The organism is Streptomyces sp. NPDC024698, from assembly GCF_055559015.1.
The window spans coordinates 227,640-340,068 of sequence record NZ_JBVHLK010000001.1; the positions used below are offsets into that span (position 1 = coordinate 227,640).

The 112,429-nt window shown below is 72.5% G+C and carries 102 protein-coding genes, 1 tRNA gene, 1 other RNA gene and 3 pseudogenes (2 of these 107 only partly in view); 55 read left to right on the forward strand and 52 right to left on the reverse strand.

The window, feature by feature from the left end; genetic code table 11:
- The 3 genes from ACZ4AA_RS00980 to ACZ4AA_RS00990 form a co-directional block, all read right to left on the reverse strand.
- A protein-coding gene (locus ACZ4AA_RS00980; protein ID WP_467593236.1) for a PhzF family phenazine biosynthesis protein crosses the window boundary here: on the reverse strand, positions 1-234 show its beginning. The gene continues 411 nt to the left of window position 1, outside the view; only the first 234 of its 645 coding nucleotides appear in the window; the start codon lies at positions 232-234; the stop codon falls past the left edge of the window.
- 127 nt (positions 235-361) lie between these two features.
- Positions 362-1,873 carry an HtaA domain-containing protein gene (locus ACZ4AA_RS00985; protein ID WP_467593239.1) on the reverse strand — a complete coding sequence of 504 codons (1,512 nt, stop codon included), beginning with the start codon at positions 1,871-1,873 and terminating at the stop codon, positions 362-364.
- Between the two features lie 136 nt (positions 1,874-2,009).
- Positions 2,010-3,413: an HtaA domain-containing protein gene (locus ACZ4AA_RS00990; RefSeq protein ID WP_467593241.1), complete on the reverse strand. Its 1,404-nt coding sequence runs from the start codon at positions 3,411-3,413 to the stop codon at positions 2,010-2,012.
- 118 nt (positions 3,414-3,531) lie between these two features.
- Here ACZ4AA_RS00990 and ACZ4AA_RS00995 point away from each other — a divergent pair, with 118 nt between their 5' ends.
- From ACZ4AA_RS00995 to ACZ4AA_RS01025, 7 genes are all read left to right on the forward strand, one after another.
- Complete coding sequence (locus ACZ4AA_RS00995) at positions 3,532-4,548, forward strand: heme/hemin ABC transporter substrate-binding protein (protein WP_467593242.1); 1,017 nt, start codon at positions 3,532-3,534, stop codon at positions 4,546-4,548.
- Complete coding sequence (locus ACZ4AA_RS01000) at positions 4,545-5,648, forward strand: FecCD family ABC transporter permease (protein WP_467593244.1); 1,104 nt, start codon at positions 4,545-4,547, stop codon at positions 5,646-5,648. Before ACZ4AA_RS00995 ends, ACZ4AA_RS01000 begins: the two co-directional genes overlap by 4 nt.
- Positions 5,645-6,586 carry a heme ABC transporter ATP-binding protein gene (locus tag ACZ4AA_RS01005; protein WP_467593247.1) on the forward strand — a complete coding sequence of 314 codons (942 nt, stop codon included), beginning with the start codon at positions 5,645-5,647 and terminating at the stop codon, positions 6,584-6,586. The genes ACZ4AA_RS01000 and ACZ4AA_RS01005 overlap by 4 nt, the downstream gene beginning before the upstream one ends.
- Before the next feature lie 178 nt (positions 6,587-6,764).
- The gene (gene efeO / locus ACZ4AA_RS01010; RefSeq protein WP_467593250.1) at positions 6,765-7,901 is read left to right on the forward strand and encodes an iron uptake system protein EfeO; all 1,137 of its coding nucleotides are present in this window, start codon (positions 6,765-6,767) and stop codon (positions 7,899-7,901) included.
- A 13-nt stretch (positions 7,902-7,914) separates the two neighbouring features.
- On the forward strand, positions 7,915-9,207 hold the full coding sequence (efeB, locus tag ACZ4AA_RS01015) for an iron uptake transporter deferrochelatase/peroxidase subunit (protein WP_467593253.1): 1,293 nt from the start codon (positions 7,915-7,917) through the stop codon (positions 9,205-9,207).
- Positions 9,208-9,209: 2 nt separating this feature from the next.
- Positions 9,210-10,085: an iron uptake transporter permease EfeU gene (gene efeU, locus ACZ4AA_RS01020; protein ID WP_467593256.1), complete on the forward strand. Its 876-nt coding sequence runs from the start codon at positions 9,210-9,212 to the stop codon at positions 10,083-10,085.
- Complete coding sequence (locus ACZ4AA_RS01025; protein ID WP_467593259.1) at positions 10,042-11,049, forward strand: SCO2278 family lipoprotein; 1,008 nt, start codon at positions 10,042-10,044, stop codon at positions 11,047-11,049. The genes efeU and ACZ4AA_RS01025 overlap by 44 nt, the downstream gene beginning before the upstream one ends.
- 31 nt (positions 11,050-11,080) lie before the next feature.
- Here ACZ4AA_RS01025 and ACZ4AA_RS01030 read toward each other — a convergent pair whose 3' ends face one another.
- The gene (locus ACZ4AA_RS01030) at positions 11,081-11,815 is read right to left on the reverse strand and encodes a bifunctional DNA primase/polymerase (RefSeq protein WP_467593262.1); all 735 of its coding nucleotides are present in this window, start codon (positions 11,813-11,815) and stop codon (positions 11,081-11,083) included.
- A gap of 324 nt (positions 11,816-12,139) precedes the next feature.
- On the opposite strand from ACZ4AA_RS01030, the gene ddaH reads away from it, so the two are divergent.
- Positions 12,140-12,961: a dimethylargininase gene (gene ddaH / locus ACZ4AA_RS01035; protein ID WP_467593265.1), complete on the forward strand. Its 822-nt coding sequence runs from the start codon at positions 12,140-12,142 to the stop codon at positions 12,959-12,961.
- Position 12,962: 1 nt separating this feature from the next.
- On the opposite strand, the gene ACZ4AA_RS01040 is transcribed toward ddaH, so the two are convergent.
- From ACZ4AA_RS01040 to ACZ4AA_RS01050, 3 genes are all read right to left on the reverse strand, one after another.
- Complete coding sequence (locus ACZ4AA_RS01040) at positions 12,963-13,958, reverse strand: small ribosomal subunit Rsm22 family protein (RefSeq protein ID WP_467593268.1); 996 nt, start codon at positions 13,956-13,958, stop codon at positions 12,963-12,965.
- Between the two features lie 86 nt (positions 13,959-14,044).
- The gene (locus ACZ4AA_RS01045; protein WP_467593271.1) at positions 14,045-15,226 is read right to left on the reverse strand and encodes a serine hydrolase domain-containing protein; all 1,182 of its coding nucleotides are present in this window, start codon (positions 15,224-15,226) and stop codon (positions 14,045-14,047) included.
- A complete protein-coding gene (locus ACZ4AA_RS01050) occupies positions 15,172-16,572 on the reverse strand; it encodes a multidrug effflux MFS transporter (RefSeq protein WP_467593274.1) in 1,401 nt (466 codons plus the stop codon). Before ACZ4AA_RS01050 ends, ACZ4AA_RS01045 begins: the two co-directional genes overlap by 55 nt.
- Positions 16,573-16,653: 81 nt before the next feature.
- Here ACZ4AA_RS01050 and ACZ4AA_RS01055 point away from each other — a divergent pair, with 81 nt between their 5' ends.
- Positions 16,654-17,664 carry a Gfo/Idh/MocA family protein gene (locus tag ACZ4AA_RS01055; RefSeq protein WP_467593276.1) on the forward strand — a complete coding sequence of 337 codons (1,011 nt, stop codon included), beginning with the start codon at positions 16,654-16,656 and terminating at the stop codon, positions 17,662-17,664.
- 359 nt (positions 17,665-18,023) lie between these two features.
- Here the strand turns inward: ACZ4AA_RS01055 and ACZ4AA_RS01060 are convergent, their stop codons facing one another.
- Positions 18,024-19,217, reverse strand: a complete 1,194-nt coding sequence (locus ACZ4AA_RS01060; protein WP_467593279.1) for a D-alanyl-D-alanine carboxypeptidase family protein — start codon at positions 19,215-19,217, stop codon at positions 18,024-18,026.
- Positions 19,218-19,579: 362 nt separating this feature from the next.
- Here ACZ4AA_RS01060 and ACZ4AA_RS01065 point away from each other — a divergent pair, with 362 nt between their 5' ends.
- A complete protein-coding gene (locus ACZ4AA_RS01065) occupies positions 19,580-21,031 on the forward strand; it encodes an ABC transporter permease (protein ID WP_467593282.1) in 1,452 nt (483 codons plus the stop codon).
- Positions 21,032-21,121: 90 nt separating this feature from the next.
- Positions 21,122-21,808 (forward strand): annotated as a pseudogene (locus ACZ4AA_RS01070) (ABC transporter ATP-binding protein); the annotation flags it as partial.
- A gap of 170 nt (positions 21,809-21,978) precedes the next feature.
- Here the strand turns inward: ACZ4AA_RS01070 and ACZ4AA_RS01075 are convergent.
- On the reverse strand, positions 21,979-22,305 hold the full coding sequence (locus ACZ4AA_RS01075) for a nuclear transport factor 2 family protein (protein ID WP_467593285.1): 327 nt from the start codon (positions 22,303-22,305) through the stop codon (positions 21,979-21,981).
- A gap of 131 nt (positions 22,306-22,436) precedes the next feature.
- On the opposite strand from ACZ4AA_RS01075, the gene ACZ4AA_RS01080 reads away from it, so the two are divergent.
- Both ACZ4AA_RS01080 and ACZ4AA_RS01085 read left to right on the forward strand, forming a co-directional pair.
- Positions 22,437-22,982 carry a DoxX family protein gene (locus ACZ4AA_RS01080; protein ID WP_467593287.1) on the forward strand — a complete coding sequence of 182 codons (546 nt, stop codon included), beginning with the start codon at positions 22,437-22,439 and terminating at the stop codon, positions 22,980-22,982.
- Between the two features lie 149 nt (positions 22,983-23,131).
- The gene (locus ACZ4AA_RS01085; RefSeq protein WP_467595064.1) at positions 23,132-23,557 is read left to right on the forward strand and encodes a MazG-like family protein; all 426 of its coding nucleotides are present in this window, start codon (positions 23,132-23,134) and stop codon (positions 23,555-23,557) included.
- Between the two features lie 63 nt (positions 23,558-23,620).
- On the opposite strand, the gene rnpB is transcribed toward ACZ4AA_RS01085, so the two are convergent.
- From rnpB to ACZ4AA_RS01105, 4 genes and pseudogenes are all read right to left on the reverse strand, one after another.
- Positions 23,621-24,034, reverse strand: an RNA gene (rnpB, locus tag ACZ4AA_RS01090) — RNase P RNA component class A.
- 70 nt (positions 24,035-24,104) lie between these two features.
- A pseudogene (locus ACZ4AA_RS01095) lies at positions 24,105-24,932 on the reverse strand (DMT family transporter); the annotation flags it as partial.
- Between the two features lie 14 nt (positions 24,933-24,946).
- A complete protein-coding gene (locus ACZ4AA_RS01100) occupies positions 24,947-25,825 on the reverse strand; it encodes an AraC family transcriptional regulator (protein ID WP_467595067.1) in 879 nt (292 codons plus the stop codon).
- Positions 25,826-26,118: 293 nt separating this feature from the next.
- Entirely contained in the window at positions 26,119-27,552 is a 1,434-nt protein-coding gene (locus tag ACZ4AA_RS01105) for an RNB domain-containing ribonuclease (protein WP_467593288.1), read from the reverse strand.
- Positions 27,553-27,690: 138 nt separating this feature from the next.
- On the opposite strand from ACZ4AA_RS01105, the gene yaaA reads away from it, so the two are divergent.
- Together yaaA and eda are read left to right on the forward strand one after the other, a co-directional pair.
- Positions 27,691-28,491, forward strand: coding sequence for a peroxide stress protein YaaA (yaaA, locus tag ACZ4AA_RS01110; RefSeq protein ID WP_467593290.1), 801 nt, complete (start codon positions 27,691-27,693; stop codon positions 28,489-28,491).
- Positions 28,492-28,599: 108 nt separating this feature from the next.
- Positions 28,600-29,244, forward strand: a complete 645-nt coding sequence (eda, locus tag ACZ4AA_RS01115) for a bifunctional 4-hydroxy-2-oxoglutarate aldolase/2-dehydro-3-deoxy-phosphogluconate aldolase (protein WP_467593293.1) — start codon at positions 28,600-28,602, stop codon at positions 29,242-29,244.
- 71 nt (positions 29,245-29,315) lie between these two features.
- On the opposite strand, the gene ACZ4AA_RS01120 is transcribed toward eda, so the two are convergent.
- Positions 29,316-30,332: a zinc-dependent alcohol dehydrogenase family protein gene (locus ACZ4AA_RS01120; protein WP_467593295.1), complete on the reverse strand. Its 1,017-nt coding sequence runs from the start codon at positions 30,330-30,332 to the stop codon at positions 29,316-29,318.
- Between the two features lie 222 nt (positions 30,333-30,554).
- Here ACZ4AA_RS01120 and ACZ4AA_RS01125 point away from each other — a divergent pair, with 222 nt between their 5' ends.
- Positions 30,555-31,355: a helix-turn-helix domain-containing protein gene (locus ACZ4AA_RS01125; protein WP_467593298.1), complete on the forward strand. Its 801-nt coding sequence runs from the start codon at positions 30,555-30,557 to the stop codon at positions 31,353-31,355.
- Between the two features lie 35 nt (positions 31,356-31,390).
- Here the strand turns inward: ACZ4AA_RS01125 and ACZ4AA_RS01130 are convergent, their stop codons facing one another.
- Genes ACZ4AA_RS01130 through ACZ4AA_RS01140 form a run of 3 tightly spaced genes read right to left on the reverse strand, consistent with a single transcriptional unit; the run spans position 31,391 to position 34,395 of the window.
- Positions 31,391-32,791, reverse strand: coding sequence for a bifunctional RNase H/acid phosphatase (locus ACZ4AA_RS01130; protein ID WP_467593301.1), 1,401 nt, complete (start codon positions 32,789-32,791; stop codon positions 31,391-31,393).
- Positions 32,792-32,803: 12 nt separating this feature from the next.
- Entirely contained in the window at positions 32,804-33,547 is a 744-nt protein-coding gene (locus ACZ4AA_RS01135) for a zinc ribbon domain-containing protein (protein WP_389839726.1), read from the reverse strand.
- Positions 33,544-34,395, reverse strand: coding sequence for a Nif3-like dinuclear metal center hexameric protein (locus ACZ4AA_RS01140; RefSeq protein ID WP_467593303.1), 852 nt, complete (start codon positions 34,393-34,395; stop codon positions 33,544-33,546). The genes ACZ4AA_RS01135 and ACZ4AA_RS01140 overlap by 4 nt, the downstream gene beginning before the upstream one ends.
- 287 nt (positions 34,396-34,682) lie before the next feature.
- On the opposite strand from ACZ4AA_RS01140, the gene ACZ4AA_RS01145 reads away from it, so the two are divergent.
- Together ACZ4AA_RS01145 and ACZ4AA_RS01150 are read left to right on the forward strand one after the other, a co-directional pair.
- Positions 34,683-36,947: a hypothetical protein gene (locus ACZ4AA_RS01145; RefSeq protein WP_467593307.1), complete on the forward strand. Its 2,265-nt coding sequence runs from the start codon at positions 34,683-34,685 to the stop codon at positions 36,945-36,947.
- Between the two features lie 48 nt (positions 36,948-36,995).
- Positions 36,996-37,166 carry a hypothetical protein gene (locus ACZ4AA_RS01150; protein WP_467593310.1) on the forward strand — a complete coding sequence of 57 codons (171 nt, stop codon included), beginning with the start codon at positions 36,996-36,998 and terminating at the stop codon, positions 37,164-37,166.
- Between the two features lie 111 nt (positions 37,167-37,277).
- On the opposite strand, the gene ACZ4AA_RS01155 is transcribed toward ACZ4AA_RS01150, so the two are convergent.
- Genes ACZ4AA_RS01155 through ACZ4AA_RS01165 form a run of 3 tightly spaced genes read right to left on the reverse strand, consistent with a single transcriptional unit; the run spans position 37,278 to position 40,244 of the window.
- Entirely contained in the window at positions 37,278-38,228 is a 951-nt protein-coding gene (locus tag ACZ4AA_RS01155) for a 3-oxoacyl-ACP reductase (protein WP_467593313.1), read from the reverse strand.
- A gap of 48 nt (positions 38,229-38,276) precedes the next feature.
- Positions 38,277-39,353 carry a Zn-dependent alcohol dehydrogenase gene (locus ACZ4AA_RS01160; protein WP_467593316.1) on the reverse strand — a complete coding sequence of 359 codons (1,077 nt, stop codon included), beginning with the start codon at positions 39,351-39,353 and terminating at the stop codon, positions 38,277-38,279.
- Between the two features lie 33 nt (positions 39,354-39,386).
- The gene (locus tag ACZ4AA_RS01165; RefSeq protein WP_467593318.1) at positions 39,387-40,244 is read right to left on the reverse strand and encodes a MaoC/PaaZ C-terminal domain-containing protein; all 858 of its coding nucleotides are present in this window, start codon (positions 40,242-40,244) and stop codon (positions 39,387-39,389) included.
- Positions 40,245-40,630: 386 nt separating this feature from the next.
- Here ACZ4AA_RS01165 and ACZ4AA_RS01170 point away from each other — a divergent pair, with 386 nt between their 5' ends.
- From ACZ4AA_RS01170 to ACZ4AA_RS01185, 4 genes are all read left to right on the forward strand, one after another.
- A complete protein-coding gene (locus tag ACZ4AA_RS01170) occupies positions 40,631-41,509 on the forward strand; it encodes an ABC transporter ATP-binding protein (protein ID WP_467595073.1) in 879 nt (292 codons plus the stop codon).
- Complete coding sequence (locus tag ACZ4AA_RS01175) at positions 41,509-42,228, forward strand: ABC transporter permease (RefSeq protein ID WP_467593321.1); 720 nt, start codon at positions 41,509-41,511, stop codon at positions 42,226-42,228. The genes ACZ4AA_RS01170 and ACZ4AA_RS01175 overlap by 1 nt, the downstream gene beginning before the upstream one ends.
- A 14-nt stretch (positions 42,229-42,242) precedes the next feature.
- The gene (locus ACZ4AA_RS01180; protein WP_467593324.1) at positions 42,243-43,493 is read left to right on the forward strand and encodes a sensor histidine kinase; all 1,251 of its coding nucleotides are present in this window, start codon (positions 42,243-42,245) and stop codon (positions 43,491-43,493) included.
- Between the two features lie 148 nt (positions 43,494-43,641).
- A complete protein-coding gene (locus ACZ4AA_RS01185) occupies positions 43,642-44,274 on the forward strand; it encodes a response regulator (RefSeq protein WP_467595075.1) in 633 nt (210 codons plus the stop codon).
- Between the two features lie 82 nt (positions 44,275-44,356).
- On the opposite strand, the gene ACZ4AA_RS01190 is transcribed toward ACZ4AA_RS01185, so the two are convergent.
- From ACZ4AA_RS01190 to ACZ4AA_RS01205, 4 genes are all read right to left on the reverse strand, one after another.
- Complete coding sequence (locus ACZ4AA_RS01190) at positions 44,357-45,199, reverse strand: hypothetical protein (protein WP_467593327.1); 843 nt, start codon at positions 45,197-45,199, stop codon at positions 44,357-44,359.
- A gap of 96 nt (positions 45,200-45,295) precedes the next feature.
- Entirely contained in the window at positions 45,296-46,723 is a 1,428-nt protein-coding gene (locus ACZ4AA_RS01195; protein WP_467593329.1) for an MFS transporter, read from the reverse strand.
- Between the two features lie 64 nt (positions 46,724-46,787).
- Positions 46,788-47,978 (reverse strand): lipid-transfer protein, encoded by a 1,191-nt coding sequence (locus ACZ4AA_RS01200; RefSeq protein WP_467593332.1) that lies wholly within the window; start codon positions 47,976-47,978, stop codon positions 46,788-46,790.
- Positions 47,979-47,985: 7 nt separating this feature from the next.
- Entirely contained in the window at positions 47,986-50,190 is a 2,205-nt protein-coding gene (locus ACZ4AA_RS01205) for an acyl-CoA dehydrogenase (protein ID WP_467593335.1), read from the reverse strand.
- A 352-nt stretch (positions 50,191-50,542) separates the two neighbouring features.
- On the opposite strand from ACZ4AA_RS01205, the gene ACZ4AA_RS01210 reads away from it, so the two are divergent.
- The 5 genes from ACZ4AA_RS01210 (at position 50,543) to ACZ4AA_RS01230 (ending at position 56,217) form a co-directional block, all read left to right on the forward strand.
- On the forward strand, positions 50,543-52,288 hold the full coding sequence (locus ACZ4AA_RS01210) for an MFS transporter (protein WP_467593338.1): 1,746 nt from the start codon (positions 50,543-50,545) through the stop codon (positions 52,286-52,288).
- Positions 52,289-52,456: 168 nt separating this feature from the next.
- Positions 52,457-53,119, forward strand: a complete 663-nt coding sequence (locus ACZ4AA_RS01215; RefSeq protein ID WP_467593340.1) for a class I SAM-dependent methyltransferase — start codon at positions 52,457-52,459, stop codon at positions 53,117-53,119.
- Positions 53,120-53,129: 10 nt separating this feature from the next.
- The gene (locus ACZ4AA_RS01220; protein WP_467593343.1) at positions 53,130-54,110 is read left to right on the forward strand and encodes an N-acetylmuramoyl-L-alanine amidase; all 981 of its coding nucleotides are present in this window, start codon (positions 53,130-53,132) and stop codon (positions 54,108-54,110) included.
- A gap of 206 nt (positions 54,111-54,316) precedes the next feature.
- Positions 54,317-55,093, forward strand: a complete 777-nt coding sequence (locus ACZ4AA_RS01225; RefSeq protein WP_467593345.1) for a hypothetical protein — start codon at positions 54,317-54,319, stop codon at positions 55,091-55,093.
- A 113-nt stretch (positions 55,094-55,206) separates the two neighbouring features.
- Positions 55,207-56,217, forward strand: coding sequence for an LLM class F420-dependent oxidoreductase (locus tag ACZ4AA_RS01230; RefSeq protein ID WP_467593347.1), 1,011 nt, complete (start codon positions 55,207-55,209; stop codon positions 56,215-56,217).
- 31 nt (positions 56,218-56,248) lie between these two features.
- Here ACZ4AA_RS01230 and ACZ4AA_RS01235 read toward each other — a convergent pair whose 3' ends face one another.
- Positions 56,249-56,812 (reverse strand): hypothetical protein, encoded by a 564-nt coding sequence (locus ACZ4AA_RS01235; protein WP_467593350.1) that lies wholly within the window; start codon positions 56,810-56,812, stop codon positions 56,249-56,251.
- A gap of 209 nt (positions 56,813-57,021) precedes the next feature.
- Between ACZ4AA_RS01235 and ACZ4AA_RS01240 the strand changes: the two genes are divergently transcribed.
- Positions 57,022-57,315, forward strand: a complete 294-nt coding sequence (locus ACZ4AA_RS01240) for a hypothetical protein (protein ID WP_467593352.1) — start codon at positions 57,022-57,024, stop codon at positions 57,313-57,315.
- Positions 57,316-57,391: 76 nt separating this feature from the next.
- Here ACZ4AA_RS01240 and ACZ4AA_RS01245 read toward each other — a convergent pair whose 3' ends face one another.
- Genes ACZ4AA_RS01245 through ACZ4AA_RS01255 form a run of 3 tightly spaced genes read right to left on the reverse strand, consistent with a single transcriptional unit; the run spans position 57,392 to position 60,704 of the window.
- On the reverse strand, positions 57,392-58,474 hold the full coding sequence (locus ACZ4AA_RS01245) for a prenyltransferase/squalene oxidase repeat-containing protein (RefSeq protein WP_467593354.1): 1,083 nt from the start codon (positions 58,472-58,474) through the stop codon (positions 57,392-57,394).
- Positions 58,471-59,244, reverse strand: a complete 774-nt coding sequence (locus ACZ4AA_RS01250) for a class I SAM-dependent methyltransferase (protein WP_467593357.1) — start codon at positions 59,242-59,244, stop codon at positions 58,471-58,473. Before ACZ4AA_RS01250 ends, ACZ4AA_RS01245 begins: the two co-directional genes overlap by 4 nt.
- Positions 59,238-60,704, reverse strand: a complete 1,467-nt coding sequence (locus tag ACZ4AA_RS01255) for a glycosyltransferase family 4 protein (RefSeq protein WP_467593359.1) — start codon at positions 60,702-60,704, stop codon at positions 59,238-59,240. The genes ACZ4AA_RS01250 and ACZ4AA_RS01255 overlap by 7 nt, the downstream gene beginning before the upstream one ends.
- A 240-nt stretch (positions 60,705-60,944) precedes the next feature.
- Here ACZ4AA_RS01255 and ACZ4AA_RS01260 point away from each other — a divergent pair, with 240 nt between their 5' ends.
- A complete protein-coding gene (locus tag ACZ4AA_RS01260) occupies positions 60,945-61,646 on the forward strand; it encodes a TetR family transcriptional regulator (RefSeq protein WP_467593362.1) in 702 nt (233 codons plus the stop codon).
- 329 nt (positions 61,647-61,975) lie between these two features.
- On the opposite strand, the gene ACZ4AA_RS01265 is transcribed toward ACZ4AA_RS01260, so the two are convergent.
- Positions 61,976-62,209 carry a ferredoxin gene (locus tag ACZ4AA_RS01265; protein ID WP_467593364.1) on the reverse strand — a complete coding sequence of 78 codons (234 nt, stop codon included), beginning with the start codon at positions 62,207-62,209 and terminating at the stop codon, positions 61,976-61,978.
- A 2-nt stretch (positions 62,210-62,211) separates the two neighbouring features.
- Entirely contained in the window at positions 62,212-63,669 is a 1,458-nt protein-coding gene (locus ACZ4AA_RS01270) for an aldehyde dehydrogenase (RefSeq protein ID WP_467593367.1), read from the reverse strand.
- A 194-nt stretch (positions 63,670-63,863) separates the two neighbouring features.
- Here ACZ4AA_RS01270 and ACZ4AA_RS01275 point away from each other — a divergent pair, with 194 nt between their 5' ends.
- The gene (locus tag ACZ4AA_RS01275; protein WP_467593369.1) at positions 63,864-64,943 is read left to right on the forward strand and encodes an MBL fold metallo-hydrolase; all 1,080 of its coding nucleotides are present in this window, start codon (positions 63,864-63,866) and stop codon (positions 64,941-64,943) included.
- Positions 64,944-64,996: 53 nt separating this feature from the next.
- Here the strand turns inward: ACZ4AA_RS01275 and ACZ4AA_RS01280 are convergent, their stop codons facing one another.
- On the reverse strand, positions 64,997-65,659 hold the full coding sequence (locus ACZ4AA_RS01280; protein WP_467593372.1) for a phosphotransferase: 663 nt from the start codon (positions 65,657-65,659) through the stop codon (positions 64,997-64,999).
- A gap of 310 nt (positions 65,660-65,969) precedes the next feature.
- On the opposite strand from ACZ4AA_RS01280, the gene ACZ4AA_RS01285 reads away from it, so the two are divergent.
- The 7 genes from ACZ4AA_RS01285 (at position 65,970) to ACZ4AA_RS01315 (ending at position 73,677) form a co-directional block, all read left to right on the forward strand.
- Positions 65,970-67,211, forward strand: a complete 1,242-nt coding sequence (locus ACZ4AA_RS01285; protein WP_467593374.1) for a prenyltransferase/squalene oxidase repeat-containing protein — start codon at positions 65,970-65,972, stop codon at positions 67,209-67,211.
- Positions 67,208-67,864, forward strand: a complete 657-nt coding sequence (locus ACZ4AA_RS01290) for an SCO2322 family protein (RefSeq protein WP_467593377.1) — start codon at positions 67,208-67,210, stop codon at positions 67,862-67,864. The genes ACZ4AA_RS01285 and ACZ4AA_RS01290 overlap by 4 nt, the downstream gene beginning before the upstream one ends.
- 391 nt (positions 67,865-68,255) lie before the next feature.
- A complete protein-coding gene (locus ACZ4AA_RS01295; protein WP_467595078.1) occupies positions 68,256-69,329 on the forward strand; it encodes a CbiQ family ECF transporter T component in 1,074 nt (357 codons plus the stop codon).
- Complete coding sequence (locus ACZ4AA_RS01300; RefSeq protein WP_467593380.1) at positions 69,326-71,038, forward strand: ABC transporter ATP-binding protein; 1,713 nt, start codon at positions 69,326-69,328, stop codon at positions 71,036-71,038. The genes ACZ4AA_RS01295 and ACZ4AA_RS01300 overlap by 4 nt, the downstream gene beginning before the upstream one ends.
- Positions 71,035-71,883, forward strand: coding sequence for an ECF transporter S component (locus ACZ4AA_RS01305; protein ID WP_467593382.1), 849 nt, complete (start codon positions 71,035-71,037; stop codon positions 71,881-71,883). The genes ACZ4AA_RS01300 and ACZ4AA_RS01305 overlap by 4 nt, the downstream gene beginning before the upstream one ends.
- Positions 71,884-72,262: 379 nt before the next feature.
- Positions 72,263-72,682, forward strand: coding sequence for an aggregation-promoting factor C-terminal-like domain-containing protein (locus ACZ4AA_RS01310; RefSeq protein WP_467593385.1), 420 nt, complete (start codon positions 72,263-72,265; stop codon positions 72,680-72,682).
- A 329-nt stretch (positions 72,683-73,011) separates the two neighbouring features.
- Positions 73,012-73,677 (forward strand): YoaK family protein, encoded by a 666-nt coding sequence (locus tag ACZ4AA_RS01315; protein ID WP_467593388.1) that lies wholly within the window; start codon positions 73,012-73,014, stop codon positions 73,675-73,677.
- Positions 73,678-73,718: 41 nt separating this feature from the next.
- Here the strand turns inward: ACZ4AA_RS01315 and ACZ4AA_RS01320 are convergent, their stop codons facing one another.
- Positions 73,719-74,888, reverse strand: coding sequence for a steroid 3-ketoacyl-CoA thiolase (locus ACZ4AA_RS01320; protein ID WP_467593392.1), 1,170 nt, complete (start codon positions 74,886-74,888; stop codon positions 73,719-73,721).
- A 306-nt stretch (positions 74,889-75,194) separates the two neighbouring features.
- Here ACZ4AA_RS01320 and ACZ4AA_RS01325 point away from each other — a divergent pair, with 306 nt between their 5' ends.
- A complete protein-coding gene (locus ACZ4AA_RS01325; RefSeq protein ID WP_467593394.1) occupies positions 75,195-76,439 on the forward strand; it encodes a cytochrome P450 in 1,245 nt (414 codons plus the stop codon).
- 322 nt (positions 76,440-76,761) lie between these two features.
- Here the strand turns inward: ACZ4AA_RS01325 and ACZ4AA_RS01330 are convergent, their stop codons facing one another.
- Positions 76,762-78,804 (reverse strand): bifunctional glycosyltransferase 87/phosphatase PAP2 family protein, encoded by a 2,043-nt coding sequence (locus tag ACZ4AA_RS01330; RefSeq protein ID WP_467593397.1) that lies wholly within the window; start codon positions 78,802-78,804, stop codon positions 76,762-76,764.
- A 402-nt stretch (positions 78,805-79,206) separates the two neighbouring features.
- Between ACZ4AA_RS01330 and proP the strand changes: the two genes are divergently transcribed.
- Together proP and ACZ4AA_RS01340 are read left to right on the forward strand one after the other, a co-directional pair.
- A complete protein-coding gene (gene proP, locus ACZ4AA_RS01335; RefSeq protein WP_467593400.1) occupies positions 79,207-80,586 on the forward strand; it encodes a glycine betaine/L-proline transporter ProP in 1,380 nt (459 codons plus the stop codon).
- Positions 80,587-80,827: 241 nt separating this feature from the next.
- Positions 80,828-81,499 carry an O-methyltransferase gene (locus ACZ4AA_RS01340; RefSeq protein ID WP_467593402.1) on the forward strand — a complete coding sequence of 224 codons (672 nt, stop codon included), beginning with the start codon at positions 80,828-80,830 and terminating at the stop codon, positions 81,497-81,499.
- Between the two features lie 44 nt (positions 81,500-81,543).
- On the opposite strand, the gene ACZ4AA_RS01345 is transcribed toward ACZ4AA_RS01340, so the two are convergent.
- A complete protein-coding gene (locus ACZ4AA_RS01345; RefSeq protein WP_467593405.1) occupies positions 81,544-81,939 on the reverse strand; it encodes a hypothetical protein in 396 nt (131 codons plus the stop codon).
- Between the two features lie 120 nt (positions 81,940-82,059).
- Here ACZ4AA_RS01345 and ACZ4AA_RS01350 point away from each other — a divergent pair, with 120 nt between their 5' ends.
- The gene (locus ACZ4AA_RS01350) at positions 82,060-82,482 is read left to right on the forward strand and encodes a DnaJ family domain-containing protein (protein ID WP_467593407.1); all 423 of its coding nucleotides are present in this window, start codon (positions 82,060-82,062) and stop codon (positions 82,480-82,482) included.
- A 244-nt stretch (positions 82,483-82,726) separates the two neighbouring features.
- Here ACZ4AA_RS01350 and ACZ4AA_RS01355 read toward each other — a convergent pair whose 3' ends face one another.
- Positions 82,727-83,662, reverse strand: coding sequence for a hypothetical protein (locus ACZ4AA_RS01355; protein WP_467593410.1), 936 nt, complete (start codon positions 83,660-83,662; stop codon positions 82,727-82,729).
- Positions 83,663-83,676: 14 nt separating this feature from the next.
- Complete coding sequence (locus ACZ4AA_RS01360; protein WP_467593413.1) at positions 83,677-84,489, reverse strand: hypothetical protein; 813 nt, start codon at positions 84,487-84,489, stop codon at positions 83,677-83,679.
- Between the two features lie 169 nt (positions 84,490-84,658).
- Between ACZ4AA_RS01360 and ACZ4AA_RS01365 the strand changes: the two genes are divergently transcribed.
- Positions 84,659-85,189 (forward strand): GNAT family N-acetyltransferase, encoded by a 531-nt coding sequence (locus ACZ4AA_RS01365; protein ID WP_467593416.1) that lies wholly within the window; start codon positions 84,659-84,661, stop codon positions 85,187-85,189.
- 77 nt (positions 85,190-85,266) lie between these two features.
- On the opposite strand, the gene ACZ4AA_RS01370 is transcribed toward ACZ4AA_RS01365, so the two are convergent.
- Positions 85,267-87,441 (reverse strand): MDR family MFS transporter, encoded by a 2,175-nt coding sequence (locus ACZ4AA_RS01370; protein WP_467593419.1) that lies wholly within the window; start codon positions 87,439-87,441, stop codon positions 85,267-85,269.
- A 167-nt stretch (positions 87,442-87,608) separates the two neighbouring features.
- Between ACZ4AA_RS01370 and ACZ4AA_RS01375 the strand changes: the two genes are divergently transcribed.
- Positions 87,609-88,940, forward strand: coding sequence for a peptidoglycan-binding domain-containing protein (locus ACZ4AA_RS01375; RefSeq protein ID WP_467593422.1), 1,332 nt, complete (start codon positions 87,609-87,611; stop codon positions 88,938-88,940).
- A gap of 378 nt (positions 88,941-89,318) precedes the next feature.
- Here the strand turns inward: ACZ4AA_RS01375 and ACZ4AA_RS01380 are convergent, their stop codons facing one another.
- A complete protein-coding gene (locus tag ACZ4AA_RS01380; RefSeq protein ID WP_467593425.1) occupies positions 89,319-89,987 on the reverse strand; it encodes an HAD-IA family hydrolase in 669 nt (222 codons plus the stop codon).
- A gap of 183 nt (positions 89,988-90,170) precedes the next feature.
- Entirely contained in the window at positions 90,171-90,752 is a 582-nt protein-coding gene (locus tag ACZ4AA_RS01385) for a TMEM165/GDT1 family protein (RefSeq protein WP_467593428.1), read from the reverse strand.
- Between the two features lie 481 nt (positions 90,753-91,233).
- Between ACZ4AA_RS01385 and ACZ4AA_RS01390 the strand changes: the two genes are divergently transcribed.
- From ACZ4AA_RS01390 to ACZ4AA_RS01400, 3 genes are all read left to right on the forward strand, one after another.
- The gene (locus ACZ4AA_RS01390; protein WP_467593431.1) at positions 91,234-91,878 is read left to right on the forward strand and encodes an HNH endonuclease family protein; all 645 of its coding nucleotides are present in this window, start codon (positions 91,234-91,236) and stop codon (positions 91,876-91,878) included.
- 145 nt (positions 91,879-92,023) lie between these two features.
- Positions 92,024-93,715, forward strand: a complete 1,692-nt coding sequence (locus tag ACZ4AA_RS01395; protein WP_467593434.1) for an alkaline phosphatase D family protein — start codon at positions 92,024-92,026, stop codon at positions 93,713-93,715.
- Positions 93,716-93,916: 201 nt separating this feature from the next.
- Positions 93,917-94,555 carry a DedA family protein gene (locus tag ACZ4AA_RS01400; RefSeq protein WP_467593437.1) on the forward strand — a complete coding sequence of 213 codons (639 nt, stop codon included), beginning with the start codon at positions 93,917-93,919 and terminating at the stop codon, positions 94,553-94,555.
- Between the two features lie 189 nt (positions 94,556-94,744).
- Here the strand turns inward: ACZ4AA_RS01400 and ACZ4AA_RS01405 are convergent, their stop codons facing one another.
- Entirely contained in the window at positions 94,745-94,975 is a 231-nt protein-coding gene (locus ACZ4AA_RS01405; RefSeq protein WP_467593442.1) for a DUF2277 domain-containing protein, read from the reverse strand.
- 102 nt (positions 94,976-95,077) lie between these two features.
- Here ACZ4AA_RS01405 and ACZ4AA_RS01410 point away from each other — a divergent pair, with 102 nt between their 5' ends.
- Both ACZ4AA_RS01410 and ACZ4AA_RS01415 read left to right on the forward strand, forming a co-directional pair.
- A complete protein-coding gene (locus ACZ4AA_RS01410) occupies positions 95,078-95,851 on the forward strand; it encodes an MBL fold metallo-hydrolase (RefSeq protein ID WP_467593444.1) in 774 nt (257 codons plus the stop codon).
- A gap of 241 nt (positions 95,852-96,092) precedes the next feature.
- A complete protein-coding gene (locus ACZ4AA_RS01415; protein WP_467593446.1) occupies positions 96,093-97,007 on the forward strand; it encodes a ketopantoate reductase family protein in 915 nt (304 codons plus the stop codon).
- A gap of 83 nt (positions 97,008-97,090) precedes the next feature.
- Here the strand turns inward: ACZ4AA_RS01415 and ACZ4AA_RS01420 are convergent, their stop codons facing one another.
- From ACZ4AA_RS01420 to ACZ4AA_RS01435, 4 genes are read right to left on the reverse strand one after another with little or no spacing between them, the layout of a single operon-like run.
- Positions 97,091-98,047, reverse strand: a complete 957-nt coding sequence (locus tag ACZ4AA_RS01420) for a LysR family transcriptional regulator (RefSeq protein ID WP_467593449.1) — start codon at positions 98,045-98,047, stop codon at positions 97,091-97,093.
- Positions 98,048-98,084: 37 nt separating this feature from the next.
- Entirely contained in the window at positions 98,085-98,669 is a 585-nt protein-coding gene (locus tag ACZ4AA_RS01425; protein WP_467593451.1) for a hydrolase, read from the reverse strand.
- A gap of 2 nt (positions 98,670-98,671) precedes the next feature.
- Positions 98,672-100,129: an MFS transporter gene (locus ACZ4AA_RS01430; RefSeq protein ID WP_467593453.1), complete on the reverse strand. Its 1,458-nt coding sequence runs from the start codon at positions 100,127-100,129 to the stop codon at positions 98,672-98,674.
- Positions 100,126-100,662: a MarR family winged helix-turn-helix transcriptional regulator gene (locus tag ACZ4AA_RS01435; RefSeq protein ID WP_467593456.1), complete on the reverse strand. Its 537-nt coding sequence runs from the start codon at positions 100,660-100,662 to the stop codon at positions 100,126-100,128. The genes ACZ4AA_RS01430 and ACZ4AA_RS01435 overlap by 4 nt, the downstream gene beginning before the upstream one ends.
- A 259-nt stretch (positions 100,663-100,921) precedes the next feature.
- Here ACZ4AA_RS01435 and ACZ4AA_RS01440 point away from each other — a divergent pair, with 259 nt between their 5' ends.
- Entirely contained in the window at positions 100,922-101,242 is a 321-nt protein-coding gene (locus ACZ4AA_RS01440) for a hypothetical protein (protein ID WP_467593458.1), read from the forward strand.
- 142 nt (positions 101,243-101,384) lie between these two features.
- On the opposite strand, the gene ACZ4AA_RS01445 is transcribed toward ACZ4AA_RS01440, so the two are convergent.
- Complete coding sequence (locus tag ACZ4AA_RS01445; RefSeq protein ID WP_467593463.1) at positions 101,385-102,176, reverse strand: SDR family NAD(P)-dependent oxidoreductase; 792 nt, start codon at positions 102,174-102,176, stop codon at positions 101,385-101,387.
- Here ACZ4AA_RS01445 and ACZ4AA_RS01450 point away from each other — a divergent pair.
- A complete protein-coding gene (locus ACZ4AA_RS01450; protein ID WP_467593465.1) occupies positions 102,169-102,528 on the forward strand; it encodes a winged helix-turn-helix transcriptional regulator in 360 nt (119 codons plus the stop codon). The genes ACZ4AA_RS01445 and ACZ4AA_RS01450 overlap by 8 nt on opposite strands.
- A 95-nt stretch (positions 102,529-102,623) precedes the next feature.
- Here ACZ4AA_RS01450 and ACZ4AA_RS01455 read toward each other — a convergent pair whose 3' ends face one another.
- Positions 102,624-102,812 carry a hypothetical protein gene (locus ACZ4AA_RS01455; RefSeq protein ID WP_467593468.1) on the reverse strand — a complete coding sequence of 63 codons (189 nt, stop codon included), beginning with the start codon at positions 102,810-102,812 and terminating at the stop codon, positions 102,624-102,626.
- 970 nt (positions 102,813-103,782) lie between these two features.
- Between ACZ4AA_RS01455 and ACZ4AA_RS01460 the strand changes: the two genes are divergently transcribed.
- Positions 103,783-104,610, forward strand: a complete 828-nt coding sequence (locus ACZ4AA_RS01460; protein WP_467593471.1) for an MBL fold metallo-hydrolase — start codon at positions 103,783-103,785, stop codon at positions 104,608-104,610.
- A gap of 317 nt (positions 104,611-104,927) precedes the next feature.
- Here the strand turns inward: ACZ4AA_RS01460 and ACZ4AA_RS01465 are convergent, their stop codons facing one another.
- Positions 104,928-105,476, reverse strand: coding sequence for a GIY-YIG nuclease family protein (locus tag ACZ4AA_RS01465; RefSeq protein ID WP_467593473.1), 549 nt, complete (start codon positions 105,474-105,476; stop codon positions 104,928-104,930).
- A 199-nt stretch (positions 105,477-105,675) separates the two neighbouring features.
- A complete protein-coding gene (locus tag ACZ4AA_RS01470; RefSeq protein WP_467593476.1) occupies positions 105,676-106,086 on the reverse strand; it encodes a hypothetical protein in 411 nt (136 codons plus the stop codon).
- Positions 106,087-106,875: 789 nt separating this feature from the next.
- Here ACZ4AA_RS01470 and ACZ4AA_RS01475 point away from each other — a divergent pair.
- Positions 106,876-107,154, forward strand: coding sequence for a hypothetical protein (locus ACZ4AA_RS01475; protein WP_467593479.1), 279 nt, complete (start codon positions 106,876-106,878; stop codon positions 107,152-107,154).
- 94 nt (positions 107,155-107,248) lie between these two features.
- Here the strand turns inward: ACZ4AA_RS01475 and ACZ4AA_RS01480 are convergent, their stop codons facing one another.
- Complete coding sequence (locus tag ACZ4AA_RS01480; protein WP_467593481.1) at positions 107,249-107,566, reverse strand: hypothetical protein; 318 nt, start codon at positions 107,564-107,566, stop codon at positions 107,249-107,251.
- Positions 107,563-107,706, reverse strand: a complete 144-nt coding sequence (locus tag ACZ4AA_RS01485) for a hypothetical protein (RefSeq protein ID WP_467593484.1) — start codon at positions 107,704-107,706, stop codon at positions 107,563-107,565. The genes ACZ4AA_RS01480 and ACZ4AA_RS01485 overlap by 4 nt, the downstream gene beginning before the upstream one ends.
- A gap of 115 nt (positions 107,707-107,821) precedes the next feature.
- Here ACZ4AA_RS01485 and ACZ4AA_RS01490 point away from each other — a divergent pair.
- A pseudogene (locus ACZ4AA_RS01490) lies at positions 107,822-108,148 on the forward strand (tyrosine-type recombinase/integrase); the annotation flags it as partial.
- 70 nt (positions 108,149-108,218) lie between these two features.
- On the opposite strand, the gene ACZ4AA_RS01495 reads toward ACZ4AA_RS01490, so the two are convergent.
- Positions 108,219-108,293, reverse strand: a tRNA-Val gene (locus ACZ4AA_RS01495).
- Positions 108,294-108,551: 258 nt separating this feature from the next.
- Between ACZ4AA_RS01495 and ACZ4AA_RS01500 the strand changes: the two genes are divergently transcribed.
- Positions 108,552-109,376, forward strand: a complete 825-nt coding sequence (locus ACZ4AA_RS01500) for a DUF4097 family beta strand repeat-containing protein (protein WP_467593486.1) — start codon at positions 108,552-108,554, stop codon at positions 109,374-109,376.
- A gap of 468 nt (positions 109,377-109,844) precedes the next feature.
- Entirely contained in the window at positions 109,845-111,146 is a 1,302-nt protein-coding gene (locus ACZ4AA_RS01505; protein ID WP_467593489.1) for a hypothetical protein, read from the forward strand.
- A 216-nt stretch (positions 111,147-111,362) separates the two neighbouring features.
- Here the strand turns inward: ACZ4AA_RS01505 and ACZ4AA_RS01510 are convergent, their stop codons facing one another.
- Positions 111,363-112,429 carry the 3' portion of an amidase domain-containing protein gene (locus tag ACZ4AA_RS01510; RefSeq protein WP_467593491.1) on the reverse strand. It continues 40 nt past the right edge of the window, so the window shows 1,067 of its 1,107 coding nt (coding positions 41-1,107); the start codon falls outside the window, past its right edge — the gene reads right to left on this strand; its stop codon occupies positions 111,363-111,365.

Sequence of the window (112,429 nt, forward strand, 5' to 3'; positions counted from 1 at the left end):
CACCCCGACGCACGGATGTCCCGCGAACGGCAGCCGCAGCGACGGCGTGTAGATGTCGATGACCCCGCGCTCCGGGTCGTCGACGAACACGGTCTCGCTGAAGCCGAGTTTCGCGGCGAACTCCTGCCGGTCCACGGGGTCCGGCATCACCGAGCCCTCGCGCACCACGCCGAGCTCATTGCCATACCCGCCGCCTGGTCCGCAGAAGACCCGCAGCACGTCGTAGTCAGTCACTCCGGCATTCAAACATTCATCCGTCCCCTCGGTGACCCGCACGACCGGACCGCCCTCCTCCGAATGCTCCCTGATCATCGGAAACGGTGTCGAAGGCGGGCGGTCCCGTGCGGTCCAGGCCGGCGGATCAGACGGTGCGGCGCCTGCGCATCGCGACCACCACGCCGGCGCCCGCCGCGACGGTCACCGCGGCCGCGGCTCCCAGCGCACCGGCCGGCACCCCCGCTCCGGTGGAGGCCAGCGCGCCGCTCACCCCGCCCGTCGTGGACCCGGTCGTCCCGGCGCCCCCCGTGGTGCCCGACGACGTACCGGAGCCGTCCGAGCCGGAACCGGAGTCGGAGCCGGAGTCCGATCCGCCGTTCCCGCCCGGAAGTTGGGCGTCATCGCTCAGCGCCACCGAGAGGCCGACCGGGTCCAGTTCGGTGCCCTCGGCGTAGAAGCCACCGAACGCCTCCGCACCGGCCCTGGTCAGCTTGGCGGTCACCCCGTCGAGAGCGATCACCTCGTCCCGCGCCGTCAGGTCGGCGGTCTTCGCGGTCAGGTCCGCGAGAACGACGTCGCCGGAGGTCTTGCCCAGGCTCTCGACGTCGGCGGTGAGCTCGCCGGAGCCGCCGTCGAGCTCCACCCCGAGGTCGCTGAGGGTGAGGTCGAGCCCGTAACTGCCGTTCTGCTCATGGCCCTTGAAGTTCACCGCACCCTTGAAGGAGGCCGAGAGGGTGTCGGCGTCGGTGTCATAGGTGCCGGTCGCGTCCGCGAAGGTGAAGGCGCCGTTCGCGGCGGCCTGCGTGGCACCGCCGGACGCGGTGATCTTCCCCTGGGCCGGGCCGCTCACGACGTATGCACGGAAGGACTGCTTGACGCCCCAGCCGAGGGTCCCGTCCGCTATCCCGCCCCGGGCGGGGGCGCCGGTCTCCGTGGCCGGGGCGCTCGGGCTCGCGCTCCGCGAGGCCGGGTCCGAGGGCGAGGGGGACGAGCCGGACGACGAGGGCGAGCCGGAGGCGGACGTGGACGAGGTCGGCTCCGGGGAAGCGGAATCCGTCGGGGTCGCGGTCGGGGCCGCCGTGGGCGACGGCGTCTGTGTCGCTCCCGGCTTCTGGGTCACGGTGAGCGGATCGCCCGCCGCGCCCTCGTAGCTCGCGCTGCCGAGGACGCCCGCCGCCTCCTTCGTCAGGCGGGTCTCCATGTCCGCCATCGTGCGGGTCACGGTGACGTCAGCGAGCGGGACGTCGTCCCGGGTCGTGCCGCCGCTCGTGACGTCGGCGGTGATCCGCGCCGCCGCGCTGTCGAACCGCACGTCGGACAGGGTGAGTTCGAATCCGTGCAGCTGGGAGGCGATCTTCAGGGTGCCCGCGAAGCCGAGCCGTACGGCGTGGGTGCCCGAGTCGTACGTGCCGCTGCCGTCGGGGAAGGTGAACGCGCCGTTGCCGGCCGCCTGGGTCGCCCCGGCGGCCGGGGTGAAGGAACCGGCCGCCATCCCGGTCACGTACGAGCGGTAGGACTGCTTGACGCCCCAGGTCAACTCGTAGTCCTTGAGCGGGGCTTCGGCGGCGGACGCGCTGGTCACGGCGAGGGCGCCCGCCCCCACGGCGACCGCGACGGCGGCGGCGAGGGCGAGGGGGCGGCGGCGGTGGGCGGCCATGGTCGTGGGTCTCCTCGGGGGTTCGGGGTACGTCGGGCTGAGGGGTTCGGGGTCGATCGGGCTGAGGGGGGGTCCGGGGTCGAAAGGGTCGATCGGGTCGAAGGGTTCGTTCGAAGTCGTTCGAGGTCGCCCGGGGTCAGCCGGTGTGCGCGCGGCGCCTGCGGAGGAACCCGAAGACGGCCGCGGCCGTGAGCAGGACCCCGACGCCGAGGCCGATCGGCAGGGCCGGTCCGCCGGGGAGGCCGTCGCTCGCGGTGTTCTCGGCGCGGGGCGCGGCGGCGGCCTTCGCGCCGGGCGTCTTCGAGGCGCCCCGCGTGGGCGAGGGGGGCGGGGACGCGCCGAGGTCGGGCAGCGCGGGGAGCCGCGCGTTATCCGTGAGGGCGATGGAGAGGGTCACGGGGTCCATCTGCGCGCCGGCGCGATACATCCCGCCGAACGCCTCGGCGCCGCGTGCGGTCAACTCGCTGGGAACCTCGGTGAGTTGCAGGAGTCCGCGCTGGGGCTTCAGGTTCTTCGCCGCGAAGGTCACGAGCGGGACCTTCTTGCCGGCGAGGTCAGCGCTCGTGACATCGGCGGAGAGCGTGCCCTCGCCGTGCTCGACGCTGACCCGCACTCCACTCAGCCGGAGATCGAGTCCCTGGTGTCCCGTGAAGCGCAGGGATCCGTCGAAGGAGGCCTTCAGGACGCCCTTGGCGCCGTCGTACGTGCCCTCGCCCGCGGGGAAGCGGAAGAGCGCGCCGCCGTCCTGGGCTCCGGCGGTCAGCGTCCATGTGCCGCTCGCGACGGGCCCGGTGACGTACTCACGGAACGTGCGGCGCACACCCCAGTCGACGGCTCCGTCCTCGATCGCGCCCGAAGTCGCCTTTCTCGCGGGCGTCTTGGACGGCCGGGCGGTGGGTGTCCTCGACGGTTCGGCCGGGGCCGGCACATCCGCCTCCAGGCTCACCGGGTCGAGCGCCGTACCCGCCGTGTAGTAGCCGGCGAAGGACCGGGCGCCTTGTGAAGTGAGCGTGGCCGGGAGGTTGTCGAGCCGAACCGCCGCGCCGCCGCCCTTCATGTCGATGCCGCCGAGGGAGAGGGCGGCGAAGGGCACCCCGGTGGACGTCGTGACCGTCCCGGTGCCCTTCGCCTTGCTGGTGATGTCGACGTAGAGGGTGCCGCGGCCCCCGGATACGCGGACGGTGGGGCGGCTGATCGTGAGGTCGAGCTGATAGCCGCCGCCGCTCTCGCGGTGCCCGAGGAAGCGGACTCCGCCGGAGTAGGCGGCGGTGAAGGCTCCGGTGGTGCCGTCGTAGGAGCCGGTGGCGGAGTGGAAGCGGAACCGGCTGGCCCCCACCGTGGCCGCGCCCCCGGCGAGGGAGTAACTCCCCTTCGCGATGGGCCCGGTGACATAGCTCTGGAAGGACGACTTGATGTCCCAGTCGAGCCGGCCGCCCCGCACGGTACGGCTCGCGGCGTGAGCGGCCGTGGCGGTGAGCAGAGCCCCGAGCACGGTCAGGCAGACCACGGCGGCCCCCGCGGTCCTAGAACGCGCGGTCATGGGTGTCCTCCGGATTCCGGGGTCCGGAGAACCCCTGGCAACTTAGGTAAGGCTAACCTAAACTATCGACCGGACGTGCCGGAAGAGGACCGAGAGGAACAACGGGACAGTGCAACGCTTGCGCACACGACTGGCGGGGGCGCTGATCTCCGCGCTCGCCCTCACCCTCGCCCTGACCGGCTGCGGGGGCCCCAAGGGACCCGCGTCGGCGGCGGCGACCGCGACGGCCGCAACGAGCGGCGGCACCGACCGCCTCGAACCCCTGACGTCCCCCGGAACGCCCCGACTCCCCGTCACGGTGCGGTCGTTCGGCGGGAAGAGGACGACCGTGGCGAAGGCCGACCGGATCGTTCCGCTGTCCGGTGGTCTCAGCGAGATCGTCTTCACGCTCGGACTCGGCGACCGGGTCGTCGCCCGCGACATCACCGCCACCTTCGACGAGGCGAGACGGCTGCCGGTCGTCACCCGCAACCACGACGTCTCCGCCGAGAGCGTGCTCTCCCTGCACCCCGACCTCGTCCTCGCCGAGTCGACGACCGGGCCGGACGAGGCCGTACGGCAGATCCGCGACGCCGGTGTCCCCGTCCTCGTCGTCGCCCCCGCGCACGGCCTCGCCGACGTGGGCACACGCATCCGGGCGGTGGCCGACGCGCTCGGTGTACCGGCGGCCGGACAACGGCTGGCCGAGCGGTCGCAGGACCGGATCGCCGCCGTGCGCAAGGCGATTCCGGCCCACGCGGACCACCCGCGCGTCGCCTTCCTCTACCTCCGCGGCTCCGCCTCCGTCTACCTCATCGGCGGCCGCGGCTCGGGCGCGACCTCGCTGCTGGAGGCGGCGGGGGCGGTCGACGCGGGCGCCGCGTCGGGACTGGACAAGGACTTCACCGCCATCACCACCGAGGCACTCGTACGGGCCGCGCCCGACGCGATCCTCGTGATGTCCAAGGGGCTCGCGTCCGTCGGCGGAACCGACGGGCTCGTCAAGATCCCCGGGGTGGCGCAGACTCCGGCCGGCGCGAACCGCCGGGTGGTGTCCGTCGAGGACGGGGTGCTCCTCAACTACGGGCCGCGCACGGACCAGGTACTGAAATCGCTGGTACGGCAGTTGTACGGATCCACCGGATCCACCCGATGACCGCGCTCGACCGCCCGGCCACCGGGGCGCCCGCCGGACCGGCCGTCACCCCGCGGGCAGGCCGACGGGCGGCGCGCCGCGCCCCCTGGCTCCTGACCGCGGGACTCGTCGCCGCGCTGCTCGTCCTGGTGCCCGTGGCCGCCGGGCTCGGCGCGTACCCGATCCCCACCGGGGACGTGCTCGCCTCCGTCGCACACCGCGCCGGACTCGGGGGCGGCGCGCTGGAGCGGGTGCCGGAGTCGGTCCTGTGGGACGTGCGCTTCCCGCGGATCGTGCTCGCTCTGCTCATCGGCGCCTCGCTGGGCTGCGCGGGCGCCCTCATGCAGGGCGTGTTCGGCAATCCGCTGGCCGAGCCCGGGGTCATCGGCGTCTCGTCGGGGGCGGCGGTCGGCGCGGTCGCCGCCATCGCCCTCGGCCTCGACTTCCTCGGTACGTTCACGGTCCCGGCCGTCGCCTTCGTCACCGGTCTGGCCGCGGTCCTGCTCGTCTACGCGATGTCACGCTCGGGCGGCCGCACCGAGGTCGTCACGCTGATCCTCACCGGGATCGCGCTGAACGCCTTCACCGGCGCCCTGATCGGACTGTTCCTGTTCTTCGCGGACTCCGCCGCCGTCAGCCAGATCACCTTCTGGCAGCTCGGATCGCTGGCGCAGGCGACCTGGCCGAAGGTGCTCGCGGTCCTGCCCTGCGCCGCGGCCGGTCTGACCCTGGCGCCGCTGTACGCCCGCCGGCTCGACCTCCTGGCGCTCGGCGAACGGCCGGCCCGGCACCTGGGCGTCGACGTCGAACGGCTGCGGCTCGTCCTGGTGCTGGTCATCGCGCTGCTCACGGCGGCGGCCGTCAGTGTCTCCGGGATCATCGGCTTCATCGGTCTGGTCGTACCGCATCTGCTGCGCATGGCCGCCGGGCCCGGACACCGCTTCCTGATCCCGGGCAGCGCGCTCGGCGGGGCCGCCGTGCTGCTCGCGGCCGACCTCGCCGCCCGGACCCTCGCGCAACCCGCCGAGCTTCCCCTCGGCGTCCTCACCGCCCTGCTGGGCAGCCCGTTCTTCCTGTGGCTACTGCGCAGGACCCGCCGCAGGCAAGGAGGCTGGGCATGAGATCCACCGGAGGACCGCAACGTCCGAGCACCGACGGGGAGTCGGGGCCGGGGCGAGACGGCGGAGCGGCGCGGCTCGCGCGGGCCGTCAGGGGGCTGCGGCTCACGCGGGCGACGCGGGCGGCGGCTCCGTCCGCGCCCGCCCCCGGCGACGTACTCGCCGAGACCGAGGACCTCCATGTCCGGCTCGGCGGCCGGGAGGTGCTGCGCGGCGTCGACGTCACCGCCCGCGCGGGCGAGGTGCTCGCGCTGGTCGGGCCCAACGGGGCGGGAAAGTCCACCCTCCTGGCCGCGCTGGCGGCCGATCTGCCCGCCGCGGCAGGGGTCGTACGACTGCACGGGCGGCCCGTGCGGGACTGGTCGGCGGGCGAACTCGCCCTGCGCCGGGCCGTGCTCCCCCAGGCGGCGGCGCTCTCCTTCCCGTTCACCGTGGAGGAGGTCGTCCGCATGGGGCGGGCACCCTGGGCCCACGCCCCGCGGGACGACGACGCGGCGGTCGGCGCGGCCATGGCGGCCACCGAGGTGACCGCCTTCGCCGCCCGCCCGTTCGCCGCGCTGAGCGGCGGGGAGCGGGCACGGGTGGCTCTCGCCCGCGTGCTCGCGCAGCGCGCGCCCCTGCTGCTGCTCGACGAGCCGACGGCCGCACTCGACCTGAGGCACCAGGAGTTGGTGCTGCGGGTGTGCCGGGACAGGGCGCGCGCCGGTGACGCGGTGGTCGTGGTGCTGCACGATCTGGGGCTGGCGGCGGCCTACGCGCACCGGGTCGCGATCCTGTGCGCCGGTCGCGTCGCGGCACACGGCCGGCCGGCGGAGGTTCTCACCGGCGAACTGCTGAGCGAGGTCTACCGGCAGCCGGTCGAGGTGTTCCCGCACCCCAGGACCGGAGCCGCGCTCATCACCCCGAAACGCGACGAAACCCGCTCCTTGACCTCTCCTTGACCATTCCATGGGGTCCGGTTTGAGTCAGCGTGATCAAGCCGTTCCTGTTCGGCATCTGTGAGAGGTGAATCACCGCACGGGTGGGTATCAGTGAGGCAAGCCTCAGATAAGTTAGGCCAGCCTCACCATGCCGAACGGGCCCAGCCGTGCGGCTTGTCCGACTTCTCTTGGAGCCTGCATGCGAGCCGTCCGACTGTCCGTTGTCACCGCTGCCGCCACCGCGGCCGCTCTGGCCGCCGTCACCGGCTGCACCCAGAAGAGCGACGCGAAGAACGGCGACGCGATCCAGGTGACGGCCGCCGACTCCAAGTGCGAGACGTCCTCCAAGACCGTGCCGGCCGGCCACGTCACCCTGAAGATCGAGAACAAGGGGTCCCAGGCCACCGAGGTCGAGATCGTCTTCCCCGACGACCGGATCGTCTCCGAGAAGGAGAACATCGGCCCCGGCACCAAGTACACGCTGACCGCCGAGGTCAAGGCCGGCTCGTACGAGATCGCCTGCCGCCCGGGCATGAAGGGCCACGGCGTCCGCCAGAAGCTCACCGTGACCGGCGGCAAGGTCGCCAAGCGCGACCCGCGCCTGGACAAGGCCGTCGCCTCCTACCGCGAGTGGGCGCAGTCCGAGGCCGACGCCACGATCCCCAAGGTGAAGACCTTCGCCGACGCCGTCAAGGCCGGTGACCTGGAGGCCGCCAAGAAGGCCTACGCCCCCTCCCGCGTGGGCTGGGAGAGCACCGAGCCGATCGCCGAGTCGTTCGGCGACATCGACCCCAAGACCGACACCCGCGCCGACGGCCTGGAGAAGGGCCAGAAGTGGACCGGCTGGCACGCGCTGGAGAAGGCGCTGTGGGCGGACAAGAAGATCGGTGACGAGCAGAAGACCCTCGCCGACCAGCTCGTCACCGACCTGACCGACTGGCAGAAGCGCGTCGGCAAGGCCGAGATCACCCCGACCTCCATGGCCAACGGCGCCAAGGAGCTGCTCGACGAGGTCGCCACCGGCAAGGTCACCGGCGAGGAGGACCGCTACTCGCACACGGACCTCAGCGACTTCAAGGGCAACGTCGACGGCGCGCAGAAGGCGTACGAGCTGCTCAAGCCGGTCGCCTCGGAGAACGACGCGGCGCTGACCGCTGAGCTCGACAAGCAGTTCGCCGCGCTGGACAAGCTGCTCGACAAGTACCGCACGGACAAGACCTCGGACGGTTTCGTCTCGTACGACACGGTCGGCAAGGCCGACCGCAAGGAGCTCTCGGACGCCGTCAACGCGCTCGCCGAGCCCCTGTCCAAGCTCGCCGCCGCCGTCGTGAAGTAGTAGGAGCCACGCCATGACGGAAACGACCGACACCGCGAACACCGCCGAGCCCGCCCGCTCCGGCTCCGCGCCGACCCGGCGCAACCTGATCGGCTGGGGCGGTGCCGGGCTCGCGCTCGGCGCCGCCGCGGCCGGCGGCGCCGTCGCGATGACCCGCGTCGGCAACGACGTGGATCCGGCCGGCGCCGACACCGGTGCGGCCGTCCCGTTCCACGGTGCCCATCAGGCCGGCATCGCCACAGCGGTGCAGGACCGGCTGCACTTCGCCGCGTTCGACGTGAAGACGGACGACCGCGCCGAGTTCGTCCAGCTCCTCAAGGACTGGACGCAGGCGGCCGCCCGGATGACCGCCGGACACACGGTCGGTGAGGGCGCGTACGGCGGTCTGGCCGAGGCTCCGCCGGACGACACCGGTGAGGCCCTCGGGCTCAAGCCGTCGCGGCTGACGCTGACCATCGGCTTCGGTCCGTCGCTGTTCGACAGGTTCGGTCTCGCCGACCGGCGTCCGGAGGCGCTCGTCGACCTGCCGGAGTTCCCTGGCGACAACCTGGACAAGGCCCGCAGCAACGGCGACCTGTGCATCCAGGCCTGCGCCGACGACCCGCAGGTGGCGGTGCACGCCATCCGCAACCTGGCCCGTATCGGCTTCGGCAAGGTCGCCATCCGCTGGTCGCAGCTCGGCTTCGGCAAGACGTCCTCGACGACCCCGGACGCGCAGACCCCGCGCAACCTCATGGGCTTCAAGGACGGCACCCGCAACATCGCGGGCACCGAGACCGCGCGGCTCGCGAAGTTCGTATGGGCCGACGGCAAGGACAACGAGGGCAACTCCGCCTGGATGACCGGCGGTTCCTACCTCGTGGCCCGGCGCATCCGGATGAACATCGAGACCTGGGACCGTACGTCGCTCCAGGAGCAGGAGGACGTCTTCGGCCGCGACAAGGGCGAGGGTGCCCCCGTCGGCAGGGCCAAGGAGCACGACAAGCCGTTCCTGAAGGCGATGAAGCCCGACGCCCATGTCCGGCTCGCGCACCCCGACTCCAACGACGGGATCACGATCCTGCGCCGCGGCTACTCCTTCACGGACGGCACGGACGGTCTCGGCCGCCTCGAAGCGGGCCTGTTCTTCCTCGCCTACCAGCGGGACGTGCGCAAGGGGTTCATCCCCCTCCAGCGCAGCCTGTCGCGCTCCGACGCGCTCAACGAGTACATCCAGCACGTGAGTTCGGCTGTCTTCGCCGTTCCGCCCGGCGTCCGGGACAAGGACGACTGGTGGGGCCGGACGCTGTTCTCCAAGGAGGCGTAGCCGTGTTCAGCAACTATCTGATCGGACTCCGCGAGGGCCTGGAGGCCAGCCTCGTCGTCTGCATCCTCATCGCCTACCTGGTGAAGACGGAACGCAGGGACGCCCTCAAGCCGATCTGGGCGGGCATCACGGTCGCGATCGTCGTGGCGCTCGGGTTCGGCTGCGCCCTCGAATTCGGCTCCCAGGAGATGACGTTCCAGGCTCAGGAGGGGCTCGGCGGTTCGCTGTCGATCCTCGCCGTGGGCCTGGTGACCTGGATGGTCTTCTGGATGCGGCGCACCGCCCGGCACCTGAAGTCCGAACTGCACGGCAGGCTCGACGCGGCGCTCGCCATGGGAACGGGCGCGCTGGTGGCGACCGCGTTCCTGGCGGTCGGCCGGGAGGGCCTGGAGACGGCCCTGTTCGTCTGGGCGTCTGTGCACGCGGCCAGCGACGGCACCCCCCGCCCGCTGATCGGCGTGGCGCTCGGCCTGGCCACCGCGGTCCTGCTGGGCTGGCTGTTCTACCGCGGCGCGCTGAAGATCAACCTCGCCAAGTTCTTCACCTGGACCGGCGGCATGCTCGTCGTCGTCGCCGCGGGCGTGCTCGCGTACGGCGTCCACGACCTCCAGGAGGCCGACTTCATCCCGGGCCTGACGCACCTGGCCTTCGACATCAGCGACACGATCGACCCGACGAGCTGGTACGGCACCCTGCTGAAGGGCGTCTTCAACTTCCAGCCCGACCCGACCGTCCTTCAGGTCACGGTGTGGGCCCTGTACTTGGTCCCGACGCTCACGATCTTCTTCGCCCCGGTAGGGTTCGCCTCCGGGAAGAAGAAGGTGAAGGCAGCTGATGCGCAGGGATCGCACGGATCGCAGCCCTCGAAGGCCTCGTAGCCTCGGCCGTCTCGCCCTGGCGACGACGGTGACCACGTTGTGGGCGGCGAGCGGCTGCGTGGTGGTGCACGGCGAGCGTGAGGTCGTGCCGGCCACGACCCGCGCCGACGCCGCCCGCGCGCTGGCCGACTTCACCGCCGCGTACAACAAGGCGGACGCGACGTACGACCGTTCGAAGGACGCGGACCGGGTCAGCGGTCCGCTCGCCGCCATCGACGGCGCCAGGCTGAAGGCCGGCCGTCTCGGGCACCCGGGCGGGAATCCCGCGCACTCGGCGCTGACCTTCGACGACGCCCGGTTCTCCATCCCCGCGAAGGCGGGCTGGCCGCGCTGGTTCGTGGCGGACGCGACCGCCAACAAGGGTGTGCAGGGCAGTCGTTGGCTACTCGTCTTCACCCGCGACAGCATCCGCGAGCCGTGGCAGGCCTCGTATCTGACGGTCCTCGGCCCCGGTGACGTACCGAAGTTCGCGACCGACGGCGGCGGCTGGGCGCAGCCCGTCGCGGCCGACGACCCGGCGCTCGCGATCGAGCCCCGGCAGCTCGGCCGGTCGTACGCGGACTATCTCCGCTCCGGTGGCGACACCTTCGCCGCGGGTGTCCACACCTCGCAGTGGCGGGCCCAACGGGAGAAGTACGCGAGCCGGCCCGGCCTCGCCCGGCAGTACATCGACGAGCCGCTGACCTCGGGCGGCTACGCGCCGGTGGGACTGCGCACGGCGGACGGCGGGGCGCTGGTGTTCTTCGCCACGCACCGCTTCGAGAAGGAGACCGCCGCCGCGGGCACCGAGATCCCCTCCCCCGGCGCGGACGTGCAGGCGCTGACGACCGGCGAGATCGGCCGGTCGTTGACCCTGGAGTTCGTCTCCAACCAGGCCGCGCTCGACCCGCCGAAGGGCTCGGGCCCGGGGCAGGTGTCGGTCCTCGGCCGGGTCGAGGGGCTGACGGGCGCCAAGGGCGAGTAGCCCGGAGCGCCTCGGCGCCCCGGGGCGGGGCTCAGCCCCGGTGGGGCCAGGCGGCGAGCTGGTCCGCGCCGTTCTCCCCGGCGTAGCGGGCGCACGCGTCGGTCAACGTCTCCAGGAGCGTCAGCGGTTCCGGCAGCGCGTGCTCGGGGCCGCGCACCCAGTCGACGCCCAGACCGCCGGGCAGCTGGGCCGGGGGCACCAGGACGTACGAGCCGCGGCAGTGCCAGCGGAAGCCGGGGTGTTCGTCCATCGTCTCGGGGTGGCAGTCCAGCTCACAGGGCCACCACTCGTCCTCGTCCTCGGGCGTGCCGCGGGTGAGGGTGAAGAAGAGCATGCGTCCGTCGCCGGTCTCCGCGACGGGTCCGACCTCGATGCCGGCGGCGAGCAGGCGCTCCAGCGCCTCGCGCCCGGCCTCCAGCGGCACGTCCAGGACGTCGTTCACCATGCCGGTCGCGGTGATGAAGTTCGCCTTCGGCTGGTGCCTGGCCCAGCGCTCGATCTGGGCGCGGTCGGTGGTCGACTGTGTCTGCCAGGCGAAGGAGACGGGGTGGCGCGCGGGCGTGGGACAGCCCACACGGTCACAGGAACAGCGATAGCCGACGGGGTGGGCGGCCTGCGCGAGCGGCAGCCCCGCGGCGGCGGCGGCGAGCAGCAGGTCCTCACGGCCGGCGGCGGATGTCTGCGCCGGGGCTTTGGGCCGGCGTCCGCGCAGCCACGCCGAGATCCTGCCCCGCGTGCCGGAGCGGTCTGCGAACTCTGCGCTCATCTATCCCCTCGCCTCGCCGTAGTGCGATTCGTCCTCGCCCCATCGTCCCACCATCCTGCGCTCCGGGTGGCCGGAGCCGACAACCGGGGTAGGTGGGACGATGCGCCCACCAGGCCCTGATCAGGTGTTATTGCATGATTTGAGGCGATTTCACGGGCGTCGGACGAGTGCGGGATCACCCCGCGGGACAGGACCGGCACGCACGTCCGGGTGGTCGAACGCGGCAGTCGTACGGAAACACGACCGCGTGCCGGAGCCGGGACGGGCCGGGGTGCACCGCACCATGAGCATCAACTGCCCCTGCGGTTGCGTAAGGAGCCTTCCTTGCACCCTGTCCGCCGCGCCACGCCCCGGCGCTACCTCATGTGCCCCCCGGTGCACTTCGACGTCACGTACGCGATCAATCCGTGGATGAACCCGGCCAAGCCGGTCGACGTGCCGCTCGCCCTCGCCCAGTGGGAGGACCTGCGGGACCGCTACCGCTCCCTCGGGCACACGGTCGAGGAGCTGGCACCGCGTCCGGGTCTGCCGGACATGGTCTTCGCGGCGAACGGCGCGACGGTCGTGGACGGCCGGGTGCTGGGCGCCCGGTTCGCCTACCCGCAGCGCGAGGCGGAGGCGGCGGCGCATCTGGAGTGGTTCCGCTCCCGCGGGTACGGGCCGGTCCGCGAACCGGAGCACGTCAACGAGGGCGAGGGCGACTTCGTCGTCACGGGGTCGTGGCTGCTCGCGGGCCGGGGCTTCAGGGCGAGCCCGCTCTCGCACGGGGAGGCGCAGGAGTTCTTCGGCCGCCCGGTGATCGGCCTCGACCTGGTCGACCCGCGCTACTACCACCTGGACACCGCCCTCGCCGTCCTCGACGAGGGCGGGGACGACGTCATGTACTACCCGCCCGCGTTCTCCCTCGGCAGCCGCGAGGTCCTGCGCCGGCTGTTCCCGGGCGCGCTGACCGCGACGGAGGAGGACGCCGCCGCGCTCGGCCTCAACGCGGTCTCGGACGGTCTGCACGTGCTGCTGCCGCAGGAGGCCACGGGTCTGTTCGACCCGCTCCGGGAACGCGGCTTCGTGCCCGTCGGGGTGGACCTCGGCGAACTCCTCAAGGGCGGCGGCAGCGTGAAGTGCTGCACCCAGGAGCTGCGGCCCTGAGTCAGGAGGCGTCCTCCGGCGGCGGCCAGGCGTCGCCCCACCCGGCGTCGCGGGCGGCCTTGTACAGCGGTCCGTGGCGCTTGGTCACCGTCTCCCGGCGCAGCGCCTCGTCCGGCCCGCACAGGTCGAGCAGCACCTGGCCCTTGCGGATCTGCGGCTTGCGCACGACGCGCGAGGACGCCGGTTCGGGCGGGAAGCGGGTCGCGGCGACATAGCTGAACTTCTCGTCCTCGTAGGGCAGGGAACCGCCCTTGACCTGACGGTGCAGGGAGGAGCGGGCGACCCTGGCCGAGAAGTGGCACCAGTCCTGGCCGGGGACGACGGGGCACGCCGCGCTGTGCGGGCAGGGCGCGGCGACCTGGAAGCCGGCGCCGATCAGGCGTTCGCGCGCGGCCAGCACCCGGGCGTAGCCGTCGGGGGTGCCGGGCTCGATGATCACGACGGCCGGGGCGGCGGCCGCGGCGGCGTCCACGACCGAGGCGCGGTCCTGCTCGGTGAGCTCGCCGAGGACGTACGAGACCGTGACGAGATCAGTGCTCTCGATGGTGAGCGCCGCTCCGATACGAGAGCGCTGCCACGCGGCGTCCCGCAGTTCCGGGTTGGCGGCGGCGATCTCCCGGCCGAGCGCGAGGGCCGGCTCGGCCCAGTCGAGCACGGTCACCGGGCGGACACCGCCCCAGGTCGCGTTCACCGCCCAGGTGGCCGCGCCGGTGCCGCCGCCGACGTCCACATGACTGCCCGGCACCCAGCCGGGCACCGCGTCCGCGAACGCCTCGAGCGCCGCGCACACCGCCTCGAAGGTCGCGGGCATCCGGTACGCGGCGTACGCGGCCACGTCCGAGCGGTCCCGCAGGACCGGGGTGTGGGTCGGGGTGGTCCCCCGGTAGTTCGCGATCAGCCGCTCGACCGCCTGCGCGGCGGCCTTGGGCGGCAGTCCTTCGAGCAGTCCGGCGAGGGCTCCGCGCAGGGTGTCGGCGGGGGGTACGGGGGCGTTCACGGCCCGATTCTCTCAGGTGCCGCGCACGCCCCGTACCGGCCTGCGGTCCACCGCGGGCGGTGCCCCCGTACCGGGCGGGCGGGCGCTCAGGTGCCGCGCACCGCCCGCCGCAGCCGGGTGGCCGCCGCCGCCCGGGGCGCGTTGTCGGCCGGGCGGCGCCGGGGGTGGACTGTGTTGGCCAGCAGGACCAGGAACGTGTCCGTCGCCGGGTCCAGGACCAGGGAGGTGCCGGTGAACCCGGTGTGGCCGGCCGCGCCGTGGCCCGCGAGGGTGCCCATGAACCAGGGCTGGTCGAGGGCGAATCCGAGACCGGGCGGGGTGAGGAGGAGCTCGACGAAGTCGGGGCCGAGGATGCGGGCGGGGCCGTAGGAACCGCCCGCGAGCAGGGTGCGGCAGAACACGGCCAGGTCGCGTGCGGTGGAGAACAGTCCGGCGTGACCGGCCACCCCGCCGAGCGCCCAGGCGTTCTCGTCGTGCACGACGCCCCGCAGCATGCCCCGGTCCGCCTTGGCCCGGGGCCGCCGCTGGTCCTCGGTGGCCGCCGCGCCCGGGCACGGTCCGAAGGCGGTGGCGTTCATCCCGAGGGGACGGGTGATGCCGTCGCGGACGAGGACGTCGAGCCCCCGGCCGGTGACGCGCTCCAGCACGAACTGGAGCAGGAGCAGATTGACGTCGGAGTAGCGGTACTCGCCGGGCTGCGACGAGGGGGCCTCCGCCCGCAGCAGCGCCAGCCGGGCCGCGTCGTCCGGGCAGTCGTACAGCGGGAGTTCGGGGCGCAGCCCGGAGGTGTGGGTCAGCAGCTGCCGCACGGTGATGCCGTGCTCGCGGGCCGCGCGGAACTCCGGCAGATACGCGCCGACGCGCGCCTCGATGCCCAGCGTGCCGCGCTCCAGCTGCTGCACGGCGGCGACCGCGGTGAACAGCTTGGTGAGGGAGGCCAGGTCGAAGGGCGTGTGCACGGTCATCGGCACCCGCGCCGTCGGCGGCAGCTCGATCCCGGTGTCCTTGTCGAAGTCGTGGGCCGAGTAGCGCACGGCCCATCCCGCCGCCTCCTCGACGGCGATGACCGGGCCCCGCCCCGCGACCACCACGACGCCCGCGGCCCACGGGTCGGCCCCGCGGGTGAGGGCGCGGACCTCGTGGACCAGCCGCCGCAGTTCACCGGAGTCGAGTCCGGCCCGTTCCGGCGTACCGGTCCGCAGTCGTGGTGCGCTCAGTTCCCCGCCCCTATTCCGTTCGCAGTGGGTCCCGTCCGCCGGGGACGGCACAGTCCCACGAAGCAGCCGACGGCGACCAGAGCGGCCACCAGCTGGACAACGGCCATGGGGACGGCGGTGTGCTCCCCCGCGATGCCGACGAGTGGTGAGGCCACCGCGCCGATGAGGAAGGAGGTGGTGCCGAGCAGCGCGGAGGCGGAACCGGCCGTGTTCCGTACCCGCATGAGGGCGAGCGCCTGGGTGTTGGGCAGGGCCAGGCCCATGGCGGACATCAGCACGAACAGCGCGGCGGCGACCGGGGCGAGCCCGACCGGGCCGAGGGCGCCGGTGGACATCAGGAGCAGCGCGGTCGCGGCGAGGACGACCAGGGCGAGGCCGGTGGCGAGGACCTTCTCCAGGGCGACCCGGCCGACGAGCAGCTTGCCGTTGACCTGGCCCGCGATCACGAGGCCGACGGAGTTCGCGCCGAAGAGCAGGCTGAAGGTCTGCGGCGAGGCCCCGTACAGGTCCTGGATCACGAACGGGGAGGCCGAGATGTAGGCGAAGAGGGCCGCGAAGGTGAAGCCGCCCGCGAGCATGTACCCGGCGAAGACGCGGTCGGCGAGCAGCCCGCGCATGGCGCGCACGGCCTCACGGGCGCCGCCGCCGTGCCGGTCCGCCGGTTCGAGGGTCTCGGGCAGTCGCGCCCAGACGAGGGCCGAGAGCGCGATGCCGACGGCGGTGAGGACCACGAACACGCCCCGCCAGTCGGTGAAGCGCAGGATCTGTCCGCCGATGAGCGGCGCGACGACCGGGGCGACGCCGGAGATCAGCATGAGGGTGGAGAAGAAGCGGGCCATGGCCACGCCGTCGTACAGGTCGCGCACGACGGCGCGGGCGATCACTATCCCGGCCGCGCCCGCGAGCCCCTGGACGAGGCGCAGGGCGACCAGGAGCCCGACACCGGGCGCGAGGGCGCACAGGGCGGTGGCGACGACGTAGACGGCGAGACCGGCGAGCAGCGGCCTGCGGCGGCCGAACCGGTCGCTCATGGGCCCGACGACGAGCTGCCCCAGCGCCATTCCGGCCAGGCACGCGGTGAGCGTGAGCTGGACGGTGGAGGCGGGGGCGTGCAGGGAGCGGGTGACCTCCGGCAGCGAGGGGAGGTACATGTCCATCGCGAGCGGGGGTGTGGCGGTGAGCCCGCCGAGGACGAGGGTGACGAGGAGTCCGGTGCGGCCCGGCGCGCCGGGTCCGGTGCGCGGCGGCGGTGCGGCGGCCTCGGCGCCGCCGGCCGGCGGCCCCCCGTCGGCGACCGCGGGTGCGGCGACCCCGGGCGCGGTGCCCGCGGTACGTGCCTGCGGTATGTGCCCTCGCGGGTCTTCCTGGTCCCGCGTGGTGCGGCCACGCTCGGGCATGTGCCCCCCTCTCCGGATGATGCGGCCCCCTATGCTCTCAGTTCGGACGGCGGGTTCGGAGTCACGGATCAAGGGGCGGGCATGACGGGCGAGCGTGAACGCGTGCGGTGGGGGATTCTGGCGACCGGCGGGATCGCCGCGGCGTTCACGGCGGACCTGGTGGACATGCCGGACGCCGAGGTGGTGGCCGTCGCCTCGCGCTCGGCCTCCTCGGCGAAGGCGTTCGCGGAGCGGTTCGGGATTCCGCGGGCCTACGGGGACTGGGCCTCGCTCGCCGCGGACGAGGACATCGACGTCGTGTACGTCGCCACTCCGCACTCGGCGCACCGGGTGGCCGCCGGGATGTGCCTGGAGGCGGGACGCCATGTGCTGTGCGAGAAGGCGTTCACGCTGAACGCGCGGGAGGCCGGGGAACTGGTCGCGCTCGCCCGTGAGCACGACCGGTTCCTGATGGAGGCCATGTGGATGTACTGCAATCCGCTGGTCGGACGGCTGAAGGCGCTGGTCGACGACGGGGTGATCGGTGACGTGCGCACGGTGCAGGCCGACTTCGGTCTGGCCGGGCCGTTCCCGCCCTCGCACCGGCTGCGGGACCCCGCGCAGGGCGGTGGCGCGCTGCTCGACCTCGGCGTCTATCCGGTGTCGTTCGCGCAGTTGCTGCTCGGGGAGCCCTCGGACATCGTCGCGAGAGCGGTGCTCTCCGACGAGGGCGTCGATCTCCAGACGGGTGCGGTGCTCTCCTTCGAGAGCGGTGCTCTGGCTTCGGTGCACTGCTCCATCAACGGTGGCACCCCCGTGGCCGCCTCCGTCACCGGCTCCGCGGGCCGCATCGACGTCCCGGGCGGCTTCTTCTTCCCGGACCACTTCGTCCTGCACCGCGACGGCCGCGAGCCGGAGACCTTCCGCGCCGACCCCGCCTCCGGTCCCCGCACCAGCCTCAAGCACGAGGCCGCCGAGGTGATGCGCGCGCTGCGCGCCGGCGAGACCGAGTCCCCGCTCGTCCCGCTGGACGGCACGCTCGCCGTGATGCGCACGCTCGACACGATCCGGGACCGCATCGGTGTGCGCTATCCCGGTGAGGCGGCGCAGTAGCCGAAGTACCGCTCCCCCCTACGGCATATGACGGAGCGACAGCCGGACACGCCCCGTCTCGCGCCAGGTGAGGCCGTCTCCCACGTATCGGGGAGACCAGCGGTTCACCAAGGAACGGTCAACGCCGCAACCCTCACATACGGAAGCCGAATCTCCGGACCATATAAGCCGTTGATGCGCTTATGCTCGTCATCTCCCCCCTCAGAGCTTCACAGTTGAAGCACACGACTTCGGTACGGCCATGGTCCACACCGATGGGGGAGGTGACAGCCGCCCCGTGGCCCGGGTGGGGGCGCAGCTCGCGCGGGACGCGAGATGTGCACCGGACCGCGGAGCGGCTGTCCCGTCGTCGGCGCCCGTCACCGGCGCCTGCGGTGCCCCTCCGACTCGGCCGTCTCGGCCGGCTCGCCCGCCGGCCGGCGCCTGCGGTTGCGCAGCGCGAGCGCGCCGCCCGCGAGGAGCGCCGCAGCCGCCCCGGCCCCGCCGACCAGTCCCCACGGCGCGCCGTCCGCGTGCCCGCCCGTCGCCCGGCCCGGAGCGCCCGCCGCGGCCGTCGCCGCCTTGCGGGAGGGCGCCGCGCTCGCGCCGCCCTCGCTGAGCGGCTCGACCAGCGTGCCGACCGGCTCGGCGTGCGCGCCCTTGCCGAAACCCCAGTCGAACAGCTGGGCCGTCTCCTCGTAGACGCCGCTGCCGCCGCTCTTGGGGTGCATCACCGTGACGAGCAGGGTCCGGCCGCCACGGGTCGCCGCACCGGTGAAGGTGTTGCCGGCGTGACTGGTGTAGCCGTTCTTCACCCCGATCAGCCCGTCGTAGGGCCGTACGCCCCACGCGCCCGTCAGCAGACGGTCGGTGTTCTGGATCTGGAAGGTCTTCTTGCCGCCGGCCGGGAAGTCCGCGGTCTTCGTCGAGCAGTAGCCGCGGAAGGCGGCGTCCGCGAGACCGTGCCGGGCGAAGAGCGTCAGGTCGTACGCGGACGACAGCTGGCCCTTGTGGTCGAAGCCGTCGGGGCTGACGACATGGGTGTCCAGGGCCTGGAGGTCCTTCGCGAGCGCCTGCATCTCGGCGACGGTGGCCGGGACGCCTCCGTTCATATGGCTGAGAACATGCACCGCGTCGTTGCCGGAGCGCAGGAAGACGCCCTGCCACAACTGCTCGACGGTGTAGGTGATGCCGGGCTTCACCCCGACGAGGCTGGAGCCCGCGGGGACGTCGGCGAGGTCCGCGTCGACGACCTTGTACGTCTGCGCGCGCTCGAACTTCTTCAGCACGGCGTCCGCGAACAGCATCTTCAGCGTGGAGGCGGGCGGCAGACGCAGATGCGCGTTGTACGAGGCGAGCACCTCACCGGTGGTGTGGTCCGCGACCAGCCAGGAGCGGGCGGTGAGGTGCTTGGGCAGCCCCGGCGCGCCGCTCGTCTGGACCCCGGGGCGGGCCAGTCTCGCACCACCGACCGCCGTCGTGGCGTACGCGGTGGTGGCCGTCGCGGCGGCGAGGGGGACGGCGGCGGCGAGGCCCAGAGCGGCACGGCGGGAGAGGCCGGAAGAATCACGCATCCCGGGACCGTACAAAGTCCGTCCGCCAAGCACGACAGCGGGGTCACAAAGAGAAGGAATGACGCTTCCAAAGCGGGGGCAAAACAGGGCGTGACGGCGCCGGCTCACCCGTCGGCGGCGGGCCGGCGAGCCGCCGCGAATATCCGCGGCGCGGGACCGCCCGCCCGTGGTGCGGGTCACTCAACAGGGCTTTCCTGGCAATGGGCCCTCGAAAGACTGAGAAGGGGCTGTCTGACCCAATATTGATTCCGGGGTCCGGATTCTCAGCCCGCGCACATCCCTTGCTCAGCCCGGCGCAAAGGTTCCTCCCTAGCTTGTGACTGCGCCCAACAGGGGGGCGCCGAGAACCTTTGAGGAATGGGATGTTTGGCATCTATCTCAAGCGTGAGCTGAGCCGGCGCAAAAAGGCGGCACTGGTGATCGCCATGGGTCTGGCGCTCGGTATCGCGCTGGTCATCACCGTCAGCTCGGTGTCGGCCGGCATGCAGCAGGCCCAGGACAAGGTCCTGAAGTCGCTGTACGGACTCGGCACGGACATGACCGTCACCAAGGCCCAGGCCGCACCGACGGGCAGCTCCTCCGGCCGCCCGAAGTTCGACTTCGACGCCAAGTCGAGCGGCAGCAAGAAGCAGAGCTCGGACCGGGTGATGACACAGGGCGGGCAGACGCTGAAGTCCTCCCTGGTCACCGAGGTCTCCGCGCAGAAGGGCGTGGAGAGCGCGGTGGGTTCGCTGAGCCTGAACGTCGTCAAGGTCGACGGCTCGTTCACCCAGGGCAAGGCGAAGTCCTCGACGTCGAACGCGCAGGGCGGCCCCGGTGGTCAGGGCGGCAGCAGCGGAACGCCCCAGGTGCAGGGCGGCGGCGCCTCCTTCGACGTGAACTCCTACTCCGTCGCGGGCGTCGACGTGGGCCACCAGGGGCTCGGCCCGCTGGCCACCTCGAAGATCACCACGGGAAGGACCTTCACGTCGGCGCAGACCTCCGCGAAGGTCGCGGTGCTCAGCAAGTCGTACGCCAAGGAGAACAAGTACAAGGTCGGCTCGACCCTCAAGATCTCCGGCACCGCGTACAAGGTCATCGGCATCGCGACGCCCGACAGCAGCGAGTCGACCACCGACGTCTACCTGCCGCTGAAGCAGGCCCAGACCCTCGGTGACGCCAAGAACAAGGTCACCACGATCTACGTCAAGGCGACCGACTCCCAGCAGATCTCCGCGGTCAAGACGGCCATCCAGAAGAACATCTCCGGGACGACGGTCACCACTTCGGCGGACCTCGCGAACACCGTCTCCGGCTCGCTGTCCACCGCCTCGAACCTCGCCACGAACGTCGGCAAGTGGCTGTCCGTCGCGGTCCTGGTCGCCGCGTTCCTGGTCGCGGCGCTGCTCACCTCCTCCGCCGTATCCCGACGGGTCCGCGAGTTCGGCACCCTGAAGGCGCTCGGCTGGCCGTCCCGGAAGGTCACCCGGCAGGTCGTCGGCGAGTCCGTCGTCAACGGTCTGCTCGGCGGCGCCCTCGGCATCGCCCTCGGACTCGCCGCGGCCTACACCGTCACCGCGATCAGCCCGAAGCTGACGGCGGAGCTCGGCTCCACCGCGGGCTCCGGCGGACCCGGCGGCATGGGCGGCCCCGGCGGCCCGGCCGCCTCAGCGGCCAAGAACACCGTCGACATCGCCCTGTCCGCCCCGGTCTCGGTCACCACCATCGCGCTCGCCGTGGGACTGGCCGTCACCGGCGGTCTGATCGCCGGCGCGATGGGCGGCTGGCGCGCCTCCCGGATGCGCCCGGCGGACGCGCTCCGCAGCGTCTCCTAACCCGCCCCCGGGCACTTCCCCGCGTCGGGGCGCCGCGTCCACTCCCCCGGGACACGGCGCCCCCACCCCCTTCATCCTCGGAGAACCCTCATGTACAAGCTCACCGGCGTCAGCAAGCGCTACACGCGGGGCAAGGAGACGGTCGAGGCCCTGCGAGGCGTCGACCTCACCATCGAGGACGGCGACCAGCTCGTCATCCAGGGCCCCACGGGCGGCGGCAAGTCGACGCTGCTCCAGATGATCGGCGGGCTCGACCGGCCGACCTCCGGCTCCGTCGAGCTGGACGGCGTCAACCTCGCCGCCATCAGCGAGGCCAGGCTGACCCGGCTGCGGGCCGAGAAGATCGGCATCATCTTCCAGTCGTTCAACCTCATCCCGACACTGACCGCACAGGAGAACGTCGAGACCGCCCTCGTACCCCTCGGGGTCAAGCCCGCCGAACGGCGCGAGCGGGCCGCCGAGGCGCTGCGCTCGGTCGGTCTCGGCGAACGGCTCACGCACGTCCCGACCGAGCTGTCCGGTGGTCAGCAGCAGCGCGTCGCCATCGCCCGGGCCCTGGTCAAGAAGCCGAAGGTGCTGCTCGCGGACGAGCCGACCGGCAACCTCGACGAAGGCACCCGCGACGACATCATGGGCCTGCTCGAAGGGCTCTGGCACGAGTACGGGCTGACGTTCGTGATGGTCACCCACGACTCGTCCATCGCCCGCCGCGCCCCGCGCCTCGCGACCATCAAGGCCGGGCAGATCACCCTGACCGAGCAGGCCGGCGTCCGCCGGGCCGCCCCCGCGCAGGACAGCCCCCTCCCGTTGCCCGAGCAGGGCCGGTACGGCCAACAGCCTTACGTGGCCGAGCAGTTCGCGCAGGAGCAGTACGGCTCGGCCCAGCGCCACTGAGCCCCGCGCCGTCCGGGCCGCTCACCGCACCTCGGTGAGCGGCCCTTCGGCGTTCACGCCTGGCCGGTCTCGAAGCGGCTGATCCGGCCGTCGTCGCCGACCGTGAAGGTCCACCTGGTCTTCATCTCGCCCCAGGTGTCGTTGCGGTACCGCACGAGGAGGCAACGCCCGCCGGCGGACTCGCTGTCGACGTCCATGTGGCCGCGCGAGGAGAAGATCTCCCGGTCGGTCCAGTCGGCGACGTCACGGTCGGATCCGTCGTCCGACATGGTGGCGGCCGGAGCGAGCAGCCCCTCGAAGGCGGTCCGGTCATGGGCGTTCACCGCGGTGACGAAGGCCCGGACCGCCGGGTCGCTGAGTCGCGTTACCTGAATGGTCATGGGAGCCACCCTCACACCGGCTTACCGCACCCGCCACCCGATCGGCGGCGCGGGCCCGCCGGTCCGGTTCGATCGGTGCGACGGTGGAACCTGGGAGGGGACCGTTGCCGCTGCCTGGACTGGGAGTCACCGTGACCTGTATCGACCGGCGTGATCTGGGACTGCTGCTGCTCCGTCTGAGCACGGGCGGTGTGCTGGCCGCGCACGGAGCGCAGAAGCTGTTCGGCTGGTTCGGGGGCGGCGGCATCGAGGGCACCGCACGGGGCATGGAGGCCATGGGGTACCTGCCCGGGAAGGAGAGCGCCCTGGCGGCGGGTCTCGCGGAGGCCGGTGGCGGCACCCTGCTGGCGCTGGGTCTCGCCACCCCCGCGGCCGGTGCCGCGGCGGCCGGGGCGATGGCGGGCGCGACGGCGGTGCACGCGGAGAACGGGTTCTTCGCGCAGGGGGGCGGCTACGAGTACTCGGCCGCGCTCGGCCTGGCGGCGGTGGGCCTCGCGGTGTCGGGCCCCGGGCGGCTGTCCCTGGACCATCTGACGTGCAACGTGCTGAACCGGGGCTGGATGGTGCCGATCACGCTGGGGGCGACGGCGGTCGCGACCGCCGTCGTCGTGGGTGCCCGCGGCAAGCGGCTGCGCGAGGCACGGGAGGGCAAGCAGGAAGCCCTGTTCGAGGAGTAGGGGTCGGCTCCCCACCTCAGGGGGAGGCTCGCCCCATGGCTGATCACCCCGCGGACGCCGCGGACGACGACACGACCGGACAGACGGGCACAGGCACTGGTGCCCGCACAGGCACTGGTGCCGGCACCGGCGCCGGCAGGTCCGGGCCCATGGACGACGGCGCGTCCGGGCGCCCCGGCGGTGGCGCCTCCGGGCGGGGCGCCGACGGCACGGACCCCTGGCCCACGATCGACCGGCTGCACGCCTGGCTGGACGCCGGGCGGGCGCTCGGCGGCCGGGAGGGGGTGCTGCTGCGGGTCCTGAAGCTGTCGGAGGAGGTCGGCGAGGTCGCCCAGGCGGTGATCGGCGCTACGGGCCAGAATCCGCGCAAGGGCGTCAGCCACACCTGGGACGACGTCCGTGCGGAGTTGTGCGACGTGGTGATCACCGCGATGGTGGCGCTGCGCACGCTCGCGCCGGACGCGCGCGAGCTCTTCACCGCCCATCTGGCGTCGGTGGCCGGCCGTTCGCTCGGCGGCCCGCCGGCTCCGGCGGATTCCGGTGGCTGTCCGAGCGCTGGACCGTCAACTCCCTGACGGGCACCCGTACATGCCTCAGGGCTCGGCCCCGGTCCGTGGACCGGGGCCGAGCCCTGAGGGCAGACGAGTCGGGCTGTACGCCGGGTTCTGTCGCCCGGTCGCCTCGCGGCGGCCGGGGAGACGGCCATCCATCTAGGGCCGGCGTTGCCGCCGGCCTCGTGCGGTCTACCCGCGGACTCGGGCGAGCAGCCCTCGAACGTCCGCGCAGAGCCGCCTTCCCTCGCGAGAGAGCGGCTCCTCTTGACCTTGCTCCGGGTGGGGTTTACCTAGCCGCCTGAGTCACCTCAGGCGCTGGTGGTCTCTTACACCACCGTTTCACCCTTACCGTGAACCGGAGTTCGCGGCGGTCTACTTTCTGTGGCACTGTCCCGCGGGTCACCCCGGGTGGCCGTTAGCCACCACCCTGCCCTGTGGAGCCCGGACGTTCCTCGGGAAGGTCCACAAGAACCTCCACGCGGCCGTCCGCCCGGCTCGTCTGCCGTGCCGACCATGGTACCGGGCGGGCGGGTCGCCGGGGACCGGCGGTGGCCGTGGCCAGGACGGAGCCGGCGAGGATGAGGGCGAAGGCGGCGAGGATCCCGGGCGTCAGACGTTCGTCCAGGAGGAGGGCGCCCGCCGCGACCGCGACGGCCGGGTTGACGTACGTGATCACCGTCGCCCGGGTCGGGCCCGCCTCCTTGATCAGTTCGAGGAAGGCCACGAAGGCGACCGCCGTGCAGATGACGCCGAGGCCCGCGAGGGCGGCCAGGACCTGGCCGGACGGTATCGCCTGCGGCCGGGTGAGCGCCGCCGCGGGGGCGTAGACCAGGGCCGCGAGCGCCAGGCAGGGGGCCGTCAGATGCAGCGAGGGCACGTCCTTGAGCCGGCGGGCCACGATGAGCGGCGCGGTGGCGTAGCCGACGACCGTCAGCAGCACCTCGACGAGCGAGCGAGCGTCACCGCCGGTCAGGTGCGGTGCCGTCAGGACCGCGACCCCGGCAAGGCCCAGGGCGAGGCCCGCGAGGCGCCGGGCGCCGAGCCGTTCCGTGTCACCGAGGAAGCGGGCCGCGGCCACGCCGACGATCGGCACACCGGCGATCAGCAGGCCCGCGGTGGAGCTCGACAGATGCCGCTCGGCGTCCGTCAGGGTCCACCAGGGGACCATGATCTCGATGACCGCGAAGGCCAGCATCGGGCGCCAGTGGGCCCGTACGGTTTCCACCAGGCCGCTCCGGCGGATCGCGAAGGGGAGCAGCAGCGCCGCGCCGACGGCACAGCGGGTGAACACCACCACCGACGGGGACACCTCGTCCACCGCCACTTTGATCATCAGATAGGGGATGCCCCAGATCACTCCCATCAGGGAGAACAGAAACCAGCCGCGTGCAGTCATGCGGGCAGTCTCGGTCACCGGCCCGCGGCACGTCTTGAACGCTGTTGCGCCCCGGGCGAGGTGCCCAGCACGCTCGCGCGGTACGCCGCCGGGGTCACACCGAGCACGCGGCGGAACCAGCGGGTCAGATGCGCCTGGTCGGCGAAGCCCACGAGCGCGGCGGCCTCGGCGGGGCGCAGCCCGGACTCCAGGAGCCGGCGGGCCCGGTTCACCCGGTACTGGGCCAGCCAGGCGTAGGGCGGTATGCCCGTCGTCGTACGGAAGGCGCGCAGGAGCTGGTAGCGGGACAGGCCCAGGTCCTGGGCGAGCGAGGCGAGGGAGGGCGGGTCCTGGAGCTCGCCGGCCAGGCGGTCCCGTACGGCCTCGGCTATGCGCGCGGCGCCGGGGACCTGGTCGCGGTCGGGGCGGGCGGTGGAGTGGCGCCGGGTCAGCGCGGCGAGCAGCCACGGGAGCCGGGACTCGGCCTCCAACGGGTCGGGGCAGAGGCTCAGTTCGGTGTGCGCGGCGCGCAGCGCGGCGGCGAGTTCGGGGTCGTCGAGCAGCCCTTCGCGAAAGTGCGGGAGTCCGCCGAGCGCGCCCTCGCAGAGCAGGGACGGCTCCGCGTACAGGGCGCGGTAGGCGTAGCCGTCGCAGGCCGCGGGGCCGCCGGTGTGCATCTCGCCGGGGGCCAGTACGACGATGGACCCGGGGCCGGTGCGCAGCTGGCCGCCGCGGTAGCCGATGAGCTCCGAGCCGCCGACGCTGACACCGATGGTGAACTCGTCGTGGGTGTGGGGGGCGTAGCGGTGCCGGTCGAAGCGGGCGGTCAGCAGGTCGAGGGGCCGGCCGTCGCGGCCGAGGGTGGCCCGGGTCCAGCGGGTCTCCTCTTTACCGGTGTACTCGGTCGTGCCGATCGCGGCGTGCTCGGTCGTGCCGGTCACGGGGTACTCGGTCGTGCCGATCCCGGTGGGCCTGGTCGTGCCGGTCACGGGGTCCTCGGTCATGCCGATCGCGGCGTGCTCGGTCGTGCCGGTCACGGGGTCCTCGGTCATGCCGATCGCGGCGTGCTCGGTCGTGCCGGTCACGGGGCACTCGGTCGTGGCCACTTCTCCCCCTTGCCGCCGTGGTCGCGCGCGTCGGCCGCGTCCGCTCTCTACGGGGGCAACACCGGTGTCCCCCGATTCCATGCCGGTGGCCGGCACCGGGATCAGGCCGGTTCGAACCGCACCTTCGCCGTGCCGGGGTCGGCGCCGGTGAGCCGGACGCGCAGGCGTTCGCCCAGCGGGAGTTCGGCGGTACCGCCCGAGATCCGGGCGAAGACCGCCGGGGATTCCAGCTGCACGGTGCCGACGGTGGGGTCGTGTTCCTGTACGTCCACCACACAGGCCTCGAAGAGCTCGCCGACCCGGTCCTTGAGGAGCGCGGCCTCCACGATGTCGACGCACTCGCGCTCGACGGTGCCCGCGCGGCGGCTGCCCTCGGCCATCTCCTTGGGCAGGGCGTCGAGCACCGCGAGGACCCACTCGGGGGTCGGCAGCCCGGCGGCGGCCGCGAGGCAGATCTCCGAGGCGTAGCGGTCGACGAGTCGCCGCAGCGGGGCCGTGCAGTGGGCGTAGGGCGCGGCGACGGCGGAGTGCACGGTCACCTCGGGGAGCGCCCCGTCCCGGAAGACGGTGTACCCGGCGCCGCGCAGCAGGGTCGTGCACTCCTGGAGGAAGGCCGCGTGGTGCGGCAGGTGCGGGTCGAGGGAGCGGACGAGCCGCGCGTACGAGACGTGGTGGGGCCAGTCGATGCGCAGCGCCCGGGCGGTGCGGCGCAGCCGTCCGACGGCCCCGTCGGGCGCGGCGGGCAGGGTCCGCAGCACGCCCGTGCCGTGGTCGAGCATCAGCTCGGCCGCCGCCATGCCGGTGAGCAGGGAGATCTGCGCGTTCCAGCCGTCGGCGGGCAGCGGGGCGCGGTAGGCGAGTTCGTACGTCCCGTCCTTCTCGACGATCTCCTGTTCGGGCACGTTGAGCGAGATGCCGCCGCGCTCGACCTCCAGGGCCTCGCGCAGGGTGCCGATCTCCTTGAGCAGGGCGAGGGGTTCCTCCGCGGTCCCGTCGTCGATCCGGCGCTGCACGCCCGCGTAGTCGAGCTTGGCGCGGCTGCGGACGAGGGCGCGGCGGACGTCGGTGATCTCGGCGCGGCCGTCCGTGCCGAGGTCGATCGTCCACAGGACGGCCGGGCAGGTCTGGCCCGGGAGGAGGCTCGCGGCGCCCTCGGAGAGCCGGGGCGGGTGGAGGGGGACCTTGCCGTCCGGGAAGTAGAGGGTCGTCACGCGCCGGTGCGCCTCGGCGTCCAGGGCTCCGCCGGGCGCCACGAAGGCGGCGACGTCGGCGATGGCGTACTGGACGCGGTAGCCGCCCCGCTCGCGGCGGGAGAGGTGCATCGCCTGGTCGAGGTCCTCGGACGTCGGCGGGTCGATGGTGAAGAGGGGAAGGTCCGTCGCGTCGTACGCGGGCAGGCGGGCCGGCGGGCCCACTTCGGCGAGGACGTCGGCCGGGAAGCTCCCGGGCACGCCGAGCTCGGTCCGCAGGGCGCGCAGAGCGGCTCGCAGCGGGGCCTGGGCGGCGCCGGTGACGCGGACGTGACGGCGAGGCATGGGTCGAGCGTAGGCCGGGGGCATCGGTTGAGCACGCGGAGGGACGGGGGCGGTCCACGGCCCGGACGGCGGGGAAGACCCTCCGGCCCCACCCCGTAGGCTGGCGGCGGTCCGTATCCACCGTGAGGAGAACCCACCGTGCTCGTGCTGCTGCCGCCTTCCGAGGGCAAGGCACCCTCCGGCCGGGGAACCTCGCTCAAGCCGGAGTCGTTGTCCCTGCCCGGTCTCGCCGAGGCGCGTCGGGCGGTCCTCGACGAGCTGGTCGAGCTGTGCGTGGCCGACGAGGACAAGGCCCGCGAGGTCCTCGGACTGAGCGAGGGCCTGCGGGGCGAGATCGCGAAGAACACGGAGCTGAGGACCGCGGGCACGCGCCCGGCCGGGGAGATCTACACCGGGGTCCTTTACGACGCCCTGGACCTGGCCTCGCTGGACACGGCCGCCAAGCGGCGCGCGGGCCGCTCGCTGCTCGTCTTCTCCGGGCTGTGGGGCGCGGTGCGGGTCACCGACCGGATCCCCTCGTACCGCTGCTCGATGGGCGTGAAGCTGCCGGGGCTCGGAGCGCTGGGCGCGCACTGGCGTACGCCGATGGCGGCCGCGCTTCCCGAGGCCGCGGGCGACGGGCTCGTACTGGACCTGCGCTCCTCGGCGTACACCGCGGCGTGGAAGCCGCGGGGTGAGGTGGCCGACCGGACGGCGACCGTACGGGTGCTGCACGCGCAGCTGGTGGACGGGGTCGAGAAGCGTTCCGTCGTCAGCCACTTCAACAAGGCGACCAAGGGCAGGATCGTCCGCGGCCTGCTCGCCGCGAACGCCGCACCGAAGAACCCGGCGGAGCTGGTGGAGGTCCTGCGGGATCTCGGCCACACGGTGGAGGCGCAGGCCCCCGGCGGGAGGGGCCGGCCGTGGGCGCTCGACGTGGTGGTGCGGGAGATCCACTGAGGGCCGGGCACGCCGTATCCCCCCTAGGCGTCCCAGCCTCCCCTCTATCACGTTGCAACATGCGCAACGACCTTTGCGCAGGGTGCGACCCCCCGGCAGGATGAGGGCATGCCGTCGTCCTCACCCCCGTCCTCGCACGCCTCCGTCCTGGATCTCGCACCCGTCGTCCCCGTCGTCGTGATCGCGGACGCCTCCGACGCGGTGCCGCTGGCCCGGGCGCTGGTCGCCGGCGGACTGCCCGCGATCGAGGTGACGCTGCGGACCCCGGCGGCGCTCGACGCGATCCGCGCCGTGGCGGCCGAGGTCCCGGACGCGGTGGTGGGCGCGGGCACGGTCCTGACACCGGGGCAGGTGGCCGAGTCGGTGGCCGCGGGCGCCCGTTTCCTGGTCAGTCCCGGATGGACGGAGGGGCTTCTCGACGCGATGAAGGCGTCCGGGGTTCCGTTCCTGCCGGGGGTGTCCACGGCCTCCGAGGTGGTCGCGCTGCTGGAGCGCGGGGTGCGCGAGATGAAGTTCTTCCCCGCGCAGGCGGCGGGCGGTACCGCCTATCTGAGCTCGCTGGCCGGACCGCTTCCGCAGGCGCGGTTCTGCCCGACGGGCGGCATCGGCCCCGAGTGCGCGCCGGACTACCTCGCCCTTCCCAACGTCGGCTGCGTGGGCGGCAGTTGGATGCTCCCGCCGGACGCGGTCGCCGCACGGGACTGGCGCCGGGTGGAGGACCTGGCCCGAGCCGCGTCGGCGCTGCGCCGGTAGCCGCGGAACGGCGCGACCCGGCCCGCTCGGCTCGGCCTGGCTCGGCTCGGCCTGGCTCGGCCTGGCTCGGCTCAGCTCACCCGGATGACCACCTTGCCGAAGGGCGCGCCGCTCTCGTAGTGGCGGAACGCCTCCCCCACCTCGTCGAACCCGAGGACGCGGTCGACGACCGGGCGGGTGCCGTGCAGCTCCAGGGCCCTGTTCATGGACTCGAAGTGCGCGCGGCTGCCCACGAAGACCCGGCGGATCGTGGCCAGACTCGACGCGTACGCCGTGTTGGAGATCTCGATCCCGGGCCTGCGTTCGTTCCCGGTGATCAGGAGCACGATCTGGCCGTAGAGCGCGGTGGCGCGCATCGACTGCTCGATGGTGTCGGGCCCGTTGGTCTCCACGACCAGATCGGCACCCCGACCGCCGGTCAACTCCCTTACGACGTACCCCCATTCGGGATGCTCGACGTAGTCGACTACGTGGTCGGCGCCGAGCGCCTTGAGCCGGTCGGCCCTGGTGGTGTCCGAGGTCGTCACGATCACCTCGGCGCCCAGCATCTTGGCGAACTGCACGACGAAGAGGGACAGCGGCCCGGTGCCGAGGGTGAGCACGGTCCGGCCGGGGGCGATCGGCTCGCCGCCCGTCAGGGAGTGCCAGGCGGTCACCCCGGCACAGGGCAGACAGGCCGCCTCCTCCCAGGTCAGATGGCCGGGAACGCGCACCACGGCGTCCTGGCCCAGACAGGCGTACTCGGTCAGCATGCCGTCCAGGGTGGCACCGGGCTGGTCGAACCGGTCCGCGGTGATGCGGCCGTCGGGCCAGTTCGGGAAGTACGTGCTCGCCACCCGGTCGCCCACCGCGAACCGGGTCACCTCCGCGCCCACCGCGACGACCTCCCCCGCTCCGTCGCTCAGCGGGATCACGTCCGGCACGGCCTTGAGCGGGTAGGTCCCCCTCAGGATCAGCAGGTCGCGCTTGTTGAGGGAGACGGCACGGACGCGGACGAGGAGTTCCCCGGGTCCCGGTTCCGGGCGGGCCGACTCGCGCGGCACGATCCCGTCGACGGTGCCGGGGGTTTCGAGGTGGTAGGCGCGCATGTCCGCTCCCTGAGTGAGGTCCCGAGTGGTCGCGTCCATGCTGGTGCGGTCCGGTGCCCGGCTCAATTCCCGGCAGGGTATGGCGAGTTCCGTCAGGCCGCTCATCCGCGGTGCCGTGGTGCCGTCGTGCCGTGGTGCCGTCGTGCCGCTCATCCGCGGTGCCGTCGTGCTGCGTGTCGTGCCGCCGTGCCGGCGTCGCGGGCGTGACGTACAAATGGCCGCATGACGAGCGCCCTCCCCACCGAGCCCCCTCTCTTCGCCCGGGAGCTGTCGCGCTGGCGGCACGCGCGCGGGGTGAGCCAGTTGGAGCTCGCCTCCCGCGCGGGCACGACCCAGCGGTACGTCAGTTTCATCGAGCGCGGGCGTTCGGTGCCCGGCAGGGAGATCGTGATCAGGCTCGCCGAGTCACTGGAGCTGACCCTGCGGGAGCGCAACGCGCTGCTCCTGGCGGCCGGTTACGCTCCCGCCTTCGCCGAGTCGCCGCTCGACGCGGCCGCGCTGGAGCCCGTACGCGAGGCACTGGACGGCATCCTCGACGGGCATCTGCCGTATCCGGCGGTGGTGACGGGGCCGCGGGGTGAACTCGTCGCCGCCAACGCCGCGTTGGACATCCTGTCCGAGGGAGCGGCGCCCGAACTGCTGGAACCGCCGGTGAACGTGCTGCGACTGGCCCTGCATCCGCGCGGGATGGCCCCACGGGTGGTGAACCTCGACACCTGGGGCCGGCACATCGTGGAGAACCTGCGGGCCCGCGCCGTGCGCAGCCCCGATCTCCGACTCGATCCACTGGTCGAGGAGTTGACCCGGTACGTGCCGGTGAGCGAGCCCGGCGCGGACCATCTCGGCTTCGCCGTGCCGCTGCGACTGCGGTGTCCCGAGGGCGAGTTGCGGCTGCTCACCACGCTCACCTCGTTCGCGACCGCGGTGGACGTCACGCTCGCCGAACTCCATCTGGAGGCGTTCCTCCCGGCGGACCGTGAGACCGCCGGGATCCTCCGGGACCGCGCCGCCCGGCGGGTCTGAGGCCGCCCCCGGGCGGCGCCGGGGAGCGGCCGGGGTCAGCGCAGGTGCGAGGTGTCGTTGAACAGGCGGACGCTCGCGTTGCCGTCCCCGTAGTACGCCACCGCCGACAGCGACGCCGCCGACAGTTCCATCCGGAACAGGGACTCCGGCGGGGCGCCGAGGGCCAGTCGGACCAGGGTCTTGATCGGGGTGACGTGCGTGACGAGCAGGACCGTGCGGCCGGCGTGGGCGGCGATCAGCTTGTCGCGGGTGACCGCCATGCGGAGCGCCGTCGCGGCGAAGCTCTCGCCGCCGCCGGTCGGTTCGGCCTCCGGGGAGGCGAGCCAGGCGTTCAGGTCGTCCGGGTGGCGCTCGCGCACCTCTCCGAAGGTCAGGCCCTCCCAGGCGCCGAAGTCCGTCTCGCGCAGGCCGTCCTCGACGGTGACGTCCAGGCCGAGCCGGGCGGCGACGGCCGCGGCGGTCTCGCGGGTGCGGGCCAGCGGGGAGGCCACGACGGCCTGGATGGTGCCGCGCGCCGCCAGCGCCGCGGCCACGCGCTCCGCCTGCTCGCGGCCCACGTCGGACAGCGAGGGGTCGCTGCCGCCGCTGCCCGAGAAGCGCTTCTGCGGGGTCAGGGGGGTCTCGCCGTGCCGGAGCAGGACGAAGGTGGCGGGGGCGCCCATGTCGGGGGGTGCGCTCCAGCCTGCGGCGGGGGTGGTGGCGGCCACGTTTCTCGCGGCCCGCTCGTCGTCGCCGACCGCTCCGGCTCGGCCGGTGTCACCCGGCCCCGCGGGCGGCTTGCCGGCTTCGCCGCCGGGTGACGGGGTGCCACCGGACGTCGTCTCCCGGCTGCCGGCCGTCGCGGGCCGGTCGCGCAGTTCCTCGTGTCCCTTGCGGGGCGTTGCTCCTCGGGTCTCCTTCAGGGCTGCTCGGGCCCTTGCCGCTCCCGCTGTCGCGTCGCCGGGTGGGCCCGTCGGGTCCGGGGTCGCGGAGCGGGTCGCGCGGGTGTTCAGCTCGGCGGTCGACGCGGACGGGGACCAGGGCTCGCCGCGCTTGCCCGCGTCCATCGCCTCGTTGGCCAGCCGGTCCGCGTGCTTGTTGCGCTCGCGCGGCATCCACTCGTACGTGACCTGGGAGCCCGGGAGGACCCCGGCCGCCCGGGCCGCGAGCGGCTTCATGTCCGGGTGCTTGATCTTCCAGCGCCCGGACATCTGCTCCACGACGAGCTTGGAGTCCATCCGGACCCTGACCCGCGCGGTCGCGTCGAGGTCGCGGGCCGCCTCCAGACCGGCGACCAGACCGCGGTACTCGGCGACGTTGTTGGTGGCCACGCCGATGTACTCGGCGCGCTCCGCCAGCGTCTCCCCGGTGGCCGCGTCGATGACCACGGAGCCGTAGCCCGCGGGCCCCGGGTTGCCCCGGGAACCGCCGTCCGCCTCGACGATGAACTCCCGCACGAGCCGGACTCCCTACAGGCCGGACTCGGACGTACGCACCAGGATGCGCTGGCAGTTCTCGCAGCGCAGCACGGCGTCGGGAGCGGCCGCCTTCACCTCGTTGACCTCGGTGATGTTGAGCTCCAGGCGGCAGCCCTCGCAGCGGCGCTGGAAGAGCCGGGCGGCACCGACGCCACCCTGCTGGAGGCGCAGCTTGTCGTACAGCTTGAGCAGGTCGGCGGGCACGGAGGCGGCGATGACCTCGCGCTCCTTGGTGGCCGTGGCCACCTCGCCGTCGAACTCCTCGAAGGCGGCGTCACGGCGCGCGGTCGCGTCGTCGATCTTCCCCTGCACGGAGGAGACCCGCTCGGTGAGCTCGGCGACCCGCTCCTGGGCGGACTCGCGGCGCTCCATGACCTCAAGGACGACGTCCTCGAGGTCGCCCTGGCGCTTGGCGAGGGAGACGATCTCGCGCTGGAGGTTCTCCAGGTCCTTGGGCGAGGTGACGGCGCCCGAGTCGAGGCGCTGCTGGTCGCGGACGGCGCGCTGACGCACCTGGTCGACGTCCTGCTCGGCCTTGGTCTGCTCGCGGGCGCAGTCGCTCTCCTCGGTCTGCGCGGCGACGAGCAGGTCGCGCAGCTGGGTGAGGTCCTTGGTCAGCGACTCGATCTCGGCGTGCTCGGGCAGCGACCTCCGCTTGTGCGCGAGCTGCTGCGCACGGGAGTCGAGGGCCTGGACGTCGAGAAGTCGGATCTGGTCGGCGGGCGCGGCGTTCAGTTGGGGGCTCCTGAGGTGTCGTTGTGTGAGGCCGCGTGGGCGGTCCAGGGGTCGGTGACCGTCCGGGAGACGTGGACGCGCAGTCCCCATCCCTTCCGGTCGGAGATCTCGTCGAGCTGGGCGGCGGCCAGCTCGCACCAGGGCCACTCGGTGGCCCAGTGCGCCGCGTCGAGCAGCGCGAGAGGACTGTGGGCGCGGGCCTCCGACACCGGGTGGTGCCGCAGGTCCGCGGTGAGGAACGCGTCCACACCCGCGGCGCGCACGTCGTCGAAGAGGCTGTCGCCGGAGCCGCCGCTGACGGCGACGGTCCGTACGAGCGCGTCGGGGTCGCCCGCGACGCGGATGCCCTGCGCGGTGGCGGGCAGCCGCTCGGCGGCCCGGGCGGCGAGGTCGCGCACGGTCAGCGGATGGTCGAGCTCGCAGACGCGGCCGAGGCCACGGCGTCCCTCGGGGTCGGTGGCGTCCGGGACGAGGGGCCGTACGACCCTGAGGTCCAGCGCTCCGGCCAGCGCGTCGCTGACTCCCGGATCGGCGCGGTCGGCGTTGGTGTGGGCGACGTGCAGCGCGATGTCGTTCTTGATCAGCGTGTGCACGACCCGGCCCTTGAAGGTGCCGGCCGCCACGGTCGTCGTACCGCGCAGATAGAGCGGGTGGTGGGTGACGAGGAGGTCGGCCTCCAGCTTCACCGCCTCGTCGACGATGTCCTGGACCGGGTCGACGGCGAACAGGACGCGCGTGACCTCCTGGTCGGGGTCGCCGCAGACGGTGCCGACCGCGTCCCACCCCTCGGCCCGCTCCGGGGGCCAGAGGGCGTCGAGCGCGGCGATGACTTCAGACAGACGGGGCACGGGGAAAGGCTACCTGCCCCAGGTCCCTGTCCGGCCGGTCGCGGACCACGGACCCGTACGGAGCGGTGCCCGCGCGGACGGCGGGCACGCGGGACCCGCGTCCGGACGGCGGGCGCCGCCCGGTTCACGGCACACGACCGCGCACGGCTTCCCGCCATCCTTCAGCACATCCGTCCCGTTCCCTCAGGCGAATCCGGACACGGCCACCCTTATGTGTGAAGCAGCAGCCCGTCGCCTCCCCGCCTGTGCGTGCGAAAACTACCTTCGTCGCCGGAGGTGACCGAACGATGACGGCCGGTGCGAGAGAACCCCTGGTGCGGAGCGAGCACGTGAACGGCGCCGGGCACGGTGACGTCGCGAGCCGGTGGGCCGCTCCTCCCGGCTGTGTGATCACCGCCGACGGGGCCTACGGGGCACGGCTCGCCCACGACGGCGAGTGCTGGTATCCGGAGCGCTGGACGCTGGACGGACCCGAGCCGTACGCCGTACCGCTGCCCGGTCCGCAGCCCGAGGAGCCCGGCACCGAGGTGCTGCCGCTGTCGGACGGCAGGGTCCTGATCCATCGCGTGGACGACGGACGCCACACGTTCGCCCTCCTGTATCCGACCGGTCCAGGCACGGGCGAGCTTCCGCTCGGCGCGGTGGAGTGCCCGGACGCCGGCACGGTGCTGCGGCTGCTGCCGCCCTCGCCGGACGGCGAACGCGCCTACGCCCTCGCGGTGGGCCGGGGCTCGACGGCGGTGTGGCTGGTGGCGGGCGGCGCGTTCGGCCCGGAACACCTGGCCGAGGTGCCGGGCCACTGCTCGGGAGGGGTCTGGCTGGACGGCACGGGGCGCCTGCTCGCGCTGGACCGGTCCCAGAACGGCCGCACCAAGACCGTGGTCGTCGACCTGGAGCGCAACGGTGAGGTGTCACCGCTCCTCCAGATCGCCGAGCACAGCAACGACCGGCTGCTCCTCGCGGACGCGGACAGCGGGCTGCTGCTGATCCGCTCCGACGCGCCCTCCCCCGGCCGGGACCGGCTCGGCTGGGGCGTGCTCGGCAGCACCCTGCCCGTCCGCTTCCCGGACTGTCTGAGCGCGACGGGCTGCTCGATCAGCCCCTTCGCGATCCAGCCGGGCCAGGTGCTCACCCCGGAGTCCTGCGCGGTCGCCCTGCGCCTCGACGGACCGGGTGGCACCTGGGTGGGTGTGTGGCGCCCGTCCGAGCGCCGGATCCACCATCGCCCGGCGCCCGAGGGCTGGCTCTCCGGCACCGGGCTGTGGACCGCCGAGGGGGTGCTCCGGCTGCCGTACGTCACCGGGGGCGTCCCGTGCGGTGTCGCGCGACTGGAGGCCCCCGACGGGGCCGGGGAGCGGGACCCGGGGGATCCGGTTCTCCCCGGTCTCCCCGCGCCGCGACCGGTCCCTCTCCAGCAGGCGCCCCTGCGGACCGCCCGTCCGGCCGACCCGTCCCGGCAGGCTCCGGCGGTCGACCTGCCCCGGGCGATCCCGGCCCATCGGGCACTGAGCGACGGCGTCGCCCGCGCCCGCCAGGACGGAGCGGCCCGGGCCCTCGACGGGCCCATGGCAGCGCGGACCGGCACGGGCGCCGGGACCGAGGGCCCGCAGGCGCCGTCGATCATGCCGTCGATGATGACGAGTCTCACCCTCAGGCACCCGTCCGCCTCGTCCGCCGAGGCGCCCGGGGCGGACCCGTACTCCGGCCGGCAGGCGGACGGGGCGCTGCCGCCCGTCGTACAGCTCCCCGGGGGGAAGGCCGAACCCCTCCCGCCGGCCGCGCCGCCCGCCCCCGAGGCCGCCGGACCGGTCCGGCCCAGCCGCTGGACCAGGGTCCCCCGGCCGCCCGCGCCCATGTTGTCCGCGTCCAGCCCCATGAAGCCCGCGCCCACGACGTCCGCGCCCATGCCCATGGAGTCGGCGCCCATGGCACCCGCGCCGCGGCTGACTCGCCGGGCCGGGCCTGCCGGACCACCGACGACCGAGTCGAGCCTCTGGACCAAGGTCGCCGAGACACCTCCGCCCGGCATGGGCCTGCGGACCAGGGCCGACGGGACACTCCCGGGCGGCATGACCGTCGTCATCGAGACGACCGAGCCGATTCCACCGGCCGTGTCGATCGGTGCCGGCCTCGGCACGGAAACGCCCCCGGACACCGGCGCCGACGTCGGCATGATCACGTCCATCAAGGCTCCGGCTCCGGCTCCGGCTCCGGCTCCGGCTCCGGCTCCGGCTCCGGCTCCGGCTCCGGCCGCTCCACTGCTCTGGACCAAGGTCGCCGAAACACCCCCGCCCGGCATGCGCTTCGGTGCCCGCGCGCGTTCGATGCCCCCGGACGCCGACCCTCCCGGGAGCGGGACCTCCACCGCTCCGCCGTCCGTCGGCGAGTTCAGGGGTCAGGTCACCCTGCGCCCCCTCCCCGGCGCACCGCAGACGCCCGGGGACGTGGAATCCGGCGGTCCGTGTGTACTAGCCCACACGGACGAGGAGAAAAGGGACGGCACGGGCGAAGAAACGTCACCCTCCGACTCCCGTGCGATGACCGCACGTTAGACTCCCCCGGCTGTAAAGAAGGATCTTGCATACGGGGTGAACACTTCAATGAACGACACCAGCACCATGGAAGCGCCGGTCGGGGACGTCCACGAGATGTCGGCGACCGGGTCCGAGGGCCACGGCAGACACCGCGGCCCGGTCTCGGGCCACGACGACGAGGCGACCCCTCACGGCCGCCACCGCAAGCCGTCCGGCCAGCAGGCCACGACGGCCTGACGGTACGAAGAGAGCCCTGCCGACCAGGGCACACCGAACGACACACGGCCCCGCTCGCACCATGGCGAGCGGGGCCGTATCGGTTCGGGCCGGTCCGAGGGCGCAATCCGTTCAGTGAGGGGAACCCTCCCGCTTGAGCGCCAGCACCTCCGCCGCCGCGAACGTCTCCCCGCGCGGCCGGTCCGCGTAGTACGGCGTGAGCAGGGCGTCGAGTTCGTCGTGGCTGAACGTGTCCTGCTTGCTGTCGAACTTCGCCGCCACCCGGGGCCGTTCGACGACCGCGACCATGCCGCCGTGCACCACGAGGAGCTGTCCGTTGACGTGTGCGGCCGCGGGAGAGGCCAAGTAGCCCACGAGCGGGGCCACATGCTCGGGGGCGAGCGGGTCGAGACCGTCCTCGGGCCGGCCGAACCCGGCGAAGACGTCCTCCGTCATACGGGTACGGGCGCGCGGGCAGATGACGTTGGCGGTGACGCCGTACCTGGCCAGGGCCAGTGCCGTCGAGGTGGTCAGGCCGACGATCCCGCCCTTGGCCGCCGCGTAGTTGGGCTGTCCGGCGGAGCCGGCGAGGAAGGCCTCGGACGAGGTGTTCACGATCCGTCCGTGGACGGGCCCGCCGGACGCCTTGGAGCGGGCCCGCCAGTGGACCGACGCGAAGTGGGTGGTGTTGAAATGGCCTTTGAGGTGGACCCTGACGACCGAGTCCCACTCGTCCTCGGTCATCGAGAAGACCATCCGGTCGCGCAGGATGCCCGCGTTGTTGACGAGGATGTCCAGTTTCCCGAACCCGGTGACGGCCGACTCGACCAGTTCGCGGGCCTGTTCGTGGTCGGAGACGTCCCCGGTGTGGGCGAGGGCCCGGCCGCCCGCCACGCGGATCTCGGCGGCGACCTCCTCGGCCGGGGTGGCCGAGGCCGCGCCCGATCCGTCCCGTCCGGGCTGCCCGTAGTCGTTGACGACGACGGCGGCGCCCAGCCGGCCGAGTTCCAGCGCCTCGGCCCGGCCGAGCCCGCGGCCCGCGCCGGTGACGATCGCGGTGAGCCCTTCAAGTGGCAGTGACATCAGGGTCCTTAGCGGTTGGGGTGGAGGTCCGCACCGACGGCCGCCCGGTCAGATCTCTATGCACGTCCGCAGGGCGGTGCCCGAACGCATCTGGTCGAGCGCCTCGTTGATCCCGGCCAGCGGCACCCGGTGGGTGATCAGGCCTTCGAGGTCGAGGCGGCCCGCGCGCCACAGGGCGATCGTGCGCTCGTAGGAACGAAGGACGTCGCCGCCGCCGTACATGGAGGGCAGGATGCGCTTCTCGTCGAAGAACAGCTCGAACATGTTGAGCTGAAGGACGTCGTCCATGGCGCCGGCGCCGACGACGACGAGGGTGCCGCCGCGGCGGGTGTGGTCGTAGGCGGTGCGGGCGGTGGCGGACCTGCCGACGACCTCGAAGACGTAGTCGAAGCCCTCGCCCGCGGTCACCGACTGTTTGGCGTCGGCGAGTTCGTCGGGCGAGACGGCCTTGGTGGCGCCGAAGCCGAGGGCGGCCTCGCGGCGGGAGGCGACCGGGTCGACGGCGACGATCTCCGCGGCCCCCTTCAGCCGGGCGCCCTGGATCGCGGAGATGCCGACGCCTCCGCAGCCGATCACCGCGACCGACGAACCGGCTTGCACGTCGGCGGTGTTGAGGGCCGCGCCGAGTCCGGTGGTGACGCCGCAGCCGATCAGGGCGGCTATGTCGAAGGGCACGTCGTCGGGGATGGGGACCGCGCAGCCGGCGGCGACGACGACCTCCTCGGCGAAGGTGCCGGTGCCCGCGAAGCCGAAGACGTCACCGCCGGGGCGCTTGAAGTTGGGGGTGCCGGCGTTCATGAATCCGGCCAGGCACAGTTCGGTCTGGCCCCGCTTGCAGGAGGGACAGGCACCGCAGGCGGGCAGCCAGCAGATGACGACGCGGTCGCCGGGCTTCACATGGGTGACGCCCTCGCCGACCCCGGTGACCTCGCCCGCGCCCTCGTGTCCCGGCACGAACGGCGCGGGCTGGGGCAGCACGCCGTTCATCGCGGACAGGTCCGAGTGGCACAGTCCCGTGGCCCTCACCCGGACGCGCACCTTGCCGGGTCCGAAGCCCACCGCCTCGACGTCGTCGAGGACTTCCAGTTTGTCCTGGCCTGTCTCGTGCAGTACGGCTGCGCGCATGGTGCGGCTCCCCTCGGGACGGTTCCTACGGTGTCAGACGTGATCGACGACGGTGTCGGCGAGGACCGGCGCGTCGTCCCGTTCGGCCGCGCTCACCGCCACCCGGACCGCGCCGTCGTTCCGCCACATCCGGATACGCAGGGTCTCGCCGGGGAAGACGACTCCGGCGAAGCGGGTGGTGTACGAGCGGACCCGGGTCACATCGCCGCCGAGCAGGGTGTCGACGACGGCCTTGAGCGTCATGCCGTACGTGCACAGCCCGTGCAGGATGGGCCGGTCGAACCCGGCGAGCTTGGCGAACTCGGGGTCGGCGTGCAGCGGGTTCCAGTCGCCGGAGAGCCGGTAGAGCAGGGCCTGGTCCTCGCGGACCGGGCGCTCGACGGTCCGGTCCGGCGGGCCGGAGGGGGCTTCGAGGCGGGTGTTCGGTCCCCGGTCGCCGCCCCAGCCGCCTTCGCCGCGTACGAAGATCTGGGCGTCGTTGGTCCACAACGGGCCGTCGGCGTCGGCCACTTCGGTGCGCATGACGAGGATGGCGGCGGTGCCCTTGTCGTGGACGGCGGCGATGCGCCCGGTGGCGGTGGCCGTGCCCTCGGCGGGGATCGGGCGGTGCAGCCGGACGCTCTGGCCGCCGTGCAGGACGCGGGCGAGGTCGACGTCGACGCCGGGCATGGACAGTCCGCTGATCACGCCGGGCGAGCCGGCGCCCGCGACGGTGGCGAAGCTCGGCAGGACGTGCAGCCGGGATTCGAGGGTGTAGCGCAGTTCGTCGGGGTCGGTCGCGGGAACGCCCGCGCCGATCCCCAGGTGGTAGAGCTGGACGTCCTTGTGGCTCCAGGCGATCTCGCCGGTCCGCGGCTGGGCTGCGACGGCCTTGGCGGCGTCAATGGGCATGGGGCTCCTTGCTCGACTGCGCGAAAGACCTCGGTGCGGCCGTCCGCACCGTCGGCCGCACCGAGGTCGACACTGGGCCGCGGAACCCGCTCGTTCTAGAACGCGTTCCAGTCCGGCGAACCCTTGTATAGCCCAGCGTCCAGCACTTGTGAAGACTACTGACGCCATGTCAGATGTCGGTGTCGCGCCGGTTCTTCGCGGGGGCGCGTCGCGTCGGCGGCCGTGACATTTGTCCCGGCCGATCGCCGACAATCGCCTCTGCCGGGGCACCGTCCCCGACCCTTAGCGTCGTAGCCATGACACAGACGACGGGGACGACGACGGGGGCCACGGCGGGAGAGCCGCGGGAATCGTCCGCACCACCGGTGACCGGGACGGCACCGGCGGTGCGCTTCAGGGGCGCGGTCAAGACCTTCGGTGACGTGCGCGCGGTCGCCGGTCTCGACCTGGACGTGGCGGTCGGCGAGACGGTGGCGCTGCTGGGACGCAACGGAGCGGGCAAGTCGACGACGATCTCCCTGCTGCTCGGCCTGGACCAACCGGACGAGGGCACGGTCGCGCTCTTCGGCGCCCGCCCGCAGGACGCGGTCCGCGCCGGGCGGGTCGGCGCGATGCTCCAGGACTCCCGGCCGGTGCCGCGGGTCACCGTCCAGGAACTGGTCGCCTTCGTGGCGGGACGCTATCCGAAGCCCCTGCCGGCGGCCGAGGCGCTGCGCCTCGCGGGCATCACGGAACTGGCCGGACGGCGCGTCGACCGGCTGTCCGGCGGACAGGCGCAGCGGGTGCGGTTCGCGGTGGCGCTCGCCGGGAACCCCGCGCTGATCGTGCTGGACGAGCCCACCGCGGCACTCGACGTGGAGGCCAGGCACGCGTTCTGGGAGTCGATGCGGGCCTACGCCCGGCGCGGTCACACCGTGCTGTTCTCCACGCACTATCTGGAGGAGGCCGACGCGCACGCCGACCGGATCGTCGTCGTGGACCGGGGGCGGATCGTCGCGGACGGGACCGGGGAGGATCTGCGCCGGGCGGCGGGCGGCAACCTGGTCTCCTTCGACCTGGCGGGGCCGGCCCCGAACGACCTGGCGCTGTTGCCGGGCGTGGTGGCGGTGGAGGTGCGCGGGCAGCGGGCCCGGCTGCGTACGGACGACTCGGACGCGACGGTGATCGCGCTGGCCGAACGGGGGGCGATCCGCGGCCTGGAGGTCGTCCCCGCGTCCCTGGACGACGCGTTCATGGCCCTCACTGCGGAACGGGAGACGGTGTGATGTTCGACTATCTGCGGCTCGAAGTGCGCCGGACGCTGCGCGACACCGGCTTCGTGATCGGCGGCGTCGCGATGCCGGTGATGATGTACCTGCTGTTCACCAACATCGGCGGGGGCGACGACGGGGCGTGGAAGACCGCCTCGATGGTCGGCATGGCCGCGTACGGGGCGGTCGGCTCGGCGCTGAACACCGGCGGCGGGGTCGCCGAGGACAAGGTGACCGGCTGGCTGCGGCAGCTCCGGGTGACCCCGATGACCTCGCGCCAGGTGGTGCTCGGGCGGGCGCTGACCGGTTCGGTGACCGTGCTGCCCGCGATCGTCGCGGTGCTCGCGGCCGGCGGTCTGGTCAACGGCGTACGGCTGGACGCCTGGCAGTGGGCCGCGACGGCCCTGCTGCTGTGGCTCGGCTCGGTCCCCTTCACCCTGCTGGGCCTCGGCAACGGCTACCGGATGACCGCGCAGACGACGGGTGTGGTGAACATGGTGTGCAATCTGGGGCTCGCGGTGGTCGGCGGGCTGTGGTTCCCGCTCGCCCTCTTCCCCGGCTGGCTGCGCTCGGTCTCCGCGTACACGCCCACGAACCGCTTCGCCCAGCTGGGCGTGTCGGTCACCGAGGGCCGGGCACCCGGCGTGACGGCGGTGGCGGTCCTGGCCGGTTGGCTGCTGGTGTTCGGTTCGTACGCCGTGATCTCGTACCGTCGATCCGCACGAACTGTCTGAACGGGGAGCGGGACATGCTCAGGATGGAAGGCATCCGCTGCCGGATCCGCGTGCTGCGGGCCGAACGTCGGCGCTGGAAGGCCGACATGGAGCGCTTCAAGGCCGAGCAGCGGGCCGCGCGCAGGAGCGGCGGTGCGATGCCCGAGAACCCGGGCCCGCCGCCGACCGGCTTCGCGCTGCTGCCGTGGCTGCTGCTGGGGATGGGCGCCTTCTCCAATCTCCTCCAGGGCACGACCCCGCAGCCCTGGGTCGGCGGGCTGGGCCTGCTGGCCTTCAACTCCCTGTACATCTACGTGACGTTCCGGGCGTTCGTGAAGGCGACGCGGGAGGCGCGCTCCACCCGGGTCGCGCTCGTGATGATGGGCGTGATCACCTGCGCGCTGGCCCTCGGGTACGGAGGAAGCTGGCTGTACTTCTTCCCCCTGCTCGGGCTGGCCACCGGGGCGGTGGTGCGCGGGCCCTGGCTCGGGAAGATCGGGTTCGGTCTGACGGCGCTCGCGGCGGCGGTCTCCGTCGTCCGGGCGGGCTGGGACGCGGTGAACGTCGCCTACGGCACGTTCCTGTCCACGATGGTGACGGCCGCGATCCTCTCCCTCGCCGAGGCGGTGCGCGAACTGCGCGCGGCCCGGGAGGAGTTGGCGCGCCGGGCGGTGGAGAAGGAGCGGATGCGCTTCTCCCGGGACCTGCACGACCTGCTCGGGCACACGCTCTCCGTCATCGTGGTGAAGTCGGAGGCGGCCCGCCGGCTGGCTCCCCGCGATCTGGACGCGGCCCTCGTCCAGATCACGGACATCGAGTCGGTCGGCCGGCAGGCGCTGACGGAGATCCGCGAGGCGGTCACCGGCTATCGCGAGGGCAGTCTCGCCACGGAGCTGGACGGTGCCCGCTCGGCGCTGTCCGCGGCACGGGTGGAGCCGGTCGTACGGCAGTCGGGGCCGCCGCTGGTCCCGCAGACGGAGGCCCTGCTGGGCTGGGTGCTGCGCGAGGCCGTCACCAACGTGGTGCGCCACAGCGACGCGACACGTTGCGAGATCACCGTGGACGGCACCGCGGACCTCGTGAGGCTGACGGTCTCGGACAACGGCACCGACGCCTCCCCGGTGGAGCCCGAGCCGGGCGTGGGCGGCACGGGCCTCAAGGGGCTCACCGAGCGCCTCGCGACGGCGGGCGGCTCCCTGCGGGCGGGCCGGACCCCGCGCGGCGGTTTCGAGGTACGGGCCGAACTCCCGGTGGAGGCGGTGGATTTGACCGAGGCGTCGAGGTGAACCGCGCCTCATGAGGGGCGTCGGCCGCCCGCGGGCGCCCGGGGGTTCGGCACGACCACACCCTCGTGGCGTCCTGTCCGAACCGCGAAGGCGCGCGGTGCGGGCGGCCGGACGCCGCCCTCGCCTTACGCTTGGCCGCGTGAACGAGATGCCCCGGGACCACCGGCCCGCCAAGTCCGTCCGCGTCCTGCTCGCCGAGGACCAGATGATGATGCGCGGGGCGCTCGCCCTGCTGCTCGGGATGGAGCCGGACATCGAGGTGGTCGCGCAGGTGTCCGCGGGGGACGAGATCGTGGACGCGGTGCTGACCGGACGGCCCGATGTGGCCCTGCTGGACATCGAGTTGCCGGGGATGAGCGGGCTGGACGCCGCCGCCGAACTGCGGGACCAGGCCCCCGACTGCCGGGTGCTGATCCTCACCACCTTCGGCCGCCCCGGCTATCTGCGGCGGGCCATGGAGGCGGGCGCCGCCGGGTTCCTGGTCAAGGACGGGCCGGTGGAGGAACTGGCCGAGGCGATCCGGCGGGTGCTGACCGGGGAGACCGTGATCGATCCGGCGCTCGCCGCCGCCGCGCTGAGCGCCGGGCCCAGTCCGCTCACGGCCCGCGAGTGCGACGTCCTGAAGGCCTCCGTGGACGGCGCCACCGTCGCCGACATCGCCGGCAAGCTGCACCTGTCCGAGTCGACCGTCCGCAACTACCTGTCCTCGGCCATCGGCAAGACGGGCACCCGCAACCGCATGGAGGCGATGCGGGAGGCCCGCCAACAGGGTTGGCTGTAGGGCCCGTTCGCCCGGTACGCAGGCCGTGGCCGCCGCCGGGTCCGGCGGCGGCCACGGCCTGGTCGTTCCCCGTCCACCCCCGCTACTGCCCCGTCACCTTCGCCGTCCCCGACGCGTAGTGCTTGCCCTCCGGGGCCAGGCACGCGAACCAGTTCGGCCGAGAGCCGTCCACCGGGCGGATCAGATCCTCGAAGTGCGTGCCGAGACCGGTCCCCGGGGCGGCTTGCCTGGCTTTGACCGTCGTGCCGTCGTCCCAGGTGCAGGTGACCTCCCGGGCGGTCGGGGCGACCTTGCCGATCACGAGCCGCTGAGACGCGGCGGACTCACCGGGCCGTTCGGACTGCAACGCCATCGAGGCGGCTTCGATGTCGTTGCCCGAGAGTGCGTCGCCGTTCTCCACCGTTCCGCTCAGCACCGTGTTCATGCCGTAGCCCACGATCAGGCGGACGAAGACCTGGCCCTTGCCGACGAGGCCCGAGGGGGCGCGGGCTCCCGCCGGGGAGAGCCCGTATGCATCCAGCCGGGTCCACTGAAATCGCGCCTCCGTCTCGTTCTTCGGTGCCCCCCACACCATGACCTGCACCCCCCACTCCTTGCCGTGATCGGTCCCGCGCGCCACGTTGGTCACCTGCGGCCGGTACACATGCCGCTGCTCCGGCGTCGACGGCCTGGTGACGGAAGGCACGGCCCGCCTGCCTTCGTCGCCCGTACCCCCCGCCAGTGCGAGCGCCCCCGCGGACCCGGCGATCACCAGGGCCGCGGCTGCCGACATCGCCCAGCGGCGCGTCCTGCGGCGCCGTCCGCCGCGCAGGACCGCCTGGTAGGGGGCCGTGCCGATCTCGACCTCGTCCGCCGCCTGGGCCGGCAGGAAGGCGATGTCCGTGTCCGTCGCCATGTCGTGATGCGTCTCCCGGTTCGCGCTCATCGCTTCCGCCCTCCCTGCGTCACCGTGTCCGCCAGGCCAGGTACGGCCCGCAGTTTCGCCATCCCAAGGAGTCCGCGGGCACCGGATTCCGTTGCCTCAGGGCCGGGAGATTCTCCGCGGCAGCCACAGGAGCATCATCATCGCACCGGCCAGCAGCATCACACCGCTGACCCGGAACGCCAGGGCGTACCCGGCGGTCAGTGCCTCTCCGGAGACGTCGGCGCCGGTGCGGGTCGCCGCGATCGTGGACATGATCGCGAGTCCCAGCGAACCGCCCATCACCCGCGAGGTGTTGACCAGGCCCGACACCAGCCCGGCGTCCTCCGGCACCGCGCCCGAGGTCGCGACCGCGGCCAGTGGTGTCGCGGCCAGACCGGCGCCGGCCATCATCAGGATGCCGGGCAGCATGATGGCCGTGAGGTACGGGCTGTCCGCCGTCATGGTCGACTGCCAGCCGAAGCCGGCCGCGGCCAGGAGCGTACCGAGGACCGCCACGTTGCGCGCCCCGACGACCGGCATCAGACGGGGCGCCGACTTCGAGCCGACGACCACGGCGAGGGAGCTCGGCACCAGGGCGAGGCCCGCGCCGAGCGGCGAGTAGTCGAGCACGTTCTGCGCGTACAGCGTCATGAAGAACCACATGCAGAACATCGCGGAGCCGGAGACGAACATGGCCGCGTTCGCCGAGGACACCGACCGCAACCGCAGCAGTTTCAGCGGCATCAGCGGCGCCGCGGTCCACGCCTCGACGGCCAGGAAGGCCCCGATGAGCGCGACTCCCGCGCAGAGCGGCACGAGCGTCGCCGCCGCGGTCCAGCCCCCGGCCTCCGTCTGCACGATCCCGTACGCCAGGGTCGCGAGGCCCGCCGTGACCAGGAGGGCTCCCGGCAGGTCGAGGCGCCGCCCGTCCCCGGCCCGGCTCTCGGTGAGCCGGCGGGCCGCGACGGCCAGCACGATCGCTCCGACGGGCACGTTGATGAGCAGCACCCAGCGCCACGACAGGCCGTCGACCAGGAGTCCGCCGACGAGTCCGCCCGCCGCGCCTCCGCCTGCGCCCACGGCGGTCCAGGTCGCGATGGCCCGGGCGCGTGCGGCGCCCTCGGGGACGGCCGACGTCAGGATCGTCAGGGTCGAGGGCGCGAGCACCGCGGCCCCCAGGCCCTGCGCGGCGCGCGCGAGGAGCAGTTGGGTGCCTTCCTGGGCGAGGCCGCCGGCGGCCGAGGCGAGCGTGAAGAGCGCGAGGCCCACCAGGAACATCCGCTTGCGTCCGTAGAGGTCGCCGGCCCGTCCGCCGAGCAGCATGAATCCGGCGAAGGCGATCGAGTAGGCGTTCACCACCCACTGGAGTCCGGGGGCGCTCAGTCCGAGGTCGGCCCGCATGGACGGGAGGGCCACGTTGACGACGGACACGTCCAGGACGACCAGGAACTGCCCGGCACACGCGAGCGCGATCACCAGCCAGGTGGGCGGGGCGGTACGGGCGGATATCCGGGTGTCTTCAGCGGCTCGGAGCATGACCGTCATGCTCTCAACCCGCTTACGGTCCTTGCATCAGGATTTCGGCGCAGCCGGGGTTACGCCGCCGGACCTAGGTCCTGCGCAGGAGTGTGACCACCGCGGCGCCGCCGAGCCCGATGTTGTGGGCCAGAGCGACCCGCGCGCCCGGAACCTGTCGCGCCTCGGCCTGGCCTCTCAACTGCCACACAAGTTCGGCGACTTGGGCGATGCCGGTCGCTCCGAGCGGATGCCCCTTGGAGATCAGCCCGCCGGAGGGGTTCACCACCCAGCGCCCGCCGTACGTCGTCGCCCCCGACTCGACCAGCGCGCCGGACGCGCCCTCGGCGCACATGCCGAGCGCCTCGTAGGTCAGCAGTTCGTTGACGGAGAAGCAGTCGTGGAGCTCCACGACGTCCACGTCCTCGATGCCGAGCCCTGAACGCTCGTAGACCCGGCGCGCGGCCTCCCGCGACATCGGCAGGCCGACGACGTCGATGCAGGAGCCGGAGGCGAAGGACTCCTCGGTGTCGGTGGTCATCGCCTGGGCGACGATCTCGACCGCCCGATCCTCCAGCCCGTGCCGCTCGGCGAACCGTTCGGACACGACGACGGCCGCGGCGGCCCCGTCCGAGGTGGGCGAGCACTGGAGCCGGGTCAGCGGCCGGTGCACGGCCTTCGCGGCGAGGATCTCGTCGACCGAGTAGACGTCCTGGAACTGGGCGTACGGGTTGTTCGCGGAGTGGCGGTGGTTCTTGGCGCCGACGGCGGCGAGCTGGGCCTCGGTCGTGCCGTACCGCTCCATGTGCTCGCGGGCCGCGTCGCCGAAGATCTGCGCGGTGGGCGGGGACATCTCGAAGCCGTGCCGGGCGGCCATGACCCCGTAGTGCCGGGCGACGGGCGAGGTCGCGAAGTCCCCGCCGTCGGCGCCCGATCCGAGCGATCCCCGCTTCATCTTCTCGAAGCCCAGCGCGAGCACGCAGTCGCTGACACCGCCCTGAACGAACTGCCGGGCCAGCATCAGCGCGCTCGCTCCCGTCGCGCAGTTGTTGTTGACGTTGTACACGGGCACGCCGGTCAGGCCGAGTTCGTAGGCGGCGCGCTGGCCGGCGGTGGACGGCTGGAAGCAGTGGCCGACCGGGACCTGTTCCACGTCCGTGTAAGGGATCCCGGCGTCGGCGAGGGCGGCGGTCCCGGCCTCCCGGACCATGTCCCAGTACTGCCAGTCCCGGGTCTCGGGCTTCTCGAAACGGGTCATGCCGACACCGACGACGTACGTCTTCATGATGCTCCTAGTCCCGTGGCAGGCCGAGCAGGCGCTCGGCGACGACGTTGAGCTGGACCTGGGTGGTGCCGCCCGCGATGGTCAGGCACCGGGAGAGCAGGAATCCGTGCACGGCCCGCTTCCCCCGGCCCTCGCACAACGCGCCCTCGGGGCCGAGGAGTTCGAGGGCGAGTTCGGCGACCCGCTGCTGGTGCGCGGTCTGCGCGAGTTTGCGGACGGAGGCACCCGCCCCGGGTTCGACGCCGGAGACCTGGCGCAGGGTGGTGCGCAGGGTGATGCACGCCAGGGCGTGGGCCTCGGCCAGCAGCGCTCCCAGCCGGGCGCCGTCGACATCGGCGGGTATCAGTGCCTCCAGACCGGTGTCGAAGGTCAACTGGTCGGCCATGTGGACGCGTTCGTTGCCGAGCGTGGTGCGGGCGACCCGCCAGCCGTCGTCGACCTCGCCGACCACCGCGTCCGCGGGCAGCAGCGCGTCGTCGAACCAGACCTCGTTGAACAGGGAGTCGCCGGTGATCTCCTTCAGGGGGCGGATGTCGATGCCCTCGGTGTTCTTCATGTCGACGACGAAGTAGGTGAGTCCCTTGTGCTTGGGCGCGTCCGGGTCGGTCCGGGCGAGGAGGATCCCGTGGTCGGCCCACTGCGCCGCGCTCGTCCACACCTTCTGTCCGTTGATCCGCCACCGCCCGTCGGCCGTTCGCTCGGCGCGGGTGCGCAGCGAGGCGAGGTCGGATCCGGCGCCGGGTTCCGAGAAGAGCTGGCACCACAGGAGGTCGCCGCGCAGGGTGGGCGGCAGATAGCGCTCCAGTTGCCCGGGGGTCCCGTGCGCGATGAGGGAGGGGACGACCCAGGTGGCGATCCCCAGATCGCTGATCCGTACTCCGGCCGCGGTCAACTCCTGTTGCACGGCGAGCTGTTGGACGGGGCCGGCGCCGAGGCCGTACGGCGGGGGCAGATGCGGGGCGGCGTACCCGGTGGGCGCCAGGGCCCGGCGGGCGTCCGCCGGGCCGAGTCCGCGCGCCCGGTCGATCGGCGCACGGGCCCCGGCCCGGTGTCCGGCGGCCTCCGGCGGCAGTTCCAGGCGCAGTTCCCGTCGTACGCCGTCCCGCGCGAGGCGTACCGCCCGCCGCAGATGTCCGCTCCCGGCCCCGAGCAGCTGCCGTGCCACCAGGGCTCGGCGCAGATACAGATGGGCGTCGTGCTCCCAGGTGAACCCGATGCCGCCGAGGATCTGGACGCAGTCCTTGGCGCAGGAGCAGGCGGCTTCGAGGGCGGTGCCGGCGGCGAGCGAGGCCGCCAGCTCCCGTACCCCGGGCGGTTCCTGCGCGGCGCGTGCCGCGTCCCAGGTGAGCGCCCGTGCCTGTTCCAGCCGCAGCAGCATGTCGGCGCAGAGGTGTTTGACGCCCTGGAAGTGTCCGATGGGGCGGCCGAACTGCTCGCGGACCCTGGCGTGCGCGGCGGCGGTGTCCAGCGACCAGGCGGCGGTGCCGCAGGCGTCCGCGGCGAGGACGACGGCGGCGAGGTCCCGGACCAGTGAGGGGCCGACCGCGAGAACGCGGCCGGCGGGAACCCGTACCCCCCGCGCTTCGACCTCGGCGGTCGCCCGGGTCGGATCGGCGCTCTCGTGCGCCCGCACGGCCAGATCGGCGGCGTCCACCACACACCAGAGGGTGCCACCGGGAGCGGCTCCCTCCTCGCTCGCCACCGCCAGGACGAGGACGTCCGCGTCGGCGCCGGAGAGCACGGGCGGCGCCGTCCCGTCCAGCACGTACCCGCCGTCCACCGCCCGGGCCTTCAGGGAGCCGGAGCCGAACGCGACGGCGCCGATGCGCTCCCCGCACCCGAGGGCCCGTACGAGCTCCGCGCGCGCCGGATGCCGTACGACATCATCCGATTCACCCTGTTCATCCACGCTTTCCGCCGCCAGCACCGCCGACGCCAGGACGTTCGCGGCGAACGGTCCCGGCAGCGCGGCCCGCGCGGCCTCCTCCACGACGACGGCGAGGTCCACGAGGTCCCCGCCGCCACCGCCACAGCTCTCCGGAAGATGCACGGCGAGCAGCCCCTGCGCGGCGAGCGCGTCCCAGAACGGGGGCCGGCCGGCCCCCGGGGAGTCCAGGAGTTTGCGGACCTCCCCGGCCGGCACGGCGCGGGCGGTCCAGCCGCGTACGACCTCGGCGAGCTCCTGTTGTTCCGGCGTGACCGCGATGCCCATGCATGCCTCCCCGACGGTTCCCCAAAGGCTCAGGGCGCGCCGATCCACGACGATCCGCGGTGCGTGGACGCGCGACGACCCGAGCTGCGTGGATCCGCGTCAGACTAGAACACGTTTCATTCTGACGACAGGTCAGATACCCATGGATCGGTCAAGAATTCGTTAGTACGCCGAAGCATCGGAATAGTTGCCCAGGCGCACCGGGTTCCTCCTGCACGTACCTGCGTGGATCAGCCGACCGACGTCCCCGTGTCCCCCTGGATCACCGACCGACCGTCCCGCATCCGCACGGACCACCCCTCACCCCCGCTCTCCCGAGAGCTCGCTTTTCTACGGCCTGGAGGCCCCCGCAATGACGCACACGACGACCGCCAGCCCCGTGCGGAGGCCGGGCGGCGCGACCGTGCCGGTGCTCGCCTTCGCGGGCATCGTTGTCGCGGTCATGCAGACCCTGCTCGTCCCGGTCATCAAGGACCTGCCGACGCTCCTGGACACCGCGCCCAGCAACGCCACCTGGGTCCTGACCTCGACCCTGCTCTCGGGCGCCGTGGCCACTCCGATCATGGGCCGCCTCGGCGACCTCTACGGCAAGCGGCGCATGCTGCTCGCCAGCCTGAGCGTGATGGTGGGCGGCGCCCTGCTCAGCGCGCTGAGCAGCACCCTGGTCCCGATGATCGTCGGCCGGAGCCTCCAAGGCTTCGCGATGGGCGCGATCCCGCTGGGCATCGGCCTGATGCGCGACATGCTGCCCCGCGAGAAGCTCGGCTCCGCGATGGCCCTGATGAGCTCCTCGATCGGCGTCGGCGGCGGACTCGCGCTGCCCGCCGCGGCCCTCGTCGCCCAGCACGCGAACTGGCACGCCCTCTTCTACGGCGCCGCCGGTCTCGGCGTCCTCTCCATCGCCTTGACCCTCCTCGTCGTGCCGGAGTCCCCGATGCGCGCCGAGGGCACCTTCGACGTGCTGGGCGCGGCGGGTCTGTCCGCCGGGCTCGTGCTCCTCCTGCTGCCGATCACCAAGGGCAGCGACTGGGGCTGGACCGACCCGACCACGCTCGGCCTTTTCGGCGCGTCCGTCGTCGTGCTCCTGCTGTGGGGCGCGATGGAGCTGCGCCTGAAGGCTCCGCTGGTCGACCTGCGCACCACGGCCCGCCCCGCGGTCCTCTTCACCAACCTCGCCTCGATCATGGTCGGCGTCTCGTTCTACGTCGTCTCGCTGGTCCTGCCGCAGCTGCTCCAGCTCCCGAAGTCCACCGGCTACGGACTCGGCCAGTCGATGGTGAGCGCGGGTCTGCTCGTCATGCCGCTCGGCCTGACGATGATGGTCACGGCGCCCGTGTACGCCCGTCTGTCCGCGAAGTACGGCCCGAAGGTCACCCTGATCATCGGCATGATCATCATCGGGATCGGCTACGGCGCCGGCCTCGGCCTGATGAGCGCCGCCTGGCAGTCGCTGGTCATCGCGGTGATCCTCGGCGCGGGCATCGGCCTCGCCTACTCCTCGCTGCCCGCCCTGATCATCGGCTCCGTCCCGGCCTCGGAGACGGGCGCGGCCAACGGCCTGAACACCCTGATGCGTTCCATCGGCACGTCGGTGTCGAGCGCCGTCGTCGGCATGGTGCTCGCCAACACGGCACACCACGTCGGCGGGGCCGCGGTCCCGACCATGCACGGCTTCCGGGTCTCCTTCATGATCGCCACGGGTGCCGTCGCGGCCGGTCTGGTCATGGCCTTCCTGCTGCCGGGCCGCCGCCCCGCCACCAAGCCCTCGCTGGTCGCCAGCAGCGAGGAGGACGCGGCGCTCGAGCGCGCGCACGAGGTGCTCGGCGGCTTCCACGGCCGGGTCCTGGACGCCGGCGGCGGCCCGGTCGCCCGCGCCAAGGTCACCCTGATCGACCGGCACGGCCGGCAGGCGGGTGCCACCCACTCCGCCGAGGACGGCAGCTACGCGCTCGCCGTGCCGGACCAGGGCCCGTACGTGCTCGCCGCGCGGGCCGCGGGCCACGGCCCGCTCGCCTCGTCGGCCACGCACGCCGGCGACGACCGACCGGTCGCCCTCGACCTCTCGCTCCCGGGCGAGAACGCCGACGTCACGGCGTGACACCGGCACCGGTAGCCACATCGGCACCTTCACCCGCACCGACACCGGCCCGCGCGCCCCAGGTGATCCTTCACTCACCGTGATCATCGACACCCCCGCCGCCCACGCGGCGGGGGTGTGGTGCACGATGCTCCGCGTACCCGTTGTCCGCACCGTTGGAGGAACCCCATGCCCGCGGCACCCAAGCCCGAGATCCTCGCCGCCTTCGAGGCCGCGAAGGGGTTCATGCCGCTCGACGAGGGGCTCGCGCTGCACGAGGCCGCCGTCGAGGCCGGACGACTCGGGCTGCCGCTCCTGGAGGTCGGCACCTACTGCGGCCGTTCCACGATCCTGCTCGCCGACGCGGCCCGCGCGGCCGGGGTGACCGCGATCACGGTCGACCACCACCGGGGCAGCGAGGAACAGCAGCCCGGCTGGGAGTACCACGACCCGTCCACGGTCGATCCGGAGATCGGCCTGATGGACACGCTCCCCACCTTCCGCCGCACCCTGCACCGGGCCGGCCTGGAGGACCACGTGGTCGCGCTGGTCGGCCGTTCGCCGCAGATCGCCGCCTTCTGGGGCACGCCCCTCGGCCTCGTCTTCATCGACGGCGGCCACACCGACGAACACGCGAACGGGGACTACGAGGGCTGGGCCCCGCACGTCGCCGAGGGCGGCCTCCTGGTCATCCACGACGTGTTCCCCGACCCCGTGGACGAGTTCACCGGTCAGGCTCCCTACCGCGTCTACCTCCGGGCCCTGGAATCGGGCGAGTTCACCGAGACGGCGGTCACCGGCTCACTGCGCGTCCTGCGGCGAACCGGCACAGGGATCCGGGCACACGGTTAGAGTCGCTGACGTGTCGTACGTAGGCCCAGACTTCGATCCGCCCCAGCCGCGCCGCTTCCGGCGCGGTCCGCTCACCGTCGCGCTCGCCGCGCTCGTGCCCGGCGCGCTGGCCGGCTGGCTGGTATGGCAGGCCGTGGGAGACGACTCGGGGGGCGGCTCCGACCGGGCCGTTCCCGCGTCCTCGTCCTCCGCACCCCGCTCCGCCGACTCCTCCTCCTCGCGTCCGTCCGCCTCCGCCACGGACGACGCCAAGCCGGGTACGCCCTCGGCCCCGGCGTCCTCCTCCTCGGCGCCCGCCGTCCCCGGCTCCGGCTCCGGCTCACTCAAGGGCAAGGTCATCGTCATCGACCCGGGGCACAACCCGAACAACTTCCAGCACACGTCCGAGATCAACCGCAAGGTGAACATCGGGACGAACTGGAAGGAGTGCGACACCACCGGAACGTCGACCAACGCGGGTTACACGGAAGCCCGGTTCACCCTCGACGTCGCGAACCGGATGCGGACGATCCTCGAAAAGGAGGGCGCCACGGTCAAGTTGACCCAGGACGGCGACCGCTCCTTCGGCCCCTGCATCGACGAGCGGGCCCATATCGGCAACGTGGCGCACGCGGACGCCGTCGTCTCCATCCACGCCGACGGATCGGCGGCCGGCAACCGCGGCTTCCATGTGATCCTCCCGGCGTCGGTGCACGCGGGCGCCGCCGACACCCGCCCGATCGTCGCCGCCTCCCGCGACCTCGGCGAGCACATCGCCGGCCTGTTCGTCCGCGAGACGGGCAGCGCGCCCTCCAACTACGTCGGTGACGGAACCGGACTGGTGGTCCGTAAGGATCTCGGCGGTCTCAATCTGTCAACGGTTCCCAAGGTGTTCATCGAGTGCGGCAACATGCGCGATACGAAGGACGCTGCGCTGCTCACCAGTGGCGCGTGGCGAGAGAAAGCGGCACGGGGGATCTCTGAAGGAATCGTTGGTTTCCTGCACGGGTAGTGATCTACGGATCCAACCCGGCGACACCCTGATCGTCCGGGCGATAGTGTCCGTCCGTACGATAAAGGGCTACCCCCCGCGCTTCACACCGAGTCCCGACAACGGCACCATGTCGGCGACACGGCGCACAGCGATGCCTCACCGACGACGAGACGACTGACGAAGGACCTGAAGTGAATATCCGCTCCCTCACTCGAGGCGACGGCGTGGTGATCGGAGCAGCGGTGTTGCTGTTCATCGCGTCGTTCCTGCACCTCTACTCCTATTCCGGGTTCAACCTGGACGTGAACGCCTGGGACAACCTCGGCGAAGGCCTCGGCATCTACATGGGCGGGATCATCGGCGCCGCGCTGATCGTGGTCAACCGGTGCCTGCCGCAGCCGCGCAAGGTGCTCGGACTCGACCTGGGCACGGTCGGTGTGGCCTTCACGGTCCTCGTCGCGTGGACCCTGTTCTGGTCGCTCGTGGACGTGGGGAACAACGCCAGCGCCGCCGCCGGTCTCATCCTCGGCTTCATCGCGGCCCTCGTGCTGGCCGGCGCGGCCGTCGCGACGCCGCTCGTTCCCGCCCTTCAGGCCGCCCTCATGGGTGCCCCGGGCCAGATCTCCCCGCAGCCCTACGGCGGTCAGCCGCAGGGTGGTTACGGCTACCCGGGCGCCTCGCAGCCCGGTCAGCCCGGCCAGCCCGGTCAGCAGCCCTTCGGCGGCCAGCCCTCGCAGCCCGCGCCGTCGTTCGGCGGACAGCCGAGCCAGCCGTCGGCGCCGCAGACGCAGACCCCGGCCCAGGACTTCTCGCCGTTCTGGTTCGCCGTCCCGGTCGCGCGGCCACTGTTCTCGGAGGACGGCGCGCAGTCGCCCATCGCCGAACTGGCGCCGGGCACCTGGTACCTGGCCGTCGAGCAGCGCGGTGCGACCATCGTGGCGCAGACGCAGGACGGTCGTCGCGGTGTGCTTCAGGACACCTCGGGGATCCAGCGCGGCTGATCCGCCCTTCGCTCGCGCGACGGCCCCTCGCCCTTTCCGGCGGGGGGCCGTTGTCGTACAGTCGCAGCATCCCGTACCTGACGGGTCGTCAGAGTACTGGCTCTGGAGGCGACATGAGGCTCGGTCTCGCGCTCGGCTACTGGGGTCGCGGTCCCTCGGCGGACCATGTGCCGCTCGCCGTCGAGGCGGAGCGGCTCGGCTACGACTCGGTGTGGACCGCGGAGTCCTGGGGTTCGGACGCGTTCACCCCGCTCACCTGGATCGCCGCGCGGACGAGCCGCATCCGACTCGGCACGGCCGTGGCGCAGATGGCCGCCCGTACCCCCACCGCCACCGCGATGCACGCGCTCACCCTCGACCATCTCTCGGGCGGGCGCATGATGCTCGGCCTCGGTCTGTCGGGGCCCCAGGTCGTCGAGGGCTGGTACGGAAGGCCGTTCCCGAAGTCGCCGCTGACCGCGACCCGGGAGTACGTCGACGTCGTACGCCAGGTCCTCAGGCGCGAGGGGCCGGTCGAGCTGGACGGGCGCTTCCACTCCCACCCCTACCGCGGTCCCGACGGCACGGGTCTCGGCAAGGCGCTGAAACCGATCACGCACCCGCTGCGGGCCGAACTGCCGCTGCTGCTCGGCGCCGAGGGGCCGAAGAACATCGCGCAGACGACCCGGATCGCGGACGGCTGGCTGCCGCTGTACTGGTCGCCGACCCGTCCGCAGGCGTACGAGGCCTCGCTCGCCGACCTGCCCGAGGGGTTCCTCGTCGCGCCGATGGCCCGTGCGCGGGTCTGTGACGACGTGGCGGAAGGGCTGCTGCCGGTCAAGATGATGCTCGGCTTCTACATCGGCGGGATGGGGCACGCGGCCCGCAACTTCCATGCCGACCTGATGGCCCGGATGGGCTTCGAGGAGGAGGCCCGCCTGATCCAGCGGCTGTTCCTGGAAGGGCGCAGGGAGGAGGCCGTGCTGGCCGTCCCCGACGCCTTCGCGGACGAGATCTCCCTCGTCGGGCCGCGTGAACGCATCGCCGAGCGGCTGGAGTCGTGGCGCAAGGGCCCGGTGACCGACCTGCTGGTCCTGTCCCCGGACCCCCACACCCTGCGCGTACTGGCCGAGCTGAACTCCTAGGAGGAGTCCGGCCGTTGCCGCAAGGACCGGCCTAGCCGCCGCTGAGCTGGGACGCCGACGGCACCTTGTCCTTGACCTCGGCACCCGCGCTCTTCCCGGCCGCCTTCACCTGGTTGATGACATCGTCGAAGGAGTTCACGACGGAGTCCGTGGAGTCGCCCTTGCGCAGCTTGGCGGGCAGGTCCTTGAGCGCGGCGATGCCCGCCGCGAGCGGGGCGACGGCCTTGGACAGCGCGGGGTCCCCCTGGGCGTTCTTCGAGGCGGCCTTGAGGCGGTTGTACGCGAAGACGCCGGCGAGCCCGGCCTTGACCAGGGCGAACTTGCGGCCCTTGGCGCCCTTCTTGAACTTGCCGGCCTTCCAGGGCTTGACGATCCACTGGTAGGTCGCGCCCGCGGCGAGCCCCGCGTTCGCCACGAAGCGGGTCTTGGCGAACTTCTGCTTCTCGGCCGACGTGGTCGGCGTGGGAGTCGCGGCCATCTGCGCCACGGCGGCGGTGTCCTGGCCCGATCCACCGCTGCCACAGGCCGTGGCGCCGCCGATCAGGACACAGGAGAGAGTCAGCGCCACGATCAGGCGCCGTACGGGTACGGGCACGGGATCCTCCGGATGAGGGGACGGTTCTCCCCGGTCGGCCGGCTCCCCCGTCCCGCGGGCGAACACGGCTCTCCCCGGCAGCCTCACCCGGGCCGGGCTGCCGTGCCACCCGGCCGGCCCCGAACGGGTTCCCATCCGTGCGCGGCCGGCCGCGCACACGGCGGGAACCGTTCGGGTTTCATCCAGGATCGACGGGCAATCCGCTTGGCATGTCCCCTAGATATCGCAACGGCTCGAATCAGGCGGGGACGGTCATCGCGATCATTGCGGACGTCATGGCCGTCATCCTCGGTCTCTGGATCCTGATGTATCTGCTCGACGCCAATCGTGGCAACGACCTCGTGCAGTTCATCCACAGCACCGCCAGCTGGCTCGCCGGCTGGTCACGTGATCTGTTCACCTTCGACAAGGCGTGGGCGCGTGTCGTCGCCGGCTACGGTCTCGCCGCCGTCGTCTACCTGTTCATCGGCCACGCGGTGGCCAACCGTATGCACCGCCACTGACCGGCACCGACGGCCAGAAGCGCACGGCGGGTGCGAAGCGTCCGGACGGTCCTGGAGCCCAGGGCCGTCCGGACCTTCAGCGCGTGGGCGTGCAGCAGTCGGGGTCCAGGCCGACGGGCAGACGCTCGCCGCTGAAGACCGCGCAGGTGGCCTCGTCGCCGCCCAGCGCGGCGACCGCGAGCAGCAGGGAGCCCGCCGTCCAGCTGGTGAGCTCCTCGGGCCAGACGGCCCGGTCCTCGAAGACATAGCCCGTCCAGTACAGACCGGACTTCGGGTCACGCAGGTGCTGGATGGACTGAAGGATCTCCAGGGCCCGGTCGGACTCGCCCACCGCCCAGAGCGCCAGGGCGAGTTCGGCCGACTCGCCGCCGGTCACCCACGGGTTGGGCACCACACAGCGCACCCCGAGACCGGGCACCACGAAACGGTCCCAGCCCTCTTCAATACGGGACTTGGCCTCGGCGGCCGTCAACGCGCCCCCGAGCACCGGGTAGTACCAGTCCATCGAGTAGCGGTCCTTGTCGAGGAACCGCTCCGGGTGGAGCCGGATCGCGTGCCGCAGCGCGCCGACCGCCAGCTCCCAGTCGGGCTGCGGCTCCTCGCGCTGCTCGGCGATGGCCAGCGCGCAGCGCAGCGCGTGATGGACCGAGGAACTCCCGGTCAGCAACGCGTCCTCGACCGCCCGTCCGTCGTCCTCGCGCTTCCAGCCGATCTGTCCGCCGGGCTGCTGGAGCCGCAGCACGAACTCCATGGCCGCGTAGACGGCGGGCCACATGCGGTCCAGGAACAGGTCGTCGCCGGTCGCGAGGTAGTGGTGCCAGACGCCGACCGCGATGTACGCGCAGAAGTTGGTCTCGCGTCCGCGGTCGGTGACGTCCTCGAAGTCCCCGTCCGCGTAGGCCGCGTACCAGGAACCGTCCTCGTTCTGATGCCGTGCCAGCCACTCGTAGGCCCGCTCGGCGGCCTCGTGCTCGCCCGCCGCGTCGAGCGCCATGGCGGCCTCGGTGTGGTCCCACGGGTCGAGGTGGTGGCCGCGGAACCACGGGATGGCTCCGTCGGGGCGCTGCACCGCGAGGATCCCGCGCACGGTGGCGGCGGCCTCCTCGGCGGTGAGGACCCCGGGCAGGACGAGGTGTTCTGTCCGCCGGGGAGTGGTCACGTGGCGTCCGCCTCGGAAGCGGCCTTCGCGGAGTCGGCCGCGGTGGCGAGCGTCGGCAGGTGCGGCTTGGTCGCGTACGCCACGAAGCTCTTGCCGATCACCGGGTTCAGGGCCTGCTCGACCACCCGGGTGGCCAGCGGCTTCTTCATGATGTCCCAGACCAGCAGCTTGTGGTACGCCCGCACGGGCAGCGCCTTGTCGTTGTCGACGCCGAACGCGCACTTCAGCCACCAGTACGGCGAGTGCAGCGCGTGCGCGTGGTGCGAGCCGTAGGGGCGCAGGCCGGCCTCGCGGATCTTCCCGAGCAGTTCGTCCGCCTTGTAGATGCGGATGTGGCCGCCCTCGACCTCGTGGTAGGCGTCGGACAGCGCCCAGCAGACCTTCTCCGGGCCGTAGCGCGGCACGGTGATGGCGATGCGTCCGCCCGGCTTGAGCACGCGGACCATCTCGGCGAGGACGCCCTTGTCGTCCGGGATGTGCTCCATGACCTCGGAGATGATCACGACGTCGAAGGACTCGTCGGGGAAGGGCAGTGCGAGCGCGTCGCCCTCCATGGCCGTCGCGGTGGCCCCCGCGGGCGCTTCCCCGGCCTCCTTCATCGCCGCGAACCACTTCGCGACCTCGCGGATCTCGTCGGCGTTCTGGTCGAGGGCTACGACCTGGGCTCCCCGCCGGTAGCACTCGAAGGCGTGCCGGCCGGCACCGCATCCGAGGTCCAGGACGCGGTCGCCGGGGGCGAGCGGGAACCGGGAGAAGTCGACGGTCAGCACGTGGCCCTGCTTTCGCGGTTGGCTGCAACTAGTTCATCGGCGGCGGGGATGTCTTCCGCGGCCTCGGAGCGGTCGGGTCCCGGGGTCGCCGGGGTACCGGCGTCCGGTACGCCGCCGCGCCCGTCGGTGCCCGCGGTGGCGCGGGGGCGGAGCCGGGACGCGGACAGGGCCATCGCCGCACGGTAGTGGGCCACCGTGCCCTCCGCCGCCTTGGCCCAGGTGAAGCGGGCGAGGACGCGCTCGCGTCCGGCCGAGCCGAGCCGTGCCCGCAGCGCGGGGTCGCCGAGGAGCCTGCCGAGGGCGGCCGCGAGCGCTCCCGGGTCGCCCGGCGGTACGGCGAGGCAGGTCTCGCCGTCGGGTCCCGCGACCTCCGGGATCGCTCCGCCGGTGGTGGCCACCAGCGGTGTCCCGGTGGCCATCGCCTCGGCGGCGGGCAGCGAGAACCCCTCGTACAGGGAGGGCACGCAGGCGACCTCGGCCGAGCGGACGAGGTCGACGAGCTCGGCGTCGGAGATGCCCTTGACGAACTCGACGGCGCCGTCGAGGCCGTACCGCTCGATGGCCTGGGCGACCGGCCCGTCCTCGGCGCGCCTGCCGACGACGACGAGGTGCGCGGCCGGGTGTTCGGTCCGCAGCTTCGCGAGCGCCTCGACGAGGAACACCAGGCCCTTGAGCGGCACATCGGCGCTGGACGTGGTGACGATGCGGCCGGGCACCTGGGGCACGGACGGATCCGGCGAGAAGAGGTCGGTGTCCGCGCCGATGTGGACGACGTGGATGCGGTCCTGCTCGACCCGCAGATGGTCGACGATCTCCTGGCGGGAGGTGCCGGAGACGGTGAGGACGGACGGCAGCCGGCGCGCGACGCGCTTCTGCATGCGGGTGAAGGCGTACCACCGGCGGACCGAGGCGCGGCGCTGCCAGCCCTCGGCGGCGTCCAGTTCAAGCTGCCGGTCGACGGTGATGGGGTGGTGGATGGTGGTCACCAGCGGGGCGCCGACGTCGCCGAGGAGGCCGTAGCCGAGGGTCTGGTTGTCGTGGACGACGTCGAACTCGCCGCGCCGGGCGCGCAGGTGACGGCGGGCGCGCAGCGAGAAGGTCAGCGGCTCGGGGAAGCCGCCGGTCCACATCGTGCCGACCTCGAGGGCGTCGATCCAGTCCCGGTACTCGTCCCGCGCGGGGGTGCGGAAGGGGTCGGGCTGGCGGTAGAGGTCGAGGCTGGGCAGCTCGGTGAGGCTCAGACCGGGCAGGCCCTCGTCCAGGACGGGGTAGGGCTGGGAACCGATGACCTCGACCCGGTGCCCGAGGCGGGCGAGTTCGCGCGAGAGATGCCGTACGTAGACACCCTGGCCGCCGCAGAACGGGTTTCCCTTGTAGGTCAGGAGCGCGATGCGCAGGGGTTGTTCCCCGTCGGCTGCCGCGCCCTTCCCGGGGGCCGCCTCCATGGCCTCAGCGGTCACTTCCGGTCCCCTTCTCCCTGCGATTTCCCGCGAGATTACGCCGGGACGCTAATCTAGAACAAGTTTCAGACTTGATCGTTCACGGAGCACTGAATCTACCGGCAGGTAGCGCCGCTGTGAGCGGTGGATCAGGTGATTCACGCCACGACCGGGTGGCGGAATCAGCTGATCCACTCGGTGGTGCCGCACCCTGCCGGGCCGGCTCGTCGCTCCCTCTCGCCGATGTCACGGAACGGACCCATGCCTGCGGAAGCCAAGGCGGACTCGAAGAACGCGCGACCGGCGCCGCGGGCCGGCGCGCCCGCCGCGCGGTCCGGCACCGCGCAGCCCCGGCCGCACTCCCTGTCGCATCCCGCCTCTCCCCCGCTCACCGAGCGGCAGGAGGCGCGCCGCCGCCGGATCCTGCACGCGAGCGCGCAGCTGGCCAGCCGGGGCGGTTTCGACGCCGTGCAGATGCGCGAGGTCGCGGAGTCCTCGCAGGTCGCGCTCGGCACCCTGTACCGCTACTTCCCCTCGAAGGTGCATCTGCTGGTCGCCACGATGCAGGACCAGCTGGCGCACATGCACGGCACGCTGCGCAAGAAGCCGCCGGCCGGGGAGACGGCCGCGGAGCGGGTGGCGGAGACCCTGATGCGGGCGTTCCGCGCCCTCCAGCGCGAGCCGCACCTGGCGGACGCGATGGTCCGCGCGCTCACCTTCGCGGACCGCAGTGTCAGCCCCGAGGTGGACCAGGTCTCGCGGCAGACCACGGTGATCATCCTGGACGCGATGGGCCTGGACGACCCGACGCCCGCCCAGCTCTCCGCCGTCCGGGTGATCGAGCACACCTGGCACTCGGCCCTGATCACCTGGCTCTCCGGCCGCGCCTCGATCGCACAGGTCAAGATAGACATCGAGACGGTGTGCCGCCTGATCGACCTGACGGACCCGAACGAGCGGTAGCCCCGGGGCGTACGGAGGGTCGGCAGCGGTGAGGACTCGAGGAGCGTGAGCTCGTCGAGCACGGGGAAGGCCGTGCCGTCGTAGCCCCGTTCCCCCTTGGGTTCGCCGTCGTGGAGCACGATCTCGCCGTACCGGCGCCCGCCCGTGACGGGCACGTTCACCACGCGTCCCCGGGTCGGGCACAACCGCTCGATCCACACGACCTCCCGCTGCCCGTCGGTGTCCAGCCGTACGCAGGCGGCGCCGAAGCGACCGTCGATCTCGCCCTCCCCGTCGGGGAGTTGGACACCGAAGCCGCTCCGGGCCGTCCCCGCGCCCGGCCCCGCGGTCTACTCCTCCGGGGGGAACACCGGCTCGCCGCCGGTCAGCAGCGAGATCATGACGGCCTCGACCGGGCAGCCCTCGGCCGCTTCGAGGATCTTCTCGTTGGCGTCGGTCTCCGGCTCGACGGGGTGGGACTGCATGCCGGCGTCGAGGCGGAAGGCACCCGGGGCGAGGTGGACGCACTGGGCCGAGCCGATGCAGACGGACCGGTCGACCTCGACCTGCCAGCGGTCGCCCATCCTCAGGCCTCCCAGCCGGCCGGCAGGTGGATCATCTTGTGCTCCAGGAACTCGCCGTACCCCTCGGGCCCGAACTCCCGCCCCAGACCGGAGTTCTTGTAGCCGCCGAAGGGGCCCAGCATGTCGAGGCTGAAGGTGTTGACCGAGTAGGTGCCGGTACGGACCTGGCGGGCGATGTCGATGCCGTGGGCGACGTCCGCGGTCCAGACGCTGCCGCTCAGCCCGTAGTCGGAGTCGTTGGCGATCTTCACGGCCTCGGCCTCGTCGCCGTAGGGAAGCAGGCAGATCACCGGGCCGAAGATCTCCTCCCGGGCGATGCGCATCGTGTTGTCGACGTCCCCGAACAGGGTGGGCTCGACGTACCAGCCGCGCTCCAGACCCTGCGGGCGGCCGCCGCCGGCCAGGATCTTGGCGCCCTCCTCCTGGCCGATGCGGATGTAGTCGAGGCTGCGCCGCCGCTGCCGCTCGGCGACCAGCGGGCCGACCTGGGTGGCCGGGTCGAGCGGGTCGCCGACGACCAGCGCGTTCGCCGCCGTGGCGAAGGCGTCCGCGAACTCGTCGTAGCGCGAGCGGGGCACGAGGATGCGGGTCTGGGCCACGCAGGCCTGGCCGTTGTTCATCCAGGCCGCCGAGGCGATCCCGGGGACCGCGGTGGCGAGATCCGCGTCGGGCAGCACGACGGCGGCCGACTTGCCGCCCAACTCCAGTGTCACGCGGGTGAGATGGCGGGCGGCCACCTCCATGACCCGCTTGCCGGCCGCGACCGAGCCGGTGAAGGAGACCTTGTCGATTCCGGGGTGTCCGACCAGGTACTCGCTGACCTCGCGGTCGGCCGGGAGGATCGACAGCACCCCCTCGGGCAGCCCGGCCTCCCGCGCGATCTCACCGAGCAGATAGGCGTCCAGGGGCGATTCGGGCGACGGCTTGAGCACGACGGTGCAGCCGGTCAGCAGCGCGGGCGCGAGCTTGGCCGCCGCGACGAACTGCGGGACGTTCCACGGCACCACGGCCGCCACCACGCCCACCGGCTCACGGCGGACGAGGAGTTTGCCGAGGACTCCGTCGCGGGCCTCCTCGTACGGGTAGCCGCGCGCGACCGTGATCGCCGAGTCCCACACCATCATCGCGCCGAGGGCCTGCGCGAGGACGCTCCAGGAGTAGGGGGAGCCGTTCTCCGAGGAGATGACCCGGGCGATCTCCTCGTGGCGCACGGCGATGGCGTCCTTGATCCGGGCCACGACCGCGATCCGCTCGTCCGGGCTCATCCGCGGCCAGGGCCCCTCGTCGAACGCCCGCCGCGCCGCCGCGACCGCCCGGTCGACGTCCCCCGCCGAGGCGTGCGGCACCCGGCCGATGACCTCCTCGGTGTGCGGCGAGATCACCTCGATGACGTCCTTGCCGAGCGGGTCGGTCAACTCCCCGCCGATGAACAGCTGTCCGTGTTCCACGAGCTCGGTCATGGCCGACTGCCTCCCAAGGACGCTCTCTGGCACCTTGTCTGACGCTCCATCAGATACGAGAACAGATACCAGTTCCCGCCACACGAGTCCACGGCGCGGACGTCCCCGGCCGCCCGGGACGGAACAGTCGACTCGGGCTCCCATTGGAACCCGTTCTAGTTATAGTGGCGGCAATCGGCGATGGGTGGAAGCGCATGACGCAGATGACCGATCACGGCGGGGGCGTACGGTCGATCAGGGTCCCCATCCCGGACAACCCGCTCGGCCACACGCTGGTGTATCTGGTCGACACCGACGCCGGCCCCGTCCTCGTCGACACGGGCTGGGACGACCCCGCCTCCTGGGACGCCCTCACCGAGGGGATCACCGGCTGCGGAACCGCCGTCGAGGAGATCCACGGCGTCGTCATCACCCACCACCACCCGGACCACCACGGTCTGTCGGGCCGGGTCCGCGAGGCGTCCGGCGCCTGGATCGCGATGCACGCCGCCGACGCGGCGATCGTCCGGCGCACCCGGGAGAACCGGCCCGAGCGCTGGTTCGCCTACATGGCCGCCAAGCTGGAGGCCTCCGGGGCCCCGGAGGACCATGTCGCCCCGCTCCGCGCGGCCCAGGGGCCGGTCCGCCGCCCGAGCACCCTGCCCGGCTTCTCCCCCGCGCTGCCCGACCGCGAGATCGTCCCCGGCGAACTCCTGCCCCTGCCCGGCCGCCGGCTGCGCGCCGTCTGGACCCCCGGCCACACCCCCGGGCACGTGTGCCTGCACCTGGAGGAGACCCACCCGGATCAACTGCCCGGCAACGGACGCCTGTTCTCCGGCGACCACCTGCTGCCGAGGATCACCCCGCACATCGGCCTCTACGAGGACCCCGACACCCACGGGCGCCCTCCCTACGCCAACGGGATCGAGGGTCTCGGCGAGATCGCCGATCCGCTCGGCGACTACCTCGACTCGCTGGAGCGCGTCGGACGCCTCGCCCCCGCCGAGGTGCTCCCGGCCCACCAGCACGTGTTCACCGACGCCCCGGCCCGGGTCGCGGAACTGCTCGCGCACCACGAGGAACGGCTCACCGGTCTGCTCGCGCTGCTCTGCGTCCCGCTCACGCCCTGGCAGCTCGCCGAGCGCATGGAGTGGAACCGCCCATGGGCCGAGATCCCCTACGGATCACGGAACATCGCGGTCTCCGAGGCCGAGGCCCACATCCGCCGGCTGGTGAAACTCGGCCGGGCGGAGGCGGTCACGGGCAGCGATCCGGTGACGTACACGGCGGTGTGAGACCGCACCGGGGGCCGGCACCGGGCACCCGCCCCGCCGGCCCCCTGGACCGCTCAGCCCAGCAGCCCGCGTATCAACTCGTCCGCCTCGCCCAGGAGTTCGACCTCGCCCGCGCTCATCATCGGGTCGGCCGCCCGGCGCCGGCCCGCCTCCGCGAGCTCCGCGTCGCTCACCTGGTCCTCGTTCCCGTCGAGGAGCGCCTCCAGCGTCTCCTCGGCGACGTCCCCGAGCGCCTCGCCCGCGACGGCGACCTGGGCGAGGATCACGGCGGACATGGCCCAGTCCAGACCCGGCGCCCCCTCCTCGGTGTTGGACCAGTCGATGACCTTCGGCCCGTCCGGGGTGAGCATCACGTTGTCGGGGTGCAGATCCAGATGCAGCACCCGCACGGCCGGATCGGCGGAGAGCCGGGCGGGCACGGCGTGCAGCTTGCGCAGCAGCCGGGCCAGGGTGAGGCCCGCCTCCTGGGCGGAGAGGAGCCCCTGCCCGAAGGCCTCCAGCATGGTCGGCCCGGACAGCCGCTCCATCACCAGGTCACCCCGGGTCGCGGCCCGCACACCGGGCACGGGATAGCCGTGCGTGTGCAGATGCTGCATCACCGCCGCCTCGGCCGCCGCGTCGCCCCGGCCGGCGCGGTTGCGCCGCAGCACCCACGCCTCGTCCATCTCGTAGACATCCGCCGAACGTCCCGAGCCGAGCAGTCTCCCCGTACGCATGACCCGAACCTAGCGGATGTCGCCCAGGTCACTCCGGGCCCGTGCCCCAGGCAACACCCGCCGGAATCCGGGCGGCCGGTAGAGTGTGCGCGTCGTCATCACACCCTTACGAGGAGAAGCCGGTGCAATTCCGGCGCTGACCCGCAACCGTGAGCCACCTCGGTGGTGAGCCGGATCGCCTCGCACGGGACGTGACCGGCTCGTGCCCTCGGCAGCCCGCCGACGGCCGGCACCGTCGAGGGATACGGAGCCGGAGCCGCCCGGATACCTCCATGTGCCCGGTGCTGCCCGGCTCCCCGCAGGGAGAGTCATGTTTGTTCGCCGCACCGCAGCGGTCCTGGCCGCCACCGCCGTCATCGGGGCGGTCGTCGCACCGGCCGCGTCCGCCGCGGGCTCGTCCCCCTCGCCGTCCCCCTCGGCGGCCCTCCCCTCGGGTCTGTTCGGCACCGCCGACCCGACCTACGACGGCGTCTGGCGGCAGTCGCTCGCGCTGCTCGCCGAGCACACCGTCCGCGTGAAGCCCGCGGTCAAGGCCGTGGACTGGCTGACCGGCCAGCAGTGCGCCGACGGCGCCTTCGCCGCGTACCGCGCCGACGCGACCGCCGCCTGCGACGCGAAGACACAGGTCGACACCAACAGCACCGCCGCCGCCGTCCAGGCCCTCGGCGCGCTCGGCGGCCACGACGACGCCACCGGCAGGGCCGTGGCCTGGCTGAAGTCCGTGCAGAACAAGGACGGCGGCTGGGGCTACATGGCCGGCGGGCCCAGCGACACCAACTCGACGTCCGTCGTCGTCGGCGCGCTGAAGGCCGCGGGCGAGAAGCCCCAGGACGTCTCCAAGGACGGCAAGTCCCCCTACGACGCTTTGGTGAAGCTGTCGACGGCCTGCGACGGGGAGGGCGCCGGCGCCTTCGCCTACCAGCCCGACAAGAAGGGCAAGCTGGTCGCGAACGCGGACGCGACCGCCGCCGGCGTGACCGCGGGCATGGGGCAGGGCTTCGTGGCCCAGCCCGGCAACGCCTCCGCCCACTCGGGCTGCGTCGTCTCCGACACCCCCGGCATGGCGGACGCCGCGGGCAACGGCGCCGGCTACCTCGCCAAGGCGCTGGCGAAGACCTCGTACCTGAAGTCCGCGCTCCCGGGCGCCGAGGACCAGCCCGACTACGGCAACACGGCGGACGCGGTCGTGGCCCTGGCGGCCGCCGGCGCGGCGAAGGACGCGCAGCAGCCGCTCGCCTGGCTGGAGAAGAACTCCGCGGACTGGGCGGCCAAGTCCGGCCCCGCCGCGTACGCGCAGCTCATCTTCGCCGCGCACGCCACCGGCACCGACCCGCGCGCCTTCGGCGGCGAGGACCTGGTGGCCGAGCTCACCGCCACCGGCCCCGCTCCGGTCGCGGCCGGCGCCTCGGCGAGCCCGAGCGAGAAGAAGAACGACGAGAAGAAGGACGGCGGCAACGGGCTCGCCGTCTGGTGGATCATCGGCGTCGGCCTGGTCGCGGGCATCGGCATCGGCTTCCTGATCAGCGGCCGCAACAAGAAGCAGCAGCGGTGACCCGCCGTCGGACGACCGCACTCGCCCTGACCCTCGTGCCCGCCCTCCTGCTCCTCGTCCTCGGCGGCGCGGGGCAGGCCGGAGCCGTCGGCTACCGCTACTGGTCCTTCTGGGACCTGACCGGCGGGAAGTGGACGTACGCCACCCAGGGCCCGTCGACCGAGCGGCCGTCCGACGGTGATGTCCAGGGCTTCCGGTTCGCGGTGAGCGAGGACTCCCAGCACGCCGTACAGCCGCGCGGCGAGCGGGAGTTCACCGCGATCTGCGCCAAGACGCCCGCCCGGCACGGCAAGAAGCGGGTGGCCCTGGTCATCGACCCGGGGACGCCCGCCGACGCGCCCTCCGGCGAGACGCCGCCGTCCGCGCGCGCCGCCTGCGCCCAGGTGGCGCCCGACGCCAGCACCGCGGAGGCCCTGGCGGCGGTCGCCGGTCCGCTGCGCTACGACACCAACGCCCTGCTGTGCGCCATCATGGGCTATCCGACGACGGGCTGCGGCGACCCGGTCGCGGCCGGCGGACCGACCGCGTCCGCCCGTCCGCACGCCTCCGCGCCGGCCGGTCACGGCCCCTCGGTGGGCCTGCTGGCGGGAGCGGCGGCGGTGGCCGTGCTGGGAGCGGCGGCCGTCTGGCAGGCCCGCCGGCGCAGGGGCTGAGGCGCCGGTCATGAACGAGGGCGACCGCGAACGCCCCACCACCGGCGCGGGCCGACGGCCCGCGCCGCGGTGGGGTTCCCCCCTGCCCGGACAGACCCGGCCCCCCGGGCCGGAGGACCCCCAGCACCCGACACCGGACACCGGCCCGTCGCGGCAGGCCCCGGAAGCCGCCGCGTCGAAGCGGAAACCGGACGCCGAACCGTCGCAGCAGACACCGGACACCGAACCGTCGCAGCGGACACCGGACGCCGCCCCGTCGGGGCGGGTACCGCGGTCCCGCACCACCCCCACCCCCTTCTTCACCCCCGCCTCCACCTCGACCCCTACCTCCAAGGCCGCCTCCAAGGCCACCTCGCTTGCCGGTAGCCCTGGTGCGGGTCGGGCGGACGCGCTGCACCCCGGCGCCTGGTGGATCTGGGCCCTGGGCCTCGGCACGGCCGCCTCCCGTACCACCAACCCGCTCCTGCTGGCGCTCCTCATGGCGGTGGCGGGCTTCGTGGTCGCCACCCACCGCACCGACGCGCCCTGGGCCCGCTCCTACACCGCGTTCGTGAAACTGGCCGCGGCCGTCCTCGTCATCCGTCTGGCCTTCGCCGTCTTCCTCGGCTCCCCGATCCCCGGTACGCACGTGATCGTCACGCTGCCCGAAATCCCCCTGCCCCACTGGGCGCAGGGGGTACGCATCGGCGGCCGGGTCACCGCCGAGGGCCTGCTCTTCGCGCTCTACGACGGCCTGAAGCTGGCCGCCCTCCTCGTCTGCGTCGGCGCCGCCAACGCCCTGGCGAACCCGGCGCGGCTGCTCAAGTCCCTGCCGGGAGCGCTGTACGAGGCGGGCGTCGCCGTGGTCGTCGCGCTCACCTTCGCTCCCCATCTGATCGCCGACGTCCAGCGACTGCGCGCCGCGCGCCGGCTCCGTGGCCGCCCCGACCGCGGGCTGCGCGGCCTGCTGCACGTCGGACTCCCGGTCCTGGAGGGCGCGTTGGAACGTTCCGTCGCGCTGGCGGCGGCGATGGACGCACGCGGGTACGGGCGTACGGCACAGGTCCCGGCCGCCGTCCGCCGGACCACCGGAGCGCTGACCCTGGGCGGCCTGCTCGGCGTCTGCGCCGGCACGTACGGACTGCTGACGGCGGCGGGCGACACCTACGGACTGCCGGTCCTGCTGGCCGGACTCGGCGCGGCGCTCGGCGGCCTGTGGCTGGGCGGTCGCCGCTCCCCGCGCACGCGGTACCGGCCGGACGTCTGGGGCGTCCGGGCCTGGCTGGTCGCCGGGTCGGGCGTGGCGGTCGCGGCCCTGATGATCGTGGCCGCGTCCGGCGACAGCGCCGCGCTGCGCCCCGGCGTCATCCCCCTGGTCGCCCCCACCTTGCCCCTCCGGCCGGCCGCGGCGCTCCTGCTCGGCCTGCTCCCCGCCTTCACGGCTCCGGCCGCCCGGCGAACCCCTGCCCCCGAGGAGTCATCGTGATCCGCTTCGAGGACGTCTCCGTGACGTACGACGGAGCACCCGAACCCTCGGTCCGGGGCGTGGACTTCGAGGTCCCGGAAGGCGAACTGGTGTTGCTGGTCGGCCCGTCCGGTGTCGGCAAGTCGACGGTGCTCGGCGCGGTGAGCGGTCTGGTCCCGCACTTCACGGGCGGCACGCTGCGCGGCCGGGTGACCGTCGCGGGGCGGGACACCCGTACCCACAAACCGCGCGAACTCGCCGACGTGGTCGGCACGGTGGGCCAGGACCCGCTCTCCCACTTCGTGACGGACACGGTCGAGGACGAACTCGCCTACGGCATGGAGTCGCTGGGCCTGGCGCCCGCCGTGATGCGCCGCCGCGTCGAGGAGACCCTCGACCTCCTGTCGCTGGCCGACCTCCGCGACCGCCCGATCGCCACCCTGTCCGGCGGCCAGCAGCAGCGGGTCGCGATCGGTTCCGTCCTCACCCCGCACCCGCGCGTCCTGGTCCTCGACGAACCCACCTCGGCCCTTGACCCCGGAGCGGCCGAGGAGGTCCTCGCCGTCCTCCAGCGCCTGGTCCACGACCTCGGCACCACGGTCCTGATGGCCGAGCACCGCCTGGAACGCGTGATCCAGTACGCCGACCGGCTGGCCCTCCTGCCCGCACCGGGAGCGCCCCTGACGCTCGGCACCCCGTCCGAGATCATGGCGGTCTCCCCCGTACGCCCCCCGGTGGTGGACCTCGGCCGCCTGGCCGGCTGGTCCCCGCTCCCGCTGACCGTGCGCGACGCGCGACGCCGGGCGGGCCCCCTGCGCGAGCGCCTGACCATCGCGACCCCGTCACCACCGAAAGCCCCCGCGCCACACCCCCAGCCCCCCACCACCCCCGCCTCCCCCTCCCCTTCCGCTTCCCGTTCCCCTCTCTCCCGCCTGTTCCGCGGCCGTGACCGTGGCCCGGTCGGCGCGCGGCCGTCCCCCGAGGTGGCCGTCGTCGCGGCGCTGGCCGTGCGGCGCGGGCGCGTCGAGGCGCTGCGCCGGGTCGATCTGACCGCGCGGCCGGGCGAGACCATCGCGCTGATGGGCCGCAACGGCGCCGGGAAGTCGACGCTGCTCGCGGCGCTGGTCGGACTGGTCGAGCCGAGCGCGGGTTCCGTACGGGTCGGCGGGGCGCCCCCGCATCGCGCGGCGCCGCGTGACCTCGTACGGCGGGTGGGACTCGTACCGCAGGAACCCCGGGATCTGCTGTACGCGGACACGGTGGCCGGCGAGTGCGCCGCGGCCGACGGGGATGCCGGGGCAGCCGCCGGAACCTGCCGGGCGCTGGTGTCCGAGCTGCTGCCGGACATCGCGGACACCACGCACCCGCGGGACCTGTCGGAGGGGCAGCGGCTGGCGCTGGCGCTGGCCGTCGTCCTCACGGCCCGCCCCCCGCTGCTGCTCCTCGACGAGCCGACCCGCGGCCTGGACTACGCGGCCAAGGCCCGGCTGCTCACCGTGCTGCGCGGACTCGCGGCCGAGGGGCACGCCATCGTGCTCGCCACCCACGACGTGGAGCTCGCCGCCGAGCTCGCCGACCGGGTGGTGATCCTCGCCGACGGCGAGGTCGTCGCCGACGGTCCCACCGCCGAGGTGGTCGTCGCCTCCCCCTCCTTCGCCCCCCAGGTGGCCAAGATCCTGGCCCCCGAGCCGTGGCTCACCGTCGCCCAGGTCAGAGGTGCACTCGCATGAGTACCGCGAAGGCGCCCGCCCACCCCCCGCGGTCCCAGCCGCAGGCCAGGGCCGTCCGTCTCGGACCGCGTTCGGTCGCCGCTCTGGCCCTGGTCAGCGCGACCGGGGCGGCCGGGTTCGGCTGGCCGCTGTTCGCGGGGCCCGGCTCGCAGGTCAGCGCGCACGCCCAGGACGCTCCGTGGCTGTTCGCGGGGCTCCTCGTCCTGCTGGTCGCGGTGGTCGCCGCGACGATCTCCGAGTCGGGGCTCGGCCCCAAGGCGGTCGCCATGCTCGGGGTGCTGGCCGCGACCGGTGCGGCGCTGCGCCCGATCGGGGCCGGGACGGCCGGCATCGAGCCGATGTTCTTCCTGATGGTCCTGAGCGGCCGGGTGCTGGGGCCGGGGTTCGGCTATGTCCTCGGGTCCGTGACCATGTTCGCGTCGGCACTGCTGACCGGCGGGGTGGGGCCCTGGATGCCCTTCCAGATGCTGGCCATGGGCTGGTTCACGATGGGGGCCGGTCTCCTGCCGGGTCCGGACCGGCTGCGCGGCCGCATGGAGCTGCTGATGCTCGCCGGGTACGGCTTCCTCGCCGCCTTCGCGTACGGCACCGTCATGAATCTGGCCGGCTGGCCGTTCATGGACGCGCTGGCCTCGAACATCGCCTTCGATCCGCACGCGGCCCTGCCCGCCAACCTGGCCCGCTTCGTCGCGTACTGCCTGGCGACCTCTCTCGGCTGGGACCTGGGGCGGGCGGTCGTCACCGTCGTCCTGACCCTGACGGTCGGCGCGACCCTCCTCAAGGCACTGCGCCGGGCCACGCGCCGGGCGGCCTTCGAGAGCCCGGTCACCTTCGACCCCCGGTGATCCGCGACCCACGTCACACGGCCCGGCGGCACCCCGTGGCCGACCCCGCACCGTCCGTCAGGCGCGAGGTGAAGCACCCCACAGGGCCCAGGTCACATACGAGGCGACTTAGTAGCTCAGAACGCATGACATGAACGCGCCCTCACCCACCCTGACCTGCGCTTTGAGAGCCACGTCACACCACGCACCTCCCCCTCGAATGCGACCACAACTAGTAAAAAGGGTCATTGCGGACGCGCTCGGATCCTGTTTGCCTTGAGGACGTCGCCAGGCGCCACGAGCCCCCACGGGCCGCGGCGCCGACGTACGCCGCTCCTTCCACACACCACGTGGACACGGCGCACGAGCGACTCCATGTCCCCGAGGAAACAGGTTCTCCGTGTCCGTCTCCGTCATCCGCCGCATCGTCTCCTCCCCGAAGAAGGCCCTCGCCGGTACCGCCGTGGCCGCCGCCACCGCCGGTATGGTCCTGGCCGCGGCGCCCGCCCAGGCCGCCACGCCGACCAGCGCCTCCTCCGCGAAGTCGATCGCCCACACGATGATTCCGGACGCCTCGCAGTTCAACGCCTTCAGCAAGATCGTCGAGCACGAGAGCGGCTGGAACATCAGCGCCACGAACTCCTCTTCCGGTGCGTACGGACTGGTCCAGGCTCTGCCCGGTTCGAAGATGGCCTCCGCGGGCTCCGACTGGAAGACCAACCCCAAGACCCAGATCAAGTGGGGTCTGGACTACATGAACTCCCGCTACGGCAGCCCTGCCGGCGCCTGGGGCTTCTGGCAGGCCAACGGCTGGTACTGATCAGCCCCCGCACAGCAAGGCGGCACCCGTTCCCGGGCTGCCGCCTTTCTCGTACCCGGGACCGGGTCCGCGCCCCCCGCGCCCCCTGCCACAGCCACAACCTTTCTTCGCCCCCTCCGCCCCTACCCGTCCCACCCCTGGGGCTCCGCCCCGGACCCCGCTCCTCAAACGCCGGAGGGGCTGAAATCAGCCAGGGTCCGGCGCGAGGGGACGGGCCGGTACATCGATGCCCGTCGCCACCGACGGTCACCCCTCACCCGACGGCGACGGGCTGACGCACCGGCACGGCCCCGACCCACCCAGCCACGAACCGTGGTGGACTGGCCCCCATGACCGACCCCGAGTCACGAGGCCTGCGACTCGTGCCCGCGCTGCTGTCGCTGACCGTCGTCAGCGGACTCATCGACGCGGTGAGCTACCTCGGCCTCGGCCACGTGTTCACGGCCAACATGACCGGCAACGTCGTCGTGCTCGGCTTCGCCGCGGCCGGCGCCCCCGGCTTCTCGGCGGCGCACACCCTCACCTCACTGTGCTGCTTCCTCGCCGGCGCGGTCACCGGCGGAAGGTGCGCCGTACGCCTCGCCGACGGCTCCCGCCGCACCTGGGCCCGCGCCGTGTTCGCCGGCGAGGCCGTCCTGACGGCCGCCTGCGCGGCCGTCGCCTTCGCCGCCCCGCACGCCATCGCCACCGTCTACACGGTGATCGCCGTCACGGCCTTCGCGATGGGCCTGCGCAACGCGACGGTACGCCGGCTCGGCGTCGCCGATCTGACGACCACCGTCCTGACCATGACCCTGACGGGCCTGGCCGCCGACTCCCGCCTCGGCGGCGGCGCGGGCCGCCACTCCCCGCGCCGGACCGCCTCCGTCCTGGCGATGGCGGCCGGCGCCCTCCTGGGTGCGTGGCTGGTGCTGCACCAGGGCCTCGCCCTGCCGCTCCTGATCGCCGCGCTCGTACCGGCGGCCCTGGCGGCGACCGTCTCCGGCCGCGAGTAGCGCGCCCTCACCACCAGCGCGCCTCCCGCGACCAGCCCCCCTCACAGCCGCTGAATGATCGTCCCCGTCGCGAGCCCCCCACCCGCACACATCGTGATCAACGCGAACTCCTTGTCCCCGCGCTCCAGTTCATGCAGCGCCGTGGTGATGAGCCGGGCCCCCGTCGCACCCACGGGATGCCCGAGCGCGATCGAGCCCCCGTTCACGTTCACCTTCTCCAGGTCCTGCTCGAAGACCTGCGCCCAGCTCAGCACCACGGACGCGAAGGCCTCGTTGATCTCGACGAGGTCGATGTCCTTCAGCGACATCCCGGCCTTGCCGAGCACGGCCCGGGTGGCGTCGATCGGACCGTCCAGATGGAAGTGCGGGTCGGAGCCCACCAGCGCCTGGGCCACGATCCGCGCCCTCGGCCGCAGCTTCAGCGCCCGCGCCATCCGCTTGGAGGCCCACAGGATGGCCGCCGAACCGTCCGATATCTGGGAGGAGTTGCCTGCCGTGTGCACGGCGGTCGGCATCACGGGCTTCAGCTTCGCCAGCGCCTCCATGGACGTGTCGCGCAGCCCCTCGTCCCGGTCGACGAGCCGCCACATGCCCTGCCCGGCCCGCTGTTCGTCCTCGGTGGTCGGCACCTGCACGGCGAAGGTCTCCCGCTTGAAGCGCTCCTCGCCCCAGGCGACGGCGGCCCGTTCCTGCGAGATCAGCCCGAGGGAGTCGACGTTCTCGCGGGTCAGTCCGCGGTGGCGCGCGATGCGCTCGGCCGCCTCGAACTGGTTGGGCAGATCGACGTTCCACTCGTCGGGGAACGGCTTGCCAGGGCCGTGCTTGGACCCCGAGCCCAGCGGCACCCGCGACATCGCCTCGACACCGCAGCTGATCCCGACGTCGATGACACCCGCCGCGATCATGTTGGCGACCATGTGGGAGGCCTGCTGCGAGGACCCGCACTGGCAGTCGACCGTCGTCGCCGCCGTCTCGTAGGGGAGCCCCACCGTCAGCCAGGCGGTGCGCGCGGGGTTCATCGACTGCTCGCCGGCGTGGGTCACCGTGCCGCCGACGACCTGCTCGACGCAGTCGGCGGGAATGCCGGTGCGGCCGAGGAGTTCACGGTAGGTCTCGCCCAGGAGATAGGCGGGGTGCAGATTGGCGAGCGCGCCACCGCGCTTGCCGATGGGGGTCCGTACGGCTTCGACGATCACGGGTTCCGCGGCCATGGGGGCTCGTCCTCTCCTCAGGCCTGCCCGGCGGCCAGGCCCAGCTGACCCGCGCAGCGCGGGGCGTCCCGGCCCACCCACCGCGCAGAACTAGAACGCGTACCAGTTCTGCGTGCAGTTTGCTGAGCGGACCCCCCGCGCCGCAAGGGTCGTGCAGCCCCCGAAGTCGTGATCTGCACCAATCCCGCACGCAATTGGGAGGCCCGCACCTCTTGCCACTTGTAGGGCCCGTTACTACCTTCACGGCGATTCCATGTTCCTGATGACCCGTCAGAATCATGTGCGAGAAAGAGCCTGGAGTTGCCGATGTCCTGTCCAGCGCTGCCCGACGGGTTCGACTTCACCGACCCCGACGTGCTGCACCACCGCGTGCCCCTGCCGGAGTTCGCCGAGCTGCGCCGGGCCGAACCGGTGCACTGGATCCCGCAACAGCCCGGTGTCGCGGGCTTCGAGGACGACGGCTACTGGGCCGTCACCCGGCACTCGGACGTCAAGTACGTCTCGACGCACCCCGAGTTGTTCTCCTCGTTCCTCAACACGGCCGTCATCCGCTTCAACGAGCACATCCAGCGCGAGCAGATCGAGGTCCAGCGGCTCATCATGCTCAACATGGACCCGCCCGAGCACACCCGGGTCCGCCAGATCGTGCAGCGCGGCTTCACCCCGCGCGCCATCCGCTCCCTGGAGGACGCGCTGCGCGCCCGCGCCGGCTCGATCGTCGCGAACGCGCTCGCACGGGCCGCCGCCGACGGCTCCTTCGACTTCGTCACCCAGGTCGCCTGCGAACTGCCGCTCCAGGCGATCGCCGAGCTCATCGGCGTCCCGCAGGAGGACCGCGTCAAGATCTTCGACTGGTCCAACAAGATGGTGGCGTACGACGATCCGGAGTACGCGATCACCGAGGAGGTCGGCGCCGAGTCGGCCACCGAGCTCATCTCGTACGCGATGAACATGGCGGCGGACCGCAAGCAGTGCCCCGCCAAGGACATCGTCAGCACGCTGGTGGCGGCGGAGGACCAGGGGAACCTCGCGTCCGACGAGTTCGGCTTCTTCGTCCTGCTGCTGGCGGTCGCCGGCAACGAGACGACCCGCAACGCCATCACGCACGGGATGCACGCCCTGCTCACCCACCCCGGTCAGTGGGACCTCTACAAGAGGGAACGGCCGACGACCACCGCCGAGGAGATCGTCCGCTGGGCGACCCCCGTCGTCGCCTTCCAGCGCACCGCGACCCAGGACACCGAACTGGGCGGACAGCGGATCAGGAAGGGCGACCGCGTCGGCATCTTCTATTCTTCCGCCAACAACGATCCCGAGGTGTTCGAGAAACCGGAGGTCTTCGACATCACGCGTGATCCCAACCCGCATCTCGGCTTCGGCGGCGGAGGGCCGCACTTCTGTCTCGGCAAGTCCCTGGCCACGCTGGAGATCGACCTGATCTTCAACGCGATCGCGGACGCGATGCCGAATCTCCGGCTGGCGGGCGACCCCCGCCGCCTCCGCTCCGCCTGGCTCAACGGCGTCAAGGAACTCCAGGTCGCCCACACCTAGGGCCTGTCGTTTGGATCAGGTCGCAGGGCATCGACGGGACTGTTCTGCGCCGGTGAGCGGGGTCTGGTGCGTGCAACTGCAAGGCGGAGGAGGGAGTCGACGCGGTGGGGGCACCTCCCGGCCGGAGGCTGGGGGACGTTGGCGACCGACGACAACGCCGCTGGGGGTGCCCCCTGCTCGAAGAGCTTGGGGGAGTGCGTGCCAGACCCCGCGTCTGCGAACTGATCCAAACGACAGGCCCTAGCGGGCGCCGCACGCTCGGGCCGACGACCTCCCGGCGCCGTCGGCCCGTCCCGAGGGAGGCAGGGGCCGTCCCCCGCGCTCACCCCTGCCTCCCCCGAGTCCCGCACACCGCGACCCGCTCCGCCCGCGCCGCCCGCATCGCCGTCCGGACCCGCGGGCCCTGGAGGAGGTACGTCAGCCCGAAGCCCGCGCCGACCACGGCCGCGCCGCCGACGGCGTCCAGGATCCAGTGATTGCCGGTCGCGACGATCGCGGAGAGCGTGAAGAGCGGGTGCAGCAGGCCCAGCGCCTTCATCCACCACCTGGGCGCGAAGATCACGACGACGATCCCGCACCACAGGGACCAGCCGAAGTGCAGCGAGGGCATCGCCGCGTACTGGTTGGTCAGCGCGGTGAGCACGCCGTAGTCGGGCTTGGAGAAGTCCTGCACTCCGTGCACGGTGTCGACGATGCCGAGGCCCGGCATCAGGCGCGGCGGGGCGAGCGGGTAGAGCCAGAAGCCCAGGAGGGCGAGCAGGGTGGCGAGACCGAGGGCGGAACGGGCCCAGCGGAAGTCGGCCGGGCGACGGACGTAGAGCACGGCGAGGATCGTGAGCGGGACACCGAAGTGGAACGACTCGTAGTAGAAGGCGAAGAAGTCCCTCAGGAAGGGGACCTGCGCCGTCGTGTGGTTGACCCACCGCTCGATGTCGAGGTCCAGGAACCGCTCGATGCCGAGGATCTGGCGGCCGTGGTGCTCGGCCGCGGGCCGGCCGAGCGCGTTGGACCCGTCCGTCACGGCGAGACGGACAGAGGCGTAGACGGAGTATCCGACGCGGATCATGAGCAGTTCGAGCAGCGGGTTCGGGCGGGAGAGGACCCGCCCGGACGGCAGCAGCGGGACCCGCTTCCACCGGGTGGGAACGGGCGCCGCGCGGTCCGTCGGCACCGGGCGCCGGTAGTACGGGGACGTGCGGGACAGGAACGGTACGGCGGTGGCGGCGGCCAGCGCGGCGATCAGCACGACGTTGCCGCGCACCGGTTCGAGCACCGGCGTGTCCGGCAGCAGCATCCGGGTCGGCAGCGTCATGACGAGCACGACCGCGACGGGCCACACGGAGCGGTCCGAGGCCCTCCGCCCGGCCCGGCCGACCACCGCGAGCAGCACCCACAACACCTGGTGCTGCCAGGTCGCGGGCGAGACGACGACCGCGACGCAGCCGGTCACCGCGACCGCGAGCAGCAGCTGGCCGTCATGGGCGTAGCGCACCGCGCGACGCAGTCCGACGGCGGCGACGGCGGCGCCGAGCGCCAGGAAGAGGGCGACCTCCGGCGGCCCGGAGAGCCCGGACCGCAGCAGCGCGCCGTGCAGGGACTGGTTGGCGGCGTCGTCGGCGCCCTCGCCGAGGCCGACGCCCGCCAGATGGTGCAACCAGTACGTGGTCGAGTCGTGCGGCATCACGGCCCAGGCGAGCGCGGTGAGGGCGGCGAAGGTGGTCACGGTGGAGCCGGCGGCACGCCGGCGCCCGGTGGACCACAGGAGCGGCGTGAAAAGCAGCACGGTCGGCTGGAGGGCCGCCGCGAGCCCGATGAGGACCCCACAGGCGCGCTCCCCGCGGACGGCGAAGCAGCCGAGCAGGACGAGCAGCACCGGGATGATGCCGGTCTGGCCGAGGTTGAGCGCGTTGCGCACGGGGAGCGACAGCATCAGCAGGCTGACGGCCACGGGCGCGGCGAGCAGCGAGGTCCGCCGGCTCACGGGGGGTGGCAGGGCGCGGGCGGCGACGAGGCCGAGGGCGACGACGAGGAGCAGGGTGCCGAAGGTCCAGCCCCAGCCGAGCGTCTGTTCGGCCGCCCGGGTGAGGGGTTTGAGGACGAGACCGCCGAACGGCGTGCCGGTGAACCGAGTCGAGTCGTACAGCGAGCCCTTCATGTGCAGGACGCCGTTCGGGCCGACCCAGGTCTCCAGATCCGTCAGCCGCTCCGCCTTGGGCGTGCCGAGGACGGCGGCGACCTGTCGTACGGCCAGCGTCGCGGCGAGGGCCCACAGCGCGACGCGGAGCGCGCGCAGCCGTGCCCGCACCGTCTCCGGCGCCCCGGTGAAGCCTTCACCCGGTCGTCCGCCGTGCTCCACGTTCGCCACGCGCTGTCGACCCTCCCGACCCATCGGCTGACCCGTGTCTCACACATCCCTTATGTCAACCCATATCAGGACCCTGTGCGGTACGGCCACCGTCGCCGAAAAGCATGGGGACACCAGATCGACCTGACACCCTCCTCGGCTTCTGTCCGGATCGCGACGGCCGGAAAGGGGCCCGGTTCCCGCCGGGGACCGGGACATGGGTCACAAAAGACCCTCCGCGAGAACCGCTCCGGCCCTCCCGTCACGCCTGCGTACACGGCCTTTATGTGCGCCGCGTGACCGCTCGCGCACTCCACGCGAGGGGGACGAACCGGCCTAAGGTCGCTTCTTCGGCCCGCCTCCGGGCGAGCCGATGGTCCGCTCCCGGGCGGACCCGTCCCTGTCCCCTGCGAAAGGAACGCCTTGCCGACCGCGACCCCGGCGGCCCCCGCCGTTCACGCCCCCGCCCGCCCCGACTCCCCCGAGATCACCGTCACCGACCCCGCGCTCGTCAGGCGCGCCGTGAAGGCGGCGGCGCTCGGCAACGCGATGGAATGGTTCGACTTCGGCGTCTACAGCTACATCGCGGTGACGCTGGGCAAGGTCTTCTTCCCCTCGGGCAACCCGACCGCGCAGCTGCTCTCGACCTTCGGCGCCTTCGCCGCGGCCTTCCTCGTCCGCCCGCTCGGCGGCATGGTCTTCGGCCCGCTCGGCGACCGGATCGGCCGCCAGAAGGTCCTCGCGCTCACCATGATCCTGATGGCGGCCGGCACGTTCGCGATCGGTCTGATCCCGTCGTACGCGACGATCGGCGTCGGCGCTCCCGTGCTGCTGCTCGTGGCCCGTCTCGTGCAGGGCTTCTCCACCGGCGGCGAGTACGCCGGCGCCTCGACCTTCATCGCCGAGTACGCGCCCGACAAGAAGCGCGGCTTCTTCGGCAGCTGGCTGGAGTTCGGCACGCTGGCCGGCTACATCGGCGGCGCCGGCCTGGTGACCCTCATGACCGCCCTGCTGTCGACCGACGACCTGACGTCCTGGGGCTGGCGCGTCCCGTTCCTGATCGCGGGCCCGATGGGCATCGTCGGCCTGTATCTGCGGATGCGCCTGGAGGAGACCCCGGCGTTCGCCGCCGAGCTGGAGAAGTCCGAGGCCGCCCGCCCCAAGGTGCCGCTGCGCGAGATGATCACCGGCCAGTGGCGCACCCTGCTGCTGTGCATGGGCCTGGTCCTGGTCTTCAACGTCACCGACTACATGCTGCTGTCCTACATGCCGAGCTATCTGACCAGCGAGCTGAAGTACGACGAGACGCACGGTCTGCTCGTGGTCCTCGGCGTGATGGCGCTGATGATGATCGTGCAGCCCTTCGCGGGCGCCCTGACCGACCGGATCGGCCGCCGCCCGGTGATCGCCGCGGGCTGCGCCGGCTTCCTCGCCCTGTCCGTCCCGGCCCTGCTGCTGATCCGCCAGGGCAGCCTGCTCGCCGTGGCGCTCGGCATGGGCGCCCTCGGCCTGCTGCTCGTCTGCTTCACCGCCGCGATGCCGGCCGCGCTCCCGGCGCTCTTCCCGACCCGGGTCCGCTACGGCTCGCTGTCGATCGGCTTCAACGTCTCCGTCTCGCTCTTCGGCGGCACGACCCCGCTGGTCGTCACCGCCCTGGTCGGCGCGACCGGGAACCTGATGATGCCCGCGTACTACATGATGGGCGCCGCCGTGATCGGCGGGGCGGCCGTCTGGTTCATGAAGGAGTCGGCGGGCCGCCCGCTGCCGGGCTCCGCGCCCTCGGTGGAACCCACGGACCGCTGACCCCGGCGGACCACCGGCACGCACGCATCGCCGACACCCGCGAGGGGCCGACCCCCGCGAGGCCCTGGCCCGACGGCGCGCCAGGGCCCGGCCGCCGCGTCGCGCCGCCGCCGGGAGGGCGGGCGGGCGGAAGAGCGCGGACACACCCGGGCGTGAATCCCGCTGGCACGCGGAGGTGGCGACGGCTAGGTTCGAACCGAAGTCCTTAGCGCATCTAACGAGGCTATGAAAGGCCCGGTGCATGAGCGAGTCGCAGCTCTGGAACGACGTCGACGACCACTTCACCACCCTCCTGGCGCCCGCCGACGAGGTCCTGACCGCCGCGCTGCGCGACAGCGACGCGGCCGGACTGCCGCCCATCAACGTCGCCCCGAACCAGGGCAAGCTGCTCCGGCTGCTCGCCGAGATCCAGGGCGCCCGCCGCATCCTGGAGATCGGCACGCTCGGCGGCTACAGCACGATCTGGCTGGGCCGCGCCCTGCCCGCCGACGGGCGGCTGATCACCCTCGAATACGACCCCCGGCACGCCGAGGTCGCCCGAGCCAACCTCGCGCGGGCCGGCCTCGACAAGATCACCGAGGTGCGGGTGGGCCCCGCCCTGGAGTCCCTGCCGAAGCTGGCGGACGAGAATCCGGAGCTGTTCGACTTCGTCTTCATCGACGCGGACAAGGTGAACAACCCCCAGTACGTCGAGTGGGGGGTCCGGCTCGCCCGGCCCGGCGCCGTGATCGTCCTCGACAACGTGGTCCGCGGCGGAGCGGTCACCGACGCGGCGAGCACCGACCCGAGCGTGCTCGGAACCCGGGCCGCGCTCGAACTGATCGCCTCCCACCCGCGATTGGACGGCACGGCGGTGCAGACGGTGGGCAGCAAGGGGTACGACGGTTTCGCGCTGGCCCGCGTCCGCGCCTGACCGTCCGCCCCCTCCCCTCCTGGCCCTGCACCGCCGGACACGACCTAGATCTCGTGGTAGAAGCCGACGTTCACGGTGTGGGGCCCGGTGCGGTCCTGGATGACGAGTTCGCCGGAGCCGCCCGCCGGGAGTCTGGCCGTCCCGCCGTACGGAAGCGTCTGGGGCTGGAGCCCCGTCAGGATCAGCCGTACCTCGGAGGACGGCTCCGTGTGGGAACCCCGGAGCCAGGTGACCTGCCAGGAGCCGTCCGGGCCGCACAGGAACTCCAGGTGCACCCGGGAGACGAACAGCCAGTCGTCGGGGGTCGAGAGACGGCACACGGCCCGGTCCCTGCCCACCCGCAGCATCGCTCCGGGGTCGCTCGGCGCGTCGGCCATCTGCATCCCGGCCGTCGCTCCGGCGTCCGCCCCGGACACCGAGGCCATGGTGAGTTCGAGCAACGCGCGCTCCTTCGTGAGGTGCTGGTCCAATTGTCCCGCCGGGGAACGAGGTTGCCCCGTCGCCGCCGCATGATAATTCGCGCTTCGCCGTCGCCGTGTGACCTCCGGCACAATGGACTCATGACCGAGCGCAAACCACCCGGTGTCACCTTCGAGTCCTGGGTCGACCGGCAGATCCGTCAGGCGGAGGCCCGTGGCGAGTTCACGGAACTCCCCGGCGCGGGCAAGCCGCTGCCCGAGGTCACCGACACCCCGTACGACGAACTCTGGTGGATCAAGCGGAAGATGGCCCGTGAGGGGCTGTCGGTCCTGCCGCCCACGCTGGCCCTGCGCAAGGAGGCGGAGGACGTGCTCGCGGCGGTCCCGGCGCTGCCTTCGGAACGGGCGGTCCGGCGGAGTGTCGAGGACATCAACGCCAAGATCCGCGAGGTCATGTTCAAGCCACCGCCCGGACCGCCGCTCGGACTCAAGCCGTACGACGTGGAGAAGATCGTCCGGGAGTGGCGCGCGGCCCGCGAGAGCCCGGACCCGGGCGGCCCGTGACCCGGGCGAACAGGCAAGAACTGGGGGTTCCGGGGGCCTTGTGGGGCTTGTGGGGCCAGGGGCGGACCACCGGAGTACCCGGAGCAGGTCCGTCCGGCGCCCGCCCCCGGCCTCGGGGCCTCGCGGTCACGGGCGCACGCGGGTGACGGCCCACGCGAACGCGGTACGAAGAGGGAGAGGCCGCGTCCCGGGGCATGGTCCGGGACGCGGCCTGACTTCTTCACCGGGAAAGGATCAGGCCCGGTCAGAGCCGCAGGAGCCGCTCGGTCATCTCGCGGTAGTCCCGCAGGGCGAGCCGGAGCCGCTCGGTGTCGGGGTCGTCCGCCCCGCCCTCGGCGCCGGACTGCCAGGACGTGCGCAGATCGCGTCGGCGCCGGGTCACCGCCTCCGTGAACCGGCCCGCGAGCTCCTCCAGCACATGGTCGGCCTCCTCGACGGAAGCCTGCGGCCCGTCGATGAATCCGCCGACCGCGTGCCGCATCCGCAGCGAGAACTTGTCCTGCTCGTCCAGCGGCAGCATCCGCTCGTCCCGCCGGGCGGCATCCCCCGCGGGCTCTCCGATGCCCTCCGGGCCGCCCCCGGGAAGCGCTTCGCGGGCGTCACGGGCCACGGAGCGCTCGGCCGGGTCCGGTACGCGGGAGGTGTCGGACGTGCGGGAGGTGCCGGAGATCCCGGCCGCGTCGGACAGGCCGGAGGTATCGGACCGGCGGGAGGTGTCGGACGTGCCGGAGGTCCCGGACGTGCCCGACGTGCCGGACACGCCAGAGGTGTCCGCCGGGCGGGACGTGCCGGGAGTGGTACCGGACGGGCGGGATGCGGGGCCGTCGTCGCCCGTACGCTCCCTGCGCCCCGTCGGGCCGTCGCCGGTGGCTCCTCGCCGGTCGGTGCCGGGGCCCGTGGCCCCGCCGGCCGTCGTCACGGTCCCGGCCGGCCGGGCCGCCCGCCCGTCGCCGTTCACGGCCCGGTCACCGTCCGCGCCCGGATCGCCCGGGGCGGACTCGGCGGACACGGGATCGACCCGGCCCTTCAACGCCTCGCGGCGCGAGACCTCCTCGGCCTCGGGGCGGCTCTCGCCCGCCCGGTCGTCCGGCGACCGCTCGGGGGGTACCGGGGTCACACGGCCCTTCGCCGCAACGGGCTCACGGGACGGATTCCGCTCGGGTTCCTGGTCTGGCTTCATGGCGCTCACCTTCCTCAACTCCCCTTCGCCTGGCGCCTGGTGAAGGACCACGGCGAAGAGGAGCGGGTGTCGGGGGTGGAAGTCGTGGAAGTCGTGGAGGACTTGGAAGTCCTGCTGCCGCTCTCGGCGTCGTCAGCGCTCTCGGCGTACTCACCGGCCGGTGCGGGCTCGATGCGCGGGGCGCCCTTCGTCAGGGCGAACCGCCCGGTGCGCTCGCTGCGTTCGGCCGGGGGCTCCGTGTCACGCGCACGGCCGGACGCGGTGTCCTCGCGGGCCGGGGTCATCAGGTCGTCGAAGAGGTCGCGGGCCGCCAGCATGGCCTCGCGCAACTGCTCGGTGTCGCCACCGCCGTTGCGGTCATTGCCGACGCGGACCGACGCGGCCCGGTGCACACGGCGGTAGCCGTGGACATGGTGTCCGTGGTGGACGGAGAGCGCGGACACCTGCTCCTCGTAACGGTCCCCGTCGGGGAATCCGCGCGCCCCGGCCAGTTCGCCGAGCAGCCGGTCCGCCTCGGCCACCGCCTCCTCGGGCGAGTCGACGAAGCGTTCCTGGGCGGCCGTCCAGCCGGCCGCGTACCGTTCGCGTTCCGCGGGTTCCAGCGGCCGCCGGCTCAGTGCGCCGTGCCGCTTCACGCGCTCGTTGAGATCGCGTTCGGCGGCCTGGGTGTCGCCGTCGTGCCGGGCGACGGTCCGGTCGTACTCCGGCCCGAAGCGCCGTCGCAGGGCGCGCCCGCCCGGCGGCCTTCGGGCCAGGAGGGTCAGGGCGGCCGCGACAACGGCGACGGCCGCCACGACGATCAGAGCGATGATCACGCCTGTGGACATGGGTGCCTTCCCGGGTTCTCGACCCAACGGGCCGGTTCCTGGACCGGGTTGCCCGGAACCCGCTCCTCAAACGGCCCCGGAACGGCACCGGACGCACCACCCCTCCTCGGCGGGCTGTTCGCCCGGAGCCCGAAATCCGGTTGTGTCACGACGGCGTCCCCCGCCGACAATGGCCGGCATGACCCGACCGCGATCCGGCACGCAAGGCTCCTGGCGCGTGACCCCCGAACCCTTCGACTCCCCTGCCGCGCGCGCACTTTGGCGGGCGTACTACACGGAGGTCAGCGACCGGTGGTACGAGCTGCACGAAGGGCGGGCGACGGATCCGGGGGAGCTGGAGCGGGAGGTCGCCGCGGGGACGGGCGCCGAGTTCGCGCCGCCGACGGGTGTGCTGCTCGTCGCGCGCCATGACGGCGAGCCCGCCGGCACGGCGGGGGTGCGGATGCTCGACGCCACGACGGGCGAGCTGAGCCGCGTATTCGTCCGCGCTGACCTGCGCGGCAAGGGCGCGGCCCCGCTCCTGCTGGCGTCGGCCGAGGCGGCGGCCCGTGACCTGGGCGCCCGGGAGCTGATCCTCGACACCCGCGGCGACCTCGTCGAGGCGCGGGCCCTGTACACCCGGCACGGCTACCGGGAGACGGCGCCGCACAACGACGACCCCTACGCCGAGCACTGGTTCCGCAAGGATCTGGACGGCTGACGACCGGCCGAGAACTGGCCGACGGCCGACTGATGACTTGTCCTCGGCCGGCCGACGACCGGCTCGGCCCGGCCGGGTCAGGCGGGTTCTCCCTGGGGGCGGACGGTCGGTGCGGTCCCGTGCGGGCGTTCGGCGTCGGAACCGCACATCTCCTCGTTCAGCTCCGCGACCAGCTGCGTGAGGTCGGTGGGACGGTCCGGTGCCCACCAGTCGCCGAGGAGTTCCGCGAAGGACTCCTCCCGGGCCCTGGACAGGTTCCCGGCGGCGATCCGGCCCTCGTCGGTCAGAACCAGGTCCAGGCCCTCGCGGCGGGCGAGCCGGCGTTCCTCGATCTGGCGGGCGGCGGCCAGGACGACGTCCAGCGGTACGGCGCTGTGCTCGGCCAGCAGAGCGGGCTCCGCCCACCCGTACTTCTTGATCCGCAGCAGCAGCCAGCTCGCGGCCGGCAACAGGTCGTAGCCCGCGCGCGCGGTGATCTTCTCGTAGATCTCGCGGCGCCCCTCGCGGGTGCCGAGCACGGACAGCGCCCGGCACACCTCGTCGTACGACGACCGCTCGACCGGGTTGCTGGCGAGGGTCTCCGTGACGTCGGGGGCCGTGACGGAACCGCGCAGCCTGTCCTCGCGCAGGAACCAGGCCAGCACGAAGCCGAGCAGGGCGACCGGGGCCGCGTACAGGAAGACGTCCGTGATCGAGGTCGCGAACGCGTGCAGCACGGGCGGTCTGAGGTCCGCCGGCAGCTGTCCGATCCCCTTGGGGTCGGCCTTCAGCGAGTCCGCGGTGACACCGGGCGGCAGTTGCTGCCCGGCCAGCGCCTTGGTCAGGTTGTCGCCGAGACGCCCCGCGAAGACCGTGCCGAAGATCGCGACGCCGAAGGAGGCGCCGATGGACCGGAAGAAGGTCGCCCCGGAGGTGGCGACACCCAGATCCTCGTACGACACCGCGTTCTGCACGATCAGGACGAGCACCTGCATGACCAGGCCGAGGCCCAGGCCGAACACGAAGAAGTACGTGCTCATGATCCCGGTGCTGCTGTTCTCGTCCAGCTGGTGCAGCAGGAGCAGGCCGATGGCGGTGATCCCGGTGCCGGCGACCGGGAAGACCTTCCAGCGGCCGGTACGGCTGACGATCTGCCCGGAGACCGTGGACGACAGCAGCAGCCCGAACACCATCGGCAGCATGTGCACGCCGGACATGGTGGGCGAGACGCCCTGGACGACCTGGAGGAAGGTCGGCAGATAGGTCATCGCGCCGAACATCGCGAAGCCCACGATGAAGCTGATGATCGCGGACAGCGTGAAGGTGTGGACGCGGAAGAGCTTGAGCGGCAGAACGGGCTCGGCCGCGCGCCCCTCCACCACCACGAAGGCGACGCCGAGGACGACGCCCAGGATCACGAGCCCGATGATCTGCGGCGAGCCCCAGTCCCAGGTGGTGCCGCCGAGCGAGGCCACGAGCACCAGGCAGGTGGCCACCGCCGCGATCAGGAACGTACCGGCGTAGTCGATGACGTGCCGTGCCGACTTCTTCGGGATGTGCAGGACCGCGGCGATCACCGCGAGCGCCACGACACCGACGGGCAGGTTGATGTAGAAGACCCAGCGCCAGCTGAGATGTTCCGTGAACAGCCCGCCGAGCAGCGGCCCCAGCACGCTCGTCGCCCCGAACACCGCGCCGAACAGCCCCTGGTACTTGCCCCGTTCCCGCGGCGGGACGAGGTCGCCGACGATCGCCATCGACAGCACCATCAGACCGCCGCCGCCGAGTCCCTGGAGCGCACGGAAGGCGATCAGCTCGCCCATGTTCTGCGACATGCCGCACAGCGCCGACCCGATCAGGAAGATCACGATGGCGGTCTGGAAGAGTTTCTTGCGGCCGTACTGGTCGCCGAGCTTGCCCCACAGGGGGGTCGCGGCGGTCGAGGCGAGCAGATACGCCGTGACCACCCAGGACAGGTGTTCAAGACCGCCGAGGTCGCTCACGATGGTCGGCAGCGCGGTGGAGACGATCGTCTGGTCCAGCGCGGCCAGCAGCATGCCGAGCAGCAGGGCGCCGATGGACACGAAGACGCTGCCGTGGACCGAGTCGCGGGCGTCGGTCGCCGCGGCGCTGCGGCGGCGTACCGCCGACTCGCTCACCTCGATGGAGTCGTGCAGTCCGGGTGGTCCGCCCGTGCCGTCGCCCGCCGGTGCCTCCGCCCCTTCCGGCCCTCGGCCGGGTGGCGTGTCGGAACCGTGCGCGTCGCCGGTCATGCGGCCTCCCTGAGCACCGAGGGTCCCGGTCACCCTCCATCCTGAGCGGTGTGTCCCGTTATGGCCTGTCGAAGCTTCCGGAATTCGTGATTCCGGGGGGCTGCTTGAAGGTTGTATGAAGGTCCTCCGCATAATCACTGAAGCTTTCAGGGGGGAGGGACCCACTCGTGACTGAACCGACCGGGCATGTCTGCCCCGAGTGCGCCGCACACCGGGCGCCGGACGGCACCCCGTCCTGCGCCTGCACCAGCAGGGCGTCAGACGCCCTGCGCGACGAGCGCACGGCGCAGGCCGCGGCGGCGGAGGACTTCAACCCGCTACGCATACGGCCCTACGTGGAACTGGGTGCGGAGCACCCCCCGCAGCCCGGAGGGGACTACGGGCCGGCCGGAGCGGGGGCCGAACCCTGGCACTCCGCCCCGACGGCCGGAGAGCCCTGGGCGGTCCCCTCAGCGGGCGGCTGGGCGCCGGAGGGCACCTCGGCGCCCGTGAGCGCCCAGGGGTATGACGCGTATCCGGGCGGCGGAGTGCCGTCCGGCGGTGTCACGGTGGGGGCCATGGACGGCGGTTCGCCGGTCGGTGGTTCGCCGGTCGGTGGAGTGCCGACGCCGCTCGCGTACGGAGAGGACGCGGCCGCCTCCACCATGCAGCTGTCCGCGATCCCGGCGGACGCGACCATGCGGCTCGCCCCCGTACCGGCGGACCCGGCCCCGCGGTCGGTGCCCCTGCCGCCGGAAGTACCCATGCCGTCGGCCCCGCTGCCGGCCGACGCGACCATGCAGCTGAAGGCGCTCCCCTCGGACGCGCGCGCCACCGACGTCCGCCTCTTCCACGAGAACGCGCGCTCCCAGGAGCCCGGACAGGTGGACTCGCCCTCGGGCAGGCCCCGCCGTCGCCGGCGCAGCGGAGTGCTCGCCGTCACCGGAGTCGTCGTGACGATGGTGGCCGCGGCGGGGGTCGCCGGCGGGTTGCTCTCGTACGACCCTCCGTCACGCGACGACGCCCAGCCGAAGGACCTCAGGGCGAGCGTGCCGGACGTGCTGTCCGACACGGCCTCCGCGGTCCCGTCGGCGAGCGCGCCCTCGACGGCGTCGGCCTCGGCGTCCGCGTCCTCCTCGCCGAGTACGAGCGCCTCGCCCTCGGCGTCCGAGTCCAGCTCGTCGGCCGGCCCGTCCTCGTCGGCCACGGCGGCACCGACCTCCGCCCGGCCGAGTCCGACGGCGACCGCCACGGGATCCGTGGACTCCACGGGCGGCGGTCCGGCCGTGGCGCCCGGGCCCACCCTGCGGCGCGGCGACAGCGGGGCGGAGGTGACCGAGCTCCAGCTGCGGATGAGCCAGCTGCGGATGTACATGCGCAGGGCCGACGGGCAGTTCGACCGTCATCTTGAGGACGCCGTGCGCTGGTACCAGTGGGCGCGGGGCATCACGGACGACGACCCCGGGGTGTACGGTCCGGCCACCCGGGCGAGCCTGGAGGCGGAGACGTCCCAGCCGTAGCTCGCCTCTGGCGTCTCGGGGGTCGAGTGCGGTCCGGTGGGTGGGTCGGGGCCGTGCCGGTGCATCAGCCCGTCGCCGTTGGACGAGAGTCGACCGTCGGTGGCGACGGGCATCGATGTACCGGCACGTCCCCTCACACCGGATCCCGGGTGCGGACCGTGGCGGGTTGCAGCCCCGGCCGGGGAAAATTCAGCCCCTCCGGCGTTTGAGGAGCGGGGTCCGGGGCGGAGCCCCAGGGGTGAGGCCCGCCCTTCGGGTTCCGGGGACCAATCCAGCCCCTCCGGCGTTTGAGGAGCGGGGGTCCGGGGGCGGAGCCCCAGGTACGGGTCGGGTAGGGGCGGAGGGGGCGAGACAACCCACGCCCAGCCCACCCCCGCATCAGCCGATGTGAAGGCGAACCGTCCCGTCCGGGACGACCTCCACCCGGACCTCGGTCAGATCACGTACGACGACGTCCGGACCGTGGAAGCCGGCCCGAGGCCCGACCCCGACGACCCGCATCCCGGCAGCCCGCCCGGCGGCGATCCCCGCCCCGGAGTCCTCGAAGACGACACAGTCCTCGGGCGCGACACCCAGCTCGGCCGCACCCTTCAGGAACCCCTCGGGATCGGGCTTGCTGGCACCGACGGACTCGGCGGTGACCCGCACGTCGGGAAGTCCCAGCCCGGCCGCGGCCATCCGCCCGTTGGACAGGGCCACGTCCGCCGAGGTGACGAGCGCGTGCGGCACGCCTTCGAGGGAGGCGAGGAACTCCGGCGCTCCCGGGATCGCGACGACGCCCTCCATGTCGGCGGTCTCCTCGGCCAGCATCCGCGCGTTGTCCACGTGGTTCTGCTCCATGGGACGGTCCGGCAGCAGCAGGGCCATCGAGGCGTAGCCCTGCCGGCCGTGGACGACCTTCATGACCTCGTCCCCGTCCAGCCCGTGCCGGTCGGCCCAGCCGCGCCAGCAGCGTTCGACGACGACGTCCGAGTTGACGAGGGTGCCGTCCATGTCGAGCAGGAAGGCGCGGACGGTCATGACGGTGGTGGCCGTGGTCATCGGCATGCTCCAAAACGCAGACAGGGGGACGCATACACCCCGAGGAAACAAGGCGGCCCCGCCCGCCGGTCAGGGAGGTGCGGACGGGAACCACTTTGTTCCTACAACATACAAAACATCGCCGCCCAGCGCCACCGGATCGAGGAGAAGGGGCCGGGAAAGCGAGAACGCCGGTTGTTCGACGCCGGATCAGCCCGCCACGGCCTCGTACAGGCTCCAGATCCCCAGCCCCATCATCAGCACGGCGGCCACCTTGGTGATCAGCGACAGCGGCACCCGCTTCATCAACGCCTTGCCGCCCACGATCCCCAGCCCCGCCACGGCCCACAGCCCCAGCACCGCGCCGAGCCCCACCGACAGCGGGTCGTCGTAGCGTGCGGCGAGGTTCGCCGTCATGATCTGCGTGAGGTCGCCGAACTCGGCGACGAGGATGAGCATGAACCCGGCCCCCGAGACCTTCCAGAAGGTCTGGTTCTCGGGCTTGCGGACCTCTTCCTCGTCCTCGCCCTTCTTCATCAGCAGCACCGCGGCACCGCCGAGGAACAGCACACCGGTCACGGCGTGCACGATCTGCTGGGGCAGCAGGGTCAGCACGCTGCCCGCCGCGACGGCGAGCGCCACGTGGAGGGCGAAGGCGGCGGCGACACCGGCGAAGACGTACGAGGCGCGGTAGCGCGTGCCGAGGACGAGGCCGGCGAGCGCGGTCTTGTCCGGCAGCTCGGCAAGGAAGACGACACCGAAGACGAGCGCCATCACGCTGAAGCTGATCAAAATTCCTCAATCGGTCGGGCTGCCCCACCGAGAGTGTTGCGACTGCGCGTGCTGTGACTGCGCGACACCTCGGCACGGCAGCACACAGCGACACCCGCACCGGGAGGCGCGGGCAGAAGCACCCACACCGGACAGGCCCGGCGGGGCAAGTGCACTGCTTGCCGAAGGTCTCGCTGGCCGGCCTCGTGGACGAGGTCTGCCTCCGGGCGCCGGCTCAGACGAGCTGAGCAGTATGTCGACGGTCCGGCGAAGAGCTACTCCCCTTCTGCGCCGTCCATAGTACGCGACCCGCGAGGCGGCCCCCAGGGCCGAAGGTCCCCCGGCCCGCGGCACCCACCGCACCGAGATAGTTCTGTCATGAACCTTGTCATGTCATGCACGCGTCACTATTTTCTAACCGCGCACTTACCTCACGGCTACACGACGCCGCGAGCATTCGTTCGCCCGTACTCCAACACCCCCACACCACAAGGGAGTTCGCATGCCAAAGGTCTACGCGCGTCGACGGCTGAGCATACTCGCCGCCCTCACAGGTCTGATAGCCATGGCCGGTGTCTTCAACGGCCCGACCGCCTCCGCCGCCCTCCCCACCCCGGTCAGCGCGGCCACCGCCCGCACCTATCTCGCGTCCCTCACCGTCGCGACGGAGAACCGCACCGGCTACGCCCGCGACCTGTTCCCCACCTGGATCACGATCAGCGGCACCTGCAACACCCGCGAGTACATCCTCAAGCGTGACGGCTCGGGCGTCACCACCGACTCCGCCTGCGTGGCCACCGGCGGCAGCTGGTACTCCGTCTACGACGGCGCCACCTGGACCGCCGCCTCCGACGTCGACATCGACCACCTCGTACCGCTCGCCGAGGCCTGGGACTCCGGCGCCAGCGCCTGGACCACGGCCCAGCGCCAGGCCTTCGCCAACGACGTGACGCGTCCGCAGCTGCTCGCCGTCACGGACAACGTCAACCAGTCCAAGGGCGACAAGGACCCGGCCGAGTGGATGCCCCCGCTCAGCTCGTACGCCTGCACCTACGCCCGCGCCTGGGTGCAGGTGAAGTACTACTACAACCTCAAGGTCGACTCCGCGGAGAAGTCCAAGCTGACCTCGGTCCTCAGCGGCTGCTGACCCGCACCCCTGGCACAGACCGGCGGCCACGGGCCGCCCGGGTTCCGGACACCGCTCCCCCCACGGTGTTCCCGCGGTCTCCGGAACCTCCCCAGGGGCCTCCGTCGTTCCGTACCGTACGGGGCGACGGAGGAGGGGGATCACCATGGCCGAGCTGCGTCTGGGACCGCTGCTGAGGTATGTGGACGGCTCGGCGGCGACCTTCTGGGTCGAGGCGAGCCGCCCGTGCACCGCCGAGGTGCGCTGCGCCGACGGCACCCGGGGATCCGCCCGCACCTTCCAGATCGCGGGCCACCACTACGCACTGGTGCCGGTGGACGGACTGACACCGGGCACGGTCACCCCGTACGAGATCCTGCTGGACGGCACGAGCGTGTGGCCGCCGCCCGACTCGCCCTTTCCCCCCTCGGTGGTCCGCACCCCCGGGGGCGACGACTCCGCCGTCCGCGTCACCTTCGGCTCCTGCCGCTGGGCGTCGCCGCCCGCGGGCGAGAAGGACCCGGTCGGACCCGACGCCCTGGACACCCTCGCCGCCCGGATCGCCGCGGCCCCGCAGGGCGAACGCCCGGACGTACTGCTGCTGTTGGGCGACCAGGTGTACGCGGACGAGGTCTCCAGGGCGACCCGCGCGTGGATCGCGGCACGAAGGGGCCTCGCGGACCCCCCGGGCCGTCAGGTCGCGGACTACGAGGAGTACACCCGCCTCTACTACGAATCCTGGCTCGACCCGGAGATCCGCTGGCTGCTGTCGACCGTACCGAGCTGCATGATCTTCGACGACCACGACGTCATCGACGACTGGAACACCAGCGCAGCCTGGGTCGCGGAGATCCGGGCGACCCCGTGGTGGCGCGAGCGGGTGCTGAGCGGCCTGATGTCGTACTGGGTCCACCAGCACCTCGGCAACCTCTCCCCCGCCGAGCTCGCCGCGGACCTGCTGTACGCGGCCGTCCGCGAGACCCCCGACGGCACGGACGTGCTGCGCGCCTTCACCGCCCAGGCCGACGCCGACCCGGCCTCGGTCCGCTGGAGCTACCGCCGCGACTTCGGCCGTACCCGTGTCCTGATGCTCGACACCCGCGCGGCCCGCGTCCTGGACGAGGGGCACCGCCGGATGCTCGATCCCGGGGAGACGGCCTGGCTGCGCGAACAGGCCCTCCAGGCGCCGGAGACCCGGGACCACCTGCTGATAGGCACCTCCCTGCCCTGGCTGCTGCCCCCGCTGATCCACCACGCGGAGACCTGGGACGCGGCGCTGTGCCGCGGCGAGCGGGGCGGACCCGGCGGGCGGTGGGCCCGCTTCGGCGAGCGGCTGCGCCGGGCGGCCGAACTGGAGCACTGGGCCGCGTTCCCGGAGTCGTTCGGGGAACTGACGGACCTGATCGCCGAGGCCGGCTCCGGCGAGCACGCACCGGCGACGGTGTGCGTGCTGTCGGGAGACGTGCATCACGCCTACGCGGCCGACCCCTTCTGGGCCGACCCCGCCCGGCAGCCCGCCGCCCGCGTCCTCCAGCTGACCTGCTCCCCCGTCCACAACTCCATCCCGCGCTCGGTACGGCTCGGCTTCCGCTTCGGCTGGAGCCGCCCGGCCCGTCTGCTCGGCAACCTTCTTTCCCGGCACGGCCGTTGCGGTCGCGCACCGGTCGACTGGCGCAAAACCGGCGGCCCTTGGTTCGGCAATCAGCTGATGACCCTTACCCTGCGCGGCCGTTCGGCCTCCCTGCGTCTCGAACAGGCGCGGCGGGGGCGGGGCGGCGGCGCGGTCGACCGCGACGGCCGCACGGCGAGCGGTGCCCGGCTGACGACGGTGGCGGAGTCCCGGATCACCCCGGAATAGACCCTTTGCGTCCGGCCGCCCGCACCGCACGACGTTCCGGAGCGTGCGGGCCCGTGAACGTGATGTGACCGACACCTGGGTCCCGGGAGGATCATCCGCCCCATCCTCGGCGTACGCTGTATGGCTGTCACAGGCCGCCGCGCCACTCGCTCGCGAGAAGCGGCGCGGCCGGGCTCACGGGGTGGTCGGGGGAGAGTTTCGGTGCTGGAGAGTATGGGGTCGCTGACAGGCAGCCCGTGGATCTACGCGGTGATCGCCGTGTCCATCGTTCTTGATGTGTTCCTGCCTGTTCTGCCCAGTGGTGTCCTGGTCATCACGGCGGCGACGGCCGCGGCGGGCTCCGCCACGGCGACCGGTGCCGTCCCGCACTCGGTGCCCGACATCCTGGTGCTCACCCTCTGCGCGGCCACGGCCTCGGTCCTCGGCGACCTGGTCGCCTATCGCCTCGCCTGGCGCGGTGGCGACCGGCTGGATCGCGCCATCGCCCGGTCCCGCCGCCTGACCCGGGCGCAGGAACGTCTCGGCGAGGTCCTGGCGCGCGGCGGCGGGGCCCGCGGCCTGCTGGTGATCGTCGCCCGTTTCGCACCGGCCGGCCGCTCGGTCGTCTCGCTCGGCGCGGGCGCCGCGCACCGCAAGGTCCGCGAGTTCCTGCCCTGGTCGGTCCTCGCCGGCCTGGCCTGGGCCGGGTACAGCGTGGCCCTCGGTTACTTCGGCGGCCAGTGGCTGGGCGCCACCTGGCTCGCGACGGGCGTCTCGGTCGGGGCGCTGTTCATCGCGGGCGCGGGCGCGGCCTACCTCGTCCGCCGGCCCATGGCACGGGAACAGGAGACCGGCGCCTGAGGAGGCGTGGCGGGAGCGGGTGGCCGACGACCGGTTTCCGACGGCCGGTAGCCGCGGACCGGTAGCCACGGACGGCATCAACGGCGGCCACGAGCCACCCACCGGTAGCCGCAGAGCGCCGGCTGCCGGCTGTCGGCTGTCGGCCGGTGGACTCCCGGCCGGTGGGCTGCCGGGCCGCCGGGTAGTGGGCTATCCGGCGCGCTGGGTCGCTGCCCCTCGTACCTCCAGGTCGTCCAGCAGCTCGGCCGTGGCCGCCGCGACCGCCGCGACGGCGCGGTCGAAGACCTCACGGTTGTGGGCGGCCGGGGCGCGGAACCCGGAGATCTTGCGGACGTACTGGAGGGCGGCGGCGCGGATCTCCTCCTCGGTCGCTTCCTCGGGGATCGCGGGCGGACGGAGCGTCTTGATGCTGCGGCACATGGGTCCAGTCTCGCGCGTCCGGCGCCGCCGTGACGGGAGCTCGCGAAAGCGGGTCCGCCACGGCCGGGAATACCGGCGCCGGTGGCGCGGATTGAGCAGAACATGACTTCAGTGGAGATCACCTACGTGGGCGGTCCCACCGCCCTCATCGCGATCGGCGGCCTGCGGCTGCTGACCGATCCGACCTTCGACGCTCCCGGCGAGTACCCCGTCGGCGCGCGGAAGCTGGTGAAGACCGCAGGACCCGCGCTCCCCGCCGGGAAGCTCGCCCCGGTCGACGCCGTCCTGCTGTCGCACGACCAGCACGCCGACAACCTGGACACCTCCGGGCGCGGGTTCCTCGCCAAGGCCCCTGTCACCCTCTCGACGGCATCGGCGTACGAGCGGATCGGCTCCCCCGTACGGCCCCTCGCCCCCTGGGAGTCCGTGGAGCTGGCGCGTCCGGACGGCGGGGTGCTGCGCGTGACGGCCGTTCCCGCGCAGCACGGGCCCGACGGTTCACTGCCTCTCGTGGGCGAGGTGACCGGGTTCGTCCTGTCCGGGGAGGGGCTGCCCAAGGTGTACGTGAGCGGTGACAACGCGTCCCTGGACGTCGTACGGGAGATCGCCGACCGGGAGGGTCCCTTCGACGCGGCCGTCCTGTTCGCGGGGGCGGCGCGCACCCCGCTGGTGCCGGACGCGCCGCTCACCCTGACCAGCGAGGACGCGGCGCGGGCGACGGAGATCCTCGGCGCGTCCCGGGTGGTCCCGCTGCACTTCGAGCACTGGGGCCACTTCACCGAGGACGGCTCGACCCTGACGAAGGCGTTCGCTCAGGCCGGCCTCACGGACCGGCTGCGGCTGCCGACGCCCGGAGCCTCGGTTCGGGTTCCGTAGCCGCGCCCAGGTACAGGTTCCGTATCCGCGCCCAGGTCCGGGTCCCGGCCGTCGCGCCCCGGTTCCCCAGTTCCGGGTCCCGGCCGTCGCGGCTCCGGTTCGGCGTGATGCCGCACCTCAGAGCAACACCCGAGCGAATGCTTGTAGTTCGGCAAGGTTCTCCGAGGATTGACTCGGGTCGCCGCGACTTGTGACCATCTGCGGGGCTCGCACGGGGTCCCGTGGAGAGGAGCGAGGAGCTATGGCGAACAACGGGCTGACGGTGGCGGTGCTGGGCCCGGGAGGCGTCGGCGGACTGCTCGCGGCGCTTCTGTCCCGCTCCGGTCACCGGGTCGTCTGTCTCGCCGGGGACGCGACGGCGCGGAGACTGGTCGCGGACGGCATCGAGGTGCGCAGCGGTCATTTCGGCGACTTCACGGCGCGGGTGGCGGCGGACACCGAACTGCGCGAGCCGGTCGACGTGTCGGTGATCGCGGTCAAGGCGACGGCCCTGGACTCCGCGCTGGAGCGCCTTCCGGCGAAGGTCCTGGGCGAGGAGGGTCTGATCGTCCCGCTCCTGAACGGCGTCGAGCACCCGGCACGGCTACGGGAGCGCTACGGCTCCGAGCGGGTAGCGCCCGCCGTGATCCGGGTGGAGTCGACGCGGATCGCTCCGGGAGTGATCGAGCACGGCAGCCCGTTCGCCGAGGTAGACCTGACCGCCGAGACCGCTCCCCGGGCGCGGGTCGAGGCACTCGTCGGGGCCCTGGAGTGGGCCGGTGTGCGGGCCCGGGTCCAGGACGGCGAGTCGGCGGCGCTGTGGGCGAAGATGTCGTTCCTGGCTCCGTTCGCACTGCTGACGACGCGGTACGGGGTGGCGGTGGGGGACGTACGCACCCTGCACCGCGGGGAGTTGACCGCCCTGGTCGAGGAGACGGCGGCGGTGGGCCGCGCGTGCGGGGCTCCCGTGGATCCGGCGGCCGCCCTCGCCCGCTACGACGCCTTCCCCGCGGCCACGAAGTCCTCCATGCAGCGGGACGCCGAGGCGGGTCGCCCCCTGGAACTCGACGCGATCGGCGGCGCGTTGCTGCGGGCGGCGGAGCGGACCGGTGTCCCGGTGCCGGTGGCGAGCGGACTGGTCCGGCACTTGACGCCACTCGCCGGCACGGGCGGCTGACAGTCGGCACGGACGGCTGAAGGCGGGCACGGACTGCCGAGGCCGGCACGGATCGCCCGCAACCGCCTTGCGGGGTAAGGGGGTTACGGGCCCGGCGCCGATGCGGACTCCCCGTCCGCGCGCCGGTGCCGGTCCCCCGCCGGGGTCCCGGCGTCCGAGCAGTGCCGGGCCACCGTGTCGGCGAAGGCGTGCGCCGCGGGTGACAGGGTGTCCCAGCGGCGTACGGCCCAGCCGACCACGAGGGTCGGCAGGGCCGGTACGGGGAGGAAACGCAGGCCGGGACGGCCCGGCCCGGACAGGCCGGGCAGGGCGGGGACCACGGCGTGACCGAGGCCGAGTTCGGCGAGCAGGATCGCGGTGTCCCAGTCGGCGACACTGGTGTCGGAGGCGCTCACCGGTATCCCCAACTCCCGGTAGGCGGCGTCGAGATGGGCGCGGGAGGTGGAGCGCTCGGGCAGTCCCACGATCCGCAGCCCGGCCAGCTCCGCCGCCTCGATCCGCTCCCGCCCGGCGAGTTCGTCGTCGGCGTGCACGGCGAGCACCCAGGGAAGTTCGGCGACGGCCCGCTGCTCGACCCCGCGGACGGGAGGGCCGAGGGTGACCCAGGCGAGGTCGAGTCCCTGGTCGGCGAGCGCGTCGAAGCAGCCACGACTGGAGTTCTCGGTCCGGAACTCCAGACTGACCTGGGGATGCCGCCCCCGGAACTCGACCACGGCCCCGGCCATGAAGTGCCGCACGGTGGTGCCGCCGGTGGCGATCCGCACCGTACCGCCGTCCCCGCGCACCAGTTCGTCGAGCCGGCGCAGCGCGAGGTCGAGCCCGGCGATGCCGTCCGCGGCGGCCCGTTCGAGGACCCGTCCGGCCCGGGTGGGAACCACGCCCCGGGCCTGCCGTTCGACGAGCCCGAGCCCGACCTCGCGTTCCAGCCTGCGTACGTGCTGACTCACCGCCGACTGCGTGCAGCCCAGTTCCCGGGCGACAGCGCTCAGGCTGCCGGCCCGGCAGACGGCGACGAACACACGAAGATCATCCAGCGTCACGGGCCCAAGGTACCCGCGTGCCGAATGAGTTGGCCGGTCAGACCCGGGTCTTGTCGAGCAGCTCGACGATCTCCTCGGTCGTGCCGGTCTCACCGAGGCGGGGGAAGATCCGCTCGACGCTGTTGCGGTGCGTCTCGGGGTCGAGGTCGGACATGGCGTCGGTGGCGAGGGTGACGTGGTAGCCGTGCTCGTGGGCGGCGCGAGCCGAGGACTCCACACCGATGCTGGTGGCGATGCCGGTGAGCACGATCTGGGTGATCCCGCGGCGGCGCAGCTGAAGGTCGAGGTCGGTGCCGTGGAAGGCGCCCCAGTTCCGCTTGGTCACGGTGATGTCCCCGGGGTGCCCGGCCAGGTCGTCGACGATGACGTCCCAGCCCTCCGGGAAGCGGGCGCGGCTCGGGCCGTCGATACGGCCGGGAACGGCGTCGGCGCCGTCGGAGGCGGCGGTGACCCGCACGAGGACGACCGGGAGGCCGTGGCCGCGGAAGGCGTCGGCGAGCCGGACCGAGCGCTTCACGACATCGGCGGCGGCGTGCGGGGCGAGGCCCGGGTTGCCGACGATGCCGTGCTGGAGGTCGATGACGACGAGCGCGGTGCGGGGGTCGAGCGTGGTGACTGCCATGGTCAGGCCTTTCGGGGGGTGATGGTGCGAAGGGATCGGTCGATGAGGGTCACCGCCAGGAGCAGTACGGCTCCGGCGAGCATGAAGAGGGCCAGATGGTGCAGGCCGCCGGTGTCGGCGCCGTGGGTGAAGAAGGCGGCGTCGGCGGCAGAGGCGGCCATCGCGCCGAGGTACATGAACGTGCGCAGCAGCCCGGCCGCCGAGCCGATCCGGGCGGGGTCGGCCTGCCGGTACAGGGCATTCTGATTGGCCAGGCCATTGAGTCCCTGTGGCACACCCATGACGGCTCCGACGGCGGCCAGGATCCAGATCGCGCTGCCCGCGTTCAGGGTCAGCATCGCCAGGCACCCGGCGACCTGGACGAGACTTCCGACCACGAGCTTGGTCCGCACGGCCTCCCGCCGCCCGGTGATCCCGGAGACGACGAGTCCGCTCAGGGACAGCGGCAGCAGGACGAGACCGGCGCCGGCGGCGTCCAGGCCGCGCCCCTCCTCCATCCACTGCGTGAATCCGTAGAGGAAGGCGTACGCGGTGGCGTAGCTGAGGAACTGGCGCAGGAAGGTGGCGAGCATCGGCCCGTTGCCGCCGAGCACCCGCAGGTCGATGAACGGGGCCGGTATCCGGAGCTCCCGCCGCGCGAAGGCGGCCCCGGCGGCGAGCGCGAGCACCGGCAGGTACCAGTCGGCGGCCCGCGGCCTCATCAGGAACAGCATCAGCGAGACGAGCAGCGCGGTGAACAGCGCCATGCCGATGAGGTCGACACGACGGGAGGGGTGGGTGGTCGGCTGCGATTCCGCCGGTCCCGGGGCCTTCGGTTGTGAAGCCGATGATTTCGGCGCCTTCGGCAGGCGCAAGGTGCCGAGGACCAGACAGGCCAGGGACAGCGGCACGTTGATCAGGAAGATGGTGCGCCAGCCGCCCAGTCCGATGAGCAGGCCGCCTAGGGTGGGGCCGACGACGGCGACGGTCTGGGCGGAGACGGCGAGCGCGGTCAGCACACCGGCCGGGCTGCTCTGCCCGGTGCGTTCGGCCTCGCTCCGGGTCAGGTGCATCGCGGCGGGGTACGCGGCCGAGGTGCCGAATCCGAGCAGGACCCGGGCGGCGACGAGCGCGCCGAGGTTCGGGGACAGGGCGCCGAGCAGTCCGGCGATGCCCACCAGGGCCGTACCGATGAGGTAGAGACGGCGGGGTCCGTACAGGTCGACGAGCCGTCCGATGACGGGCTGCCCGACCGCGGTGGCGAGGTAGAGCCCCGAGACGAGCCAGGCGGTGTCCGCGGGCGACGCACCGAGCGCCCTGCCGATCGGCACCAGCGCCACGGCGATCATGGAGGAGTTGACGGGGTTCAGCACGGAGCCGAGGACCATCGGGGCGATCAGCCGGCGGTCGAAACGGTCGGGCGGCCGATGCTGTACGGGGGTGAGCCGGTGCTGGAACCAGTTCCTGAGGGTGGGTATCACGACCGGGTGAGCCGTTCCAGAACCGCCATCGCCTTGATGACGGTCTGCCGCTCGTCCTCCGTGCAGCGCTCCTCGAAGGCCCGGCTGAGCCACTCCGAACGGGCCTGCCGGGTGCCCTCGACGCGCTCGCGCCCGGCATCCGTGAGCGTCACCAGCTGACGCCGGCCGTCTCCGGGGTCGGGGTTGCGCTGGATGAGTCCGTACTGGTCGAGGGCCGCGAGCGTGGCGGCCATCGACTGCGGGCGCACCCCTTCGGCCGCCGCCAGGGCGCTGGCCGTGGCGGCCCCGCTCTTGCTCACCAGGGTGAGCGCGGAGATCTGGGAGGGAGTGAGGTCCTGCACCCCACCCCGCGTTCCCCCGCGTGTCACGTCCGGTGCCGTGCCCTGCGTCCTGGCCTGCGTCTCTTCCGGCGTCTCGGACACCTCGCGGATACGTCGCCGGAGCAGGCTGAAGGCGACCCTCAGATCCTGCGCGGCTCGCGCCGCGGAGTCCTGGGCGCCCGCGTCGTCCGTCCGGCTGCCGCTCTGATCCATACCGCCACGCTAAATCGCCCAGCCCAAACTGTCCAGTTCGGACTGCACAGCTTAAACTGCACAGCTCAGCCTGTCGAACCTTCCACCACCCGTCTTCGATTCACCCGCCTTCCGTCCACCCGCCTTCCGTCCACCCGCCTTCTGTCCATCCGCCTCGCATTCATCCGCCTTGCACACGAACACACATTCGGAACACTCGTTCGCGTGAAGTCCCCTGAGGAGCTCGCACCACAAAATCGAACAGGCGTACCATTGCCGTGTGGCTGCGACCTATGACTTTCCCAGTGACCTCCTCGCCGGTCAGGAGGAGCTGCATCAGGTCCGGGCCGAGTTGCTGGCCCTGCTGAAACGGCTCCCCTGGTCGGTGGAGCCCCTCGACGGCTTCAGCGACACCGGCGGCTGGCGCAAGGTGGAACGCCCCGCCTCCCCCGGCTGGACCGACGACGAACAGGCCGAGGTCGAAAAGCTCCGCCGCCGTGAGCGAGAACTCACCGTGTTCGTGTCCGGCCACCGCTTCTGGTCGGAGATCACTCCGCCGGACAAGGTCGACGCCCGGATGCGACTCAAGCACACGCGGTGAGGTGCCGTCAGGAGACGGCACGGGCCGGGACACCGAGACCCGGGACGGCAGCCGGCGTCGCCGTCCCCTGACGGGTTCCGGGCCGACCCTCCCGGCGGCCTCCGCCGCGGGCGAGCGCTCGCGAGTGCCCGGCAACTGCCTCTCAGGCGGATGTGTGGCGGGCGCCGCCCTCGATGTGGATCGTCTCGCCGGAGACGAACCCCGCGCGCAGGAGCCACATCACCGTGTCGACGACGTCGTCGGTCTCGCCGTGGCGTCCGACGAGGGTCCCGGCCGCGCTCCTGTTCAACAAGCCGGCCTTGGCGTCACCCAGGCGATCCCACGCGCCGGAGTCCACGACACCGGGCGAGACGGCATTGACCCGTACCGGCGCCAGATCCGCCGCCAGGTGGCGCGCGGCGTACTCGACCGCGCCGTTGGTGACCCCCTTGACCAGTGATCCCGGCCCCGGGCGCCAGCCGACGACACCGGAGAACAGCACCATCGACCCGCTCGGCCGCCATACCGGCGCGAAGTGCTTGGCGACCAGCATCGGGCCGACCACCTTCGCGGTGAACGCGGCCAGCAGCTTGTCGCGATCCAGCTCGGTCGCGCGAACATCGTGCGGCGCCGAACCGGTCGTCACGATGTGGTCGACTCCGTCCTTCAGCCGCTCCGCCGCGGCCGCGAGCGTCGACTCGTCCTGTAGATCGACCCGCACCGCGGTGGCGCCGATCTCACGTGCCACCACCTCTGCCGCAGCCAGATCGCGGGCGCCGACGACGACGTCGTACCCGTCCTTCACCGCACGCCTCGCGACGGCCGCGCCGAGCGCCCGCGCACCGCCGATGACCAGGATCCGCTCCATGCGTCTCACTCCCTCTCGTAGGATCGGAAGCAACGGTATGGATTTGATACCGGTATCTTCAACGGAACCGGGAGCGACGATGGGCAAGGCGTACAACGTGATGGCGGCGACCTGCCCGAGCCGCACGGTCCTGCACCGGATCGGCGCCCGCTGGACGGTGTTCGTCGTCAACGCCCTCGAAGACGGGCCTCGCCGCTTCACCGAACTGAAGGGGCACATCCAGGGAATCACCCCGAAGGTCCTGACGGAGACCCTGCGTTCCCTGGAGGCCGACGGTCTGATCAGCCGTCACGAGTACGACGAGAACCCGCCCCGAGTCGAGTACGCCCTGACACCCCTGGGCCGCTCCCTGCTCGTCCCGCTCCGCGCCGTACGGCTCTGGGCCGAAGAACACGTCCCGGACATCGAGGCGGCCCGGGCCCGCCAGCCGATCCTCTGACCTTGAGCCGGCGGACGCCATGAACCGAGGCGGCAGAACGACCGCCCCTTCCAGAGTCCCTCGTACGAGGACACGCCCCTCTTTCCGTTCAGCACCTACCGTTTCTGGCCCCTGTAGTGCTTCATGAGCGCGCTGATCCGTGCGTGGTCCGCCTGGCCGTTGAGTTCGGCCACGAGATGGTCAGGGCACAACTCGTAGAGATCGCCCCACCATCGACGTCCTCGGTTGTCCCAGATCCGGTATCCCCCCGGCACACCCCTGGCGACGTAACGTCTCCGGCTCATCGTCCTCCTCGATGTCCATCCGGTGAAGGTAGCCCGCGGTGCGCGGTCCGGGTTGAGCGGAAACGTGGACTGACGGCCTGGGGCGTTGCCCGGCGCCGGGTGCCCGAGGTGCTGGTGCACACCTACGACGCCCAGCTCGCCACAGGCGCCGTGCGGCCGATGCCGGCGGCCGTCGCGATCGACGGCATGGCCGAGTTCCTCGACACCTGCAACTCCACCCCGGCGGCCTGGCCGCACGAGCCCGCCACCATCCACTACCACGCCACCGAGGGCCGCTCCTGGCTCCTCGCCCTGGACGGCACCGGCGCCTGGCCCGCACCCCTCACGGAGGCGGATCCCACAGCCGGCGCGATCACCATGATGGCCAGGAAAACGAGGTTGGCCGCGACGACCACGACGCCACGTGTGAGGACCCACCCCGGTGCCCCTCTCACACTGAACGATCGCGCGGCTTCGGCAGCGCGCTCGGGATGCCCCCAGAGTCGGACGGCCGCCACGACGTACCGGACGGCCAGCGCCACGAGCACGGATAGCACAAACAGGGTCCCGCCCACTTGCCGACTCCGTTCATGTGCCGCCCGAACAAAGCCAGTTCAGGATAGATCGTCATCTCGCCGACGGGAGGGGCATGCGCACGCGCTGCTGCCTCTCCGTCAGCGTCCGCCCCCGGCCTCCCCACGCACACCACTACGAGCCCGTAGTCGGGAGCGGCACCCCCTCCACCCCGGTGCCGGCCGATCTCCCACCGGAGGCATCGTCATGACCGTGGGCCGCCCCGTACGGTGATCGACTCATGGCCGTCGGCCCATCACGGTGGGCTTCACCTGATGCTTGTCCAAAGCTGGCACTCCTGGACCTGGCGTCCGAGGATGCTCGTATGAAGGTGCCGATCGGCCGCCCGAGCTTGCGGCCCTACCTGCCTTACCGGCAGCGCACTACAGCGGCCTCTGACGGGCTGAGCGCTCGCTTCTTGGGCACCAGTTCCGTACTGCTGTCGGACGGGCGGACCTCGGTGCTCAGCGACGGGTTCGTCACCCGCCCGGGGATGATGCGCGTGGGGATGGGCAAGATCGCCCCGAACCGGGCGCTGGTCCGTGCCGCCATCGAGCGGCTGGGGGTGGACGACCTCGCCGCCGTGGTGTGCGCGCATTCCCACTACGATCACGCCCTCGACGCACCGGTCTGGGCGCTGGAGACCGGCGCCGACCTGGTCGGGTCGGAGTCCACCGCCAACATCGGGCGCGGCCTGAAGGTCCCCGAGTCGTCCTTGCGGGTGGTCGGCGACGGCGACACCGTGACCTACGGCAACTTCACGCTGACCTTCCTGGACTCGGTGCACAGCCCGGGTGACCACTACCCCGGTAGCGTTGACCAGCCCTTGGTCCCGCCGGCTCGCGCCGGTGCCTGGAAGACCGGCACCGCCTACTCCGTGCTCGTGACCCACCCCTACGGCCGCGTGCTGTTGCACGCCAGCGCCAACTACCGGTCCGGTGCGCTGCGCGGTCATCACGCCGACGTCGTCTACCTGGGCGTCGGCACGCTGGGCAAGCAGCCCGCCGAGTTCCTTCAGGCCTACTGGGACGAGGTGGTGGTCGCGACCGGGGCCAGGCGAGTCGTCCTGGTGCACTGGGACGACTTCTTCTTGGGCCTGGACCGGCCACTGCGCCCCATGCCCTACCTGCTCGACAACCTCGACACCACCATGAGCCGACTGCTGCCCCTGGCTCGCCGCGACAACGTCGACGTCGTCCTGCCCGTCTCCTGGCAGCCCAGTGCCCCCCTCGCCGGTCTCGCGTGAACTCGGCTGCGGCCTCCGCGCGGCCCATCCGGCACCTGAGCGGCACGGCGGCCCCACCGACCGGAACCGGCCGGAAACGACAGAGGCCCGGATCACCGGATTCGCACCGGCTGACCTGGGCCTTGCTCGTGTCCTGAGACTGGTGGGCGCGGACGGTTTCGAACCGCCGCCATCCGCCTTGTAGGTTCGATCACAGCTTGGTGCACCCTGACGGAACGGGTTCCGCTGGTCGCTCGCGCATCCGGCTCCAGCCACCGCCGTGCGTCATCGTTCGCCGTCGTTGATGTCAGTTGGTGATGTCAGACCCGACGGACGGTCTATGCGCTGACGGGCAACTCTCGCGCACGTTGCCGGGCTTGGGACCTCAGTCCCTTGAGGCGGCCGTGGAACGGGTTGTGCCTGTTCTGGTCGAGGTTCAGCGGCAGGTCGAGCTGAGAGATCAGCTCCGACTCCAGGGTCCACGGTTCGTCGTGCTCGATCCAGCACACGCGGGCGTTCTCGGCCATCCACTGGCTGAGGGCGACTTCCCCGGCCTTGCCGAAGGTCATGCGCGTGCCGCTGCGGCCCACACGGCGCAGCTCGATCCCGAGCAGGCAACCGAGCGTGAGACGAAGCGTCGATCCGGCCGCGTTGCCCCGGTAGTGATAGCGCACCCGCTTGCGCAGGTTCTGCGTGCTGGTCCGGTTCGCCATGTACCGCGGAGCTATGCCGACGTAGAGCAGACGCCCGGCATCGAGGTCGGCGGAGGGAGCCTGCTCGAAGTGCCATCCGTACACCCCGGCCGCCGCCGGCACCGGGCTGGGACGCAACAGGACCTCCTGCGCCGACCACAGCCGATCCGGTGCGGTGAGAGCGCTATGGGCCACGGAGCCTCCCAGGTCGGCAACGGCTGTTGATCGGAGGCTACTGGATGACTGCGCCGACCCTGGCCGTACGGACTCGCCAGGCCCGTAGCTCTCTCGATGGGAACCATGGCCACGGCGGCCACTCAGGTCTACTTGGCCGGTCAGACAGTTCGGCGGAACGGCCTTCGGCGACGACCGGTGCGGCGCGGTGCCTCCTGGGTCAGAACGGCGGGTCGTCGGAGCAGCCGTCCCACCAGGGATCCATCGCTTCGGGACCCGAGATCCGTGGGTCGGGAAGGGGGCCGGGCTCTACGCCCCAGGTCACCAGGCACCGCTTAGCCATGTATCGGTACCCCCGGTACTCGCTGGCGCTCAGCGTGTTGCGAACCAGTGGTACGACCTCCGGAATGTGTACAGCCAGCTCAGGCACGGCGAGCGTGATCGCCGCTGCGTACACCGCGGCCTCCCTGATCAGAAGGCCTGCATCGGCAAGGCGTGACCGTGCCGCCTCACAGATCAGCGGGATGATGGCACGCACCGCGGCGACATCCCCAGGTTCCCCCGGGCCGTCCTCGTCGTACATTGCTTCGTCGGCGAGATCACCTAGCCACTCGAGGAGCGCCGCGCGCATTCCAGTCCGTCGCCAGGAGGAGCGCCCAGGGGTCGATGGCCTCGCTGCCAGCATTGATCGTCACGGGTCCAAGTGTGGCCTGTGGCTCTGTGTGGGCCATGGCTGGGGCAGCGCCCTTTGTCAAGCCTCGTCGTAGATACCTGGAGGTCTGGCCTCATCCTTATCAGGTCGATCGCGGAGGCCGTCGACGTCGACCAACCGCGCCTGCGCTTCTGCCGATCGTCCATCGAGGTCCGGCGTCGACCGTCCCTGTTCGCGCTTGTTGGTGTCAGCCACTGATGTCAAGCGCCGCGCGCGTGTTCTAGTTGGCTGTGCGTGTTCGTACTGCCCGGTAGTCTCACTCCGTCCATTTGGTAACGAGGGGGGCGTTCGCGAGATGGCGAAGCCGGTACGTGCGGCCTGGGGCGAGGTCTGGATCACCTGTCAGTTCTGTGAGGGGGACCTGTTCCGCGTGCGGAACGTCCTGCTCAACAGCTCCGGTATGGAGTTCATGAAGTTGGGTTGGGCTGACGAGAGCGCTACAGGCCTTATCTGTTGGCAGTGCGGGTACGTCCACCTCTTCGTCAACAAGGACATCAAGGTCTACCGAGCTGACACGTAGCGGAGTTCACCTAGGGGGCTTGAGCCTCCTGACCCTCTCGATGCGAACTATGGGCGAGACGGTCGCTGAGGTTTCTTGGGCAGATCAGTCACCGGTGTCTGGGCGTTGACGGTCGGTTGCGGTCGGGGCCGTTGCCGTACTACTCCGTGATCAGCTCCTTGGCACTGGGCTCGCACCCAGTGATTACGGTGGACCTGCTCAACCCGGAAGCCGTAGATCACGAGCGTGCGTTGGCCTCTCAGTTCGCACATTTCGTTGAGCGCAGGTTCCATGTGTGCGCGCTCTATCCGGTGCGTGGCTCCATCGCGATAGACCAACTCAAGAGGCTGGCGCTTTCCCCAGGTACCTGCACGATGGTGGCCGAGGACTCGGACCCCTCCGTCCGGCAGCACGGCCGTCACGCTGAAGATCAGGAACTGGAACGGCCCTGCACCACGGACGGCAGGCTGTCCGTAGGAGTCGAGTGACATCTACATATCCTCTTCGATCCGCATGCGCATGGACGGGTGAATGTCGTCGATACGCGCAATGCGTTCCAGCCCCGCACGTCTGCCGAAGTGGTCAGGTTCGTCGCGCTGCGGGACCGAGGTCTCTTCCGTCCAGGACCTCGACGTCCACGATGACCGACCCGGTCGGATCAAGACTGAGCCAGATCACCACTTCGTCGTGCTCCTCCAGTTCGCAAAGGTAGGGAGTGGGCGAACCCTGCGGCGCCGTCAAGAGCGCCCCACAGGTGGGCGTACAGGTGCACACGCCGTGGAAGCGCAAGGCTGGGATCTGCGCGATCAGGACCGGGTCATCGTCGCCAAGCAAGCGCACGATGTCGGCAGCCAGCTCGGGGAAGACTTCCGCGAGCAGCGGTAGTCCGTCGACGGTCACAGCACGATGGGAGTCCCGCGCTCCCAGGTGTAGTCGAAGCTTCGCATGTAGTGCCGGAACGCGCGGGCACCCGGAATGTAGCGGAAGTGCAGTGCCGGGTTCTGCCCCGCGGAAGCTCCGAGAACGTGCGGGTTCGCCAACACGTCATCCCTTCTCGGCGAGTTGTGTGTTCCAGGATGACGGGTCCCGGCCTGCTTCTCCACCGTCGCCCAGGGATAGACCTCAGCCTCGATCCCTGGAGCCTGGAGGAAGCGCGTCGAGAAGCGCGAGCTCAGGGTCCGGAGGCAGCGGCAGCGGGTCGGAGGGGAGGCGTACGAGGACGATCCCAAGGGGCGTCGTCGTCGGCAGGTGCTGCCACTGCCGGCCATGCGCGTGGCTCCTCTGCCGTACCAGCGGATGCGCCCGGCCGCGATGCGCGAGCGGGCAGGTGATCGCTGGGAGGACAGCGACTAGGTGTTCACCACACGTACGGGGCGGCCCATCGAGCCGCGCAACGTGTACCGCTCCTTCACCCGGGTCGCCGGAAACGCCGGCCTGCGAGTCATCAGGCTCCACGACGCCCGGCACGGCTGCGCGACTCTGTAGCCACGGCACCGATGCCAGACCGGGATGTCAAAGACCCCCAGCCATGATCGGCTGGGGGTCTTTGTCCTGGTGGGCGCGGACGGTTTCGAACCGCCGACATCCGCCTTGTAAGGGCGGCGCTCTACCGCTGAGCTACGCGCCCAGGACGAGTTGACAGCCTACATTGCCCGGGGGGATGCCCCGCAAACCCGTATCGGGCGAGCGGGTGGCCGGGCCCAGGTCGAAGGGGCGGGGGTTATCCCCACCCCGCATTCGGGAGCGGACCGGATCGTCCGGGGCCTCCCGCGTGCCTACCGTCGAAGTGGCTTCGTCGGCCGGTGCCGGTCGAGGTGCCCGGGGCCCGGGTGTCCGGGTCCGAAGCGGCGAAGTTCTCGCAGACCGTCCCAGGGGGAGATCGATCATGGCCCGCACGCGCACCCGTACCGTCACCGAAGCCCGTACCGCCGCCGGAACCGGTACCAGAAAACCCACCCGCACCGTCGCCGTGCTGCTCGCGATCGGCGTCGGTCTCGGCGTCAGTGCCTGTGGGGCCTCGGCCGGGGACGACAAGGCGCCCGAGACGCGGGGCTTCGGGCTGCACGGGCGGACCCTGACCGTCGACTCGGACGACTCCGCGCTCGATCTGGTGGTGTCGGACTCCGCGAAGGCCGGTGAGATCCGGGTCACCCGGTGGTTCCAGGGGCATGTCGCCCTCGGCGGGGATCCGAAGGTCACCTGGGCCATGAAGGACGGCGACCGGCTGGTGCTGAGGATGAAGTGCTCGGGTGTCGTCGCCGACTGTTCGGCCCGGCACCGGATCGTGGTGCCGCGCGGGGTGGCCGTCAAGGTCGAGGACGGGGACGGAGGGGTGAGCGCGAAGGGCTTCGCCGAGGCGTTGAGCATCCGTACGGCGGACGGTTCGGTGCGGGTCAGTGACTCCTCGGGAGCGCTGGACCTGCACAGCGGCGACGGCTCCATCGAGGCCGTCGGCGTGGACGCGCGCCGCGTCCGGGTCGGTACCGACGACGGTTCGGTGCGGCTCGAACTCGGCACCGTGCCGGACCTGGTGGACTCCCGCAGCGGTGACGGCTCCCTCTCGATCGTGCTGCCCCGGGCCACGTACCGGGTGACCGCCGGGAGTGGGGACGGCTCGGTCCAGGTGGACGTGCCCCGCGACGGTTCCAGCGCCCACCGCGTCACCGCGCACACCGACGACGGAAAGATCACGGTACGGACAGCGAACTGACCGGCCCGTGTGTTCGTCTTCAACCGGTGGGAGAATGACAGCCGGGCAAGGCGGATGACAGCACGGGAGAGGGATGTGACGGCGACACCTTCGCGGCCGTATTCGCCGTTCGCGGGACCCGCGCGGCCTGCACGCCCGCTCGGCGGCATCCGGCGGGACCTCCCGTCGCCACGACCTGCGTCATCGGGGCCACGGGGCGTGGTGGAGCGCCCAGGCGCGGCGGAGCGGCCGAGCGAGGCGGAGCGACCGAGCGAGGCCGCGCGGTCGTCGCGGTCGGCGGCATCGGAACGGTCGTCGTCATCGGGACGACCAGCGCCATCGGGACGACCAGCGCCGTCGGAACGGCCGGCACCGTCGGAACGGCCGGCACCGTCGGAGCGGTCGGCACCGTCGGAACGGCCGGCACCGTCGGAGCAAACCTCACCCCCGGCCCCCCAGCCCCCGGCCCCTTCCCGCGTCGCCCGTGACATGTTCACCCTCGTAGCGCTCCCCCTGCTGGCCGCTCTCGTGCTGCCCGCGGCCTTCGCGGGAGGTGGCACCCGGCGCTGGTTCGGCGGGCGGTCCGAGGGGCAGCGGGCCGAGGCGCAGGCCGCCAAGGACGCCGCCGCGGCGGCGTTCTACGAACTCGACACCGCCCAGCGCGATCTGCGGATCTCGATCGAGACCATCACGGCCGTGGACGACTCCCCCGCCGCCCGTCGCGTGGTCTCGGACTTCACGGCGCTGGGGCTGCGGATCGACGAGGCCAGCCAGAAGTACATCACCGCCGTCGACGCGCACGATCTCGACCGGGACGAGCTGGAGGCGTCCGTCGCGGTGCGGGCCCGCACCGAGCTCGTCGCCGCGAAGGACGAACTGGGCCGGGTGAAGGCCGATCTCGACCGGTTCGAGCAGAGCCTCGGGCCGCTGCTCGGCAAGGCCGAGACCCAGCTCGCCCGGCTGGCGCCCGCCGTCGAGCGCGCCCGGCAGGCACTGCTGGCCGCCTCGAACGCCCTCGACTCCGTGCGGCGGTCCGGGCTGACGGCGGACGATCTCGCGGCCCGGCTCGCCGCACTCGCCCCCGAGCTGACCAAGCTGAACCAGGGGGCCGGACGGCACGGCGTGCCGGAGACGCTGGAGCGTGCCGAGCGGGTCACGCGGGAGGCCGCTGCGGTGCGCTCGGAGGCGGAGCGGCTGCCGGAGCGGGCGGCGGAGATCGACCACCGGCTCGTTTCGCTGCGGACCCGGGCGCAGGCGCTGACGACCCGCTCGGGGCAGGTGGAGCCGGTGCTGAGCGAGTTGCGGCGGCGGTTCTCGGCGGCGTGCTGGCAGGACCTCCAGCAGGTTCCGGACCAGGCCGCGGAGAACGTACGGCAGGCCGAGGCGAAGCTGAACGAGGCGCGGGCCGCGCGGGAGGCGCAGCGCTGGCCGGACGCGGCCTCGCTGCTGGCGACGGTGCGCGCGCTGCTGAACAGCACCGACGAGGCGGTGTCCGCGGCCGGCGACCGGCTGCGGCGGCTGAACGCCGTGCAGAAGGATCCCCAGCAGGAGATCGACCGGACCCGGTTCGCGATCCGGGACGCGCAGCGGCTGGCCATGGCGGGCCGGACGACCCCGGACCCGCGGCAGGCGCGCCCGCTCGACGACTCCGTGGCCCGGCTCGACCGGGCCGTGGCCACGCTGGAGGGCCGCCACCCCGACTACTGGCATTTCCTGACCGAGACGGAGGCCGTGCGGCAGACGGTGGCCCGAGTGGTCGCACAGATCCGCGAGGAGCGCGGCGGCGTCTGACAGGCCCCGGAAGCGAAGGCCTGAGGAAGCGAAGGCCTGAGGATGCGCCCCCAGGAAGCGGAACCCCCGGAAGCCAAGCCCCGGGAAGCGCTCCGAGGGCGCGTGAGGCACCCTCGGAGTCTCTTCCGAGGCCTGGCCGCCCGGGTTGTCCGGCAGGGGCGGTCAACCAGGTCCGGCCGGCCAGGTGCAGCCGCTCCGTCGGTCGAGTGCCGACGATCAGGTCCGGTACGCGTAGTACGCCGCGTTCGGGTACGCCGCCAGGAGGCTCGCCACCGACCGCCGGTAGGTGTCGGTGTCGTGGTAGGTCACGTACGGCACCCCGCTCGCGCTCCGGTACGACGTGATCATGGTGTGGTCCTTGGACCCGTCCTTGTCGAAGTCCATCTGCATCACGTCGCCGACGTCCATCTGGTAGACGTTGGCCAGGGGCGTGGAGCGCTGGGCGGTCTGGGTGAACCAGGACCACTCGTTGACGCCGACCCAGGTGTCGGTCTGGGTGGACGCGGTGTAGTTCCAGGTGCCGTAGTCCTCGTCGGAGCTCGCGACCGTGGCCCAGCCGCCCGCCTTCAGGGACTGGCTGACGTAGTTGGTGCAGTCGCCGCCGACGGAGTTGAAGCTGCGGTAGGCGGGGTTGTAGTTCTTCCAGTACTTCTCGGCGTACGTGGCCATGGCCGCGTAGTCGTACGGGCCGCCGGTGAGCGTCTTGGGGCTGGCGGGCGCGGGATACGTGGTCGCTGCCCGGGGGGCGTCGACAGCGGCCATGGTGGTCCTGCGGGGCGTGGTGGTGACGGGCTCGTTCACCTGCCGGGGGCCCTTGTCCGTCGAGCGTTCGCCCGTCACGGTCCAGCCGCCGTGCGGCCCGGCGGCGAAGGTCAGGACGTGGTGGGCGCGAAAGCCCGTGGTGGCGGGCTCGTCCCCGCGGATCCTCCGGTACGTGAGGGTGGTGGTCTCGGTGACCCAGGCGGTGGCCGTCCGGCCCGTGACCCGGGTCCGGTTCACGGTGACCCGGGTGTCGGCGGCGCTGTAGGCCTCACCGAGGGCGGCGAGGCGGGAGCGGGTGCCGTGCAGCGAGGTGAGGGCGGTGTTCTCGGTGCGGGCGAGGGTGCCGGACACCCGGATGCCCAAGGTGGTCGCGCCGAGGGCCGTACGGGCTGTACGGGCCGCCGGGGCGCGGTCGAGCAGGGCGGCCGTGCGGTCGGTGAACACGGCGTCGGCCACGCGGCCGAAGGCGTCGGCCGTCGACGCGGTCACCCGGGGGGCGGGGGCCGCGGCGTGGGCGGCGG

Coding starts and splice junctions, on each gene's coding strand:
- ACZ4AA_RS01285 (WP_467593374.1), top strand. CDS start 65,970: ATGTTTGTTCGCCGCACCGCAGCGGTCCTGGCCGCCACCGCCGTCATC.
- ACZ4AA_RS01315 (WP_467593388.1), top strand. CDS start 73,012: ATGACCGACCCCGAGTCACGAGGCCTGCGACTCGTGCCCGCGCTGCTG.
- ACZ4AA_RS01000 (WP_467593244.1), top strand. CDS start 4,545: ATGACCGCGCTCGACCGCCCGGCCACCGGGGCGCCCGCCGGACCGGCC.
- ACZ4AA_RS01455 (WP_467593468.1), bottom strand. CDS start 102,812: ATGAGCCGGAGACGTTACGTCGCCAGGGGTGTGCCGGGGGGATACCGG.
- ACZ4AA_RS01500 (WP_467593486.1), top strand. CDS start 108,552: ATGGCCCGCACGCGCACCCGTACCGTCACCGAAGCCCGTACCGCCGCC.
- ACZ4AA_RS01265 (WP_467593364.1), bottom strand. CDS start 62,209: ATGGGCGACCGCTGGCAGGTCGAGGTCGACCGGTCCGTCTGCATCGGC.
- ACZ4AA_RS01085 (WP_467595064.1), top strand. CDS start 23,132: ATGGACGACGGCGCGTCCGGGCGCCCCGGCGGTGGCGCCTCCGGGCGG.
- ACZ4AA_RS01075 (WP_467593285.1), bottom strand. CDS start 22,305: ATGACCATTCAGGTAACGCGACTCAGCGACCCGGCGGTCCGGGCCTTC.
- ACZ4AA_RS01005 (WP_467593247.1), top strand. CDS start 5,645: ATGAGATCCACCGGAGGACCGCAACGTCCGAGCACCGACGGGGAGTCG.
- ACZ4AA_RS01505 (WP_467593489.1), top strand. CDS start 109,845: ATGTTCACCCTCGTAGCGCTCCCCCTGCTGGCCGCTCTCGTGCTGCCC.
- ACZ4AA_RS01275 (WP_467593369.1), top strand. CDS start 63,864: ATGACGCAGATGACCGATCACGGCGGGGGCGTACGGTCGATCAGGGTC.
- ACZ4AA_RS01280 (WP_467593372.1), bottom strand. CDS start 65,659: ATGCGTACGGGGAGACTGCTCGGCTCGGGACGTTCGGCGGATGTCTAC.
- ACZ4AA_RS01195 (WP_467593329.1), bottom strand. CDS start 46,723: ATGACGGTCATGCTCCGAGCCGCTGAAGACACCCGGATATCCGCCCGT.
- ACZ4AA_RS01025 (WP_467593259.1), top strand. CDS start 10,042: ATGCGCAGGGATCGCACGGATCGCAGCCCTCGAAGGCCTCGTAGCCTC.
- ACZ4AA_RS01350 (WP_467593407.1), top strand. CDS start 82,060: ATGACCGAGCGCAAACCACCCGGTGTCACCTTCGAGTCCTGGGTCGAC.
- ACZ4AA_RS01165 (WP_467593318.1), bottom strand. CDS start 40,244: ATGCCCATTGACGCCGCCAAGGCCGTCGCAGCCCAGCCGCGGACCGGC.
- ACZ4AA_RS01120 (WP_467593295.1), bottom strand. CDS start 30,332: ATGCGCGCCTACCACCTCGAAACCCCCGGCACCGTCGACGGGATCGTG.
- ACZ4AA_RS00990 (WP_467593241.1), bottom strand. CDS start 3,413: ATGACCGCGCGTTCTAGGACCGCGGGGGCCGCCGTGGTCTGCCTGACC.
- ACZ4AA_RS01205 (WP_467593335.1), bottom strand. CDS start 50,190: ATGGGCATCGCGGTCACGCCGGAACAACAGGAGCTCGCCGAGGTCGTA.
- ACZ4AA_RS01145 (WP_467593307.1), top strand. CDS start 34,683: ATGACGGCCGGTGCGAGAGAACCCCTGGTGCGGAGCGAGCACGTGAAC.
- ACZ4AA_RS01060 (WP_467593279.1), bottom strand. CDS start 19,217: ATGCGTGATTCTTCCGGCCTCTCCCGCCGTGCCGCTCTGGGCCTCGCC.
- ACZ4AA_RS01230 (WP_467593347.1), top strand. CDS start 55,207: ATGAGGCTCGGTCTCGCGCTCGGCTACTGGGGTCGCGGTCCCTCGGCG.
- ACZ4AA_RS01030 (WP_467593262.1), bottom strand. CDS start 11,815: ATGAGCGCAGAGTTCGCAGACCGCTCCGGCACGCGGGGCAGGATCTCG.
- eda (WP_467593293.1), top strand. CDS start 28,600: ATGCCGTCGTCCTCACCCCCGTCCTCGCACGCCTCCGTCCTGGATCTC.
- ACZ4AA_RS01360 (WP_467593413.1), bottom strand. CDS start 84,489: ATGTCCACAGGCGTGATCATCGCTCTGATCGTCGTGGCGGCCGTCGCC.
- ACZ4AA_RS01200 (WP_467593332.1), bottom strand. CDS start 47,978: ATGAAGACGTACGTCGTCGGTGTCGGCATGACCCGTTTCGAGAAGCCC.
- ACZ4AA_RS01160 (WP_467593316.1), bottom strand. CDS start 39,353: ATGCGCGCAGCCGTACTGCACGAGACAGGCCAGGACAAACTGGAAGTC.
- ACZ4AA_RS01180 (WP_467593324.1), top strand. CDS start 42,243: ATGCTCAGGATGGAAGGCATCCGCTGCCGGATCCGCGTGCTGCGGGCC.
- ACZ4AA_RS01260 (WP_467593362.1), top strand. CDS start 60,945: ATGCCTGCGGAAGCCAAGGCGGACTCGAAGAACGCGCGACCGGCGCCG.
- ACZ4AA_RS01380 (WP_467593425.1), bottom strand. CDS start 89,987: ATGCCGATGACCACGGCCACCACCGTCATGACCGTCCGCGCCTTCCTG.
- ACZ4AA_RS01050 (WP_467593274.1), bottom strand. CDS start 16,572: ATGCCCGAGCGTGGCCGCACCACGCGGGACCAGGAAGACCCGCGAGGG.
- ACZ4AA_RS01065 (WP_467593282.1), top strand. CDS start 19,580: ATGTTTGGCATCTATCTCAAGCGTGAGCTGAGCCGGCGCAAAAAGGCG.
- ACZ4AA_RS01125 (WP_467593298.1), top strand. CDS start 30,555: ATGACGAGCGCCCTCCCCACCGAGCCCCCTCTCTTCGCCCGGGAGCTG.
- ACZ4AA_RS01450 (WP_467593465.1), top strand. CDS start 102,169: ATGGGCAAGGCGTACAACGTGATGGCGGCGACCTGCCCGAGCCGCACG.
- ACZ4AA_RS01155 (WP_467593313.1), bottom strand. CDS start 38,228: ATGTCACTGCCACTTGAAGGGCTCACCGCGATCGTCACCGGCGCGGGC.
- ACZ4AA_RS01240 (WP_467593352.1), top strand. CDS start 57,022: ATGTCCCCTAGATATCGCAACGGCTCGAATCAGGCGGGGACGGTCATC.
- ACZ4AA_RS01270 (WP_467593367.1), bottom strand. CDS start 63,669: ATGACCGAGCTCGTGGAACACGGACAGCTGTTCATCGGCGGGGAGTTG.
- ACZ4AA_RS01470 (WP_467593476.1), bottom strand. CDS start 106,086: ATGCGCGCGGCGCTCCTCGAGTGGCTAGGTGATCTCGCCGACGAAGCA.
- efeO (WP_467593250.1), top strand. CDS start 6,765: ATGCGAGCCGTCCGACTGTCCGTTGTCACCGCTGCCGCCACCGCGGCC.
- ACZ4AA_RS01370 (WP_467593419.1), bottom strand. CDS start 87,441: ATGACCGGCGACGCGCACGGTTCCGACACGCCACCCGGCCGAGGGCCG.
- ACZ4AA_RS01405 (WP_467593442.1), bottom strand. CDS start 94,975: ATGTGCCGCAGCATCAAGACGCTCCGTCCGCCCGCGATCCCCGAGGAA.
- ACZ4AA_RS01305 (WP_467593382.1), top strand. CDS start 71,035: ATGAGTACCGCGAAGGCGCCCGCCCACCCCCCGCGGTCCCAGCCGCAG.
- ACZ4AA_RS01210 (WP_467593338.1), top strand. CDS start 50,543: ATGACGCACACGACGACCGCCAGCCCCGTGCGGAGGCCGGGCGGCGCG.
- ACZ4AA_RS01390 (WP_467593431.1), top strand. CDS start 91,234: ATGCCAAAGGTCTACGCGCGTCGACGGCTGAGCATACTCGCCGCCCTC.
- ACZ4AA_RS01175 (WP_467593321.1), top strand. CDS start 41,509: ATGTTCGACTATCTGCGGCTCGAAGTGCGCCGGACGCTGCGCGACACC.
- efeB (WP_467593253.1), top strand. CDS start 7,915: ATGACGGAAACGACCGACACCGCGAACACCGCCGAGCCCGCCCGCTCC.
- ACZ4AA_RS00985 (WP_467593239.1), bottom strand. CDS start 1,873: ATGGCCGCCCACCGCCGCCGCCCCCTCGCCCTCGCCGCCGCCGTCGCG.
- ACZ4AA_RS01435 (WP_467593456.1), bottom strand. CDS start 100,662: ATGGATCAGAGCGGCAGCCGGACGGACGACGCGGGCGCCCAGGACTCC.
- ACZ4AA_RS01355 (WP_467593410.1), bottom strand. CDS start 83,662: ATGAAGCCAGACCAGGAACCCGAGCGGAATCCGTCCCGTGAGCCCGTT.
- ACZ4AA_RS01325 (WP_467593394.1), top strand. CDS start 75,195: ATGTCCTGTCCAGCGCTGCCCGACGGGTTCGACTTCACCGACCCCGAC.
- ACZ4AA_RS01190 (WP_467593327.1), bottom strand. CDS start 45,199: ATGAGCGCGAACCGGGAGACGCATCACGACATGGCGACGGACACGGAC.
- ACZ4AA_RS01215 (WP_467593340.1), top strand. CDS start 52,457: ATGCCCGCGGCACCCAAGCCCGAGATCCTCGCCGCCTTCGAGGCCGCG.
- ACZ4AA_RS01055 (WP_467593276.1), top strand. CDS start 16,654: ATGACGGGCGAGCGTGAACGCGTGCGGTGGGGGATTCTGGCGACCGGC.
- ACZ4AA_RS01395 (WP_467593434.1), top strand. CDS start 92,024: ATGGCCGAGCTGCGTCTGGGACCGCTGCTGAGGTATGTGGACGGCTCG.
- ACZ4AA_RS01320 (WP_467593392.1), bottom strand. CDS start 74,888: ATGGCCGCGGAACCCGTGATCGTCGAAGCCGTACGGACCCCCATCGGC.
- ACZ4AA_RS01150 (WP_467593310.1), top strand. CDS start 36,996: ATGAACGACACCAGCACCATGGAAGCGCCGGTCGGGGACGTCCACGAG.
- ACZ4AA_RS01410 (WP_467593444.1), top strand. CDS start 95,078: ATGACTTCAGTGGAGATCACCTACGTGGGCGGTCCCACCGCCCTCATC.
- ACZ4AA_RS01415 (WP_467593446.1), top strand. CDS start 96,093: ATGGCGAACAACGGGCTGACGGTGGCGGTGCTGGGCCCGGGAGGCGTC.
- ACZ4AA_RS01425 (WP_467593451.1), bottom strand. CDS start 98,669: ATGGCAGTCACCACGCTCGACCCCCGCACCGCGCTCGTCGTCATCGAC.
- ACZ4AA_RS01365 (WP_467593416.1), top strand. CDS start 84,659: ATGGCCGGCATGACCCGACCGCGATCCGGCACGCAAGGCTCCTGGCGC.
- ACZ4AA_RS01105 (WP_467593288.1), bottom strand. CDS start 27,552: ATGCCTCGCCGTCACGTCCGCGTCACCGGCGCCGCCCAGGCCCCGCTG.
- ACZ4AA_RS01185 (WP_467595075.1), top strand. CDS start 43,642: ATGCCCCGGGACCACCGGCCCGCCAAGTCCGTCCGCGTCCTGCTCGCC.
- ACZ4AA_RS01340 (WP_467593402.1), top strand. CDS start 80,828: ATGAGCGAGTCGCAGCTCTGGAACGACGTCGACGACCACTTCACCACC.